Source organism: Acetomicrobium hydrogeniformans ATCC BAA-1850 (genome assembly GCF_000160455.2).
GTDB classification, from domain to species: domain Bacteria; phylum Synergistota; class Synergistia; order Synergistales; family Acetomicrobiaceae; genus Acetomicrobium; species Acetomicrobium thermoterrenum.
Map to the genome: position 1 here is coordinate 342618 of NZ_ACJX03000001.1, position 115343 is coordinate 457960.

Genomic DNA, 115343 nt, shown 5'->3' on the forward strand with positions numbered 1-115343 from the left:
ATATAGTAACTCAGAAAATATCCAAAGATGGGCATAATAAACTGAAAAAAACCGAACACACTTCCCATTCGTAGGGCAACCGTAAGATGACTATCCTTTCGGCAAGCTCCAACGCTCAAGCATACCGAAAATGCATCCATCGATAAAGATAGGCCAATTAGTATAATGTAAAAAATAGGCAAATGTGCGAAACTCCCTTCTCAATCTTTTAAATACCCTTCAACAGCAGATGGTCATTATACTCCTTTCGAATTATATAATCATGCGCTCAAAAACCTTAAGTAGCTCTTTCGCCAACTTTATGCTCGGTCCCTGCCAACAACCTTCTGATATTTGCATGATGTCTAACTATCGTAAGGAACGCCAAAAAGGACGAGGCCACGATATAAGAAATATCGGCGCCAAACAACTTCAACCATATCGGCGTTGAAGCAAGGGATATCATAGATGCTAAAGAAACGTAACGACTCACCTTCATCACGCAATACCACACAACCCCGCCAAGGATCGAAGCGAGAGGATAAAACATAAATATAACGCCGAAGGAAGTTGCCACTCCCTTTCCGCCTTTAAATTTCAACCACACAGGAAAATTGTGTCCCAAAACAGCTACTACTCCTAAAAGAGACAGCAATTGCGGAGAAGATACCCCCAAGACCCTTGCAATTAGTAAGGCCAATCCGCCTTTTGTTATGTCGAAGATACCCACAGCGATTGCCCACTTTTTACCCATCACTCTTCCGACATTTGTAGCTCCTATATTGCCTGAACCATACTTCCTGATGTCATCGCCCTTTACTAGTTTGACAACTAAATATCCCATAGGAGCTGATCCCAGCAAATAGGCCAATAGTATCAGAAACACCGACACCTGACATCACTCCTTCTCTTTGCGCAATATTAGAGCATCCGCAACCAACACTCCTTTTCCTTCGTCTAGTACAAAAACCGGATTTGCATCCAATTCATTTAGCTCACTTTCTATACATGCCATTCTCGATATTAAACTCACTGCTTTTGCCAAAGCGTTTATGTCCTTTCGTTTTTGGCCACGTGCTCCTGCAAGCAGGGGATAACCTTTAAGTTCCTCTATCATTTCCATAGCGGTATTCTCATCGATGGGGGCACGTCGCAACGAAACATCTCTCAGCACTTCGACATATATTCCTCCCAAACCGACGGCGACAAACGGACCAAAAATCGGGTCTCTTTTGACACCTATCATACATTCCAAACCGCTACCGACCATTTCTTGAACTAATACTCCCTCAATGTTGGCTTCAGCGTTAAATTTCCTGGCCTTTTCTAATATTCTGCCGTAGGCATTGCGAATTTGTTCTTCGTTTTGCAAGTTTAGGGCAATTACTCCAGCCTCCGTTTTGTGAAGAATTTGAGGAGACATAACCTTTAAAGCCACGGGATACCCAATCTCTTCGCTTGCTTCTATGGCCTCTTCCAAGGAAAAGCAAAGCCTCTCATTTGTCACCGGAACGCCCCAATGCTCCAACAATTTCTTTGAGTCATATTCCGTCATCATTAATGGAAGTTTGGACAAAAATGGTTCTCCCCTGACCTCTATATCCTTCGTAGGTTTCAACATAACTTCATGCCAGTTGGCAAGTGCGCTCAGTGCAAAAGCACTTCTGCGCAAACTTTGAAATAACGGTACACCTGCAGCCTTAAGCTGTTTCAAAAAAACTTCCCCATGTTTACGGTCAATCAGCCAGGTACAATTGATAGGTTTTTTGGTCCCTTGACTCGCAGCTATGAGGTCCTGGACCATCTGTTCGCCCGATTTACCGGTAATCATGGATATAATGACGGTGACCATGTCTATGTCAGGACATTCGAGCACCGCATCTAAACAGCCAGGGAAACCTTTGGGGTCGTTTATCACCTGCGCAGTCATGTCTATAGGGTTTGAGCTGGAGCCAAAGGGGGGTATATAGGGTTTTATCTTCTCCTGAGTGTTTTCATCCAAAACCGGCACATTCAGGCCATAGTCATCCAACAAATCCGTCATGATTATACCTGCTCCTCCGGAAGTAGTTAACACCGCTACCTTTTTGCCTGTAGCCCTTTTGGGAGAAGAAAATATGGTTCCCAGATCGATGATATCTTCCACGTCAGAAATGCTTATAACACCATATTGCTTAAATACGGCATCCCAAACTTCCCTATCACCCGTAAGAGCAGCCGTGTGACTTTTCGCTGCCTCTTTAGCCACCTCGCTCTTGCCAACTTTCAGCACTGCAATTGGAATTTCTCTCTTTTTGGCTTGTTGCACTAAATCCAGGAACTTTGAGCCGTCTTTCAAACCTTCCATGTAAAGGATAAGAAGTTTAACTTCTCTGTCTTCAATAATGAACCGCCCAAAATCAACTACATCTAAATCTACTTGATTGCCAGTAGTTACTACATAGCGAAACTTTACGCCACTGTCGGCACCTAGGGCAAAAGAGGCAAATCCGAAAGCTCCACTTTGCGAGACGTAAGCAATATGTCCAGGTTCCAGGGGTTCTGCATCTAATGAAGCAGAAAAACTCAGAGGAACACCGTCGACAAAATTTACCAAACCTTGACAATTCGGACCTACCAAATGGATATTCCACTTATTTGCTATATAAATTATTTTATCCTGAAGTTGAGGGTCGTCAGCTTCAGCAAACCCCGAAGAAAATATGACAGCGAAGGGAACTTTTTTCTCTCCGCATTGTTCCAAAATATCCGGCACAAGACCAGCTCTTACTCCAATAATAGCAACATCCGGAGATGCCGGAAGGGATCTAATATCTGGATAACACTTGAATCCATGAAGTGAATCATATTTAGGATTCACAGGAAAAATATCCCCTCTATAATTGTATCGGTTCAGCAATTTTAAAGGTCGACCTGATATGCTTTCCATGTTAGATGATGCCCCAACTATGGCAATTTTTTTAGGCTTAAAAAGTCGGTTTAGGTCCACAAACGATGGCATTTCATCCCCTCCTAACAATATCGGACATGTAAATATATTATCATATCTCCTTTATTAACAGATTCAGGAGAGGAAACTTAATACACACAAATTGCGATACCCCTTCTCTTTAACGCTATCAAAAAAAAGAAGGAGCCAAAACAGGCTCCTTCTTTTTTTAATCTATGGTGCCGAGGGGGGGATTTGAACCCCCACGGGAAATCCCACACGCCCCTCAAACGTGCGTGTCTACCAATTCCACCACCTCGGCATTGCAATCGCATTATACGCAACTTATTTTTATTAGTCAAGACGGACGGACGGGCAGATGGAAGAACAAATGGATCGGAGAATCAATGATCTAATATGCTTTATCGAAATCCCTCGCATAATTTTAATAACAAATTAAACTTGAACATCATATTATCGAATTAGAGTATCGCTGAAACTGACAAAAAGTGTCAAAATCACTAACAAACAGACTGTAGTTTTAATTGGGACTAAGCAAAAAAATTAAGCTATATCATTTTTCTTTCTCTGTGTCATTAGTTAACACCATATTGTATACCTGGTTTCCCACAGCAGCCTCCTATCCGCTATTCATTCTTAGCTTCATCCCATTATATTTAGATATTACATTCTTTTCGCTATACCCTAACATAATATTTTTAAAAATATTTTTAATCAATGACGATATTGTCTGCTCTTTAAAATTGTGGTACCGTATTGTCCAATAAATTTTTTTGAAGGGGGAAGTCTAATATGCCTACTGATTCACATAAGCAAAATTTTTCATTTTTGGAGTGGTTTATGAATTTTGATTTCTATAAGAAATATTTGCTTCCTGGGTTTGTTTTGCAATCCGTCGTCGTTGCCGGAGGATATGGCACTGGAAGGGAAATCGTTGAATACTTTATCCAGTACGGTCCCAAAAACGGACTTCTGGGCATGTTTTTGGTCACCACTATATTGTGGGCAGCCGTATGTGCCGCAAGCTTTGAATTTGCCCGCTTATTTCGAACCTATGATTACAGAAGTTTCTTTAAAAACCTGATCGGAGGGGCATGGCCTCTATACGAGATATGTTACATCCTTCTTCTTTTTATAGTATTAGGAGTTTGCGGCGCCGCATCGGGTAGCATTTTAAAAGAAACATTTAATTTGCCTCCCCTGATTGGCGCAGGGTCGTTTTTACTATTAATAGCTATCCTTACCTATTTTGGAAGCCGAACTATCGCGGCAGCTTTATCATGGTGGTCTTTTTTTCTTTATATTGTTTATATAGTATTTTTAATAATTGGTTTTATGAAATTTAGTGATAACATCACCAATAGTTTATCATCGGGGATAAATAAACCTGGTTGGATAATGGGCGGCTTTCAATATGCTTTTTATAACCTAGGCTGTTTACCAGCCATTCTTTTTGTGACCCGTTTTATTGAAACCAGAAAAGAAGCCATAATATCAGGCATTTTTGCCGGATTGCTCACAATTTTACCTGGATTTTTTCTTTATATCGTTCTCCTTGGAGTTTATCCCGATGTTCTGACAATTGAAGTCCCCACCTATTTCGCATTGCAAGAAATGGGCCTAACATCATTGCTTGTCGCATATATGATAGTCCTTTTTGGAACAATGATTGAAACAGGAACGGGATTTATACACGCAGTCAATGAAAGGATAAATTCTTATATGCTTGACAAAAGGGGGAGAGAGATATCTCGTTCATTGCGGGGAACGATTGGGTTTGGAATGGCGCTTTTAGGGATCGCTATATCATCATTTGGACTAATCCCTTTAATAGCTAAAGGTTACGGAACGATTTCGTGGGGATTTTTCATACTTCATGGCATAGCTATATTTACTATAGGCATATATAAGATTGCAAAGGCAAAAAAGGAACGTGTTCATGAATCCATAGAACAATAATTATCCCGATTGCTTATTGCATATGAGCTTATTATGATATCATTTAAACAACATAGTACCGATTAATGTTGACATTGAGATGAAGCTAAGATCTATTTTACAAAATGTGTAGATATCATAGCAACCTCTAGCTGCACAAGAATATAAAAATTATTTTACTTTTAACAATAAAGGGGGAGAAGAGATACAATGTGGGAAAAGGTGAAACGTTATACCGAAAAAACATTAGAAGAAAATTTAAAAATAGCAGACGAAGAAGACAGGTATATTCCCAAGGCATGCTCGCTTAAATACTACCCGTTGGTTATAAAAGAAGCTAGTGGATCTACCGTAATTGATGTTGACAACAATGAATTTATTGATTTTCTGACCAGTGCTGCAGTATTTAATATTGGCCATAATCATCCAAGGGTTGTTAAAGCAGCAAAAGACCAGATTGATAGAGTTATTAATTATACTATGGCTTATTTTTACGAAAAGCAACCTATAGAGTTAGCAAAAAAATTGACTGAAATCACGCCAGGGAACTTTTCAAAAAAAGTTACTTTTGGGTTTTCTGGATCTGATAGCGTAGATTCTTCCATAAAAGCTTCACGAGCTTTCACCGGAAGGCATACAATAATGGCTTTTAAAGATTCATATCACGGAATGACTTATGGAGCGTTATCTGCGACAGGTATTGTTAATCAGGATGCTAAAAAACGTTTGGGTGTTATGGATGTTCAATTCGTTGAATTTCCAGATCCCTATAGAAACTCTTTTGGTATCGACGGATACGAACATCCTGAGAAGTTAAGTAACAATATCTTAAAAGCTATTGACAGAACAATATCGAGTTTAAAGGAAAAACCCGCTTGCATAATTATGGAACCTATACAAGGCGATGCGGGAGCAATCGTTCCCCCTATGAATTTTTTTAAAGGTCTTAAAGAACTTGCTGACAGCCATAACATTCTCCTCATTGACGAAGAGGTCCAAACAGGTATGGGAAGAACGGGAAGGTTATGGGCAATAGAACATTTTAAGTTGGAACCCGATTTACTTGTCACAGCTAAAGCTTTAGGCGGGGGGTTTCCCATCTCTGCAACTGTTGGAAAAGCCGAAATATTGGACAGCGTCCCACAACCTTTATTAGTCTTTACTCACATTGGTCATGCCGTAAATGCCTCTGCTGCTTTGGCTACCATTGAGGTCGTGGAAGAAGAAAATTTATCAGAGCGAGCGGCCCACATTGGTAAAAAAGCCATGGACGAATTCAAGAAAATGAGTGATAGTTATCCGATAATTGGCGACGTCAGGGGTTTAGGCCTTCTCATCGGCGTTGATATTATCAAACCAGGTACAAAAGAACCCGATAAAAACACTGCGCAAAAGATTTGTTGGAGAGCATGGGAAAAGGGTTTAATTTTAATAACCTTTGGCAAACATGGCAATGTGCTACGCATAGCACCGCCTCTGAATATATCTCAGGAAGAATTAGATCGTGGATTAAACATAATCGATGAAGCTATTCAAGATGTATTAAAGGACAGAGTATCTGACGACATTTTAAAATTCCTGAGAGGATGGTAAGATCAAACGAGGGGAGCATAACTCCCCTCGTTATTTATTTCAATGCTACTTATTATCTACGGGCGTGGAATCCCAGATTCTTCATATATACGATTCATGAGCTCAGTTCCGACAATAGTTTCCATTTTAGGCCAGACTACCTTCCTAACATGATTGGCAATACTATTTAGTTGATCATCGGACAACATAACAATAGTCCAACCATATTCATCTTCAAGTTTTTGTCTGTATTCTTCGTCCACCTCTTCTGCCTTATCCCACTGAATTCTGGCCTCTTCCTGGGCGGCTTGGGTCAAGATTTGTTGGTCCTCAGGTGAAAGTTTATCCCATAGACTTTTATTTATGACAAACCACCAAGTTTCTATGTAATCGTTATATTGAATCCATACTTTTTGCACATCTCTAAATTGCCATGCCTGAAAGGGAGGACCACCCATTTGACCATCGGCAATCCCCATTTGGAGAGATGTATAAACTTCGGCATAGGGAATGGGTGTAGGAATATATCCAAGAGCCTCATAAGTCCATTCGCAAGGTTTAATTGGCATTACACGCACCTTAACTCCCTTCTGTACTGTTGGAACATCGTACTTGTCAGGTAATTTACTCAAGGAGAGCCCAGCCATACCAACGGGAAGGACGTCTAACGCTTTTATGTTGTGTTTTTCCCATAGACTCTGATTAACCCTGAACGTCCAACCTCGAGGACCATAAACTTCCTTCGCTTCCTCAAAGGTTGTAAACAGATAGGGAAAGTAGTATGCCAGATTAAGCTGAGGGTCAAAATTAGCATTTGCCTGCTGCAACCCCATCTCAATGGTACCACGCATAATCATTTCAAATACCTCGGTCCAGTCGCCCAATACGCCACCTGAATAAACATCAATTTTTATCCGGCCATTCGAACGCTCAAAAACCTTTCGTGCAAACTCCTTGGCTCGAATATCGTAATCACTGCCCTCAGGATGAATCTGAGACATTCGCCAATTATACTCTGGTTCAGCTGCAAAGGTGGATCTTCCTAAAAAAAGAAAACCCGATAGCATAAAAAAGACTACTATCAATATAATAGCGGGCTTTTTAATACTCATATCATCTCCTCCTTTTACTTTACACTTAAGCTTCCTTGATTACCTTGTCTACTCTGACGCAACAGCCACTCATTGCTCATAACTCTTTGTTGACCTAACACATCACCCCCTCATTTAATATACATATCCGTGGAAAAATAATATATCATTTTACACCCATAATCAACTGTGGCAAAAACATTGAAAACCAGGGGAAATACGTTGTAAGTATGATTACAGGCAAGTTTCCAAAAACCATGAAGATAAGAGCTGTGGATATATACTCATTAAACTGGACCTTTCCGATGCGTCCGCCCAGATAAAGTATTGGAGCAGTGGGAGGAGTAACGTTTCCAAGGCCCAGGTTTGTTCCTAATATAGCTGCAAAATGAACTGGATGGATGCCAATTTGCGTCATTAATGGTAAAAGCAGTGGTGCAACAAGCATAGTCCCACTTAAATCATCCATGAGCATTCCAATTATTATAAGGAATACGTTTACCATTAAGAGAATAACAACTTTGTTATCAGATATAGACAGAAGAAAATTTGCTATAGTCATTGGAACACGTTGCATTGTATAGAGCCTTCCCAAAATAGTGACAAAAAAAAGCATTAATATTATTACGCCGCTTGTTGTGGCAGCATCAGTCAATGAAGAAAAAAAGGATTTTATATTTAGTTCCCTATAAATTAAAAAACCAACAACAACCGAGTATGTCACTGCTACTGCAGCAGCTTCAGTAGGGGTAGTGGCCCCACCATAAATTGCACCGAGAATTATAATAGGCATCAATAAACTCCAAATGCTCCTCTTTGTAGCCCTCGCCACTATTCTAAGCTTCTCAATTCCAGGCGCAGGGGGTTCCACCGATACCAATGGAAAATTTCGTTTAACCATATAAAAATTTATAATGGAATAAATCGTCGCCATTGTAATTCCTGGAATAATGGTAGCGAGGAAACAAGCAGTAACGGAAGTTTGGGTAACCCAACCGTATAAAATCATAGGGACACTAGGAGGTATCAATTGACCTAATATTGCCGAACAGCTAACTATGGCTGTTGAATAATATCTGGGATAACCCCTTTCTTCCAATTTTGGGATCATAATTGTACCAATTGCTGCTACTGCAGAAGATGCTGTTCCGGATATTGCTCCAAAGATAGCGCAAGCCCATATGGTTGCCGCGCCAAGACCGCCTTTCATCCGACCCAATATGGAGTCAGCAAAACTCGTCAGCCTCTCGGCTATACCACTAGAGCTCATTAACATTCCCGCAATAATAAAGAAAGGTATTGAAAGCAACGTGAGGGAATTAAGCGCTCTAAATCCAACGGTCATAAGAAAAGAAAAATCAGGAAATGCAACAATTCCCATATATAGAGCTGCGGCCATAAAACAAAAGGGAACCGGTACACCAAGTACAATAGTCAATATCAAGATAACTATATCAATTATAATATGCATTATCTTTTACCCTCCCTGGCTTCAAAGGCTCCATTTTCTTCATTTTTTTTATCCAACTCGATCATTGTCATCCGTATTGGTCTTTTGCCTAGAGCCTGAAGGAAATAATCCAAAAACTCAATAAACGTGTATAACAACATTAATACAGCAGCCACAAATAAGGCAATTTGTGAATATATCATCGGTATACCTAGAGACGGAGATTTTTCAAAGGTCTTTAGCGACCAAAGAACATAATGCCATGTCCAATTAGTCATAATTGCAACCATAATTAAAGTAAACAAAGTAACCGCAGACTTAATAATTGCGTGTTTTTTGGGGCTTTTAACCAAAACGTTGAGCAAATCAGCTTTAATATGACTTCTTTCTCTTGAGCCGTTCGCAGCACCTATAAAATACATCCAAAAACCCAGGAGGGTGGCCATTTCTTCTACTCCCATGATAGGGTGTTTAAAAACATATCGAAGTATTACTTGTATCATAACCAGAACAACAATAACTATGGAAGATATCACCATAATGGTTCTTTCAACTTTTGAAAGAAAATTCCAAATTACTAAGCCCATAACACTCACTCCCTTGCTAAAATATTTATGCTAAATGATCAACACGATAACATTAAAATGACCTCCCTCAAAAAATATTTTTGACATTATAACCTATAGCAACTTCTCATGTACAGCTTTTAATAAACATTTTAGATACAATGAAAGAGAAAAATTAAGGAGGGTAATCTTACGTGATCATGTTAATTGTTAAAATCAGACACAATACATATTTTACAATTGGATGCATCCAAATGCGCCTTCAGGCCTATGGGTACGGTAATTTTAGAATCACAATGCCCGGCTGAAAAGTTAGCTATTGTGGGTTTTCTGAGGGGGATTATGTAATCAGCGAATACTTCCTCAAGATTAAGGCTTTTGGAAGCATCTGTCTCTTCGCAATTTCTAAAATCTCCCAAAATAAAACCTACAGCCTCTTCCAGTTTCCCGGCTAAGCGCATTTGCAGAAGCATTTTATCTACCTTGTAGGGTTTTTCGTCAATATCCTCCAGCAAAAGCAGTTTCCCCCGAGTATCTATTTCATAGGGCGTTCCTAACGTAGCAGCAACTATGGACAAATTTCCCCCGACAATTTCTCCCTCTGCTTCTCCCTGAAATAAAGCACGAAGCGGTCGGCCTTCGGGATTGGATAGGATCATATTTTCCGTTGAGCCGCAAACTGCAGATATGAAACTATTTTTAGTAAATTCATCTAAACCCTTCGCGAAATCTATTCCCATAGGTCCGTGAAAGGTGGGCATTTTTGCCCTTTGAAAAAAGGTTACAAGCAGAGCCGTTATATCGCTATACCCTATAAAAGGTTTAGGGTTGTCTTTGATAATATCGAAATCCAGCATATCGAGTATTCTCATGCTCCCGTATCCACCGCGCAGACAAATTATTCCGTCAATATCTTCATTCACGAACATTTTGTTTACATCACGGGCTCTTAAGTGATCATCACCCGACAAATAGCCCCTTCGGGCATAACAAGACTCGCCAACGACGACCTTAAACCCCAACTTGTTAATCGCGATCTCGGCCTTCTTTAGGTCCTCCTCAATGGTTGGGCTCGCAGGCGCTAGCATTCCAAGGGTATCGGGTTGCTTTAAAGTCCTAATTTGCATTCTTATTTGTCCTCCTCTAAACAAAATTTCATTTTTCCCTTTGGCATTTGTATGTAATTTGTAGTAAAATATTTTTTAGAAAAGCCCTTCCTCATCGGGACATACATACATAGGCGTTGCCGTTCCCTCCTGCCTATGTATGTATGTCTTTATTTTTAGGCACTCATCGAAGGATAATGGAAAGGATACGCTCAAACTACAAAGAACGCTTCACTATGTTTCCTTCGACCACGACAAGGAGAAGATGACTGGAATAGCTTAAAGGATCCCCGTCCCACACCAGAAGATCGGCTACTTTGCCCTTATCTATTGATCCGAGCTCCTTCTCCATTCCGATATGTTCGGCTGCTTTTATTGTAATGGCTGCCAAAGCCTCATCTGAAGGCATGCCTGCAGAGACAGCTAAAGAGGCATGCAAAACCAGGTGATTTAACGGAACAACCGGATGGTCAGTAGTAAAACACAGATGAACGCCTTTTTCGTATTGTTCTACGGCACCTTCCCACGATCTGTTTTGAAGTTCCAACTTAGATCTTGAGGTGATACCCGGACCATAAGCTACAGGAATTTGCCTCGGAGCGAGGACCTCGGTTATCTTGTCCCCTTCTGTACCATGCTCTAATGTAAACTTGAGGTTAAACTCATCGGCTATACGAATGGCTGTTATCATGTCATCGGCCCTATGGGCATGAATCCTTAAGGGCAATTCGCCCCTCAATACGGGAAGCAAAGCTTCCCATTTCATATTTCTGTCAAAAATATTGCCTTCTCTTTGAGCACGATCTTGCCTTTGAGCATAATCTTGAGCCGTCATAAACGATTCTCTCAAAATTGCAGCCACTGACATCCTCGTGGCGGGAGAACGGTCTTTCTTTTTGTATAAATTTTTCGGGTTTTCTCCGAAAGCAGCTTTCATACCTGAAGGAAATCTTCTAACCATTTTATCTATTATTCGACCATAAGTTTTGATGATCGCTCCCTGACCACCCAAAACATTTGCACTTCCGGGCAAAACCTGCACTGTCGTCACTCCCCCTGATATAGCTTCGTCAAAAGCTCTATCGTAGGGATTTATCGCATCAATAACGCGCAGATGTGGCGTTACAGGATCGGTGTGTTCGTTTACACTTTCTTCATCTTGCGGATAACCCTCCTCTATTAGACCAATATGTGTGTGAGGGTCGATAAAACCGGGTGTGACAATACGATCTGTCACGTCAACCACTTCACACTCGGAAACACCTTTGAGTCCTTTGCCTATGTCTTTAATAATCCCCTCTTCGATCAATATATCAACGTTTTCTAATATACCCTTGGTTACAGTAAATACAACGCCGCCTTTCAATATGACTGATGAATTTTTCACTTTTCTTTAAGACCCTCCGCTCTTTATTTTTTTCCAATACCAATTATGAACTCTATCATCGATTAATTCAAATTAAACTTATTTTCCAACGGGTTTATTATTTGAAATATGTGATGATTATTGTTATATTTACTTAAAACATTTTTAAAAAAGGGGAGTGGAAAAGGTGATTACCTTACCCCAAGGTAAGAATGAGGACATCTCGATAGTAGTTACAGGAGCAGCCGGTCAAGGCATTCAAACGGTCGAGGATATTCTTGGAAAAGTGCTCAAAAGAAGCGGGCTTAACGTATTTGCCACTAAAGAATATATGTCTCGAGTCAGAGGAGGAAACAACTCTACTGAAATTCGAGTTTCATCAAAGAGCGTACGAGCCTTCGTAAATCGCATAGATCTGCTCATTTGTTTAAACAAAGGACTCAGGAATTACCTTAAGGAACGCATCAGCAGCGATACTGTTATAATAGGCGACATAGAGGAAATGGGAAAGGAACTGGCAGGAAGGGGCCAAATGTTTTTTGACGTACCTTTGCTACATTTTGCCAAAGAGTTAGGTAGCCCTCTATTCGCCAACGTCGTCGCTGCCGGAATAATAACGTCCCTTTTTGACGTAGATATGTCCCTTTTAGAACAGTACTTTGACGAAAGATTTGGAGCAAAGGACAAGGGTTTAGTAACCAAGAACATTGATGCAGCTAAAAAGGGCTACGAAATAGCACGGGAACTTGCAGAAGACATAACCGTAAAGATGGACCACAACAGCGAAATTGGAAAAGAACTTCTTCTTACAGGAAGCGATGCAGTGGCTTTGGGGGCAATTGCAGGCGGTTGCAATATGATCTTCGGTTATCCCATGTCCCCTGCAACAGGGGTTCTTTCCCACCTTTCACAGGTTGCTGAAGAGTTTGGAATAGTGACCGAACAAACCGAAGATGAAATTTCTGCCATGAACATGGCCATCGGGGGCTGGTACGCTGGCGGCCGTGCCATGGTTACGACCTCCGGCGGAGGGTTTGATTTGATGAGCGAAGGGTTGTCCTTAGTCGGGATTGGCGAGAGCCCAATGGTAATACATCTAGGGCAACGCCCCGGGCCGGCTACCGGTCTTGCCACGCGAACTGAACAGGCGGATTTAAATTTAGCCCTCTACGCGGGACATGGCGAATTTCCACGGGCAATACTCGCTCCGGGTTCGATCCAGGAAGCTTTTTATATGACACAACATGCCTTCAATTTAGCGGCCCGCTATCAGGTCCCCGTTTTCATCCTCACCGATCAGTATCTTTTAGACTCGTCGTATAACCTTCCCGCTTTCTCTTGCGAAGGCCTTAAGGTCGAAAAACATATCGTAAAAACAGATGAATCATACAAGCGTTATGTCATAACTGAAGATGGTGTATCGCCAAGAGGTATTCCTGGCTACGGCGAGGGACTAATAGCCTTTGACAGCAATGAACATGGAGAGACGGGAAGAAATATGGATGAAGATCCTCAAATTCGAAGCGAAATGAACGCCAAAAGAATGCGCAAACTAAAGGGACTAGAGGAAGACTCTCTTCCGCCTGCACTTTATGGAGACGTAGATTACGATGTACTTTTAATAGGGTGGGGATCTACTAAACATATCATCGAAGAGGCGATGGAGAAATTTTCAAGGCCAAAAACGGCCTTTTTGCAAATAAGACAGCCCTTCCCGTTGCACAGCTCTACAAAAGATTATTTGAAAAGAGCAAAGGTTATAGTAGACATAGAAGGGAACGCTACAGCTCAAATGGCCAACTTAATTAAGCTGCTTACCGGCATTGAAGCATCTTATCGAATACTGACGTCATCTGGAATGGAAATTACGGTTGAAGAATTATTAATTAAGCTGCGTTGTTTGCATATATAGTTTGGAGGGATAAAAATGACAGATGTTAGAATGTTCGATGTTCCTGGCCCTATAGATATAATGTGGTGTCCCGGTTGTGGCAATTTCCCCATACTTGATGCAGTCAAAAAAGCCTTGGCCGAGCTCGATCTTACGCCCCAAGACGTGCTGATCTGTTCCGGAATAGGACAGGCCGCTAAATTAAATCACTATGTAAATACCCATTTTCTTCATGGCCTCCATGGCCGCTCTATTTCGAACGCTACCGGGGCAAAAGCAGCCAATCCCAAGCTGGTCGTCCTAGACGTTGGAGGAGACGGCGACAGATATGCTGAAGGGGGAAACCATATAATTCACACAATAAGGCGAAACCCGGATATAACAGCTCTCGTTCACGATAACAGGGTTTACGGTTTGACAAAGGGGCAGGCCTCCCCAACAAGCCCTATGGGATACATATCGCCCACAACCCCGAAAGGAGTGGCAAGCTTGCCTTTGAATCCAATTGCTCTCGCCGTATCCCTCGACGCTTCTTTCGTTGCCCAAGCCTTTGCAGGAGACATAGAAGAAACAAAAGAGATACTAAAAAAAGCCATATCCCATAAAGGATTTTCTTTTGTCAACATATTTCAACCCTGCGTTACCTTTAACAAAATCAACACTTATCAATGGTTTAAAGAAAACACATATTATCTTGGAGATGACTACGATGCAAGCGACCGAAAGATGGCTTTAGAGAAAGCATTTGAAACGAATAAATTACCCCTTGGGGTAATATACGTAAACAACAGAAAGACCTTCGAGGAATCTCTGGCAGCTTATGAAAATTCCGATAAACCACTTTACGATCGCGACATATCGTGGGATAAACTGACAAAGACGTTTGAGCGCTTTGTTTAATTAAAATTCAGGACACGTTCAAGGTTTCCAGAAAAGCGGGAGCGAAAAATACAATGCCCCCGCTTTTTATCGTTAGATGAAAGTACTACTTATAATCTATTCCCAGCTTTTTCGACAGCTTTTCAAGCATATCCTTAACCATTGTTGGTAAATCGTACTCGGGATTCCATCCCCACTCCTGTCTGGCACAGCTATCATCGAGCATATCGGGCCATGAATCGGCAATGCCCTGTTTTACAGGATCTACATCATAGTAAATCTCGAACTCGGGTATATGTTTCTTTATTTCCAAAACAAGCTCCTCGGGAGTAAAGGCCATAGCCGTAATGTTAAAGGCATTCCTGTGAACAAGCTTGGACGGATCAACTTCCATCAGGTCGATGGCAGCCTTTAAAGCATCGGGCATATACATCATATCCATGCGAGTGTCTTTTTTTAGATAACATGTATATTTTTTGTTTTTTAAGGCTTCGTAGAATATTTCAACGGCATAGTCTGTCGTGCCGCCGCCAGGAAGGGTTTTGTAAGAAATCAATCCAGGATATCTGACTCCACGAGTGTCCACGCCATATTTAAGAAAATAATAATCACACAAGAGCTCTCCCGTCACTTTGGTAACGCCATACATGGTTTGAGGTCGTTGTATAGTATCCTGTGGGGTTTTCCATTTCGGAGAGCTCGGTCCAAAAGCAGCAATGGAGCTGGGGACAAAGAGAGAGCATTTATATTCCCTGGCTATTTCCAAGGCGTTTATTAAACCGGTAACATTTACGTGCCAGGCGCCCATCGGATTTTCTTCTGCCTTTGCAGATAATATGGCCGGCAGGTGATATATGACGTTAATGCCATATTTTTTCACAACATCGACGTATTCATCTGCATTGGCGACATTGACAACTTCGTATGGGCCGCCTTCTGCCAATTCGGGGTCCGGGTTGCGCCTATGACCTCCACACACCACATTATCGCTTCCATATTTTTGCCTAAGCGCAGGCACCAGCTCTGAACCGATCTGTCCCGTTCCGCCCGTGACAAGAATTCTCTTCAATGGTAATCCTCCCTTCGATATTTAACCGCAAGTCGTCTTTTAATGTATCTCGATCCTCTTTATAAAGTTTAGTTTAAGGATCGAAACCATCTATCATTGCATATCATATATTATATACCTGACTTGTTCTATTATACACAATTCTTGAATTTAGGCTTATAAAAAAGGCTTGCATACATAATTGATGCAAGCCTTTTTTCGATTTTCAGACAAATTTCAGACAAAGCATTATCTCGTTTATCTGCGGCGTTCTTTTATGCGGGCAGCTTTACCGGAAAGCTTTCTCAAATAATACAACTTGGCCCTTCTTACCCTACCATGGCGAACGACCTCTATCTTTTCCACGTTAGGACAGTATAAGGGAAATATCCTTTCCACACCAATACCGCCGGATACTTTTCTTACGGTAAACGTTTCTCTTAAGCCGCCATTTTTCCTGGCAATCACGACACCTTCAAAAACCTGAATTCTCTCTTTGCCGGCCTCCCTTACCCATACGTGAACTCTAACGGTATCCCCGGGCCTGAATTCCGGCAGCTCGCGTTTCTGGTATTGTTTTTCAACTAATGCAATCCTTGGATCCATTTTTATTTTCCTCCCTCGCTTAAATCTTTATCTCCATCCAAAAAGTCGGTCCAACACAACAGCTACTGCGCTCCTTACGGACAAATGATTATACTCTCCATTACCTCCCATTATAGGCTTCAAAACCAGATCGACATGGTCAAAAACTTCATCGGCAAGGCCCCAACTTGTGCCAAAGAGAATGCACAAAGGAACATCTTTTTCAAGCGCTATTCTTTTAAGCTCCAAATAAGGAAGCGCCCCCTTGACTTGTTTGGCAGTCGTAGCCACAACCAAGGGTTTCTCTCTTTCCTTTTTTTCTATCCAAGCCAAACCTGAGTCGATCGACCCGATGGCCTTAAGCAAGTTTAAAGCCTCGGCCCTCAGCGGATTGAGGCCCATTTCATGAGCTTTTTGCCAATGTCCTGCTATTTTGGAAACCATCTCGCGCTGCGACCTAAGGGGAGTAACCACCAAAAACTTATCTACCCCGAAGGTCATGCAACTTCTGCTAATATCGTGAAGGTCGAGGCCCGTTACCGCAGAAGTCACCACATTACCGCTTTTATTTAACACAGGATAGTGCGCTAACATTAAATAAACCCCTTTTGTCAGATAGGGCCTAATTCCAGCCCTGGACAAAAGATCGGGGCGCCGCCTAAGCGTTCTGGCAGCGGCCTCCCTTCTTCTCCATGTTGCAGCCTCTTGATGATTTCCCGACGTAAGCTCTTTTGGAACTTCCAGACCTTGCCAATTAACCGGCCTCGTGTAATGGGGATAATCCAACATTCCCTTATAAAAGGAATCCTCCGACACCGCCTCTTCCTTTCCGACCACTCCCGGAATAAGGCGAGAAATGGCGTCAATTATGACCATAGCAGGCAGTTCTCCGCCCGTTAAAACGTAATCCCCTATGGATATTTCAAGGTCCACACATTTTTCGACGAAACGCTCGTCAATTCCCTCGTAGTGACCGCATATTAACACGATGTGATCCTTCTTAGTCAACGCCTCCACCAGGTCCTGAGTCAGTACCACCCCCTGGGGCGAAGGATATACAACGCAAGAACCGGCGGATTTGATATCCTCCAAAGCCCTATAAAGAGGTTCGGGCATTATAACCATTCCGCCACCGCCATAGGAATAGTCGTCTATTTGGCCATATCGGTTCGAGGCGTAATCCCTTAAGTTAACGATCTCGACCTCAATTTTTGCCTCCTTGACGGCCCTTCCTATAATGCTCGTGTTCAAAAAGGCTTCAAAGTACTCCGGAAAAGCAGTCACTACAGAAAAGCGCACTATTCCCACAATCCTTCCAGCAAATGCACCTTTACAAAACCGTTATCGATATTGATCTCTTTTACAACTTCTGATATCGCCGGAAGCATGTGCCTTTTTCCCTTTTCCGTTTCTACAACGTAAACATCATTGCTCCCCGTTGGCATGATTTCCACCAAAGTACCCAGATTGTTACCCGTATCGTAATCGACGACAGCAAGACCAAGTAAATCGTCAATCCAGTAGAACCCATCGGGAAGTTCCACTCTTTCTTGAGGTCTGACCATTACAAGGCCACCGCGCAGACTTTCAGCAGCATCCCTATCGACTATCTCGTCTACACCTACGATAAATTGCCCCTTGCCAACATGCTCCCGAATCGAATTTATAGTGAGTCGGCACCAAAAAGAACCGTTGGGGCGATAGACATCGAGGTAATCCATATCTTTAAAACGCTCAGGAAAGTCCGTTAAAGGCAAAAGCCGTAACTCTCCTTTTATGCCGTGAGCCCCCACAATTCGGCCTACGGTTACCAACTCCTCAGAAAACATATGCCATCTCACCTCTTTGGTTACTCCTCAACCGGTTACTCCTCAACCACTACATCTATTTTATCTTTGGATTTGATGGCCGCTGCCTTGGCTATAACGCGTATTGACTTGATTGTGGCTCCAGATTTACCGATGACACGACCCATATCTTCCGGGTTCACTTTTATAGACACTTTAACCTTTCCATCCTCGATTTCTTGTCTTACATCAACGTCGTCCGGCTTGGTAACCAACCGGGATACTATTGTTCTTATCAACTCAGCATAATCTGCCATTTATATCAAGCCTTCTTGCTCTCCATGAATTTATCCCACACTCCGACTTTTCGCAAAAGCGACCTGGCTGTTTCAGAAGGCTGAGCACCCACTTTAAGCCAATACATTGCCCTTTCCTCGTTCACCTTAACATCTGCGGGATCGGTCAAGGGATTGTAGGTACCTATCATTTCAATGAACTTTCCATCCCTGGGCGAACGGGAATCCGCCACAACTAACCTGTAAAATGGCCTTTTTTTTCGCCCATGACGAGCCAACCTGATTCTAACTGCCATATATTACACCTCCTAAAATAATCCCTTTGGAAGTTTAAGGCCCTTGAACTTGCCCTTACCCTTTCCAAAGCGCTTAAATATCTCCTTCATTTGCTCGTATTGTTTTAAAACTTGATTTACCATTTGAACACTCGTACCGGAACCGCTTGCAATTCTCCTTTTTCTGCTTCCCTTTATAATCTCGGGTTTCTTTCTTTCTTCCGGCGTCATCGAGAGTATGACAGCTTCGACATGTTTAATGCGCCTGAAATCTATATCTGACACTTGAGACTTAACCTTTCCCGGAAGAGGGAGCATATCCATAACCTTGTCAAGTGGTCCTAACTTTTGAATTTGTCTAAGCTGGACCAACAAATCATCAAGGGTAAACCTGTTGTCTTGGAGGTTTTTTTGAACTCTTTCGATTTCTTTGGTATCGCCAGATTTCTGTATTTTTTCGAGCAGGCCCTCCATATCTCCCATTCCAAGTATACGTTGGGCCATTCGTGTGGCGTCAAACTCCTCCAAATCTTCCAGGTGTTCTCCTACCCCAACGAGCTTAATTGGTACACCTGTGGCTGCCTTTACAGCAAGAGCGGCACCTCCGCGAGCGTCTCCATCGAGCTTAGTTAAAACCACACCTGTTATGCCGGCTTTTTCTTTAAAGGCTTCGGCTACGTTGACTCCCTCCTGACCCGTCATGGAATCGATAACTAAAAGCACCTCACTGGGATCCAGAAGTTTATGCATCTGCTCCAGTTCTGCCATAAGGTCATCGTCAATATGTAAACGTCCTGCAGTATCAAATATAATGACATCAATCAAATGAGCATCGGCATAGCTCAAAGCCTTTCTGGTCACATCCATCACGTTGCCCGAACCAGCCTCTTCGGGACCGAAAAAAGGTATACGAGCTTTGTCGGCCAGTACTTTCAACTGCTTTACAGCAGCAGGACGACGTAGATCACAGGCCACGACCATTGGTTTGTGGCTGTCAGATATCTTCAGCGCCAGTTTTACCGCCGTGGTGGTCTTACCGGAACCTTGTAATCCGACCAACATAAATACCGATGGCGGTTTAGGGGCGAAATTTAGCCTTTCTTTCTTGCCACCCATCAGGTTGCAAAGCTCTTCATATACGACAGCATATACTTGCTGCGCTGGGGTTATCGACGACAAGACTTCCTGTCCCAGGCAGCGTTCTTTAATGCGTTCTACCAAATCCTTTGCTATTTTGTAGTTTACATCCGCCTCGAGGAGCGCTCTTCTGACCTCGCGAAGCGCATCATTGATATCTTCTTCAGTAAGTCTCCCCTTGCCTCTTAACTTGGAAAATATCCCTTCCAGCCGTTCCTTCAAGGAATCAAACATCTTGATCACCTATCTTTCTCAATTGCGAAAGCAATTCTGACATTTTCGATTTAAATTCTTCCGAAAGTTCTTTTTCGTGCTGATCTAACAATTTTTCCAGATTTTTCTTATATTCCTCAAGAGCAAGTAAGGTTCGTTTAAAACCCACTACTTCCTCTATTTCAACTAACCTCTTTCGCGCACGTTGAAGGAGCTCAAAAACCCCTTGCCGGCTAACCTCTATGGCATCAGCTACCTCAGATAAAGACCAATCGGACATTTCGTGAAGCTCAAAGGCCTTTCTCTGCTTATCGGTCAAAAGACCGCCATAGATATCGTAAAGCAAGCTCATCTCGATTCGAGACTTCAAAAAATCCTCACACTTATCTGCCACAAAAAATCTCCCCGCTCAAAGCCTTTAGCATTAACAAAACCTGAGCGGGAAGATTATATATCCGACATAAATTGATGTCAACGACAAAACGTTTACAGACTGATTGAAGCCATCAATAAGCAACTCTTCATATGACATTTGGCCCCAAATGAACACAGCAAGATTCTACACTATAGCTTGCTCAATACCTCTTTAAGTCCTTTCTATGTAATATTATTATCTGCGTTTCACAACTTCGGAATTTACCAAATTGGGCGGAACTTCTCCTTTGAGCGCTTTAATGACATTTTCTGCTGCCATGGTTGCCATCTTGGCGCGAGTGGCGTATGATGCAGAGCCTAGGTGCGGCAGCAGGACAACGTTGTCAAGCTCAAGAAGCTCTGGGGCTACCTCTGGTTCTCGTTCAAAGACGTCAAGACCTGCTCCCCTGATCCAACCTTCTTTCAGCGCCTTCGCCAAGGCCTTTTCGTCAACGATAGGCCCCCTTGCGGTATTTATTAGGTAGGCTTCTTTTTTCATCATCTTCAATTCCCGCTCTCCTATCAGATGCCGGGTTTCTTTGGTTAAGGGCACATGAATAGATATGAAATCGGCCTCCCTAAGCAGATCATCAAGCGGCCTATATTCGGCGTTTAACTTCTTTTCCACCTCTTCGGAGGCTCTATGGGCGCTGTAATATACGACCTTCATGTCAAAGCCAATTGCCCTGCGGGCTACTGCCCTGCCAATATTGCCAAAACCAATGATGCCAAGCGTTGCATGATGCACGTCGGTACCCAGAAGAAGCATGGGTTTCCATCCCTTAAACTTTCCCTGGCGCAAGAATTTGTCACCCTCTACGACCCTGCGAGCCGTGGCCAAAATGAGCGCCCAGGCGAGATCGGCCGTCGTATCCGTTAGCACACCCGGCGTGTTGGTCACCATGATCCCACGCTTTGTAGCTGCATCCACAACTATATTGTCAAAACCTACAGCATAGTTAGCGATGATTTTGAGCTGAGGGCCAGCTGCGTCCATCACCTCGTCATCGATTCTGTCGGCAAGCAGGCAAACGATGGCATCTACTCCTTTGACTTCCTTTAAAAATAAATCTCTAGGAAAGACACCTTCGTAGTCGAACACCTTGACATGGCAATATTCCTCTAAAATGCGCATCCCTTCTTCAGGGATGCGACTGGTCACCAGAACTTTGGGCTTACTGCTCATCACCGATCACTCCTTTTTGTTCCTTCCATCGCAAGAGCCGCTAGAAGCGCTACACCTTTTTTTAGCACTTCATCATTAGTCTTAAACATTGGATTATGATGCTCGGCGTCAGTGCCCTTTTGGGAATCTGCAATGCCCAGGAAAAATATAGCTCCTGGTACTTTCTGTTGATAGAAGCTAAAATCCTCAGAACCCATAGTTATGGGTATCTCAACCAAAGATTTATCTCCGAACATAATTGAGGCAACTTCTTTTAAGGTTTCAATCATGCTTGGATCGTTTACGGTGACCGGGTAAACGGGAACATAGTTGGTCTTCACTTCACACCTCAAAGCGCTGCCTATGCCTTTCGCGATTCGTTCTATTTTTTCTGGCAGTCCGTCACGTACCTTCGAATTAGTGGTGCGAATGCTGCCTTGAATGAAGGCTTTATCGGGTATTATGTTAGGTGCACTCCCGCTTTCAAGCTTGCCGATGCTCAATACAGCAGTTTCCAATGGGTCCAACTCACGACTTATGATAGTCTGCACAGACATTATTATATTTGCAGCTGTTATGGTAGGGTCTTTGGCCTCGTGAGGCCTTGAGCTGTGACCGCCTTTACCCTTTACCTCTACCTCCCAAATATCCGACGACGCCATTATAGGACCTGATCTGTAGCCTACTGTTCCGGCCGGAAGCGGACTCCATACGTGAAGGCCCCAAATAGCCTCAACACCATCTAACACGCCTTCATTTATAAGCTTACGAGCCCCGGATTTAACTCCCGATTCTTCCGCCGGTTGAAAGATCAAACGCACTTTACATGGAAGTTTATCTCTTAACGAGGCAAGCACATGGGCAACGCCTAAAAGTATCGCTGCATGGGCATCATGCCCGCAAGCATGCATTACCCCTTTATTCCTGGACTTACACTGTACATCCGCCTCTTCCTCAATGGGCAGGGCATCAATGTCAGCTCTAAGGGCTACAATGGGAAATTCCTTTCTTCCTGCGATATCTCCCACAACTCCCGACTCTGTCCCTCCAAAGCCACGACGTACGCCGTCAAACCCTAGTTCTCTTAGCACTTGCTCTATAATTTTGGACGTTCTTTCCTCCTCCCAGGAAAGCTCAGGGTGAGCATGAAAGTCGTGACGAAAGTTTATGACCTTTTCTTCAAATCTCTCGGCAAGCTCCAAAATTTCCTCAAATTTCAAAAAAATCACGCTCCTTAAAAAGTTTATATCAGCTTTACCAGGAATCCTGCCAAGAAAACCGATGCAATGGTGACTGTAGTAAAGCCGGAAACCAACATCTTTGGCAGTATCTTAGTGAGCACAAACTCCTTTTCTTCGGGAGTTTCTCCTACAGCGTTTGCCACTTCCTGAGACACTATAAAGGTCCCCGGAAAGCCAAACAGACAACAAACACCGATTGCAAGGCTCATTTCCCATGAATACCCGAAAACTTTAGACAAAATCACAGAAGAGATGATAATTCCCACTACGGCTATGGCAAAGGACAAAGCTATAGGAACTATTAGGGAAATAACCATGCTTGGAGTAGCCTTGCTCAGATTCATAAAAATCGGAACCAGCAAGGCAAAAAGGGTAAAGCCCTCTGAATTCGCCTTTGTTAAAATTTTTGGCTCAAGAAATCCAATTTCGTAAAATATTATGCCAAAAATCAAAGCCATTACGAATTTATCTATAACGCCGCCCAAAAGCTGCGCCACCATTACAGCAAGCCACCCAACAAGCATAGTTTTCATGATCAAGATGAACGGTGTCTGCAGCTCTTTTGGTGTAGCAGGTATAAATTTCCATTTTCTATTGTTTTCCATGGAATTATCCTCTGATTTAAGAGGCGCCCCATCTATGGAAACACCACCACTTCTATATATATCTCTAAGCCGATGACCTTCTCGTGACAAACAAATAGAAGCTATGGGCAAACCAACAAAGTTCTGAAGTACTAAAAGGAGTGTAAGGAAAACCAACACCGTTTCCAAACCCTTGGACTTTGCCGCTTCACTCATAATAAGCGTCGCTACAACACCACCAGAGATAGGGCCCGCTGCCGGTATAGCATACTCACGACCCACTATAGGAGAACCTATTACAAAAAGGGCAACACCGGCAAATACTATGGCGCTAAAGGCAATGACAACCGTTTTCCATTCTTCTTGCAAATCTTTAAGCCTCATCAACGTACCCATATGAACCATAAGTATGGGGATCAATGCTAAAGCAAGCTTTACAATAACAGCATCCTCAAACAATGTCTTTGGAATTCCAAGCCAAAATCCAATCATAAATATAATTCCGGAAACAAATAACATGGAAAAAATAGCCTTAGTTTTTTGCGAAACAAAATCTCCAATAGCATACACAATAGCGATGATCAATAACGCGGTAATCGGACTCAATTAAGCTTCCTCCTTTTTAATAAATATTTACATCAAAATTTGTTTAGTTTTTACTTTACCTGCTCTGCCGTGACTGTTATCATCGCTGCTTAAGTAGGTCCTCAGCATAGACATGAAATGCACTAAAACCCTTACTGGTCCATTGCCCTGGAACTTAACTTAGAAGAAAGCAAATGGCTTCTCATATTACCTTCGGGGCCTAAGGTGCCACAATCCCTTTTGATTCGAGAATCGTAATGTAACTCTAGTTATGAAACGTCCGTTTAAATATAATGTTTCATCGAGTATCAAGGTGTATTTAATTCCGATCAAACAGTAATTCAGTAATTCCCCAAATATATAGGGACAGCCTCAATGTACAGCCATCATGTATTTACATACCCAGATATGCTCGTTTTATTTCCTCGCTCTCGAGGAGATCTTTCGATGAGCCTGACATAACGACCCTGCCGGATTGGATTACGTAACCCTTATCGGCAATCTCCAAAGCTTCGAGGACACGCTGTTCAACTAATAACACCGTTACTCCGTATCGTCTTATTTCGGTAACAATCTGTAATACCTTTTCGACCAAACTAGGCTGCAAGCCTAAACTCAATTCATCTAAAAGTATTACCTTTGGCGCACTCATGAGTCCTCTTGCAATGGCAAGCATTTGTTGCTCCCCACCGCTCATGGTTTCAGCCTTTTGATTAAGCCTTTCCTTTAATATAGGAAACAAAGAACAGACCCATTCTAAACGCTGCTCAACGACTTCTCTGTTCTCTTCTTTAAAAGCTCCAAGTTCCAGATTTTCTTTAACAGAAAGCTTGCCAAAGATCCTTCTGCCCTCAGGGACATAAGTAAGGCCCTTTCTAACCATTACATGAGCGGGAAGTCCAGTCACATCTTCCCCGTAAAATTTTACAAAGCCGCTTTTTGGGCGTAATAAGCCTGAAACAGTACGCAAGGTGGTCGTCTTGCCTGCACCATTTGCTCCAACGATCGCAACTATCTCGCCCTCTTTTACTTCAAATGAAATACCGTGAAGCACAGGTACCCCCTCATAGCCTGCGTATAAGTCCCTCACTTCCAGCGCAAAGTCAGTCATCACGCCTTCATCTCCCTAAGTCGTTTGCTAAACTTCTCTCCTAAATATGCAGCTATAACTCTTTCGTCCTGAACTACTTCGCTGGGTGGCCCTTCCGCTATCTTCACCCCACTATCCAATACAACGACTTTGTCTGCAATAGGCATAATTGCCTCCATAATATGCTCTACAACCAACAATGTGATCGCTCTCGATTTAATGTCCTTTATTACATCAATGGCTTCTTTTAGTTCTGTGCCAGTCAACCCGGCCATCACTTCATCGAGCATCAAGAGGCGCGGCTGCGTAGCCATGGCTCTAGCCAACTCCAGGCGTTTTTTTAAGCCGATAGTGAGGCTCCCCGCTTTTTTATCCCTGTGATCATCAAGATGGCACATTTTTAGGCAAGATTCTGCTATTTCAGAAGCAACTTCGAGTTTGGAGGTTCTTAAAAAAGCACCGACTAATATATTATCGAAGACGGTCATATCAATCAAAGGACGTACAACCTGAAATGTCCTAACTGCTCCCAAGCGAGCAACTTTATGGGGAGGCCAACCTGTTATATCGGTGCCGTCATAAAAGACCTTTCCGGAAGTCGGTTTGTAAACTCCTGAGATGCAATTAAAAAGGGTCGTCTTCCCCGCACCATTGGGCCCAATTAGGCCAACTATGGCGCCCTCTTCGACATCAAAGGATACGTCATTGTTAGCAACAAGGGAGCCGAATTTCTTGGTTAGGTTACGTACTTCCAGCAAAGCCATCAATCATCGCCTCCCTTTGTTGCTTTGAAACGTGTAGTCAATAAATTTATGAAACCCATAACACCCTTCGGTTGACGAGTTACGATGAGGACAATCAAAATTCCGAATATTATCAGGTCGACTCCTCCGCCCAACCCGCCCCATATTGCACGACTATACTCCTGCAAGGGAATTAGTATGGCTGCTCCCAGCAAGGGCCCCCAAAAAGTTCCCAATCCTCCGAGGATCGTTATCAATACAAACCTCATTGACATATCCAGCGACATGACCATTGGCGGATCGACCCTCAAGTTGTACTGCACAAAAAAGGCTCCGCATAAAGCCGCTAAAAAAGCAGAAATAGCTATCGCGGTCAACTTAACGGCCGTGCTGTTAACGCCTAATGCCTCAGCGGCTTCCTGCCCGTCCCTAACGGCTTTCAAGTAATAGCCCAATTTATTGACTTCCATCCAGCGCACAAAGGAAAAAATCAAGATAAATAGCCCAAAAGCACCGTAATAATACTGAGTTTTAGTCTGAAACCACATGAAATTCTTCCAACCTTCTTCTATTATGGGATAATCTAGACCAAGAGCCCCACCCACCCAATACCAAACCATAAATAGTCGGTTAAATATTTCTACTATTGCAAAGGTAGCAATGGCAAAATAATGCCCTTTGAGCCTGAAACAGGGATAACTTATAATGAGCGACACAATCGCTGCGAGTAATGCACCGATTATTGCGCCAGGCCATGGCGTAAGACCGTAAGTTACCACTGCCATGCCAGCTCCATAAGCGCCGATCCCAAAAAAGACCGAATGGCCAAATGAAACCTGCCCACAATAACCACCCAAAATATTCCAAGCTTGAGACATGCATGCAAAAAGCAAGGTTAAAACAAGTACATGCTGAGCAAAAGGGCTTTGAAGCGGTCCGGGAATTAATGGCAAAACTGCAATAAGGAGAAGAACGCCATACCACAATTTCCTGCCTCTTTTTGTGCAACTCATCCGACCGATCACCACCCGAATAAACCCTTAGGCCTTATTAATATAACGATTAAATAAAGTCCAAAAACTGCCACATACTTAAATATGGGAGCTACATAAAATCCGACTAAAGCCTCTACCAATCCGACGAGTATTGCCGCCAACAACGACCCCACAATGCTGCCAAACCCGCCTAACGCAACGCAAACAAAGGCTATCAAACTAAAAAGGCTTCCTGCCTCAGGATGCACAGGCATATACATGGGAAGCAATCCTCCTGCTACACCGACACAGGCCCCTCCAATGCCAAATACTAAAGCGTAGATTTTGCTGGTATCTATGCCCATTAGTTCAGCCGCATCCCTGTCCATGGCAGTGGCCTGTATCGCCCATCCCGTTCTGCTTCGGGTCATAAATCGGTATATGCATGTGATGACTATTAAGGAAACGATTGCAATTACAAGCTGAGGGAGAGGGAGAATTAAATCTCCCATGGGTATGACTCTGCCCCCCAAATACGTGTCCGACAACAACTTAAAGTTTGGTGAAAATCTGTTCAAACATATGTTTTTAATGAGCATCGACAACCCAAAAGTGGCAAGAAGAGCCGAAAGAGGAGGCTTACCAATGAGTTGACTTATAACCAACTTATAAACAATAACAGATAAAATAAATACAAATGCCGCAGAAGCAATCCATGAAATCAATGGATCGACATTCATTAAAAAACCCAACCAATAAGTCACATACATCGCCACCATCAAAAATTCTCCATGGGCAAAATTTATGACGTCCATTACACCCCAAATCAGAGATAATCCAACGGTTATTAACGCATACAACATTCCATTAAGCAGTCCGTCCAATACTACCTGCAGGAATATTGCCATCGGCAATTCCTCCTTCAATCTAAAATTTGGGAAGAAGGCTTCAAGAAACCCTCTTCCCAAATTCTATGCAATTGATCGCTATTTACGTTGGTCCCAGGATGGCATAGGAACTACTGGTTCGGCATTTGCAAATTCCTCAGGAAATACCCTTCGATATTCTCCGCCAATTAGTTGGGTAATTGTGCTCATGGCCTTTATGTTTTGACCGCCCGGGGCAAATGCCACTTTTCCACCCAAGGAAAGCGGTGAATCCCACTCGTTGGCATAGAGGGCATCTACTATTTTTTCCGTATCAAGAGAGCCAACTTTTTCGATAGCCTGGGCCAGTACAAGCATTGCCACTGCCTCTTGAATGCTATCGCTATCAAAGGGAACGGGAGGATCTATTTTAGATTTATATATTTCTTCAACAGGAGCTACAGCTGGCATTAGTTCTGCCAGTTCCGGAGAATATCCGGTGGTACCCATGAAATAATCTCCATCGCCACCGAGCTGCTTTGCAATTAATGGATCTTGATAACCTGAACAGTAGTTTAAACTTACCTTAGGAAGCCAAGAAAGTTGTTTCATAGTTTTTATCCAGAGTATGTAGTCTGCGCCCAGACATGCACCAAACACGACGTCGGGGTTTTTCCCTTTCAGCATCTGTACCTCGCTGTTGAGGTTTGTAGCTCCAGGATTGAAAGCTACGTCTGCAACGTATTCGAAGCCGGCCTCTTCGATAGCCTTTTTGGCCTCCTGCGCAGCATGCTTTCCAAATTCGGTGTTTTCATAAATAACTCCGAAGGTCTTGTAATTTGTTCCTTCAGTTTCGTTAAGCCATTTAATGAAATTCACGAACTCGATGGATTCGGTCTCGTCAGTGGGAGCAATACGGAAGAAATATCTCGTACCCCTCTTAGTAAGTGCGGCTGAACTCGATGCACCGCACATAAATATCCTCTTTCTTCTCTCGGCGACCATACTTGCCGGTTTAGTTACAGCGCTGTTATAGCTTCCTATTATTGCGAAAACACCTTCCTGGTCGAAGAGGCGTTCCGCTTCGCTTTTACCGACATCGGGCTTCCCTTGATGATCGGCGTGGATTAATACAATTTTATATCCACCCAAAATGCCTTCTTGATCAGCTAAAGGAACAGGAATGTCCGGATAGGAGTTGTTTATCACTTCAACTGCAGCTTCAACTGCGGCCTTACACCTCTGTCCCGCCAAGGCTACAGGCCCGGTTAAAGGAAAAAGCGTGCCGATCTTTATTACCTTCTCCTCGGCAGAGGCAACACCGGAGACCGCAAAACTGACCAGGAGTGCGATAGCAATAATCGACGCAATTACTCTACCCCAACTCTTGCTCATGATAACAACACCCCCTCGAAATTATTAAATGAATTTTTTAACTACTGTATAAAATATAAAGTTCTATCGGATAACTGTCAAATGACGATAATATCCTTGGGAAGTTTACAAAGTGACCTGCATCCGTCATCTGTAACGACCACGATATTTTCAATGCGAATGCCAATTTTGCCTGGTATATAAATACCGGGCTCTATACTGAAAGTCATTCCCGGTTCCAAAGGTGTTTTATTACCTTCCATAATGTAAGGCGCTTCATGGATTGCAACGCCTATACCATGACCGAGGCGGGTATTGAAGTATTCACCGTATCCTGCGTCTTCAATTACACTTCTTGCAGCTCTATCCACTTCTTCGGCCAGGACTCCGGGCCTTACGGCAGCTTCTCCTGCTTCCTGGGCATTTAATACTACTTCATAAAGATTCTTTTCTTCATCTGATGGATCTCCGACGAAGATCGTCCGAGTGGTGTCAGAACAATAACTTTCATATCTACATCCAAAGTCAATCAGCACCAGATCCCGTTCTTCTATAACACCTTTTGTGCCGTTGTAATGTGGTTTTGAGGCGTTCTCCTTACGCGCAACTATGACATCAAATGCAGGACCATCAGCTCCATGCTCTTCAAAAAGCTCTATCAGTTTTTTCTTTATCTCCCCCTCGGTCAATCCCGGTCTTATAAAGCCCAAAAGTTCTCTAAAAGCTGCGTCGGAAATCTGCGTTGCCCTTTCGAGCTTTTCTATCTCCGAAGGGCTTTTAATTATTCTCATTCTCTCCAAAAAATGCCAACCGTTTAATAACTTTACTCCCTGTCGATCGGAAATCTCTATGGCGTCCACGGCTCTAACTCCAAAGTTGACGGCAAGTTTCTTATCGTTTAGGTTAAAATCGTTCATTGCCTTTGCTAAAACTGGATAAAACCAATCTTTGTCATTCCACACATAAATGGGAGCCTCACTGCCGAATGCCGCCTCAAATTCTTCTAAATAAAGATGGGGCGTAATACAAAAATAACTGCCGTCGGCCAAAATAAATAGCCCTTTGAATCGCTCACACTCACCAGTTTTAAGCCCGCAAAGGTACTCCAAGTCGTCTCCCGGACCCAAAAGAAAAGCATCGATTCCTCTCTTTTGAAGATCCTCCGAAATTTCCCTTATCTTTCTTTTGTCCAACATTCTCAAAATGCCTCCTCCCTTCAAAGTAACTTGCAAATGCCAGTAAATATCTTCATGCAGACGCAAAGAGCAAGATCTATCTTCGTTCCACAGAAACCGAGTTTTTGCCTCTGGATTTTGAATTGTACAAGGCTTTATCGGCTCTTTCTATTGCTCTTTCAAAGGGTTCGTCGGGTAAATATTGGGATATTCCGATACTTATAGTTACGTGCATACCTGAGAATGAGCGACTTTCCACGTTTTTCCTTAACCTATGGGCAATGTGCAAAGCTTGGTTTAACGATATCATTGAAATAAGTAAAAATTCATCTCCACCCCATCTGACGAATACATCATCCTCTCTTATAGTTTTCCTAACGGTTTCGCTCAACTCTTTCAGCACTAAATCTCCTACCAGATGGCCGTAAGTGTCATTTATCAGTTTGAAACCATCAATATCAAATAAAAAAATACTGATATCTTTTCCATAATCCCGGCACTTGGTTATCAAATCGGACAGCTTGTCCTGTAATCCCTTTCTGTTCAAAGCACCAGTTAAGGCATCTATTGTAGCGCTTGTATAAAGTCCTTCAATTAATTGCTTTGTTTTCATTTCTCGAATTTTATCATCAGTTATATCCCAAAATATTCCGGCTAGAAATAAAGGCCTTCCATCGAGATCGCGTTCAGTTACAACGGCTGTGGTCTCAACCCACATATATGTTCCGTTTTTCTTCCTTATCCTGAGTCTGTTGTTGTAAATACCCCTATCTTGTTCCAATGCCTGCTTTATAGTTGATTCATACGATTGACGATCATCGGGATGTATTAGTGCTTTAAATTGAGATATTGATTTAATCTCTTCTTTATCATATCCTAAAATCTCATAAGCAAGAGGGTTCAATTGCAACTCACCCGTTTTAATGTTTCGTTCGTAGTAAGCAACTTTACTTCGCGCCAACGTTAATTCTAATCGTCTTTTTTGCCCTCTCAAGGATTCCTGCATCTGAACTAATTGTGTAATATCGGTCATGACTATGAGAAAACCCAACGTGCCGTCACCATTTGTAACCTGTTTTTTATTGATTTTCAAATAATGAATCCTTCCATTTCTATCTTTAAAAAGATGTTGACTTGCTTTGAAATCACCATCTGATGTTAAATTAGAACCTTCTAGTTCTAAATCTCCCCTAAGCGATATATCTGATATACAGTCGAATAATTTACATTCTCCGATTTGGCCGCTATCTGAGGAAAGGTAGTTTTCAAATGCTTTATTGTATAACTTGATATATCCCTCGTTGTCAATATAGCATATTGCTTCAGGGATTGTTTCAATTAATTGTTTTAAAAATGTTATTTCGCGATTGAGCGATATTTCCGCATTTTTTCGCTTTTTAATATTTATTAATAATAAAAACACTATAACTGATAAAACAAATAATATACATACTGCCGGGAGAAGAACTCTTTTATATTTCATATAAAATGTCTCTGGAATATTTATTAATATATGATTTTGAGGAAGCGAAGATTTATGGATTTCAAATCTTTTAAGCATAGGATAATTAACGATTAAATTTTTAGGAAGGTTCATAGTAATTGGGATATATCTTATATCGTTACCAGCCAATATAGAATCTAAAATTTCTATCATCGCCTCTATCTGCACCTCAGGTGTAGGGACATACGATGCAAGGGCACCTCCGAGATTAACAAGAGGGGTTAATAACGTAAACACCGGCAGCGATATATCATTAAGCAGCTCGTTTACCCTTTCCAATGAATATACATTATCATTATCATCCCTCAAGTAAGAAATAAGAAATAATGCAGATTTATCTGGCGCCTTTTGTAGTTTTTTGGTTATCTCTTCCCATGGCACCCCTATCAGATATTCTACTGAAATATCTTCCATGTTTTTGAACACAAGCCTGGCCTTCTCATAAAGATCCATGCCCAAAGTGGTTCTGTCGCTAATAACAAATATGTTCTTTGCCGTAAGTATTTGAAACATCATCTCCACATTTGCAGCGATATCTAAATCTTCAAATACTCCCGTCATATTACTTTCCAAGGAAGAGAAATATACCAATTCCCTATTGGCAATGCTTCCAAAAATAACAGGAATAGAGGATATACTCCCTAAATTTTTCCGCTCAGCCAATAAATATTGAAGTGCATCGTCGTCAAAACATAAAATAAAATCTATTTTTCTTTTTTTGTATTTTATATTTATATATTCATTAAATTGTTGATAATATTGATTATAGTCAAATCTCTTTGCATCTAAATATTCAAAATATATATTCACTGGTTTCTCATATTCGCCAAATTTTTCTTTAAGAAAAGAGTTAAATATCTTAGTGTATACATATTCAGGATTATAGGAATGTAGAACCAATACATTGTAATAATCCTTATATGCATCAGATCGATGGCAAAATATCAACAGCAATATGATCAATGTCAAACAAGTATGGCAAATATAATTATATTTGGAAAATAATTTCTTCATTTCCAGTGTTCCTCCGAAAACGCGAAACTATCTTTAAAATACATCAATCAAACATGGCCATTTATTCACATATATAATATCAGCTTACGATTATGCACTACCCGCATCAACAACCCTTGTCTTTTATTTGCTATTATTATACTATAATAGCATGAAAACTGAAAGAACTTAGCTTTGCGAAAGCTGATTAATCATATGCAACGTCTATTCCCATAAAATATTTAAATAATGCTACACTTGCCTTAAGAGGATCGAATTGACTGTTGTTAGCTTAGGAATTTTAGATACAGATGTGCCAGCGTTCTTTTGCGATACACATTAATAAAGCTTATAATAGCATAAATGGCCTAAAAACAATAACTTAAAAACACCCAAAAATTAAGGAGGCATGACGCTTGAGTGTAAAACGTAGGCTAATTGTGTTGGCAATAGGTATTTTGATAACAATATGTGCGATGGGGTTCTTTTCCTACCGCGGTAGTCGAGCCATCATAATCGACCAAATAAACCAAGGAGGCAGGCTAGCAGCAGATACGGCAACAGCTTCCATTTCTAACTGGATCAATACACGCACGAGCGTCGTTAAACTTATGTCGGAAAACATTACCTACATGTGGGAAAATTATGGCATTTCCGGCTATCTGATAAAAGACTACCTTGCCAAAACACTTGAACACTATGCAAATTTAGGTTTTATAGAAATTTACATGTGCACCCCAAAAAACGAATTCATCAGCGCCACAGGCTGGGAGCCGCCGGCCGACATGGACATGCGCCAAAGACCCTGGTACGTCATGGCGGAAAAATCCGAAGGAGTAATATTTACTGAACCCTACGAAGCAGTAAATGTAGACGGCCTAGTTGCCACTGTTGCCATCGCGGCAAGAGGCAAAAGAGGCGAACTTTTGGGAATAGTGGGTGCCGATATCCTGATCGATGACATTATCAACTTTGTGACATCTCAAAAACTGCTTGGATACGGTCACGGTATCCTGTTAGACCAAAACGGCAATGTAATAGCACATCCAAATAGGGACTATATCATGAAGCTTAATTTGACAAAACCATCGAACATTGTCTCTCAGGGCTTGGCTGACATTGCACTAAAGATGACAGAAGGCGAAAAGTCTAACGGTGTATATATTATGGAGGAAGAAAGAAAACAAATATATTTTGCTCCCCTGGATAACGGATGGAGCATAGGGATAACTGCAAATACTGACGACATATTTTCGCCGCTAAAGGCGGTGGGAATAAAACTTCTGTTAATTGGACTCATATGTATGATCGCTTTAGGACTGTTTATTCTGCTCATTGCCAAGGCCATAACCAATCCCATAGGCAAGCTGTTGAGAGTATCGCAAAGCGTTATAAAAGGCGAGCTTACAGCGAGGACATCTATGTCAGGAAACGATGAACTATCTCAAGTAGGCAAAGCTTTGGACCAACTAATAGAACACCAACAACAGACATTGTTAAACTTGAGACATCGCAGTGACCAATTATCACAAGAAGCATCAGCACTAGATGATATATCTGAAGCAACGAGATCTTTCGTCGACATTGTAACAAATGAAGCAGAGGAGCTTAAAAACATCGCAGAAGATAATGCCGATGCCATTTCTTCAGCAAATGCCGGAATCGAAGAGGTTGCTTCTGCAGCGCAAGGTGCTGCAAAGGCAGCAGCCGAAGCCTCAAATCAGGCAGAGTTGCTGAGAGGAAATGCACAACAAACGGGAGACCTGATTTCCAGCGCAGCTATGAGGGTAAAAGATATGGCCGACTCCTTCAGACAAATTGCCGATGTCATATCTCAACTTAACGAAAGGGCCGGGCAAATAGGAAACATAGTCTCTACCATTTCAGGAGTCGCTGACCAAACGAACTTGCTCGCATTAAACGCAGCTATCGAAGCGGCAAGAGCCGGCGAACACGGTAAAGGATTTGCTGTCGTTGCCGATGAAGTAAGAAAGCTTGCCGAAGAAAGCAACAAAGCGGCCATGCAAATTGGCTCGTTAGCTAAATCCATAATCGAGGAAACAGCACAGGCCGTAAACGTTTCAAACAAAGGCGTTGAACTGGCAGCTGCCGGAGAAAGAGAAGCACGGATGATGGAAAAACACATTGAAGATGTTTTGAGGGCCATTGAACTGATCGTCGATCAAATTCAAAACGTCGCCGCCACAGCAGAAGAACAATCTGCAAGCACGCAAGAGATGGCAGCATCGATCGACAGAGTTGCACAAGGAGTTGACACTACCAGGGAAAAAGCTGAAAGCATGTCAAAATCCGTGAAAGAACTGGAAGAACGCGTAGAAGCATTAAAGCAGGCATCAGAAGACTTGGAAAAACTGGCGAATGATCTTCAAAAAGAAATCAGCCTTTACAAGTTAGATTCAGCTACCCCCTCAGGCGGGCCAGCGGGCTTAGTTCCAATCGAATAGGATCCTTACATAGACAAATGCGGCGGATATAACTCGCCGCATTTGTCTATTATTTACTAACTATTCAACTTAACAACCTATCTTATTGAAACAAACCCTGTTTCCGATACAATTCTTTGGCCCTCATCGCTTAGCATAAAGTTTATAAACCTCATCGTTTCCCCTGTGGGCCAACCTCGCGTGAACATAAAAAGGTATCTCGATATCGGAAATTCACCGGTTCGAGCTGTTTCGGGCTTAGCCTCGATGTTTTCGACTGTGATTCCTTTTACGCTGCTATTTAGATAGCCTATTCCAATGTATCCAATGGCTAGTTCGTTTGTCGACACCGCTTGGACTATTGCGCCGTTAGATGCCATGACCTGTGCTCTTGGTGTGATTCTTTCGCCTTTCATAACCTTTTCTTCCCAAACCTCATAGGTCCCTGAACTGGTATCTCTAGTTATAACGGCAATTCTCTTATCCGGACCGCCTACATCCTCCCAATTGGTGATCTTGCCGCTATATATATCCTTTAATTGTTGCAAAGTTAAGTTGTTGACGGGATTTTTTGGATGGATAATTGGCACTATAGCGTCTATGGCAATTCCAAAGGGGACGGGATACGCACCTTTTTCGAAAGCCAACTTTGCTTCCTCAAGTTTTATGAATCTCGAGGAATTAGCTATATCACATGTGCCATCTATTAGCGCCTTAATACCATTGCCGCTTCCCTCTCCAGTAAGGGAAAATTCGGTATTAGGATAAAGCTGAGCATAAGATTCAATTGCCGCTTGCGCTATTGGCAAAACGGTAGTAGAACCCTTCATAGTCAGACCGGCTGCCCACGCAGCACCCCCAAAACCCATTCCAAACAATACAACCAATATCAAAAGCGAAACTAATTTCTTCATTTCTTACCCTCCCCCGCATTTTTATTGACTTCATATAAATATTAACAAAGATGCGTAACGCCTATATCACATAGAGGTAACGAAGGCGTTACGTCGCCTTATATCAACAAAACAGCCAAACGAAGGGAGCAAGTAAAAACACCGAAAGCACGGCCCTCATAAAGTAGATTGCTGTCAATTTCGGAAAATCCAGAGGGATAGAGGAATTTAAAATCAACACACCAATTTCAGTCATGTATATTAACCCCGTAGCTGATATACAAGCACACATAAACTTAGCGGCAACTGTAGTGCACGTAGCCCCTATAACTGCGGCCAAAAACTGATCGGCAAAAGCCAACACAAATGCGGGTGCAACTTTGTAAGCTTCAGGAATTTTCACTAATTCCAGCATGTATGCAAAGGGCAGGGAAATCCATTGAAAAATAGGCGTATAGGTTGCAATTATCAGAACTATCGTTCCCCAAGAGACGACAAGAGGCATGGTGGAGACTATTAAAAAACAAAAGGTTTGATAACAAGTCCTTATTACTGTATGTATGCCCTCCCTTTTGGCCCTCTCTACTGCTGTCTTCAAGGCCCATGAGTGAAGAGTATGATCAGGGGGAATCTCTGCCTCAGGCCTCTGTTTACCGGATCTTCCCGAATAGCTGTCAGGAATGCCTTTAAGGGGCCAAAAACGAGGGGCCAAAATGGCCAAAATGAACGACACGGCGTAAATTGTGATCAAAATTTGGAAATACATATTCGGCAAACCCACGAAGTCAGCCATAACATAAATATAGGCAACACTTAAAATTGAAAAGGAGGTGGAAATTATGGCCGCTTCTCTATCGCTGTAATATCCTTCGTTGTGCAATCTAGTGGTGATCACAACACCGACGGAACTGCTTCCGAGCCACGAAGCCAAAGTATCGATAGCAGATCTGCCTGGTAACGTAAAAAGAGGATGCATCAGCGGACGAGCCAGCGTCCCAACATACTCCATCAACCCAAAATCCGTAAGCAGGGAAACTGCAGCAGCCAAGACACTAAAAATTACCAAAAGTGACGGCGCAAGCACCAGCACCGGAGTACCTCCCGTATCCATGCTCCAGATCGCCTCGGGGCCGATTTTATAATATACCATTACAGAAAATATTGCTCCCAATATACGAGAGATGCTCCACAACGGACTAACTACAAATAAATCTTTGAAAAATTGGCTTTTCATAATAAAAGAGGGCTTAAACAATGAAGCATAAATAGTGATAATTGCGCTCGCCACAACCAATGTCATGGCTGTGACTACCAGAATTGGCTTTAATGCCTCTTTCCCCCAATCGATAACTATTCCAAGGACAGTATTGAATGTTCCGTCTTGAGGAAAGGGAACAAGGAAGAAGAGGACACCTAAAGCAGAGGGAATTAAAAAACGCATAATTTCGACAGAACTAAAAGCTTGTTTTCGCACTTGCATGCAACAACCCCCCAAAGTATAATTATAGTGACACCTTAGCAATATAATATGCATCGTTAAACCCTAGATAAACGGGAATTATTATACTAAAAAATAGTTACACAATCCAGCAAGAAGGTTTAAACATAATCGCGTTATATCGCATAGCAATATGTTATTATATCAATACTATGACTAATTTGCATTGACTCGGGTAGAAATATTGTTGTAAAATAAAGAAAATTTATTCTTTCTTCCTCATCTTTATAAGGAGGTTTTGTGCTTAGTGAGAAGCATTCCCGCCACTGATAATAACCCTTTATGGTATAAAGACGCCATAATCTACGAAACCCATGTGAAATCCTTTTACGACAGCGACGAGAACGGCATAGGGGACTTCCGCGGACTTACGGAAAAATTAGAGTACCTTAAAAACCTAGGCGTGACGGCAATTTGGCTTTTGCCCTTCTATCCTTCCCCTTTAAAAGACGATGGCTACGACATAGCGGACTATTTCAACATTCATCCAGATTATGGTACTTTAAGAGACTTTCGCTCTTTTCTAAAAAAGGCACACGATATTGGCTTAAAAGTAATTACGGAGCTGGTGTTAAATCACACTTCGGATCAACATCCTTGGTTTAGGCGGGCTCGCGAATCCAAAAGGGGCTCTCGCTGGAGAGATTTTTACGTATGGAGTTCCGATCCCAATAAATTTTCCGAGGCAAGAATAATATTTAAGGACTTCGAAAATTCAAACTGGACCTGGGATCCTGTGGGTAATGCCTATTTTTGGCACCGTTTTTACTCTCATCAACCGGATCTTAACTACAATAATCCGAGGGTAAAAAAAGAAATTTTTAGGGTTCTAGATTTCTGGTTCGATATGGGCATTGACGGAATGAGGTTGGATGCCGTGCCCTATCTTTACGAGCGCGAAGGAACAAATTGCGAAAACCTTCCCGAGACTCATCAGTTTTTAAAAGAACTGCGCGCTCATATGGATGCCCGCTACTCCAACAGAATGCTTTTAGGAGAGGCGAATCAGTGGCCTGAGGACGCCGTAGCTTACTTTGGGGAGGGTAACGAATGTCACATGGCCTTTCACTTTCCCATCATGCCAAGGATTTTCATGTCGCTTTGGATGGAAGATCGCTTTCCGATAGTGGATATACTCGAGCAAACGCCGCAAATTCCGGAAAACTGCCAATGGGCGATGTTTCTACGCAACCATGACGAGCTCACTCTTGAGATGGTAAGCGATGAAGAGCGCGATTACATGTACCGCGTATATGCAAAAGATGCGCGGGCAAGGATTAATCTTGGAATCCGCAGGAGACTGGCCCCGCTAATGGGAAATAATAGGCGCAAAATAGAGCTTATGAATGTTTTGCTTTTTTCTTTGCCCGGCACACCTATCATATATTATGGCGATGAGCTTGGAATGGGAGATAACTATTTCTTAGGCGACAGAAACGGAGTTCGCACTCCCATGCAATGGAGCCCCGATAGAAACGCAGGCTTTTCTAAAACAAACCCCCATAAACTTTACCTTCCGGTAATAATAGATCCAGAATATCACTATGAAATGATCAACGTAGAGACGCAGGAACGCAATCTTTCCTCAATGCTCTGGTGGATGCGTAGGGTTATCTCGGTACGAAAACGCTTTAAATCCTTTGGCAGGGGAGATATAAATTTCATAGATTCGGGCAATCCGAAGGTATTAGCCTTTACCAGGAATTTCGAGGACGAAACGATATTGGTAGTCATAAATCTCTCTCGCTTTTGCCAGGTCACAGAGCTCAATCTATCCCAATATGAAGGATACGTGCCGGAAGAAATTTTTAGCGGAAACCGTTTCCCAAGAATTGAACCGAATAAACCATATACTTTGACATTGGGAATTCATGATTATTTTTGGTTTAACCTGCTGAATAAAAGAGAATATATCTCCATCAAGGCGGAGGATGAACCACTTTCCACCATAGAAATTAATAAAATTGCAGATTTATCTGTCAATATCCTTTCAAGTAATTCTTTTCAAGATGCGATAAAAAAATACCTTAACAAATGTCCATATTTCGGCGGTAAAAATAAAAATATTAGGAATATCGATATTTTTGATATCATCTCCATATCGGGAAATCAATATTTTGAAACCGGTTTCTTGTTTCTTAATATCTCCTATCCTCAGGGAGAGAAAGATCGATGCCTTTTGCCCTTTACTTTAAAGATGGATAACGAAGCGTTATACACAAGACAAAACCATCCGGAATGCATTATTGCAAATGTCTCAATCGGGGGCCGCAACGGTATTTTGTGCGATGGTACTTATTCTCCCGACCTGATCGAAAACCTCATCGACCTTATGTCGAAGAGGAAAAGGGTTCAGGGTAACATAGGGCAGATAATATGCAAAAAAATTAATTTATCCAGCGATCTCGACATTACAGAAGATAGAAAAACATCACAATTAAAAATAGAAATATACTACCCCTGGTCTAACCTGATAACTTACGGTCCTTCCGTCGCCATCAAACTTTATCACAAACTGGAAGAGGGAATAAACGTAAGCGAGGACATTTTGCGCTATCTAACAGAAATGCGTTTTAAAAATATATTGCCCTACATCGGTTCCTTCAGGTATTTATCTAAAACCGAAGAAACCACTATCGGCATTTTGCAAAGAAACATTCCAAATCAAGGGAACGGATGGGAATATGTCCGTAATATGGGTGAGCTGTTTTTCGAGCGCCTGCTTTCATTGGGCAAAGCGGAGTTACCGAAAGAGACTGCTTCAGATTGCATAGACGGACTATTCCTAGAAATGATATCTCTGCTCGGAAAGCGCACTGCCGAGCTTCATAAAGCTCTCAGTTCTTCCCGCAAAGTTCCGGAGTTTGCTCCAGAACCCTTCACAAAACTATATCAAAGGTCAGTGTATCAGTCGATGAGAAATGAGTTGGGGCATTCTATCAGAACACTGTCGTATAAAATTGGCTCACTTCCCGAAGACCTTGCGACGCAAGCCGAGGAGGTCATGAAGATAAAAAACGACATTCTCGATAAAATTCGCCTTATCTACCAGGATAAAGTCAAGACTCAAAAGATAAGAATTCACGGCAATTATCATCTTGGGCACGTACTTTTTACCGGCAAAGACTTCCTCATTACGGGTTTTGAGGGTGATATGACAAAGTCTCTAGGAGAAAGAAAGATAAAGCGCTCATCTTTAAGAGATGTTGCCTCTATGCTTTACTCTCTAAACAGAGCTGCCAGGATCTCGTTGCGAAAAGCCTCATCTTTCGCAGAAGAAACAGAATTGATTTCATCGTCTATGAAGTTATGGCGTGAACTCGTCGGAGAGACTTTCCTAAAAAGCTATGTTGATAACTCCCGGGGCGAGTCTTTCCTGCCGGAAGATGATAATTCCATCAAAATATGGCTTAACGCTTTTTTGCTGGAAAGAGCCCTTCTCGAGCTGGATCTGGAGCTTTCCCACGAAAAAGGACAGTCCGATATTCCCATTGGAGAGATAATGTCGATAATGAAAATATAAGAACTGATTTCGCGGAGCGTGATCGAATGGAAAAATATGTGTGTATTCACGGACATTTCTACCAACCGCCAAGAGAAAACCCATGGCTTGAAGAAGTGGAGTTAGAAGAATCGGCATTACCCTTTCACGATTGGAACGAGCGCATTACGGCTGAATGCTACGCTCCTAATGCTGCTTCAAGGATCCTTGGTAACGACAGACATATCATTGCAATTACGAACAATTATTCCAAGATAAGTTTTAATATTGGCCCTACCCTGCTTCTTTGGATGAAAAAACATGCGAAAGAAACATATGAAGCAATAATAAATGCTGACGAGGAATCCAAAAAACGGTTTTCGGGCCACGGAAGTGCCATTGCTCAAGCATTCAACCATATGATCATGCCCTTGGCAAACGATCGAGATATACGCACTCAAGTTTATTGGGGATTAAAGACCTTCGAGAGTAATTTCAACCGAAAACCTGAGGGAATGTGGCTACCCGAAACAGCCGTAGACATAAGAACCTTAGAAACATTGGCAGAGTTCGGCATCAAGTTTACGATATTGGCTCCCCATCAGGCTGCAAGATACAGGGCAATAGGGGCGCAAGAATGGCAAGACGCAAGCGGCGCTAAAATCGACCCAAGACTTCCTTATCTCTGCAACCTGCCGTCCGGAAAAAAAATAAACATATTCTTTTACGATGGCCCGATATCTAACGATGTCTCCTTTGGCGGTCTACTAGTCAATGGCGAAAAATTAGCCAATCGCCTCATTGGATGTTTTTCCGACAGCAAGGAAGCTCAATTGGTCAACATTGCGACGGATGGAGAAACCTATGGACATCACCATCGTTATGGGGACATGGCCTTGGCCTATTGCTTATCTTTCATCGAATCTAATAATTTGGCCAAAATAACGGTTTACGGCGAATATCTCGAAAAATATCCTCCCAATCACGAAGTCGAAATAATAGATGGTTCTTCCTGGAGCTGCGTTCACGGAATCGAACGCTGGAGAAGTAACTGCGGTTGCAACAGCGGACTACACCCCGGTTGGCAACAGGAATGGAGAAAACCCCTCAGAGAGGCAAACGACTGGTTAAGAGACAAACTCTCCCTTTTATATGAGGAAAAGGCAAAGGATATCTTTTCAGATCCCTGGAAGGCAAGAGATGAATATATACGCGTTATTTTAGACAGATCGGATGATGACGTTTACGCCTTTCTCGAGGAACAATCGTGCAAAAAACTCTCAGATGAAGAGGTTGTCAATGCGCTCAGACTCTTGGAGATGCAACGTCATGCCATGCTCATGTACACGAGTTGCGGGTGGTTTTTCGATGAGATTTCCGGTATCGAATCAACTCAGGTGATGAAATACGCTTCAAGGGCAATCCAACTAGCTTCTTACTTCACCGATTCGCAGCTCGAAGCAAAATACCTCTCCATTTTGGAAAAAGCACCGAGCAACATCGAGCACATAGGAAACGGGAGAAAAGCTTATGAAGTATACGTCCGCCCATCTCAGGTTGATATGCTAAGGGTTGGTGCTCATTATGCGATATCCTCGATCTTCGAAGAAAAACAGGAGGATATAGATATCTACTGTTACAATGTGCAATGCGACCGCTTTGAAAAAGTGCGCGCCGGTAAGCTGACTTTATGCGCAGGTGAGGCTTCCTTTTTCTCCAACGTCACCTTTGAAGAAAAGGAAATTGCCTTCGCTGCACTTCATATGGGCGAGCACAATGTTCTCAGCGGTTTAAAAGTACATAGCGGTAACGGCGAATTCGAAGACCTTATTTCAAAAATGAAAGAGGCGTTAAAAATAGGAGATATTTCCACTTTGGTCCAGCTTATGGACGATTTTTTCGGGACTCATAATTATACGCTTAGACATTTATTCAAAGATCAGCAAAGAAGGGTTATAAATTACATCTTCGAAGAACCCCTACACAACATTATAGACGTAGTATTTCGCGGCATCTTGGAATCGAACTATACGACTATGAACTTTATGAAAGAAATCGGCACCCCGATCCCGAAACCGTTGGAAAAGGTAGCGGAAGTTACGCTTAATGCCGATTTTCTGAAACTCTTGAATTACAATACCTTCGACCTTAAAACTTTAAAAGGAGTTGCAGAAGATGCCAAACGTCTTGATATACCTTTAGACAGGGATGCGATTGGCCTCGCCTCTTCCTCTTTGGTGGACACTTTCTTTGCAATGCTCAAAGATAAACCTTTCGAAATAGAGATTTTAAGCAAAATTAACGACACGCTTGATTTGCTCAACGAACTTAAATTGCCACTATATCTATGGAGAGCGCAAAATGTATATTTTCATCTGACAAAGGACGCCTATCCTAAAGTCAAAGAACAGCTGGATGAAAAAGATGCCGATAGGTGGGCAGAACTGTTCAGGAAAATCGGAGAATGCTTGGACGTGAGGGTAGGATGACTTCGCCTATATCCCGAAAGATTTAAACTATACAATATGGTAAAAGTATAAAAAGACGGAGAATAACTCATGGATGGAATGGATGGAAGAAACAGGGTTGTCATAGAAAATGTATATCCCGAAATAGACTGCGGGAGATTTCCAATAAAAAGAACTGTGGGTTCCGGCGTTTACGTCGAAGCCGACGTATTCTCTGACGGACACGATGAAGTGCTGGCCTTTTTGCTTTATCGCAAATCTGACGAAGAGGATTGGAAGGAGGTCCTTATGTATCCTCTTTTCAATGACAGATGGCGCGCCCACTTTCCCGTCGAACGTATGGGAGAGTATTTGTACACTATAAAAGGAGGCGTCGACCATTTTTCAACATGGCGAAAGGACCTTTTAAAAAAGATAGATTCAGGACAAGATGTTTCTGTCGAATTAATAATTGGAGCAAACATGCTGCACCATGCCTCCAAAAGACATCGGGACAATGAAAAAAATATCCTGCTGGAATTCGCAGAAAGACTTGACCGCCTCTCGTCTAACATAAATACACATGCCATAGTCTCATTATTAAACACAAAGGAATTTCAACGCCTTAACATGTCATGTTTCGATGAAGCTTTTACTTCCTTTTACGAAAAAAATCTTCGGGTTACAGTGGACCGAAGGAAGGCAAGTTTCAGCTCCTGGTATGAGTTCTTTCCGCGATCTAATCCGGGGAAAGGTAAGGTGCACGGATGCTTTAACGATGCGATGCAGTTTTTACCCGAAATCGCTAAAATGGGCTTTGATGTTGTGTACCTCCCCCCCATTCACCCAATTGGCAAAACAAACCGTAAGGGCAAAAACAATTCCTTAGAAGTTACTCTCCATGATCCGGGAAGCCCCTGGGCCATTGGCTCATCGGAGGGAGATCATAAGGACATAGATCCTCAACTAGGCACAATGGACGATTTTGCCTCCTTCGTTAAACAAGCAGCCGATCTGGGTCTAGAAGTCGCCCTAGATTTGGCTTTTCAGTGTTCTCCCGATCATCCATACGTAAAGAAACACCCCGAGTGGTTCAGGTGGCGACCCGATGGAACTATCCAGTACGCAGAAAACCCGCCAAAAAAATACCAAGATGTCGTCCCCTTCGACTTTGAGTGCGATGATTGGAGATCACTTTGGGAAGAGCTCAAGAGCATAGTTATGTTTTGGATAGGACAAGGAGTAAAGATCTTTAGAGTTGACAACCCCCACACCAAACCCTTTGCTTTTTGGGAATGGCTTATCGGAGAAATAAAGAAAATTTACCCCGACACTATCTTCTTATCCGAAGCATTCACGCGACCTAAGGTCATGTACAGGTTGGCGAAGCTCGGTTTCAATCAATCCTACACATATTTCACATGGCGCAATACCAAGTGGGAAATCACGGAATATATGAAAGAACTGACACAAACTCAGGCCAAAGAATTTTTCCGACCCAACTTTTGGCCCAATACACCTGATATACTCCCCGAATACCTTCAATACGGGGGGAGACCTGCATTTATCGTAAGGTTGGTGTTGGCTGCAACCCTTTCTTCCAACTACGGAATATACGGACCTCCATTCCAGCTTTGTATATCCGAAGCGGTGCCTGGCAGGGAAGAATACCTTAACTCCGAAAAGTACGAGATCAAACATTGGGATTGGGATGCACCGGGTAATTTGAAAGAAATAATAGGAAGAATTAACAGGGCAAGAAAAGAAAACGCTGCCCTGCAGGAGACTAATAACATATTTTTTTGTGAAGCTGATGACGAAAACGTGATATCTTATTCAAAGGTCACCGAAGATCTATCCAATGCCATCCTGGTGGCGGCCAACTTGGATCCCTTTCACGTTCATGAAGCAACACTGCACATCCCTTTAAAAACACTCGGCATCGAGGAAGGGCAATCCTATTTGCTGGAAGACCTGTTAGGGGGAGAGAAATTCATCCTCCATGGAGAACACATGCGGTTGAAGATCGATCCCTTCGTCATCCCTGCCTATGTCTTCAAGGTGCACCGAAGGTTACGCCGAGAGTCGGATTTCGACTACTTCATGTAATCGTGCAATAAATGGGGTTAGGAGTGATATCAAGACAATGTTTGAAACCAATTTTAATGATATTTCTGAGGGATTAAAAAAACATTTGCCTGCCTACCTGCCAAGCTGTCGCTGGTTTGCCTCCAAGACTAAAGACATCGCAGAGGTGGATATTTTAGACTGCTTGCCCATGAAAAGAAATTTAAAGACATACATGCTGATTTTGAGGGTCGTTTTAGACGACGACTCCATCGAGCATTACTCAATGCCCCTTTCTGTTATTGAAAAAACACCCTCGAAGGAACAAAAAATAGGACTCATTTTTGCTCTAGACAACGGCACACATATAATTGAAGGCATTTTTGACGCTGGCTTCAGGGATGCCTTGTTCGAAACATTAATCGGGGGCAAAACTGTCGAGGGGATAAATGGCGTGCTTTCAGGTTTTGTCAATGCCAAAAGTATTTCCCATTTAATCGAACAAGGCAAAAACATTTCATCTAAAGTTCTACCGGCGGAACAGAGCAACTCATCCGTCATTTATAATGACAGCTTTTTCTTAAAACTTTACAGAAGGCTCGAAATCGGACCCCATCCTGAGGCAGAAATGACGCACTTCTTGTCTGAAGCCGGATTTACTCATGTGCCACCCTTTATTGGCTCCATGAAATATATGCTGAACGAAGAAAAATCCTGGCGCGAAGTCGCTTTACTTCAAGAGTACGTTAAAAACATAGGCGACGGATGGACATACTTCACTGCAGTACTCAAAAATACAATCAAAGCACTTAAATCGGCCGATGATGCCGACAAATATTTTTTGTTGCCTTTAAAGGAAGAAATAAATAGGACATATGCAATGGCCTCTTTGCTTGGAAAGCGGACGGCTGAAATGCATTTGGCCTTATCTTCGGACAGAAAAAACGATAGCTTTACTCCCTTGCCATTCAAAGGAGAAACCCAAAAAGAGGCTTATGCTATAGCACGTTTATGGATGAAACAAGCGATGAAGATTTTAAAAGATAACATACAAATGCTTCCCTCTCCAACAGACAAGCTGGCAAGAAATATTATCGACAACGAAAAATTACTTATAGACAGATTGAAATATTATTTCACTGCCTCCGGTGGAGAAATTTTAAGGATACATGGCGACTATCATCTGGGACAGCTGCTCTTTACGGGGGATGATTTTTTCATTATAGATTTTGAAGGGGAGCCGGCAAGAAGCTTAATAGAACGCAGAAAAAAGCAAAGTCCTTTGAAAGACGTCTCGGGAATGATACGTTCTCTTCATTACGCTGCCAATTACGCCCTCAAAAGCCTGGCCTGTGACGACGAGGCTTCTTCTTTCTGGGCAAAGATATGGTATGATAATGCATACTCATCATTTTTGTCTTCTTATCGTCAAGAGGCAATGAATGCTTCCTTTTTGCCCGCTGATGACGAAGAATTTAACGCTACTTTAAAAGCTTTCCTGATGGAAAAGGTTTTTTATGAAATATGTTACGAATTCAATAATCGCCCTGACTGGGTTTACATTCCCCTCAAGGGAATTGAATCTGTTATAAATTAGACAAGTCAGGCGAGGGGGGTTATGCATGAATAATCGTAAAGAATCAACTTGGACTTCTCCGTTTACAGATATGGATATATATCTTTTCAAAGAGGGCAATCACTTTCGTCTCTACGAAAAGTTGGGCGCGCATATTTGCAACGGCGGAGTTCGCTTTGCCATATGGGCTCCAAACGCCAAATCCGTTTCCGTCATAGGCGAATTCAATAACTGGGACAAAAAAGCACATCCTTTAAGCCCAAGACAAGACGAGACAGGAATCTGGGAGGGTTTCATAGAGGGAATTGATTCGGGAACGCTTTATAAATATCATATCGTGTCAAACTACAACAACTACGAAGTAGACAAAGGAGATCCCTATGCTTTTTATTGGGAAAGGCCACCCAAGACAGCCTCGATTGTTTGGGACTTAAACTACGAATGGAAGGACGAAAAGTGGATGAAGGAAAGGGCTAAACGCAACTCTTTCAAAAGCCCTATGTCCATCTACGAGGTGCATCTTGGTTCTTGGAGACGCTTCCCCGAGGAAGGCAACAGGTTTTTAACCTATCGCGAATTGGCGTCGTTTTTGCCAAATTACGCGAAAGAAATGGGATTTACCCATGTCGAGTTCTTGCCGGTAATGGAACATCCTTTTTACGGTTCATGGGGATACCAGACACTTGGCTACTTTGCTCCAACCGCCAGATACGGTTCTCCTCAGGATTTTATGTATCTCATCGATGTATTGCACCAAAACGAGATAGGCGTGATCCTCGATTGGGTACCATCTCACTTCCCAAACGACGGACATGGATTGGTCTTTTTCGACGGAACACATCTTTATGAACACGCCGACCCTAGAAAGGGCTTTCATCCCGACTGGAAAAGCTGTATTTTTAATTACGGCAGAAATGAGGTGCGAAACTTCCTAATTTCAAGCGCTCTTTTCTGGCTGGATAAATACCATGTAGACGGATTGAGAGTCGACGCCGTAGCTTCTTTGCTTTATCTCGACTACTCAAGAAAGGATGGCGAATGGATACCTAACGAGTACGGCGGAAGGGAAAACCTAGAAGCGATACATTTTCTAAAGCGTTTCAACGAAGAGGTCTACAAAAACTATCCTGACGTTCAAACTATTGCAGAGGAATCTACCGCATGGCCTCAAGCAACCAGGCCTACCCATCTGGGCGGATTAGGATTTGGCATGAAGTGGAACATGGGATGGATGCACGATACGCTCGAATATTTCTCTAAAGATCCCATATTTAGGAAATATCATCATAATCAGTTAACCTTTAGTATATGGTATGCCTTTTTCGAAAATTTTGTGCTGCCATTATCTCATGATGAGGTCGTCCACGGCAAAGGTTCGCTTATTGCTAAAATGCCGGGAGATGATTGGCAAAAGTTCGCTAATTTGCGGGCTCTTTTAGGTTATCAGTGGCTTCATCCAGGGAAAAAACTACTTTTTATGGGTGGGGAATTAGGCCAGTGGAGAGAATGGAATCATGAATCGAGCATTGATTGGCATTTGTTGGAATACCCTAATCACGAAGGTGTAAGGCACTTTGTCCGTGACTTAAATCACCTTTTAAGCAGTGAGCCTGCTCTTTATGAAAGAGATTTCGAGAATACCGGATTTGAATGGGTGGACTTTTCCGATTGGGAGAGCAGCGTTATATCCTTTTTGCGGAAGTCAGAGGACCAAACAGTATTGGTAGTCTGCAACTTCACGCCCATACCTCGCTATAATTACAGAATAGGTGTTCCAAGCGGTGGATTTTGGAAGGAAATCTTAAACAGCGACGCAAAAGAATACGGTGGAAGCGGTCACGGCAACTTCGGCGGTCTTGAAGCAACTCCTGTCCCAATTCACGGCAGGTTTCATTCGTTGGTAATGACCCTTCCTCCTTTGTCTGTAACGGTTTTCAAAAAAGCATAATCCGCTAAAAATAAAGGATTGCCAAAAAGCATGCGTGCTTTTTGGCAACATTCCCTTAAGATTACCGCACAAATATGTTTTTGAAGGATAAAGTATATATGGACATATTGGTACGTATTTCGATCCACCTTACAGAGGACATGAAAATTCAGTCAAATGGGAGCAGAAAAACTTCTTTAGGGGCATCATCACTCAGAATATGGATGCCCCCATCACCACTATCCCCTTGACAAGGTGAGATAACAAATACGCTAGAAATCATTGACTAAATATTTATAGAAACGACGCTATAGTAGTAATATTAGATTTAATGAATACATGAATTTAGTTCTAGTATATCACCACCATTATATAGCGATAAAAATAGGAGCAGATAATCCTTGATATGCCTGGTTATGAGAAAATTGTTTTTTATGTGTTCTTTACCGTTCTGGGCCAAACCCTTAGCATATTCCGGTTCATACAAAAGCTGTTTGAGATAATGAACTGTGCCATCAATGGAGTAAGTCAGTATTCCGGAGTGCTTGTGAGCTATCTGTAGAGGAATGCCTCCGACTGCCGAGGCTATTACCGGTTTTTCCTTCCATAAAGCTTCCGCAACCGTTAACCCAAATCCTTCTTTAAGTGATTTTTGCAAGATTACACTTGACGCTCTCTGTAGCGCGTTTATCTCAACGTCACTTTTCGGGGGAAGTAACAATACGAAAATGTCAGGATCATCGGCTGCTGCGTTTTTGACCTCTTCTAACACTTTAACTCCCTCAGGGTCGTCGGTGGCGCCTCCTCCGGCAAGCACCAATTGACAATCCAAGTGTCTTTTGACTCTTTTGTAAACCTCGATGACTCCTATCGGGTCCTTTAAGTAATCAAAACGAGAAATCTGGGTTACTATGGGTCGAGATTTGTCTATCCCGAACTTTTCGAGAACCGAGTCAATTTCCTCCTGAGACAAATCTTTATTTTTGTCGCTTAATGGATCAATGGAAGGAGAGATCAAAACCTGCGGTACGCGCAATTTCCTGGCGAAGGCGGGTGCAGAAAAGACTGCGCTGTCGTATTTTTCTATATATAATTTCAGAAAAGCCATTACTTCTTCCTTGGGCGTCGTAAAATCTACATGACATCTCCAAACCCATTTATTCCCCAGCGATTCCTTTAGTTCAACCAAAACGATGGGCTGTGGGTCATGTATAAAAAAGATATCGCCCGTAAAATCCATCTCTTTGGCGTTTTTGCGATTGATTTCGAGAAAATACATAAATTCTTCCAGGGATATTTCGACGTCGACGCCATGAAGGGCATTATGCATTTTTTTGGTGATGTTAAAAAAATTTTCGTCACCTTTTATCGTATCCCAACGGGCATCTACGCTCAGCTGCTCTAATAAGCTGATCATTCGATTTAATATTTCGGCTACTCCACCACCAACCTTTGTCGAATTTATATTTCTTATCACCTTTCCCTCGAGCTTGCCAGCCAACAAATACAGCTCATCTATGATATCCTGTCCCACTATCGAAGAGTATTCTTTAATGTTAGTTGTCAAAGTAATCATCTCTCCTCAATATTTTAATGATCTTTTTTCTTAAACCTTCCAATGTAAAGGCATAGGGATCCATCCGCGATATCCTGTCTGCCAATTCATGCTCGCCAATATTCCTCAACCATGCAGAAAAATCATTCTCTCGCTTTTGGTAACGCAATCTTGGCTCAAAAATATGAAAACATATGGATGTGATTGGAATTTTCTCCATTGCCTCCGCAAACTCCGCCAAGGTATTTGCTGCAAAGTCCGTCTGAAAGACAAAAGTTTTGCAATCCATGAAGTGAAATTCATGCCCCTCTATGCAGCCGCTGATGTGCTTTCCGCTCAATATATGATCTTCTAATTTCTTTATATATCTTGTTCTCAGCTCTTCGATGGATTTTATATTAACTATATCCACACTGGTAATGCTTTCCCCTAACTCTCTCAGTCCCAAGATATTTGTTATCCAGTAGGCAAAATCGTTGGGCGGCTCGGGAGAAACGCGATAATGCTGCTGTAAGAAGCGGTGTGTATGGTAGTACATCGAAGATTCCGGTATTTTCCTGAGACCATCAAGAAGTTGAATTGGATCTTTCGCTTTCATTCCCAGCAATCTAGTCTGGTGGGTCTCCGAAAAAAAACGAAACTCATTGCTCATCAAACTTCACCTCTCGCTCTATTCTTCAGCATATCGAGCAAATTCCTCACATCTTTGTAGCTCATCACATTGGAACGTGCATTTGAATGGGTCATCCCGACCTTGACCGTCCATGCCTGAGTGGACAGGCTCCTGAAGAAATCTTCATCTGTTCTGTCATCCCCTATGGCAAGAACAAAGTCGTAATTTTTCTTGGAAAGAAAATAAAGTGCTGCTTTGCCCTTGTCAATACCCGCATTTCTTACTTCTATAACCTTGCGACCCTGTATAATCTGCGCATCCGTATTGGCCGTATATTGTAAAAGCAGGTCCGTTAATTCCCTTGCTGCATCGGCTGCTTGTTCCGGATCGGCCTTGCGGAAATGCCAGCTGACAGAATACTCTTTTTCTTCCAGAAAAGATCCCGGCACCTTATCGACATAATGCTTCAAAAGTGAAAGCACGTCTTTCTTCCATTCGCTGCTCGCGTGTCTCAATAACTCCCAATCCTTGCCCTTCTCTTTAATCCAAACGCCGTGTTCGGCCACGAAGTTTATATCGAGATCCCCGAGCCATTGCTGGAGGATACTTCTTTCCCTGCCGCTGATTATCACGATATCTACTTTATTTATTTTTGAAAGTTCGCGTAAAAGATCCAAAAGCTCCCTCGGCGGGATAGCTTTCTTGGGATCCCCGGAAAAGGGAACCAAGGTGCCATCGTAATCGAGGAAGAAGATGCAATGGTTGGCCTTTTCAAACTCGTCTAACATCTTGGCTGTAGCCCTTTTGTCGAGAATTTTGGTTTGGAATCTTCTCTGCTCGTCCTTGATATAATCCAATTCTTGAATAAACTCCGAGGCCCATTTCACCACATGATAGTTTTTCAACCTCTGTTGCATTCTTTCCAGCCTGTTTTGCTGCTCTTCAACGGGCATTTCCAAGGCCTCTTTAATCGAAGCAGCGATCTCTTCTCTGTCATTTGGATTTATCAAGATGGCCTCTCCCAACTCTTTGGAAGCACCTGCGAGCTCGCTTAAAATCAACACTCCGGTCATGTCCTTTCTAGATGCAACGTACTCCTTTGACACCAAATTCATACCGTCTCTTAGAGGTGTAATTAAAGCTACATCGCTAACTGAATAAAGGGCAACCAGCTGATGAAAGGGAACATGGCCGTATTTATAGTTAATTGGCACCCAGTTCAGCGTACTGTAAGCGCCGTTGATATTTCCAACCATCTGATCTATCTTTGTCTTAATCGCTTGATACCTATCAACGCCAATCCTCGATGGCACAACAACTAAAAGCAGAGTAACCTTCCCATGCCATTGAGGGTTGTTGGCAAGAAAGAGCTTATAACCCTCAAGTCTATTTAAAAGCCCCTTTGAGTAATCCAGCCTATCGACGGAAACTATGGTCTTTAAACCGGAAAGAATATTTTGAAGTTTTTCCCTCTCTATTTGCGTCTCCCTTGAGTTAACGGCATTGTTGAACCTATAGAAATCGATGCCCATTGGGAATGTATCGGCTTTGACCAGTCGGTGATCGATAAACATTTTACCCATGTTGTTCTCGTATCCTAAGAGGCGAAGGGTAGACCTCAAGAAATACTGTGTGTAATCATGGGTATGAAAACCTATCACATCTGCACCAAGTAACCCCTGTAAAATTTCTTTTGCCCAATTTTTGGGCAAAAGGCGGAACAACTCATAGGAAGGAAAGGGGATGTGCAAGAAAAACCCTATCGAAACCTCCGACATTCGCTGTCTAATAAGGCGGGGTAACAGCATCAGATGATAATCATGTATCCATAAGATATCGTCGGGCCTCAAAATTTCCATGATGGTTTCGCAAAAATGTTCGTTGACTTCTTTGTAAGACTCCCAACTTTCCTTTTCATAAACAACATATGTCGGAAAATAATGAAATAGCGGCCAAATCGTCTTATTGCAGAAACCGTGATAAAAGGCGTCCATCGTTTCCTCTTCCATGAACACCGGATAGGCATTAAATTGTGATTCCGCTATTTGTTTTATGTGTTCTTTATGTTCATCGCTAATTGAAGCCCCTGGCCATCCAAGCCACACATATTCGTTCCCTTCGGTAAATGAAGAGTGTTGCAACGAATCCAAATAGGCGCTCAGGCCTGTTACCAAGCCGCCTGCGCTCGCTTTTAACTTCAAATCCCCTTTATCGTCTTCTTCTACAGTAAAAGGAAGTCGATTGGAGGCGATTATCAGCCTCTTATGGTTCATTAGAATTCACCTCTCTTGTCTGGAGTTGCTGATGTAATTGACGAAAAAAGTTGTGGCAAACATATTTGGAAGTTTGATTAAGCGAAACCTTATTTCACATTTTCACGAAAGTGATTAGGAAAGAATATCTGCTTAAAAGGATCTAATAACGCATGCAATAAATGTCAATGTTTTGATATCTAATTAGTTTTTCGATTCTGTTAATATGAACAATCTAGAGTTATAATAATACATCAAATGACAGGTAATTGTCGATAATAGTTAAAGAAAATTCTAGCAAGTACAACATTGTCATGGTTATGGGGCTATGATTGTTAGGTGTAAAACCCTTAAGGAGCCAAGTTAAACATGGGTATTATGAAGAAATTATCAATCCTTGCTCAAGCAGCCAAATACGACAGGGTCTGTGGCAAAGATAGGAAAGGAGCAATAAAAGCAGGGACGAGCAACGACATCAATAATTTCATCTTTTATAGCCCCTGCAACGGTGGAGGCTATGTTCCGCTTTTAAAGGTCCTTTTCACTAATATTTGCATTAATGACTGCAAGTACTGCTACAACAGACGCTCAAATGATATCGAAAGAGCGATCTTCAAGCCCGCGGAATTGGCCAAATTAACCTATGAACTATATAGGAAGGGCCAAATAAAAGGCCTTTTTTTGAGTTCAGGAATCTACAAAAATCCCGATTACACAATGGAACTCATGATCAGTACGGCAAAAATCTTGAGGCGTATATTTGGCTTTGACGGCTATATACACTTAAAGATCATACCAGGAACTTCACCAGACCTTATTAAAGTGGCAATGTCATTGGCTACACGGGTTAGTTGCAATATTGAACTTCCGACAGAAGAAAGTTTAAAGCTCTTAGCCCCTGACAAAACTTCAAGTGATATTATCAGAGCACTTAAATCGGTTAGGTATAACTCTTTAGAACATGATATTAATATATCCACAACAACCCAGCTGATCATCGGGGCAACCCCGGAATCCGATGCAACAATCATAAAATTGGCCAATGCATTATATTCTGACAATTTGGCAAAGAGAGTATATTATTCGGCATACATTCCGGTAAATCCTGGGGTTTTACCCGACGTAACCAATCCTCCTCTATTGAGAGAACACAGGCTATATCAGGCCGACTGGCTAATTAGATTTTACGGTTTCAAAGTAGAAGATATTTTTCAGGGAACGGAAAACCTCTCGAACGAAATGGATCCAAAAATGTTATGGGCTTTGAGAAACATGCATTTATTCCCGGTAGATATAAAAAGGGCTCCATATGAAAGCCTCATACTTGTTCCCGGCATAGGCCCAAAAACTGCAAAAAAGATCATAAAAGCCAGGCGCGAAGGTTACCTTGATGAACAGGGATTAAAGGTACTTGGCACGTCCCTTAAACGAGCCAGAAACTTCATAACGATCGGCGGAAAACCGCTCCCGAAGGAGACTCTTTTACAAAAACGTCATAAAAAGGCTCCATCTCCTTCTTCAAAACAGCTTGCCTTGTTTTAGGCAAAATATTAAGGAGGAAAAAGAATAACCACAATGCCCGCGAAGAACATACTCATCACCGGTCGCCCCGGGGTGGGAAAAACCACTCTGATATTTAGGCTTATCAAGCAAATCAATTTGCCCTGCGTGGGCTTTTACACGGCAGAAATAAGGGAAAGCGGAAGGCGAACTGGTTTTGAAGCAATAGCCCTGCACGGTCCGAAACTTATTATGTCCCACGTTGACATTAAAAGCCCCTATAGAGTAAGCAAATACAGCGTAGACGTAGCGAACTTCGAACAATTCTTAAAAGAAATCCCTTTCTTCGACCCCAAATATGCTTTTATCGTAATAGACGAGATAGGAAAGATGGAATGTTTCTCGCCCCTCTTTAAGAAATTGATCTTAAACCTCCTGGATCGCAATACACCTTTGATTGCCACGATCGCCTTAAGGGGAGACGCCTTCATCGAATCCATAAAGACAAGGCATGACGTTCGAGTTTACACCGTTACGTATGACAATAGAGATAAACTTGCCATGGAATTATATCCAGTTCTCAAAGAACTTGCGAAAGGCCGCAATAAAGAGGCAAATTAACTTCTTTGACATCTTCCAAACTTTTACGGAAAGGCTGTGCTTTGAGACTACGTAAAGCATTTAATTCTATCTTAATTTATTTTGACCATTCCGCTTTATTTGAGACTAAAATAGATATCACGATAACACAAAAGAAGATAACGAAACAAGCGGGGGTGAATTATATGAAGGGCGTGAACTTGCTCAAGATAACCGTTTTGATGGATGATGCCGTTCCGGGAAATACCGACCTCGTTGCCCAACATGGCGCTTCGTTCTTCTTGGAGATAAAGGCTGAGAAAGAAAAAACGTGCGTGCTCGTGGACGTAGGCCAGTCTTCAAAAGCGCTTTTTCATAACATGAGCAGGTTAAACATTGACCCCGAAAGCATCGACATTTTGGTTTTAACACATTGCCACTACGATCACACCGGGGCAGTCGTCGATCTGCTTCGAGCTTCGAAGAAAAAAGACCTGCCCATCATCGCGCACCCTACCCTCTTTCGGCCTCACTTCGCTTGTAAACCCGTCATCAGCTACATTGGAGTCCCGCAAGGAAATGGGCCTCTGGAAATCGAAGCAGCGGGAGGAAGGCTGCTGCTATCGAAAGATCCTGTCCAGGTGCGCGAGGGTGTTATCGTTTTAGGCGAAATCCCCAGAAAAACGGATTTCGAAGAACCCAGCATTAAAGCGATTACCATAGAAGAAGGCCATGTAAAGAAAGATATGCTTTTCGATGACACCGCTCTTGCTGTAAACGTGGAAGGACATGGTATCGTCATCGTGACGGGCTGTTCCCATTCCGGCATAGTAAACATCACCCTCCATGCCAAGGACATATTCTCAGGCATCCCGATTGAAGGCATATTAGGAGGTTTTCACTTAAAGGACGCAGATCCTGAACACATCGAAAAAACCGTATCGCAGCTAGCTTCCTTAAAACCCCGCTGGATAGCGGCAGGACATTGCACGGGGTTTGATGCAATGGTGGCTTTCAAAAACTATTTCGGCGACGATTTCACCCCCCTTCACGCAGGCAAAACAGTCACCATCCCAAAATCGTAAAATATGCCAAGTTACTCGCGGCAAAAGCCTTTTTGGAACTTATGACATGTCAGCTATGCCCAGCAACGCAACCCTTTGAGTATTTTTGTAATCTAATAAAAAGAGGGGAAATGTTCCCCTCTTTTTATTATTACACTTATTGGATTAATTTATCTATTAGATAATTTTCTATTTTATTGAAAGATATTTTTGCGGGACCTCAAGTTCGGTCATGCCAAGATATCCTTTTCCAAAGACATACGTGTCCTGATAAACCATGATGTAATTGGATTTCTCAACTCCCGTACTCATATCAACATAAGGGCTCCCATTCACCTTGATGCCTGGTGTAATGCCTTTACAGGCATCAATGAAATCATCTATGGTTAATTCTGCCTTTCCTTCTACCACCCTTTTAGCAAGCTCGCCTAAACCAGCTGTAACCACATAGGGGTGGGAGTAAACCCATGTGCCTAGCCGTCCGCTGGCTCCTTTTTCTATTATCACTGCTTCAATCTTTTTAACTATTGCCGGGAAATCTCCTTTCTCCGCCGTCAAATCCAGGCCTAGTGCACCGGGATACCCCATAAGCGGAGACGCGTAATCGGGCTCAACGAAATAACCGCCATAATTTACAATCTGCCTTATTAACGGCTCGGTCTGGGCATCGTTAGTGCAGAAGAAAGCTGTTTCCTTCCCGTATTTTTCCAGCCATGCAGGAACTTTCTCAAGTATAAACTGTTGCGCACCGGCTACTCCAACATCGCTAACAGGGTCCGGAGCTGTCTCGAAATGAAAATTAACTCCAATATCCTTGCACACGACCTCCATTATGTTTCGTCTTCTCGACAGAAGTTCATAGCTCATGTGCCTGGGGAAGGAAATATGGACAAAATTTTTGGCACCCATTTTTTGTGCTGCCACGGGAAGTAGATAGCCCCTATATATGTCATTTGGGTTTACGGTCAAATCGGCTACCGACGATATAACGCCCGGGTCTTCCTGGGAATTGCCAGCTAAACATATGATATCCGGCCTTCTTTCTTTAACTCTCCTAAAGGCCTCTGTGGTTCCGGGCACAGCAGTACTGGCAATAATTGCTTTCATCATTGGATCGTCCGCCATTCCAACGATTTGGCTTATAGTAGTTTCCATCTCCTGCATGAAGTTGTCCGGGTATGTGACATGCTTAATCATGCCTCCCTGGGCTTCATTGCCATATATCTCCATCATCTTTTCGGCACCGCGAAGCTCATCTTCTTGTTGAGAAACTGTCCCAGTCATAATTCCAATATGAAAGGGTGCTTCTGCAAAAGCGAAACCACTACTCATCAAAAAAACAACAGTAGCTAGCATTACCATAAAACGCACTGCCGACTTCATAAATATCTCTCCCCATTATTTATTTGCGCGTTTATTATAATACTACACTACAAATAACTCCATGGGGATTTCGGCAGTTAATCTTTCTGCTCCACTTTTAGTGATCAAATAATCGTCCTCTACCCTCATGCCTCCATAACCTTCCACATATACCCCCGGCTCGATGGTCACAACGTCTCCCTCTTCAAGTACATCCGTTGAATTGGATGCCAATCTCGGCATTTCGTGAACTTCAAGACCGATTCCGTGCCCCAGACTATGAATGAAAAAGTTAGCCATATCACCGTCGGCCAGGACATTTCTCGCAACCATGTCCACTTCCCTGCCCGTAACACCTGCTTTTAATCTCGATGCAGCTTCGACATGGGCCTTGCATAGTAAATCATGCATCTCAACCGCTTTGCTGGGGGGTGTTCCAAAAATAATATTTCTCGTGATATCCGAGACATAACCGGCAAACCTGGCACCAAAATCCAATGTCGCCCATTCTCCAGATTGCCAGACTCTTGAGGTAGGCCTGCCATGCGGCAATGCCGACCTAATTCCGGAAGCCACGATAAAATCGACATTACCCCATCCGCCCTCCGCTCCAAGCATTTTCATTTCATACTCTAGCCTAGCAGCAACTTCGGTCTCTTTAATACCCGGCTTTAAATTGTCCAGCAACTTTAAAAAAGCCCTGCCGGCAAGTTGGGCTGCAATTTTAATAAGCTCAATTTCTTCTTTGCATTTCTTACGCCTACATGAAGCAAAAACATCGCATATATCGACCATCTCGAAGGCTGGTTTTTCAAATTTTAGATACAAACTAGTCGGAAGAGTTTTTGCGTTAAAACCGACTACTTCTGCCCCTAAATCTGCAAGCAGGGATTTCACAACTGAGACTAAATCCTGATCTTTTCTGTCCACAACTTTAAAGGGGGTTTGCTCCTTAGCCTGCAGAATATATCTCCCGTCGGTGATCAATACACATTCATTGCGGCTTTCCACCAGGGCTCCGCTGGTTCCGCGAAACCCGGAAAAATAGTAAAGATCTTCCCAACCCAACCCTTCAATATTAAATAAGACTGAAGCATCGATACCTTTACTAAACAGCTTTCTCCACAAAACATTACTACGTTCCAGTAAAATCTTGCGATTCATCGATTAATGACCTCTTTTCTAAGAATTTTGCAATTAATGTCACAAAATGCCTTTCAAAGGATAACAAGGGGTTGGATTATAGGCAAGAAAAACTTTATACTAGTTACAGAGAATAGAGAGCAGCCTCAAGTGCCTGTTGATAATCAGCAGGCTACAAAATTTTTTATTGTTGAGGTGAAATGGCTCATGACATTCGGAAAATTATGGTTAGAAAGCGTCATAGGCGTCGCTGTTTTGGAATTAGTGTTGCTTTTCCTGCCCTTTTCCAAAGTCATAGCAACCATAACCACAATAGCCGGCACCGCCGTTATTTTGTTCCTATTATTTAAATTTCATAGCAAAAAGGATACCCCTTTAAGCACAGACAAACCAATGTTGCCGGCAACAACACGACAATCCTCTCGGGCAACAGATCAACAAAAATCGAGTTTAGATGAAAAAGTTCACGATAATCTCTTTTCCGTAACAGAAACTATGGGATTTGATACACAGCAAGTTTCCTGGCTGTCGAAGGACACGATCAAAACCTTTGAACAGATCTCGAAGATCTTTGCCGAAATAGAGGAAGGCAGCCATCAAAATGCTGCTAGCACTCAGGAAATAACTGCCAGTATCAATGAGCTCTCAAATATATCTGCGAAGATGCGAAACGATATTTTAGGCATAGAAAATAACGCATCGGAAGCCACAAACATGTTACAACACAACAAAGATTCCTTGGAAAGTTTATCCCCTCTTTTAAACGAACTCATAACCTCTATTAAAAGCGCCTCCGATGATAACTTGAAGCTAGAGGAATCTTCAAAGAAGATCTACAAGATAGTAGAATATATTAATTCAATAGCTAAACAGACAAACCTCTTGGCACTCAATGCCTCTATAGAAGCGGCCAGAGCAGGCTCGGCTGGTAAGGGATTTTCTGTAGTATCATTAGAAATCAAAAAACTTGCCGACGAAACCAAAGAGTCCATCTCAGAAATTACTCCCATCATTAGTGAAATAAGCAACCGCGTATCAGCGTCAAATAAAGCTATGGAATACTGTATAAACAAGCTTAAAGACGTAGAAACGGCTTCAGCCTCTTCAATTGAAATCATCTCCAAAATAGAACATTCCGTCAACATGATTAAAAAAGCTTTAACCGACCTCACAGATATGTCATCTACGCAAATGAATGTGGTTTCGGAAATAGAAACAGCTTCCAATGCCATAGCAAAATCCGTGGAGGAAACATATAACACCGTAGTCAAGCTATCTAAGGATATCGAGATTCAAAAAGAAAAAAACGTGCAGCTGGCGCAGTTTAGCGACAAATTATCAGATACCGCTTTAAACCTTCAAACCATCATGACAAAACTCAAAACCAATAAAGAAATAATATTTGGCGTAAATCCCTTTACCTCTCCAGATAACATAAGGCAAATGTACGTTCCAATTCTCGAAAGGCTGTGCAACAATCTTGGGTACAAAGTCAGAACAATTATTGTCAAAGATTACGATGCTTTGATAGAGGCTATGGCAAAAAACATTATTGACATCGGATGGTTTTCGCCCTTTGCATATGTAACGGCACGGAAGAAAATTGGAATTAAACCTATAGCTACTCCAATGGTAAACGGAAAAGCTTCATATAAAGGCTACATAATTGCAAAAGCCTCCGGCGACATAAAATCATTGGAAGATTTGAAAGGCAAACACTTCGGTTACGTAGATCCAAAAAGTGCATCCGGCTATCTTTATGCAAGACACATATTAAAATCCCATGGCCTCGACCCCGATAAACTTTTTGGCAAAGTTTCTTTTATGGGAACACATGACACTGTCATTAAAGCCGTATTAAACGGTGAAATTGATGCCGGTGCGACCTTTAATGAAGCTATAGATTTAGCAAAGTCAAGAGGACTAAACATAAACGCACTGAGAATAATAGCAGAAACTGAGGATATTCCAAAGGATGCTTTAGCTTGCAATCCAAACATGTCGGAGGAAATGATATCCTTATTACAAAAAGCCTTCATCGAATTTAAAGATTTCCAGGGCCTAAAAACCAACGTCAATGGATTTATAGCAAGCGACGATAAAAGATACGACGTGATAAGAGCTATTATGTAATAGCTACAGGACATTATCTTGCATTTTAATTATATTAACCATATAACACCAGTTGGGCTCTGTCGTTGAAAAAGGTCTTACTGCCCCAAACGACTAATATAAACACGGTAAAAGCAACGCTTGCCAGTATGGCAAACATGATTGCCATTTGATATTTAATCGCAGTAACGGCGGGAACACCCGATAGGATTTGCCCCGACATCATTCCCGGCAAAAAGACGATGCCCATTCCAACCATAGAATTGATCGTGGGCAGTATGGCCGCCGTGAAGGATTCGTTAACAATTTCTCTAGAGGCTCTTTCGGGAGTTGCTCCAAGCATGAGCGCTCCCTCTATTAGTTCCTTTTTATCATGAAACCCCCTAAGCAGGCGCTCTGCTCCCAAGGTGATGCCCGTCATCGAATTGCCAATCAGCATTCCAGACAGCGGTATTACATATCTGGGCGAATACCAGGGCTTTACAGATAGAAGGACAAAAAAGAAAAATATCATAGTAATTATAGTACCAAAAGCCATACTGCAAGCTATTATACTGCGAAAACGCGGCGTCATATCGATTTTGACCCTTTGATAGATGTTTTGTACAGCAAAAGCCTCCATGATAGCCACAGCTGCCAGAGTCATCCACATCCTCTGAGAACCCAATATATAATCCAAAATGTAGCCCACAAGCACTAATTGGATGGTCATCCTCATAACGGCAATTAAAAGCTCGGTTTCTTTTTTTATGTAGCGTTGTCTGAGCATAACAAGGACAACAAGAATCAAAGCATATCCTGCCAATAAATTAAAAAACCCTATATCGACTACTCCCATCATCATTTTATAAGCCCTCCTCTGCCACAACTCCGCCGCCTTGTATTGTAACTGCAACATCGGCAAAACGTTGGGCAATACTTTTAGAATGCACAACCATTATCAAAGTTCTTGTCTTCCCCTTTGCGAACTCCACAACGCTTTCGATGACCCTTTCCTCCGTCCCCTCATCAAGAGCGGATGTGGGTTCGTCCAGCAATATGACCTCTGGTTCTAAAAGCATTATTCTAGCCAATGCCAGGCGCTGTTTTTCTCCGCCAGAAAGAGTTGAAGCAATAGTCGAAAGAGGTTTATCCAGCTGTGCCAACCTCAGGATTTCGGATAAAACATCGTCTCTTACTTTGTCTTTTTCTGCAAATTCAAGCCCTATTAAAAGATTATCCTTCACGCTTCCGGAAAAAACAGTAGGATTTTGAGGAAGCATTACCACTTCCCTGCGAAGCTGGATTGGATCTATGTCTTCAATGTTACGACCTTTATAAAATATCGAACCTTCATCAGGAGAAATCAGATTATTAAGAAGACGCAACAGCGTTGTCTTTCCGCTTCCGCTTTCACCTATTATGCAAGTTATTTTAGCCTCGGGTATTTGTAATTTGTCGATTTTTAAAATGTCTTTATATTGGACTTGTTCCAATTGAAAAGCCATTTAAATTCTTCCTTTCGTTTTTAAAATTAAAGCACTTCTTCGACCAATTCACGAAGTTTACCTATTGCTTGATTCAACACATCTGATCCTTTCTCGGTTATCGTATAGTATTTTCTCACTTTGCCGTTCACCACTTTAGATTCGCATCTTAAATATCCATCCCTTGTCATCAAATGTAGCGTTGGATAAATCGTGCCAGGACTAAACCGATATCCGTGTCGTTCGAGCTCCTCGATTACCCATAACCCATAGATAGGTCCCTTGCTAGCGTGATGAAGAATGTGAATTTTTACAAACCCCAAAAAAAGGCTACGAAGCATAAATATCGGCCTCCAATATCGATAATTAATATTGAAATCATTTTACATAAATGCTCAGCTTGACGCAACATCTAAAATTAAAATGCATTCCTGCAAAAGGTATTCCCTATCATTTTTGACAACATTTTTAGGCACACAAAAGGCGCGCTTTTTAAAAAGCGCGCCTTTTCAACTTTATCCTTCTGGATTTCATTAGCATAAGTCACTAAGCATTTTTCCTGGTCACCTTTTCTTCTGTCGTTCACGAAACATCGCTACAACCATTAAGCTTATTATGTGCGCATTAAACTACCAAAGTGAAGCTAGCAATGAGACAATGCACAGCGAAATTTTTTTTCATCTTATAGGAAGGCTACTAATCCATCTACTGCTCTTTTAATATTAATGGGAATAAACTCACTTCAATCCCTCATAGGTAAGCTACAAACACATGGAGCATGCTACCTTAGAAGGTGGCAAGTTCGTTTCAATCCCTCATAGGTAAGCTACAAACGCCAGCTTGCAACCAGGGTCAAACCCCCATGTTAACGTTTCAATCCCTCATAGGTAAGCTACAAACTTCAACGAAGATAGAAGACATGCCGACTCGTTATAGTTTCAATCCCTCATAGGTAAGCTACAAACTTACCTCTGCCTCAATTTTTGTCGACACTCGACCGCCCTGGTTTCAATCCCTCATAGGTAAGCTACAAACTTAACATGAAAGTATTAGCAACATACGAAGTCCAAGTTTCAATCCCTCATAGGTAAGCTACAAACGTAACTTGCCCACAGGACACCAGACCACTGTAGCTACGTTTCAATCCCTCATAGGTAAGCTACAAACTTGAGACCACGGGGCTTCAAAACATAAAGCTAGACGAGTTTCAATCCCTCATAGGTAAGCTACAAACACGAACGAGGTGCAAAACCGTCTATCAAAGGCACATGTTTCAATCCCTCATAGGTAAGCTACAAACGCCAGCTTGCAACCAGGGTCAAACCCCCATGTTAACGTTTCAATCCCTCATAGGTAAGCTACAAACTTCAACGAAGATAGAAGACATGCCGACTCGTTATAGTTTCAATCCCTCATAGGTAAGCTACAAACAAGATGAAGATAATTGGGATAATTGTTGGGAGAATGATGTTTCAATCCCTCATAGGTAAGCTACAAACTCATCATTTAATTTAGATAAAAATCTTGATAAAACTTGTTTCAATCCCTCATAGGTAAGCTACAAACTTTGAGAAATATTCAATCTGATATAGTTTTATAATAAGTTTCAATCCCTCATAGGTAAGCTACAAACGGTGTGAGTACTACGACGAATATACTTTGAAAGATGTGTTTCAATCCCTCATAGGTAAGCTACAAACAACCACAAATAGCAGGCGGAAGGAAGCAAAAACTAAAAGTTTCAATCCCTCATAGGTAAGCTACAAACTTTGAAAAGCACGTATGATCTCGTTATGCCAATCCTCGTTTCAATCCCTCATAGGTAAGCTACAAACTGTCTAATAAGTATTTTGTATACTAAAAACGGAAGGGTTTCAATCCCTCATAGGTAAGCTACAAACTTAAACTACATGCGTCGATAATGTATTGCGGGTTTAGTTTCAATCCCTCATAGGTAAGCTACAAACCGTTGTCGTACCCTGTACCAGAAGAAGAAAATTAAAAGTTTCAATCCCTCATAGGTAAGCTACAAACCCTTGATATTAATGTTCTGCAGCAGCCTATCTTAAAGTTTCAATCCCTCATAGGTAAGCTACAAACTCGACTTCATCTTCAGCAATGTAATCGGGCAATATCGTTTCAATCCCTCATAGGTAAGCTACAAACATGGTACGACAGAATATATATATGTCGCTGGATATTAGTTTCAATCCCTCATAGGTAAGCTACAAACGAGTAAGTAAAAAACTTATTGAAGTGTTGAAATAGTTTCAATCCCTCATAGGTAAGCTACAAACTTTGAAATGGATAGAATTTTGACTAACCTTATAAAAGGGTTTCAATCCCTCATAGGTAAGCTACAAACTCGATTGTGTTTTCAGCAATGAGATAATAGATGTTAAGTTTCAATCCCTCATAGGTAAGCTACAAACCAGGGTTTCGGATGCTTCGTTAAGTTATCTCCAATGTTTCAATCCCTCATAGGTAAGCTACAAACACTTCACCTTTCAAACTAATCCTGCTGACAACAAGAGTTTCAATCCCTCATAGGTAAGCTACAAACTTAATTTTAACAGGTACACCTATCTCGCAAGGATATGGTTTCAATCCCTCATAGGTAAGCTACAAACAGGCGGAGAATGTAACTGCTATTATTGGAGACAATTTGTTTCAATCCCTCATAGGTAAGCTACAAACATGGGTTATTAAATCGCTTAGGCAGCAATATAAGCAAGGTTTCAATCCCTCATAGGTAAGCTACAAACCACCCCTTTACGCTGCAAAAAGCGTCTCAAGATATTGGTTTCAATCCCTCATAGGTAAGCTACAAACGAACGCTAATAGCTTGCGCTTCCTACAAGATGCGAAGGTTTCAATCCCTCATAGGTAAGCTACAAACGAATTACGTAAAAAATCACAAATAGAGTCAACCAGATCAAGTTTCAATCCCTCATAGGTAAGCTACAAACTTGGGCCAGACCCGAAACCATACACGATTGATACTACGTTTCAATCCCTCATAGGTAAGCTACAAACATGTACCAACATAAGTAACCCCATCCATTTGTATGCGGTTTCAATCCCTCATAGGTAAGCTACAAACTCCGCATCTGTCTTGCACATGACTCCTGCTAACTGAGGTTTCAATCCCTCATAGGTAAGCTACAAACGTATGCTCCTTGCTCTGGACCAAGCATGACTTCATGTTTCAATCCCTCATAGGTAAGCTACAAACTGGGATGTCGCAAGAGGACATTGAGAACGTTCTCAGTTTCAATCCCTCATAGGTAAGCTACAAACCTGTGAAGGCTTCTCCGCTTGTGTGCTTTACTGTCAGTTTCAATCCCTCATAGGTAAGCTACAAACGACGTGATGTTCTCACAGGAGCGATGGCAGAGCACGGTTTCAATCCCTCATAGGTAAGCTACAAACCTCGTTACTGGATTCTTAGGATGATTCTTGTTCCACGGTTTCAATCCCTCATAGGTAAGCTACAAACCTGCTACCCCATATTGTTTCCCTATTTCCTCAGCAGGTTTCAATCCCTCATAGGTAAGCTACAAACTACACAATGCCGTTCATTCCGTCTTCGACGGACTTTGTTTCAATCCCTCATAGGTAAGCTACAAACCGCTTTTTCGTTGCAATTCATGAGCGGCATGAGACGAGTTTCAATCCCTCATAGGTAAGCTACAAACGAGGTGCAGCAGGTAAGCATTGGAGCTTGCATTACGAGTTTCAATCCCTCATAGGTAAGCTACAAACAAAATAAAGAAAATGCTTGACTCTTCAAATAAAGAAGTTTCAATCCCTCATAGGTAAGCTACAAACGCCCAAGTGACCCATTACTTCATGCATATTTCTATTGTTTCAATCCCTCATAGGTAAGCTACAAACGTTAAAGAAACTTCATGATGAGTATGGGGTCGACGTGGTTTCAATCCCTCATAGGTAAGCTACAAACGATTTAGAACCCACTTCTTACCGTCCCATACATGGTGTTTCAATCCCTCATAGGTAAGCTACAAACTAAAAATCTATGATCCCACGTATACCCCCTCATTATGTTTCAATCCCTCATAGGTAAGCTACAAACTGAATTGAGGATCACTCCAACAGGAAAATCAGTTTGCGTTTCAATCCCTCATAGGTAAGCTACAAACAAGCTTACCATCAGACCTAACAACCCACAATACACTCCAGTTTCAATCCCTCATAGGTAAGCTACAAACCTAGCAAGTTGACTACAGTATCTATCTTGCCCTTAGTTTCAATCCCTCATAGGTAAGCTACAAACTCCATCCTTTAGTTTTTGCTGAATTTAGTGTGCTAGGTTTCAATCCCTCATAGGTAAGCTACAAACCGACATGGTATCGATAGAATACTGTATCTTAACCTCGTTTCAATCCCTCATAGGTAAGCTACAAACGATTTCTGGGGCTTCGGTTCTTTTTGTTCAGAAATTGTTTCAATCCCTCATAGGTAAGCTACAAACATCAAGAGCTTCTCCTGCTGTATCTCCACAACCTCAGTTTCAATCCCTCATAGGTAAGCTACAAACATCTTGCATCTCTCACAGAAGCAGCTATAGCATCTAGTTTCAATCCCTCATAGGTAAGCTACAAACTCTGATGCATCATTAAGTTACTTGCAGTCAGACGAGCGTTTCAATCCCTCATAGGTAAGCTACAAACTGGAATGAATGGTACAGGCTGAAGGCTTTGCATTTGTTTCAATCCCTCATAGGTAAGCTACAAACTTAAGCGTGCCATTTTCCTGGAGATGACCATGACAAGTTTCAATCCCTCATAGGTAAGCTACAAACCCAAGCGGAGAAAACCAGTATGTTTCAGCGTGTCAGTTTCAATCCCTCATAGGTAAGCTACAAACTAGAGAAGGCAGCCGCCGAGGAACGTAAGCGTCTCGGTTTCAATCCCTCATAGGTAAGCTACAAACGGAGGGAAGGGTAACATTTATACACAGGGCACTTACGTTTCAATCCCTCATAGGTAAGCTACAAACGAAAATTATGATATACCAATTCTCTTTGAAAAAAACAGTTTCAATCCCTCATAGGTAAGCTACAAACTCTTCCAGCTTTTTCTTTTCCTCGTCTACTTTCTTCGTTTCAATCCCTCATAGGTAAGCTACAAACATTGCATGACCTTGTTCTTCGCTGTGTTGAAGAAGAGTTTCAATCCCTCATAGGTAAGCTACAAACCTGTTTGATCCAATCTACAAGCGTTGTGTATCATGAGTTTCAATCCCTCATAGGTAAGCTACAAACAATTGCATGACCTTGTTCTTCGCTGTGTTGAAGAAGAGTTTCAATCCCTCATAGGTAAGCTACAAACATCTCTGCCATACATCCTCACCACTTTTCCAGCACGCGTTTCAATCCCTCATAGGTAAGCTACAAACAAGAGTTAGCTAAGAAACTGCCGAAACTTTATAGTAGTTTCAATCCCTCATAGGTAAGCTACAAACTTGTAGCAAACTTTCATGCAAAACTTGGACGTCAACCGTTTCAATCCCTCATAGGTAAGCTACAAACTGATGTCTAATATAAGCGTAGATGAACTCAAAAAAAGTTTCAATCCCTCATAGGTAAGCTACAAACCTGTTCTCAATTCAATGGGAGCAGCTAGCTTTATCGCGTTTCAATCCCTCATAGGTAAGCTACAAACTCATGGTACGTGGTAAAAGTAGGACACGAGAATACAGTTTCAATCCCTCATAGGTAAGCTACAAACAAATTGGTATGGTCACAAAAGGCGAAGCAACTTTTCGTTTCAATCCCTCATAGGTAAGCTACAAACTCGCATATCAGAAGAACTAGCACGTGAATTCAAGTCAGTTTCAATCCCTCATAGGTAAGCTACAAACCTATTGCTATTAACGATAGATGAATAAAGCTCCACTGTTTCAATCCCTCATAGGTAAGCTACAAACCAAAGCCGAAGGCATCTAAGTTGAAGACCACTTCCGGTTTCAATCCCTCATAGGTAAGCTACAAACCAATTTCATATTCTATGGTTGTCATGATTATAGGATGTTAGCAATGGGGAGTCAAATCGCTTTTTCGTAATAAAGGAATGTGATCATCACTAAGAAGAACATCAATTTTAGGCTGTGTCGATCCCTTGGTGTTTTTGCACTATCGGAGGTCGACAAAATTTATATCATCATAATATTTATATCATTATCGTCTGGCCACCTTTTTCTAAGCCCAAAATTTGTTTGTCGAGATATTCTTGTCTCCGTAAGACGTAAAAAACAACTGAATCTTCCTCCTCGTTAATTATTTTATGTAAGTCAGCTTTGAGTCTTGCAAACTGCGCGTTAGTGAGCTCGCCCTCAAGCAAAGAATTTTGAACCCAGTTAAGATACCGTCTCCCAACGTGAAGTACCTTAGTTACACGTTCTACGTTGACATCATAAGCCATAATTACAAACATTTTTACCACCTTGAAGCATAGGGCTCATAGGGATGGTCTTCTAAAAGATGTTTTTCAATTTTATATAAATCGAGCCTGATCAATCTGCGATAAGATACCTTTCGTCTTAACGTTGGATGATCTATGGTCGTCCTTAACCTCTTCTCCCATTCCTCTATAAACTTTTGTCGTCCAGTTTCAGATAGATAAACTCCCTCAACACCGGAGGAAAAGTCCTTTGCCTTCAATTGATTTTTATTTATTAAAGAAAATATTAACCTATCAACAAAAATGGGTTTAAAAATTTCTGCAACGTCCAAATTTAAGCTAAAACGCCTGAAGTTGGTAGTATGCAAAAATCCTATCCTTGGATCGAGGTGAGTTCTGTAAATCTCACTTAAAACCGTGACGTAAAGCAAGGAGTTTCCAAAGCTAATTAATGCGTTCAGACGATTCTGCGGCGGCCTCCGCGTTCTTTTTGCGAAAGCAAAATCCTCATTATCGACAATGATATCAAAGGCACTGTAATAAATCTCACGGGCATTACCTTCGACTGCCATTAATGCTTCAGGGGAATTTTGCATTTCCACCGCAAGGTTAATTTGATTTAATTCTTCCAACGTATTCGAAAGGTCATCGATTCCTCTTCTTGCATAATATTCTAAAACTTTTTTCATATTGTTAATTGCACCAGAGACGAATCGCCTCGCAAGGTCCATTCTTTTGTGTGAATCCAAATAATGTTCTGATTGTTTTAAAATTAAGTAACCAGAATTATAGTATTCTCGAGGATAAAACGAACCTATATAATAACCATAATGGTTAAAGAAATGCATCGTGATTTCGTTTTGCGTCAAAAACTCAAGAAATCGTTTATTAAAGTCCAGTTCGCCAAATATCTGTATATTAGCTATCGTTTCTACCGGCATGTAGCGTTTTTTGCCGTCGCCGTCCTTGAAAACTATCGTGTTTTGTTGTCTTTCTAGTGTTCCGCTTGAAAGTATATACATCGTCTGTTTCATATTTTTTCTACCCCCAACAGAACTCCACATAAGCACAAGAGCGACACATACCAGACCATTCAACAACAGGCGGGCTAGGAAGTCCTATTAGTTGCGTTATATCTTCTAAGGCTGCCTCAACTTCCATTTCCTTTTCTTTGGTCAGTATCACGTCTTCTTTTCTTTTCTGCCGTGGAAAACGTAATTCACCGACAAGCCCATCAAACCCCTTATGCTTCAAGTAGTAAAGATAATAAAGCACTTGTAATCTTGAAGCTTCTATCATTTTATTAGAATACTTTACTTCGAGAACTTTACCGCTCTCTTCCAAAATATCAACTTTAATTAAAGAATCGATCAACACCTCGTGTTTCTTTAAACGGGGGTAACTTGTCTCGTGAAGGAGAGATCCTAAAGCAACCCTATCGCTCGCTTTTTCCATTTCTAAGTGGTGCGAGTAAAGCCAAAGCTTTCTATGGCACACCTCGTAATAGTAAACTTGGGTGCCGGTATAGAGAAATTTTTCCTCGCTATAGATATTACCTTCATTATTTTGATATGATTCATTATGCTGTTCCATCGTTATTTGATTATATTGCTTAAATCCTGGTCTTTATGTGTATCATCTTGATCTTCCTCTAAATAAGGTGGCAGTAATCCAATCTCATTGTCATATCTAAGGTTTGTAATAAGGTATCGGATGTCTTTGCATGGCGGAAACTCTTCAGGAAAACGATTAATCCACCAAATCGGTATAGGCGTCAGATATTCTACTATGCGCCATGTTTCGCCTCTTTCGTAAAGACCGTAAACGTCTGGTAAAAATGTTTTGGGTATTACGTCAATGGAAATCTGACCCCGGCGAGTGGTAAATTTGCTGCGCATACTTTCATCCGACAAATCTATCGTATAGCAACCTAACGCCTTTTGAATTTCTTCTACTGTTTGGGCTCCTTCATTAAATTCCCTCTTCCAGCTATCCAGGGCCATGATATATGCATAAAGCCGCTCAGTAGCACTAGCTAAATCGTAATCTGTCGGTAATTCAGGTAAGTCTCTTAAAATTTCAAGGCTGTAATCAAGTATCTCTTTTCCGTAAACATGCCTAGAATTTTCGGAGTACCTGCAACATATCATTACGGGGGCTGGAGGTTGATCGTCAAATCGGTTAACTCGTCCCATACGTTGAACTAGAGCATCAATCGGGGCTATTTCAGTCAAAAGAACATCATATGAGATATCCAGGCTAACTTCAACTATTTGAGTAGCGATAAAAATGGTGCCTGGTTTGGGATCTTTGACTTTTTCTTCCCTATTTTGTCTGTCTTGAAAGGTAAAACGAGCATGTAACAAATAGCATTCATCCCAATTTAACTCATTTTTCAATGTTTGATAAAGCATTTGGGCTTCGCGAATAGTATTAGCCACTATAAGGACCCTTTTGCCGCTAATAGCGAAAGATAAAGCTCTTTCCAAAAAATTTTGCAACAAGTTATCTTCAAGGTGTAATCGATGACGAGTCCGTCGCCATAGGTTGTGTTCGGCTTCTATCAGCGTTCCTTCGGGGAATAACTCTAATAACGATGGCGGGAGTGTAGCGCTGGCTATCGCAAGGCAAGCAGGTGGATCTGTCTCAAGCGCTTTCAAAAGGAGTCCTAAGGTATAAGGTTCATAGGCGTGAATTTCATCTAATACAATCTTAGATTGTTTGGCAAGGCATCTGCGCTCTTCCCAGTGACGCCCGTTAAGATGTGAGATCAAATATTGGTCTAGGGTGGCTACTGTAACTGGTTTTGCAAAAACAGATCCAAATAGCCGCTCCTCCAAAGGATCTTCGTCGCTCTCATTGCGAAGCATATAACTAGCTCTTCCATGCGCCAGTGCTACATTGTCGTTGCCATAAATCCGTCGCATGCGCCTCCACATGGCGTTTACGGTTGCTTGAGTAGGAAGCAGATATATTAAGCGATCCGTGTCATTTGCCCATAGCAAAAGTGCTTCAGTTTTACCGGTACCTGTGGGGGCTCGAAGTTGAATATTCTCGTCACAACTACATTCTGCTTGTAGCTGGAAGTTACGTAATGGGAATTTGCTTGTATGGGATTTGACTATCTGCTTTCCACTATTCAAAAACAATATAGAAGTATCATGCTTACCTGCCGATGCTAACCAATCAGCGAGGTGCAACACTGACTTTACTTGGGCAAAATCGCGCGTAGGAAGGCTTTGAAACAAGCCTCGTAGTGTGCTTCCAATGCTTATTTGAGTATCGTCAAGCATCGAGGCAGGCGAGTTATCTAACAGCGACCGTATTGAATCCATAAAATTATTTGATTGTGGCAATTTGTCTACTTTAAACTGATATAGCAACCCCCAGGTTGCTTCTATAATTTTGTCCAGATCTGGATGAAAGTTCGGCTTTCCATAACCCATGTATAACCTAGGAGACAATGGAGAATGATGCGTCAAAACAGCTGAAGTAGCAATAAGATCATTGGTATTCCAACCATAACTACGATTCAAACAAATCTCTGCTACAAGCACAAATGGCATAGATGCTAGTGCGTGAGGATATGCCTTGTTGCGTTTCCCGCGAATATGTTGTTGAAAATCAACTGTGGCTTTGCCAATATCATGTAATGCACAAGATAGTGCTATTTTCATTAATATGCGTTGGTCTAAATTAAAGTAGTTCGAAATATCACTTCCTAATCGCAAAACATCTCTTAGATGATCGATGAGCAAGACATCGGGCTTTGCTAAGAGTTTATCCATACATAATTTCTCCCTTGACATTGATAGGCTGGTAAGTCTGGTATCTCAATTTCCAGCTCCAGCGGTAAGAAACTTAGTGTGACGGGGTTCCTCGGTTGGCGGAGTCTCTTTTTATCCAACTCAAAGCCTAGCGGTAAAGTCTCCACTAGCGGTGGTTCAAAGCAAATTCCCGACTTTAGTACAGGACGAATTTGCATCTGCCTAATGTCACCCGGTAATACAGTGCCACGAAAATATGATTCACCGATATTCATTGCCTCTATGGCAACCTCCCCGATCGATAACAACTCATCTTCTCGTCCGAGCGAAAGCGCGTAAGCCGGATCTTTAAAAGCTTGTTCTAATTGTTTAAGTAGCTCTTCACTTCCACTATAAATTAGAGTATAAGACACACTAAATAACAATTCTCTCATATAAGGTGATCGTTCCATCTTGTTACCTTTAATTTTAAGTAAAGTCCACATATCACGGGCATGTCCGGGCACGATATTCATAAGAACAGAAACTTTTATATCTCGGAGAGGGCTATCGTGTGCCCAAAGCTTTTGGTCAGACAACCCTAACGCGGCTCCTGCAATACCAAGAAGCGTCGTTGGAGGGGGCATGGGAAGAGTACGTTGATAGTTATGATCCAAAGGCCGCCTAAACGATGCAACGGGGGCTTTAACTGTCACGCAAAGTATCCGTTCCATAATTTGCTCACATCTGACTTGGCTTTTTCGATGGTCTCATGAACGGAAAAAACATCACCGTAGCCCTGTAGGGTTGCCCTGAGGTCGGCCTCGTTATCGAAAATACTAGGTTCTAAGCCAAAAAATATACTTTCACTGTAATCTTTAAACTTATTCAATGCATTTTTAAGAGGCTCTATTTCAAGACAATACTTGTTATTTTCGTAGCTGGCAGTAAAGGCTTCTAAAAATACTGGATGTTTAACCATAAGTCGACAATAAGCTATAAATCTTGGAGAGAGATCTGCCAGCATTCGCGCAGTGCGCCCACCGCCCCAGAGGAGTTTCAAGGCTTCAAGGAGAGTTTGCAAACGCTTTCTGCGTTCGTCAGCGGCAAGTTCTCTTTTGTCCTTTTCGCCCGTTTCCAGAGGCGTAAATATGCCCACTCGATCCAACTCTACAAGTATTGTGCCTTTAAAGAGGTTGGCATAGAGCTCGGTTTCAAATACGTTGCCTCCTGCTGCCATCGTTTGCCCAAAACGCTCAAATGATCGGGTCCCAAGGTCACGATCACCTTGAAAAGGGAACAACCCTACCGCAGCGGAAACTCTAACAGGAGATGTTCTACGCTTCCCACCGGAAGGATCAAGATAGCCAAAGAGGTCTTCGTCTACAAATTCCCATGGGCGAACCGGAGGCGTCACCTCCTGTCCACTCACCTTCGCAAACGGCTCAGACAATGTATAACCAAGTTCTTCCAATCGATCACGGAGCATTCGCCGAATAGCTTGACCAGAGATGTATGGTATCGTGCTACCATCCGGCAGAGTAACTTTTTTAGTAACAACTACATTACCTTCTGTGTGCGAGGCGTTTACATTTGCCGCTGATACCTTTATCAGATAACCGATAGCGATTGCTTTACTCATGGCTTTAATCCTCCTCTGCTATTTGAGATTCCACTGCTTGAGGCGCGCTCTTACGTAAGAATCTGTTCATGGCGTAAATAGAAAGTAGTGTTTTAACCCGCACCCATGTTACTCCAGCGATACGCTCACCCTTCTCGATCCTGAGCAGTGCCTCTGGGATTGTAACATCCAAACGAAATTGGGCATCATTTAACACGCGATAGAATTCCTCTGGGTTTTTAGCGTTGCGCAGGGCATAGAGTATGCCCATCTCATTATGCTCCTGCGCTTTTGCTCCAAGGTTATGACCAAAGCCTGCCAGGGTTCGTTGGAATTGTTCATCCATACCAAGCACCTCCCGAAGGTATAAGTCTAAAACATCTAACGTGCCCCAAACCAAGGGTCTAGGGTTTTGCTCTTTTGCGCGTACTTCAAATAGAAACTGCTCTATAAACGGAAAAGGGTCATTAAACTCTAACACAGCCCAAGCGATTTTATCCCGCCAAATCGACTCTCGTTTAGCTCTCTGATATGCTTCAAACTGCTGTAAGATCCGCACAATTTGCTGATGTGGGTTATCGACACTGGGTTTTTGAGACATTATGTTTACCCAACGATCATAGAGGTGGTATAGCGCTTGAAATTTAGTGAACTCCCTTAATGCCTTCATATCAAAAGCTTGCCCAGGTATGCCTGTTACTGCATAGAGAGTAACAGGTGACGGCGGCGTGCTATCTGAAACGACCCCAAAAAGAGCTGCTAAATAACGGCGCCCTTCTTCAGAAAGTTGGTCTGACTGGCGGATATGGGCGAAAAGAGCTAAAAGCAGTCCTAAAGTGGTCTCGTGAATGTAAGGGCCAAAGAAAGCAACGGGTGCATTGCCACCTTTTCCACCTTCTACGCGTAATGGTTGGAGAACTTCACGATGTAGGCGTTCCATTTCTTTAAGGTTGGAGTGAAAAACAAAAAAATGAAAAACGTCACGTCCCTGAGCCTTCCACAGCCAGCCCAGATATCCGGCCAGTCCAGCAAGTGCACAACGAGCACATAGCCTCAGACCCCTTTTAGCACCGGAATAGAAATTACCAAATTTATTTGGATCTACAATGAGCGGGAACATCCACATTTTAGCGTCGATAAGGGGAGCTTTGTCTCCACATAGGTCACAAACATCAAGTTTTTTGCTGAGTTGAAGCTTAAGTTCAAATTTGGGAGGTTGCGTTGGATATTCTTTACCGTTTAGCTTGACCTTTTTACCGGGATTCCCGGCAACCTTAATAAATAAATTCGTGGGATAAACCCAGTTCGTTTTTTCGTATTCACGGAGTTGTCCCGTGGCTTCATCGTAGTAGTTATCCTTATTGCCGGTTTTTTGCACTAGTTTATCGAGTAGACACTGAAGCACATCGTCTGCCTCATATTCTCCTTCTCCGAATTCCCTTATTAGGACAATTAAACCATTGTCTATCCAAAAGTTCCCAGTGGGGTGGCTTAAGTCAATTGTTATAAAGTGACTCATAGCACATCACTCCCTTGTACTGATATCATTATGTAGAATGGTCGAAGATCAGAACTTCCCCAGTCGTTGGCGAAGAGTAAAGCAACCTACGAGCCTTTCCATGTATAGCATGAGCGACAGCAAGATATAACCAGATTGGCGCTTGACCTGTCAGCACAACCTCGTTGCCTTCTCCTGCGAGCTCTTTTGCCCTCTCAAGGTAATTTGACAGTTCGTCCAGTTTAGCAACGCCACCATAGAGATCTTCAAAATCAATTACAATACGCCCTCCGTAAATCGTTCGACCAGAAGCATTATTAAGCAATCCGCTTAAGTGCTTTAGGATTTCTCTTGTCCTTTGCTCAATATTCTGGATTCTTGCGACATCACGACGCATGCCACAGTGAGCCAAATCGTTACGAAGGTTCGTCAATTCGTCCCATAATCTAGCTACTTCATCGCTATTTGTTAGCTCATTAAACCATTCAGGCACATTAGATTGTGAATCCCAACATTCTTTGGCTGCCACTCCGAGTGTTTTTTCGAGTTCCTGCTCGCGATAATTTCTATCAAGCCAATCTCCATCGCCATGTTGTAGCGCGGTCCAATTGACAAGCCACTCCCGAGCCAACAGAACAGCCTGTATAAGTAAACCTTTTTCAAGAAAGTGTTCTATAATAGCCAATTGCTTATTAAGATTATCTTTGTCTAAGCGATCGGGTTCCTTATGAGCGAACTTTGTTGCTTCAGAACAAATTTGCTCGAGTATTACGGCAAAAGGTCTCGCCCACCGCATAACTTCAACAGTAGTTTTATCTAATAGTGGTAGCAAATCATGAGCATATTGCATCGCATCACGTGGACGAGCCAATTGTAAGGCTTGAGAAAACGATTGTAATTTACTTGCGACATTTTGCATATACCTTGGCAGGTCATCGTTAGAGGATCGACTTTGCCATGCTCGTTGGTGAATATTCCTCAAACGCTCTGCCAACAAAGTAGCGTCGCTACGCTTAAGCAAAAACTCCGCTCCACTAAGCCAATCGAGTAAATCCAGAAGAGGCGTCAGGTCAAAGATGGGTGCTCTGTCTTCAGGGTTAGGGGGAACATTGAACGGCTTTCGGGCTTCATAAGCGCCGTAGACTATGTGTTCTACGGTCACTTCCTTTGTCCGCCGTAAGTAGGCAGCGATGGCAAGTACAAGCATTGGGATTGACCGGAGGGCATGTGTAATGTCCAATACGATTTTGTCACCCTCGTTGACCGTTGAGACAACTCGATCAAATATCTTCCAAAGCTCAGCTTCCGAGCGCCCTTCTGGAATATCTACTGGCTCAACAATGGCACCCAGGCGATCTTGAAGGATTTCTAAATAAGTTCTCTCTTCTTTGGGTCCTGGAGTTGTCTGGTTATGTGCAGAGTGCCGACTACTACATGGCAGTTTATTTTTAGCTGTTTCCGTTACAAAGACCAGTAGCTTTTCTGGCTCAAATATGTGAGTGACAGCCTCTGGGAAAAGATATGTCTGTACCGCCTTTTCTTCCTGCCATACATATGTAACCTCCTTGTAATCACCGGTTCCAAGGAATGTTAAAACTTTCATAAGTCAATCTCCTTTACAATCCAACGTTCAACTTCTTGGGCAGCCCGCTTTAATTGTCCATCGGTTTGAGCTGTTGTAGTAAGTCGGAACCCAATTCCAGAGATGCGACGACCTGGCAGATAAACTATCAACCTGTTTGGCAACTCTTGTCGGACTTTTGGCTCCCCTTGCCTCCATCCGATGTCTTCTATACGCTTCACAAAAAGGAAACGGCGGCAGATCTTGTCTGCCCAATCCTGGGTAGCCCGTGCCTCTTTTGGTTCCTTATGTGCAAGATTTTTCTCGCACTCTTCAGTTTGTCGAGGTGGCGGAAGGGTTTCTACGCTTTCTAAGATCTCAAGGATGCGACGACCGAGTTCCGTTATTCTCCCGCCCTCCCATAGGTTATTTTGTTCTAGTAATTTCTGCATCTCAGGACGTTCGGGTTTTTCATTTAAAGCACTGAGTAAATCGTCTAATAAAGGAAATAGCCCTACAAAGGGCATACGAATGATCTTGATTTTATCTATGTGCGGGTGAAAGATGCGATTATGATGTTCTGTAGGTATATTCTTCAGTTTAGAGATATTGCCCTTTTCTTCTATTTCCGGGTCACTTACAAGTATGTGGAAAAGCATATTAGCGCCGTAAAACTGAACCGCAAGGGCGAGTAGGGCCGACATTACTTTGCGTCCACCAGCTATACAAGTGTAAATTTCCCAGTTTTTCTTCCGGTAGTCCCGCAAAGCTGCGCAGGTCTGCTTCATAAATTCTAGGGCTGCTTCGTCTGTGTCTACGTCATAAAATGTGTCCAGTACTCGGGCATCAAAAAGGCATACTTCATTGTTATAATAAACAGGTATATGTTCGCTGAGCAATGCAAGGGCGTCCTGAGCGTCAGTATCTTTTGTTGTAAGAATTACTACGTAGTCTATGCGTATGCCGTCTATTTTTAGGCGATCGATGGCTTCTGTGACGACCACCGGTGTTTCACCGAGGGTTGCTAGTAAGACTTTTTTCACTACATTTCATCCCCTTCAATATTGTAGTTGGGCTTTTCTGCGTTAAGCTCTGTTATCCACTGGAAGTGGCTCAGGTTCTGTGTAAATAAAACTAATTTATACTTTAGTGCGGTAGCTGCGATAAACATATCACAGATCAGGGCTTCCATCCTGCCATGCTTTGGAGGAGGGGTATACTTCAAGCAATATTGCCCAAGAAGGTTATATGCTATTTTGGAAATATCCCGAGTAATTGGCAAAATGCGGCGCATTTTTCCTCCCTTTAACATTAGTTGAACCCGAGACTGAAATTCATGTAAAACAAGTTGCCTGTTGTACTGCAACCCCGAAACACCTTTTAATCTCTCCATGCAAGTAATAAGTGAAATATTTAATTCCCAATCTTCTTCTAACTTGGTTTCCCACCAGTCAATTGCTGCTGAGTGGCCATTGTCATAATGCATTAGAACTTGGCTATCTGCGATGCCTTCCCTCATCGGACATTCCCCTTCGGGCAATAATCCATCGCCCTGTGTAACCGAGCACTTCGGCAAGTTCAGTTGGAGGAAGATGTTCCAGCTGCTGGCGAAATTTTCCCAAGACTTGAGCAATGGCTCGATAAGACTGTTTAGGCCCTGGTCTTACAGAAGGTGAGTCCTGCATAACCTGTGCGAATTGAAGAGCTCTTCTAAAACCAAATCTTTGAGCATAAGCGCACCATTTAGACCATTCAGAGTAAACGATTCCAACGAGTGGCCCTTCTATCTTATGGGCTAATTCCACCTTCTCGTCTGTCGTCATCAGTAAACCCCCCTCGGGCAGGGTTCGTTTTGAGGTTTAAGTCCTTTTATTACCGCATCCCAGGATTGAGAGTGAAGCAGATTGCTTCTTTGGCACTCCTGCAAACATTCTATGAAAAAGCGAAACATCTCTTCCGTCTGATGGATTAATGGTTTAAGTCCGTGTGTCAAGTCGTCATTTTGCCATAATTGCAGATAGGCAGGATTAAACTTCACCGCACCTAAACACCTTGGCTTGGCTCCACCGAGTTTGGGTGCAAAAGCAGGTACTACCCTGTCATTTTCTACATTCAATCCTAAGGCATAGCATACAAGACCCAGTTCTGCTTTGCTCAAATTCTCAAATTGTAAAGTAGTACAAAATTTACTTTCTTTGGGGACAGCCTCTACGAACCTAAAATTGCTCTCAGGTCGCTGATTAGCTATTGGTTGGAATTTTTTTACTTCATAGAAACGGCGCACGTTTGCATGACGCTTTGGCTCCCAGAGTTCGCTTATCTTCACAATTTCCATTTGCACATCGTCACGTGGTGTTGAATCGCTAAAATACACTCTTCCTCGGAATCCTGTGGTTCCAAATAAACGACAAGCAGGGCATAGAAGACTTTTTTCATCTTTATATTTGCAAGGTTGGTGAGCAGAATCTATTTGGACTCGTTCTTGTCCGCGTCTCTGTGAGACGCAGGAATTTGAAATTGACTCAACAATTGCTCGGATAGAACCCTTTATGCTGGTGCCCGGAATACAAACTTGCCCGTTTCGGCGATAGAACGTATACCATACGTCTGGATGATCTTTTCCTGCTTTAGGATCAAATTCGTATTGTCCCGAACCAACGAATAAATATTCAGATTGCACTGTAATACCTAATTTTATTTGCCCTGTTATCCCGCGAAACTTCTCGTGCGTAACGACCTTTTCCCGCATAGGTTCTTCCCTTGGAATAGATACATTGAAGAAGGGTTTAGGTTCAGCTTCAGGTTGTCTGGGACTCATCGTCTAACACCTCTCTTGGGCTTACAAACATCGCAATATTATTTCTATAAAACACTTTATAATTCAATCTAGCGCTAGCGGTGTTTACTGTTGGGTATTTCTTAAACTGCGGCGAAAACTGATGATCGTTCATGGAAATTGTTGTAGTTTTGCCATCCTGTATCCTCCAATCGCCTTGGACTAACTCAAAACCGATATTTGGTCTTTCATCGTCACTCAGAACTAGCACCCGGAAGATGCCTCCCACCCGTTGCCAGCGAATTTCAGTCTTGGAGTTAAAAGCACAGCCAGCATCGCGTAGACCCCCTGAGAAATCCAGTTGGGATAAGTCCCAACTTAGAAGTATCGCATTGGGAAGGCTTTGAAGCAGTCTTTTAAGTGTTTCAGAATCCAGTTGACCGGTGTAAACATATCCCTTCATTGCATTATCTCCGTAAGTCCAGCAAGAGTTTCAATAGCCTTATCGGCAATGGACTTCCACTGGTCTTTATTATATGTTCGGCGAAGGAGCACGGCGAAATCCTTCTCTTCGATTGGTTCAATGACTTCACGTAAGCAATCGTTAGAATGCAAGCCGTATCTGGCACTTTCTTCACCTGAAACATAGGAACCAATTCCCCAGATATCCGTTTTGCCGATCCCTGGCCGTTTTGCTAGCTCAACAATTGCGCTCATAACTTTAATCGAAACATCGCCGAATCCTCGATTCTTCCCGAAACCGATTTTTACGAGTCCCTCATCGAGAGCTTGTAATGTAAGCGAGACAAGCCCTATATGCCATACTTCAAAGTTTTCCAGAACCAGTGATGTTTTAAAGCTCCCCTGTACTAATACTTCAATATCAAAAGGACCTGCTGCTACAGCATTGGTCAAACGGGAGATCGCTACTCCATATCGAGTTTCAGTCTTCACGTCTTCGTCGGGGAATGCATCGGTGAAAGAAAGGCGCCCTTTTAAGCGAGTGTTGCCGTAAATTTTGCAGGCAAGACACGACTTCTGGTAAACCTTGGCCGTGTCTTTTTCGTCCTTGATTTCTCCCTTTTTGGCGCAGTAGTCCTTACTCGAGGGGAACGGCTCACATGCCAAGTCCGAGCTAATCGTTCGAAGCACTTTTTCGCTGAAACCCCGAAATACCCCTTTGATGGAAGAACCTGGGATGAAAACCTTTTCGCCATGAGAAGTCATCGTGCGGACAAACTGCATATCAGGTAAGGATGGATTAGGCGAGAGCGTTCCTGATTTTATGAGGATGGGGGATCGTGGCTCTATTTCTACCTCTAATTTTAACGCATTCCATAGTTGTTTATGCATGGTTATCACCTCATGATTTCAGGTCAGTCACTAATGTTTCAAGGATGTCTTGAGAAGACCTTTCGGTAGGTTGCTCTTTGCCGGCAAGATAACCAAGCAAAATGTCTTGGCTAATAAGCTGGACCTTGAGTTCATTCAATTTCCCCCAACCTAACCCGCGTGTTGTTTTGCCGCCGACGGGCAGTTCGCCCTTCTCCATCGTCTCGAGGGCAAGGACCAAAAGTCCTATTTCCCATTCGTCGGCGTTTTCGGCAATGATGTGGATGCCAAATTCTGCCCCCTGCGGCACGGTCTCAAAATCGTATTTGAGCCCAGGTTTTGCAGAACCCAAGTCGCGATCTATGCCAACGCCATCCCGCACCTCCGTTAAGCGGAGCAAACAATCGCGGTTTTTTAGCATCGCATCTTGAAATGAGAGCCGAGAGGCCAGCCACTGAGAGCCAAAAAGACGACATGCAGTACATGAATTGTGCCAAATGAGTTGAGTAAACCTTTCATCGTCGTTCCCGGCTTCTTCAAGTAACATCTTCTTTTGGTCAGCTGTTATACAGCAATTTCCCTTATCCAGTGGATCGCAAGCCCAAATTCTTTCGCCTCGATGCTGTTTGTTCAGTGCGTTTATTGTCCTCAGAATTCGCTCTGTGTATGTCCGTACGACGCCTTTGAGCGAGGAACCAGGTACAAAAGGGATGCCTTCTGGAGTCTTAACGACTGGTAGGTCGGAGCCTGCTGGTAGAATTGAAGTGCGGTTTCCCACTGAAAGGGCTGTCTCCATATGTAAGACTGCTGTGATGACCCATTGATTTTCAAACTGGAAGAAAGATTTCATTGTGTTACCCCCTCCTGTTGGGTATTGAACCAAAGTTGAATCTCCTGAGCAGACGATTTGAGTTGATTAATAGGAGCATGCAAAACCTCCAACAAATGCTGGAGATCGGTTCGCAAGTGTTTGTGTATCAATAAGATGTTTTTGGGTTCTCTCGATCTACTAAGAGCTATATACAGCGGTTCTATAATTGCCCCACAGGAGCGCAAGTTACGGAGTAGACAACCATGGGAGTGCAGAAGTTTGGCGTATTCTTCTTGGAGACTCATTTCTCTTCTCCTTTGCGCTCAGCAACGAATTTACGGACGAGAAAACCTAGGTACATCTGTATCATTTCAATCAATAACTTGCGCTCGAATTGTTCATCGGCCTTTTCGTTATTGGCAATTTCTTTCGCTTTTTTATAAAGGTACTGGAAGTCCTCCATGATCTGGTTTCCTACCTCTTTGGGAATATTTCCGCGTCCCATTTGATATGCTATGAAGTTTTCCAGAGCACGTAAGGAATTTGTAGCAGCTGCCAAGTTTTGAAGATTTCTCAGCTGGGATCCCGTTATTTCTTTCTGTGTTGCATTAGTCTTTGCTATACACTCCTCAGCTAATTGAACAATGTCGTCTAACTGATCCTCAACATTTCGAAGAAGCTTAACTTGCGTTATCATACAGGCATTACCTCCTTGTGGAATGGATGACAGACTAAAATTTCACCCAGCCCTTCATCAGTTTGGTCACCAACCCCTTTAGCTTCCAGGTCTTCCAACCATGAAACAACAGCGTCCTGCGGCTCATCAGTCCAAAAAACATATACGCTCCCCATGGCTGCCCCTAAGCGAGTAGGCTTAGGTAGTCCCCAAGCGGTGGAAAACCCACTGATAAAATCGGGCCGTGTAGCCCAGAAGACGGGTTCTAACCATTTCCCATTGATCTCTAAAAAAAGCTTGAGCGTTGGCATTCCATAGGAGTTCGATAATACTGCTGGAGACAGAAGGCTCACACTGAAATAGGTTCCTTCAGGCCTATTAGGGGCCGTGCTGTTTACTTGGTAGGCTAAATCGACAAGATCACACCAGACTTCTGACAATTTTTCGTTGAATGCTTTGAGGCGTTCCGAAACGGATTCCCACGTTGGATTTACCACTTTAGCACGGGCAGTGCCAAAGCCCCTGCCCGTGAGAGCGCCTACCCCGACTGTTTCTATGGCTTCTTCAATTTCTTGGACAATGGCCTCAGATTCCGACCAAATTCGCCCGACAAAGGTGCATTTTGGGCGAATTCCCACTACTCGGTAGAGCATGGCTTCTTGTGTTGTCCGCCGATGTCGGCTAAGGGCCACTTTGGTTTGGAGCATCTTTGGGGTTTCAATTTTAAACCAGCCTTCCGGCATATGCGCGTAAAACCCGTTTACCCGCTCCATACGGCCTCCACATTTTGAGCCTCCTTCTGCGGAAGCACATCGTAGAAGCATTGGAACGGGAAAGTGAGCACCTCTTTTTTCGAGTTCTGCATAGGCAAGGGCCACAAGTAAACTATCCCTGATGCCATGGCCACGCTCATCATTTCGTGGTACGTTTTGAAACCCGCCATGTAATTTACACTCCAGTGCGGTCATCGGAAAAGGTAGAGCAGGGGTACGTTCTGAAGGAGACGGAAAAAAGTTTCCAAAACGTATTTTCCACACCATCGGTACGATTTGGCTATCTTCGCCTTGTAGTTTAAGCCATTCAGCAAGAGTTCCACGCAAAACGCTTCCTGGCAAATAACTTTTGGTATCCAAGTAGTCTCCTTTGGATTTGAGTGAACTTGTATGAAGAGGGGTCTCAGGAGTCAAACTGAGGAAGTATTCTGTCATTTGTCCACCTCCTTTTGAAGTGTCAAATTCGTAATCGTATCGGTCATCTCATTGTAAGAAAGCAAAGAGTCATCAGTTTGCGCTTGGAATTCTGCTAACTCTAACCAACCCAGTCCACGCGATCGTGCTGCTCCAATAGCAAATCCTGCCTTTGCGGCAAACCACAAAAGTGCCGCTGCCTTCTTAGCATCTATTTCAGAGGTAAAAAAGCCCAAAACTTTGGCGTTAAGAGCATAATGCCAGGCAATTTCAGTCGAAAAAAGGCGTTCCTCGTGCGTTGTTTTCCGGTATCGGCTAAGCGAAGCATTCATCCTAACATCGGTCAAAGCATCCGACAGTACAGCATCCTGAAAACGTAGAGAAGAACGCTTCTTCGGAGATCCAAATAGATCACAAACTGGGCAAGTCCCACATATCGTCATCGCAGTGGACCCGTCGCATGCATTTATGCCTAATCCTCGTAATAGTCGCTCCGCGCTCTCTCTTAGCCAGCCTTTGAGAGTCGTTGCAGGGACTATTGGGTGTTCACCATGATGCCAATCCACCATGAGAGCTTTGTCCACCCAGAGTTTCCCCTGTTCTCCGGTAACGTGCACCCCAGATAGTAAATGGAATTGCATATCAACCCACAATCTGTAAATCATGATTTTCCTCCATAACCTACTTTTGTGGCACCGAGCTCGATCAGTTCCAGAGCATCTAAAAGCGCAGTTTGCCACCCTTTATCCTGGTTATCTTCCTGCCAAAACCAGAACTTTTTTAAGTTTTGCGACTTGGTATTTTTGCTCATAAAAGTGCCAAGCTTTTCGAACGTTTCAATAATTGTCTCTTGCTTATCTTTATCAATGCGCGCTGCCTGATAAAGCGCATAGTTCAATGATACATGGATGCCTTTTTCAATGGACTCAGCGAGGGACTTTCGCTGAGAAGTGGCAAGCGTTGAAAGTTCTCGTGCGATTCCAATGAGTTCTTTTGCCTGATCTTTTGTATAAGGACGAGCTGTGAGATATCGTCCCTCTCGCTTATATAGTTCATCCATAAGAACCTTGGCACTTTCTGAAATGACCGGTGCGCGAAGCCAAAGATGACAAATAGTGCCATTTTGCGTTGTCCGAGCCAAGCGCTTGGCTTCTTTAAGGAGTCCCTCTGCCAAATCAAAGAGAAAGCGTACAGGGTACTTGACATCGGCGATTGCGAGCCCCGCTGAGAGACTTAAATGAGCAGCCTTTAAGAGTGCATCCTTAAGACGCTCGTTTAATTCACATTCCAGTTTCTGGACGCCTAAGTTCTTTTCAAACTCTTCAAGGACCTGTACGGCAAGTGCCCATCCATAAGAAGCAGGCACAATCGCTACAAGATCGTCACCTCCGAGTGCTATGATCTCAAAAGGCAAAGATAGGTTTCTGAGGCGCGCCTCGCCGAAAGCGTTCCAGAATGCCGAAAAAAGTGCGTCGCTTATGGCACTATGCAGTACTTGCGAGAAGTGGCGGTACGAAGCTGGAGAAGGCATGAGTTGTAGTAGATCTCCCATGTTATTTCCGTCAACATATAAGAAAGCGATTCTGCCTTCATCACCTGCAAGGGCGTCAAGATCTTCTGGGAAGCGCGGCTTTCCCTCACTGTTTTTTAGGGGGATTTCTACGCCTTTATTGGTCTTTGCCCACTCAATGAAACGCCTGACAAAAACACGCCGCCCCTTTCGGCCATTGCACCTTTTTTCATAACATATATCACAAAGCCATTCTGCTTTTACATCGTCCTGTTTCGCCGATGCCCGTTTCCCACAGGAATGACACCGACTGTAAATTGGTAAAGCCTCAAGGAATGAAGCCTCTTCTTTTTGTCGTTTTGCTTGCTGGAGTTGGCTTGAAAGTTTTGCAACTACTTCACCAAAGTTCTTGCGTCTTGCTCGGTTTTGTAAGAGTGCTTCGAAATGACTAAAGAGTAAGTCGCCAGCAATACCTCTACCGACGAGCTTTCTTACTTGTTCATCGTCGTAGGGTATGAGCCCTCGCCCGATGTCCATGTAGCCGACAGGTTCAGAAATTACAACCGTTATGGTTGCAATATGGGTCTCTTTAAGATACAAAGCCTCGATATGTTTCTGCCATTCTTCAGCTTGACTGGCAGGAACAATGGCCAGAAATCCACCTCCACCACAGTAGATTAAAGATTCTGCCGCTAAATGCTCTCGAAAAAGCTCTCGTACTTTTTCATCCAAGCTCAGGAGTATTTCACTAGCCCCGCGAATTTCAGGTAATGAGCTTGTTTCGTAAATATATTCTTTAATGGCATCCGTATCGCCCAAGAGAAAACAAAGGGGCTTATGGTCACCAAATAAGGAATGCTCCAGATCCAGATTTTCGTTAGCTGTCTGCACTAGCTCTGAGACAGTACTTGCTTTCGAAAGTTCTGGACGATCTCCAGCTGAGGCATAACTATCAGCCAGACAGATAACTTGTTCAAGAATTGTTTGTGGCCCATCGCGAAGATGGTGACGTCCTATAGCGTTGAGGATAACGGATCGTAGATGATTCTGAATATTCTTACTCTCAAGCCATTCTTGAGCATATTTGATGCCTTCTTGCACATGATTGTAATATTTTGTCTCACCCATGCGGGCCTTTCCAATGTCGTGAATAAACCCACAGAGACAAGCCAGTGCCCTTAGTTCATTTTCTGGAAGATCTATACCACAAATGTTATTAGGGCTCCGCCCGCGAGACAGAAGTTCCTTTGTCATCGTTACTGCGATGCCAGCAGTAAGGCTGAGATGGTCATAAAGTGAAACCCAAGGGATGCGGGTATCAGCAAGCATGTAATCCGCTTGGCTAAGTCGGTTAGAAAATTCTTGCTGAAAATCAGTAAAAATACGATATACGCTCATATTCCCCTTTACCTCCATGCCAATCTTGGAACGATAAGTCTTCATTTGTCGCTTCAGGATCACATATGACGATCCCATCACCAGACCAACCATATTAATTTAATAATATCTATCCTTCAAAAATCACCTCTGTCATATTTATATTACATACCTATTTAGGTTGGTATATATTGAAATTCACCTCTAACGACTACTTTTCTTTCTACACCATTTGGTCTAATCATCTTAAATCCTTTACTATATTCGAGACTCGTGCTCTCAAGTCGACTCTCAATTTTTCTTTAATTTGACGCACATTAGATTCGTTCTTACATTACTTATATCTTTCATCTTTGGAATCCGTCACTTCAATCATCCCAAACCCCTGACTATTCTTTGCTCCCAAACCTGCATCATAGGCGAGATAGAAAAATTCTTCCGGCAGGTCCAATTCGTAAATACCTGTCCAACCCTTGATTACGGTGTCGCGATATTTCATTATCCTAAGGTCTTGTTTGCCAACCTTAACTGGCCTTATCCTTGATCCTGCTAAATACGCTGGATCACTGGATCCCATGCCTAACGCCTGACTTTTCCTCCATAAGTTTGTGAAAATTTGAATTTCCCAATCTCGTTCTGTAGGACTGTAGTAATAGGTCTTTTTTCGTCCATCTCCTGCGGTCAGTGTGCTGTAAACAGTAATTGGAGAAAGGGTTTTAACTTGGATTGGTCGGGCAAATTTTGGTTTTTCTTCGACATCTATTCGAAGTAACTCGCACTGTTGTGACCCTAATTCTATTTTGCCTTTTATTAAGAGATGTTTTACAAAGGATTCGAGCACATCTTCGTGAATGGAACTTATATGTAATTTTAGTGGGCCGGTGAATTCGATAGTTTCGCTATTAATAAAGTATCTTCCATATATACGACTATAGGTAAAGAAACGAAACTGTCTTTTTCCGAAAGCAACTCCTTTATTATGCAAACTATCTGAGATTAGATTGTCCAAGTTGGCATATACAAATCCCTGAATCAAACTGTTATAGTGAATAGGAAGAATCAACCTATCCACAAGCGGCGAAAATTCGATCGTTATCCTCATGAATTATTTGATTCACCCCCCGCTACTGAAAAGTCATCATATATATTGATCATAAACTCATAGGTTTACCTTTGCCGTGCTTGCCCATAAAGTTTATGTTATTTGCAAATATCCTTTGTTTCGATCGAACATAAATTACTCTATTATCAAGTAAACAGTAATTTTAAAGTCAAAAGAATTAAATGTAGACTAATGATATTTGAGGTATTATAGGGCAGTAAATATTAATTTTTCCTTCCCAAAACCAACTTATCGCCGGATTTTACCTTAAACAAAAACCTTAATCTCATATAAAAATCACTTCCTGTACACTTACTTTAAAACATTAATCGACACATCGACCTCCATATTTTGTAATATCATTAATTATTGGTTCGAACCAGCCGCAGACATCAACAATTTACTATAGTATACTAAATTGTTATCTCACGGTCAAGCAAAAAGTAAACATTTAGCTGTAAAAATATTTTTGAGGTTGTATTGCTTCCATCTGGTGACATGTAATTTAGCAATTCAAATAATCCGCCTACTTTGGCGCTGTTATTGACGCCACTGAGATTGAATTCCGCCACAAACTCGGCAATGATCTCTTCCTCGGCTAATACCGGCACCGCAATAGAGACATCTTTGCTCTTCTCCGGAAGGTTGAGGAATTTCACCTACTACCCGTCTATATATCTCATAGTAATACAGATGCTCTTTGCTCCTGAATTTAATCTTGTAATCTTTTTCTTTTGTCCCGAATTCTACGTCAGTTATCTTAGATTCTAATATGTCGCGAAGCAAAGTCATTCCGGAACCTTGTTCAAGAGGTGATTTTTGTCTCCAAACGATATCGTGGGGCAGAAAATCCTCGAAGCTTTTTCGAAGTATCCATTTGTTATATATTTTACCGTCAATTTTCTTTATTTTATCATCGCAATCGATCTTAAGAGCATAGCCGATAAACTCTTTATCAAGGAATGGTTGCTTAATTTCTAAATCCATGACTTCGCCCAATTTATTAGATGAAAAGGAGAGGTTATGCGCTATTTTCGGTATATATTCGTTTAAATTGAGATCTGCCATATATGAATATCCTCCAAACAGCTCATCGCCTCCATCCCCTGTCATAACACTTACGCACCCCTTTTCTTTTGCCAGTTTCAAGCCGAAATAGACGACGATATCGTTAGGTATGGCAGGGTCAAAGGTTTTAAGGATTTTTATGACGATAGGTATTGCTTCTATGGCTTCTTCAGTAGACACCCTCAGGCAAAAATGTTTCATACCTAAAATTTCAGTTACCCTTTTAGCATATTCAATATCTTTACCCTTGGACTCAAAATCTATCGTAAAGGCAATCGCTGAAGGTACAAGGCATGCTAATGCCGTAGAATCTATGCCGCCCGAAAGCAGCAAACCGTCGCCTAAATTGGTTTCGACGACCTTTTTAAGAGTCCTTACAAATTCATTCATTTGCCGCTATCTCTTTCTTTTTTGTAATTAATTCCACCATATCGTAAAATATATAGCCACCTTTATGTATAATTTGACCTTTAGTAATTTCTATTTTCTTTTTGAACAAAGGCCCATCGATGACGAAGGTATGGTATTCTCCGTTTTCGCCATTAATGTCTATGGCTATTTCCTTGACATATTCCACGAACGAAGGGTCAACAGGACACCCCAGATATTTCTCGTTAATCAATTCTGCCTTTGCAGCCACCACAATGGCCTTAAATCCAGAAAAAATCAATTCTTCCAACAGGCTCGATCTATCTTTTTGCCATAGAGGAAACATGGGTTCGATGCCAATATCGGCACATACTCTCTCTATCCATGTTCGGTGCTCCTCGAGATCTATGTCGCCAAAAATGCCGGCTTCAATTCCTTCTTTCTTCAACCTCCCTGCCACATCTTTAAAGTTTCTCTCATAGGTATTCCAGGTTGTGGTTTGTTGAATCAACGGCAATCCTATACAGTCGGACTGCAGTCGCAGGGCTTTACCGGAAAGCCCGTGTGTCATGGACCTTCCTGCATCTTCCGTAACCATGTTTAAAAGAACGATGGGTTCTGTATCCCTCGCCATATGCATGGCCAGACAACAATCCTTTCCTCCGCTCCAGGACACAAAGGCTTTGGCTTTTTTAGATAACTTCACTCTTTCACCTCCGTTTATTTAACGTAAAAATGATACTACAAAAACGCATATGAGCTTGAATTTATTTATCCCCTGAGAATATCGAAAAAGTCTCAGGGGATAAATAGTAATTATATGGTTTAGTATAGCCTTATACGTTTATATTACATTCGTATATGTGTTAATTTGCAAAATAATTTATAAACCATACTATAGAAGGAATACCAACAAGATCTATGAGCACAGCCCCACATAAAGGTATGATTAAAAAAGCCTTGTAAGACATGACATTGTAATGTTCGCAAACAGCGCTCATGTTCGCCACCGCATTAGGAGTAGCTCCCATTCCGTGCCCCACAAATCCGGCACACATTACAGCAGCATCATAATCCTTGCCCAATATCCTGAAAAGCAAAAAGGCAGCTATCAACAAAATTGCTACCGTCTGCATTACAAGAATTACAATCAAGGGAACAGCCAGATCGTATAATTCCCATATTCGCAGACTCATCATCGCCATAGTTAAAAATATACCCAAAGATACATCTGAGATTAACTCTATGGCTTTGTCGTGCAATTTTACGAACCCCACATGATCATTTATGTTGCGAAACACCACCGCCACAAACATGGCAGCCACGTACCCGGGAAGACTGAAATTGTACAACTCCTTAACTTTACCCGTTACAAAACTACCGAGAGCCATTATCACTAATACGAGCGCCAGCATCTTTATAAAATCGAAACTGGCAAACCCCTCGCGCTTTTCCTCCTTACCCTCTTGTAGATGTTGCATATAAACTACATCGTCATTCGGACTAATCGTTACTTTATAGCGATCTATCAACCACCTGGCTACAGGGCCTCCCAAAAGACCTCCTGCAATCAGCCCGTATGTAGCTGAAGCGATTGCAACTACTTGTGCTCCAGAAACGCCTAAACTTTCTGCAACAGGGCCGAAGGCTGCTGCTCCTCCATGCCCTCCTTCCAATGATACAGCACCGGCCATGACACCCAAAACAGGATGTATGCCCAACAGCTTCGCCAAGCCGACCCCGAAGCCATTTTGAAAAAGCGCCATTCCCCAACAAAACACCAGGTAGATGATTAGGGCTTTCCCGCCTCGCTTGAGCAGTCCAAAGCTGCCTCCGATGCCAACGGTCGTGAAAAAGGCTATCATCAAGGGAGACTGAAGAGCAGTGTTGAATTTAATTGAACTGCCACCCCGGTGGTGCAAGAACAAGACTAATAGCGACATTAAAACACCACCTATAACAGGTGCAGGGATGCAAAAATGCTCTAAAATGCCTATTCGTCGCCTCAAGCCATAACCAACCAAAAGCAGTACAGCAGCTAAAGCTGTAGTCCACATGCCATCCAGATTGATTGTAAATATGCCGTTAATCAGACCCCAAGACATTCGATGAACCTCCTTTTAAATTGATATTAAAAACCTTGACAATTAACAGGCCGTTTTACATAAACGATCCCTCCAAACACCTTTTCTGGGGTAAAATTTAACCAACGAAAGCACATAACCTCGCCGATATATATTACATAGCGACATCAAGATGTGCAATAAAGAACAACATTTTTGCTCCTATAATTCATATTTTTTCGTTGCTATGATAAAATATGAATACGACATATTAATAGTTTTTTATATAAATTTTAGTCATCTAGTTATCCTAAACTAATTAGAAAAACTATAATTTAAATTATTAATATAATATTGACAAGTCATAATGATGTATTTCGTGGTGCTGGGAGAGTTATCTAAAATTATTCTCGTCAATCAATACCTCTATAGGGCGAAGCTCGGGATAGCGCGTACATTCCAAATAGCTAAACCCTTTAGTTTATTGACAGCAGAAGAAAACGTACTTGTCGGTATGGGCTGCAAATTACATGGCAACATCTCTTCGTTGTTTAAAAACTGTCGAAAAAAGGAAATCCTGCAAAAGGCAGATGAGATTATAAACCTGATCGGCCTTTCCGATTCTAAAAATCAGCTGGCCTCCTCTTTGCCCATAGGTTTATTAAGAAAACTTGAAATCGGAAGGGCCCTGGCAACTGCCCCTTCGTTGTTATTATTGGATGAACCTGCATCGGGGCTGAACAACCAGGAGAGAAACGAACTTGCCGAGCTGGTAGAAAAAATCAGAAAACTGGGTATTTCGATCATCCTTATAGAACATACAATGAGTTTTGTGATGAATTTGAGCGACATAATTGTCGTGCTCCATAGGGGAAATAAAATTGCAGAGGGAACTCCGCAAGAAGTTGCCAACGATCCTTTGGTGATTGAGGTGTATCTTGGAACAAAGGGGGTTAAATATGCTTCTTAACGTTCAAGATATTGAGATTGCTTATAATCGCATTAAAGTCCTATGGGGCGTTACTTTATGTGTAGGCGAAGGTGAAATTGTCTCCTTACTTGGTGCCAATGGAGCAGGAAAAAGCACTTTGCTAAAAGGCATCATGGGTATAGTTCCTCTACAGAGGGGATCTATATCTTTCCTAGAAAAGGATGTTTCAAAAAAACGTCCCTGGGAAAAAGCTAAAATGGGGGTTGCCTATATACCTGAAGGGGGCAGAGTTTTTCCAGATCTTACAGTGGAGGAAAACTTGATGTTAATAGCCAGCCTTCATAAAGAAGCCTTCGACGTAAAGGAAAATCTGGACTTGGTTTATTCTTTATTTCCCGTCTTAAAGGAAAGGTTGCAGCAAAAGGCCGGAACTTTGAGCGGCGGGGAGAGACAAATGCTTGCGATCGGAAGAGCATTGATGTCGAAACCAAAGCTGCTTTTGATTGACGAAGTATCGATGGGTTTAATGCCAAAGCTTGTATCAGAGGTGTTTAATACGCTAAGTTTATTAAAAGAATATGGAATAAGCATTTTGCTAACCGAACAAAATGTCCCAGAAGCATTGGCGATATCCGATAGGGGATACGTGTTAGAAAACGGGCGCATCACAATATCCGGCAATTCCGAAGAACTGCTCGGAAACGAGATGGTGAAGACGTCATTCCTTGGATTATAAAATTTAGTAATAAAGACAGAAGCTTTTAATTTTATTCCCTGAATGATACATAGCTAAAATCATTTAAATTTGATATAATTTAGATGTACCTAACATATAGCTCAGAAGAGGAGGGGATGAAATATGCCAGATAGAATCGGAGTTGAAGAAGCGAGGAAGAAGGCACAGGCAGGGGAAGCACTTTTGGTTTGCGCCTATGCTGATGAAAATAAGTTTAAAATGGTGCATCTGGAAGGAGCCATATCTCTTCAGGAACTACAAAGCAAGGAGGATGGCTTGCCAAAGGATAAGGAGCTAATCTTCTACTGCGCCTGACCTGATGACGGCACAGCTGTCCGTGTGGCAGCTCAGTATGAAAGCAAAGGTTTTTCAAATGCAAAAGCATTGCGCGGCGGAGTGAAAGCCTGGAAAGAGGCAGGTTTTCCGATCCTTTAAACGCTAATGCAAAGATGGGAGGGAAATGAATTGGCGATCGAAGAAAGAAAACAAAATAAAGAGGTTTCCAACGAGGAAAAGGAAAAACTTATGAAGGAACTTTTTGAGCAGCTCGACGGATGTGCCGGATGTCCTGGCTGCTGTAACGAATAGTTCTTAACGATAACAACAAAGAGGGGAGACTCCCCTCTTTGTTGTTATTTACTGCACCAATTTACATCCTGGCAATGGCGTCTTACGTAATTTCTCTCATCCATTCTTCGATCTTGGCCTTCATCTCTTCTCTTATTTCTCTGGTTCTTTGAAGCTTTTCTTTCCTTGTTCCTTCAAAGGAAGCCGGGTCAGGAAAGGGCCAGTGAAGTTGTTTTTTTACCCCCGGAAAAACAGGACAAAGCTCAGCCTGAGCCGCATCGCAGACGGCAATGACATAATCGTAAGTTTTTCCCGATTCGTATAGATCCATGATTTTCTTCGTCTTCTTAGCTGAAATATCGATCCCAATCTCTTGCAGCACCTCGACGACAAAGGGGTTTAAACTATCCCCTGCCTCCAATCCTGCACTTTCCGCTTCAAAACGGTCGCCTGCAATGGCGTTAAGCAAAGCTTCGCCCATTTGGCTTCGGGCTGTATTTTTGCCACAGACGAAAAGCACTCTAATCCTATTTCGCACCCTGCCACACTCCTCTCTACAAATTCATCACTCCCACTCTATAGTTGCCGGCGGCTTGCTTGTAACATCTAACACCACTCTATTAATTCCAGGGATTTCGTTACATATACGGCGGGCAACTTTATCGAGCAACTCCCGATCTAAATAAGCCCAATCGGCCGTCATGCCGTCCAACGACTCAACTGCCCTGAGCGCAACGGTATAACCATAAGTACGTTCATCCCCAGTGACGCCCACGCTCCTAACGGGTAACAAAACACAAAAGGCTTGCCAAACCTTTTCGTAATAGCCTGCGACGTCAAGCTCCTCAATGAACACGGCATCGGCTCGTCTCAACAGCTCAAGTTTTTCAGGTGTCACCTCCCCAAGACATCTAACGGACAATCCCGGCCCGGGAAAGGGATGTCTTCTTAGTATAGAGCGAGGAATGCCAAGAATGGACCCTATAGCCCTAACTTCATCTTTGAAAAGGTCTTTTAACGGCTCAATTAGCTTTAATTTCATTTCCTCGGGCAATCCGCCTACGTTATGATGAGTCTTGATCACCGATGCTCCCTTACCCTGTCTTCCGCTTTCAATTACATCGGGATAAAGGGTGCCCTGAAGGAGCCATTTGGCATCTCCAACCTTTTCTGCTTCTCGCTCGAAAACCTCGATAAAGGTTCTGCCTACAGCTTTGCGCTTTTCTTCCGGATCGGTAACCCCTTTTAAGGCTTTAAGAAATTCTTCCGAAGCATCTACGTAACGAACGTTTAGTTTTAATTCATTGCGATAGACAGAAAGAACGTTTTCAGCTTCATCGAGCCTCAGTAAACCGGTATTTACAAAGACACAATAGAGCCTGTTTCCCACTGCCCTTTGAGTAAGGACAGCAGCTACTGTGGAATCCACACCCCCAGACAAAGCAGATATGACTTTACCGTCGCCTACTGTTTGCGATATCTGCTTGACTTGTTCTTCCACCCAATCACCTAAATTCCACGTCTGGTCACAATGACATACTTCGAAAAGAAAGTTGCGTAAAATTTCAATTCCATGTTCAGTATGAGCTACTTCCGGATGAAACTGCAATCCAAAGATGGGTTTCTCCGTAAACGCCATAGCGGCTATGAGACCGCTTTCGCTTTTTGCCAAAACGCGGGCGCCAGGCGGTAGTTCTACTACCGTATCTCCATGGCTCATCCACACGTAAAACTCCTTCGGAAGACCTCTAAAAATAGCTGCATTGAGGTCCAGCACCTCTATTTTTGCGCGACCATATTCGGCCAATTCGACCTTTGCCACCTTGCCCCCCAAAAGATGGGATAAAAGTTGCATCCCATAACAAATGCCCAGAATGGGAACCCCTAAATCAAAAAGCTCATCAGATATTGTGGGTGCCCCCTGCGATAAAACGCTTTTAGGACTTCCGGAGATAACTATCCCCTTGGGATTTCTTGATCGTATTTCCTCCATAGGAGCATCCCAGGGCAGAATCTCGCTAAATACATGTTGCTCTCTGATGCGTCTTGCAATAAGTTGAGTATATTGAGAACCGCAGTCTAAGATAACAATGACGTCTTCCGCCTTCAATAAAATACACCTCCGACTGATATGAAAAATTTACTTCCGCAAGGAGACAAAGAACGTACGTCCTTCGCGCATTACCAGAAGAACAACAGAATCAGGGTTTCTTTGTAATGCCTTCTTAAGGTCATCCACAGTTTTTAGAGCTACTCCGTTTGCCTCCAAGATTAAATCTCCCTCTCTAATGCCCACTCTGTCGCTTATCGATCCAGGCTTTACCCTGACAACAACGACACCCTTTTCGCTATCTATGTTGTATTTCTGTTTCAAAGCCGGAGTTACTGGAGATACTTCGATACCTAAGCTTTCCTCCAAATCAGAAACTTCAAGACGAGGCGCCTCAGTCTGACCGGGTATTTCCTCGAGAGTCACCGTGACGCTTCTTTTTCCGCTTGAAGTTGCTATCTCCACCTTAACCTTGTCTCCAGCCATACGCTTGCGTATCTGAAATACCAAATCCTGAGCGTTGTTAATTTCAACATCATCAACCTTAGTTATGACGACTCCTCTTTTAATTCCAGCCTTATCGGCCGGAGAATTGGGAACGACATCTGCCACTACTGCTCCCTTTTCGACCTTCAGCCCGTATGCCTGAGCTATATCGCTCGTAAGCGGCTGAACGTAAACGCCAAGCCATCCTCTGCGAACTCTGCCATAGCTTACAAGATCGTCAATTACGCTTTTCGCCATGTTTACCGGTATGGCAAATCCTATACCTTGAGCATAGGGTATGATAGCTGTGTTTATACCAACGACCTTGCCGTCCAAATCCAAAAGAGGACCGCCGCTGTTTCCCGGGTTGATCGCAGCATCGGTTTGCAAGAACCCATCAAAACTCACATTACCTGCTCTTATGGAGCGGTTTTTAGCGGATATGACTCCAACAGTAACTGTATGATCCAAACCAAAGGGATTCCCTATGGCTACCACCCATTCACCTACTTGAAGGGCATCCGAATCGCCCAATGGAAGGACCGGCAAATTGCCTGCCGTCACTTTTATAACGGCTAAATCAAAGGTTGGGTCCTTTCCCACTATCTTGGCATCGAGCTGCCTGCCATCGGCCAAGGATACAGTTATTTTATCAGCCCCTTCGATCACATGGTTATTGGTTAATATATATCCGTCCTTGGAAACTATGAAGCCCGAGCCCTTCCCCTTCATGGGGATAATCTGAGTGAATTGATCCCATTGATCGCCAAAAAACTGCCTAAAGAAAGGATCATCGGCAAAGGGAAAAAGAGGCCTTTTTACCATGGTCTCCGTATCTATATTGACCACAGCCGGAGACGCTTCATCTGCTATTTTTGCAATGGGGTTTCCGGCAATAGGATCTACAGGCTTCGCGATCGCCTCCATGGATATGCCCGTAAAAATTGCCCCGATCATTATAACCACCAACAATTTAGAAATTTTCTTTAACAAAACATTCACCCCCAGATCTGCTCATATAGACAAAAAATATATATACTTCGAAGCCCCACCTGGCATCGTAAATATTGCTTAAGGCACTTTTCGAAACAAACTTCTGGCCTCGAACAAAATTCTATCATGACGAGCACATAAAGACACCTCAAGTGAAGATAATAATTGCGCAACATTTTTCCAATTATTGCTTTAAATTAAGAAACATTTTGTTTTGAAGCTTAACACGGGGCTTAAAAATAGTGGTATTATTTAGTGGGTTTAACGCTTACATTTTTCTATTTAAATCTATTTCGGAGGTAAAGTCATGGCAGATACAGCTACAATAACGAAGATAGTTAACAGTTTTGCAGGCGCATTGATAGGCGTATGCAAAAACCTCGGTATAAGTGCCGTCCTAGACAAGTCTGAGATTTCTCCTGAGACTAAGGCTCCTAACAATCGAGCAGCGGCTTTGATAGGTTTCGTAACATCAACCGTCAATGGCACTATCGGGCTTTTAGCCGACGAGCAGGCATTTAGTGAAATCGTTACCACCATGTCGGGAGGAGCTGTCAACCCGGATTTTAACGACCCCCTTGCCATGAGCGCCTTTGGAGAGTTGACAAATATGATCAGCGGTCAGGCCTTTATTAAATTCAACGAAAAGGAAATATCTATCACTCCACCCCAACTTTTGACGGGTGAATTTATCGTCGCCGTTCCCTCTGCAGAAGATGCCGTTCGAAGTTTTACAATCCCATTTAAATTGGATACAGGCAGCAAGTTATATCTGGTGCTTGCCCTGAACGCTTAAAATGACCGAGGGCAATTCAAAGAAAAAAGTACGGCGTTAGATCAATGGACCTAAAAAAAGGCAAAGGTATTTGAAATGGGGTTATCGCGGAAGCCAATTCACTCAGCTGCCGCTTCACCTATAGCACGTCAACTGGATCGATATGCAGAAGCTCTCCCCTTTGCTCTGTATGTTGCAGTAGTTTAATTTAAGCCCTAGCGAGATTGAAAGATAAGGGATTGTTAGATCGGCTTTCCGAAAAAAACGTGAAAATCAAAGTGGGACAGGGATATAAAAATAAAACGAAAGTCGGGATAGATATTGGAAATTGCTCTGCCAGAGCGGGCAAGAACTTATCGAGTTTTCCTACGAAAGCACTGGTACCTTAAAGTAACCCTTCGAAGGATTGACATCTGTACAGTTAACCTGTAAACTTTTTTTGTTAATTTTGAACAAAAATATCTTATCTGATTCATTTAAGGACGGTGTGGAGCATGAACCGAGAAGAGCTCGAATCTCTATTGAGAGATAAAATACCGACGTTGCCTAAAAAAGCCAGAAAGGTAGCAGAATATTTGCTGTCTAACATGAGAGAGGTGGCTTTTTATTCAATAGGCGAGGTGGCGGATAAATTAAACGTTTCTAAAGCTCAACTGGTCCGTGTGGCAAGAATTTTGGGTTTCCAGGGATATGCCGATTTAAAGACAGCCCTCCAAATGGCCATATTGGAACAAATAGATCCCGTAACCATGTTGGCTAGAGCAAAAGAACGGGGCGAGGGCCTACTTCCCAATATCTTGGATACAGAGCACGCAAACCTCGATAACACATGGCGCATGCTGGATAGAGAAAAAATTAACGATTTCGTGGAACTAGTTAAAAAAGCGAAAAACATCTATTGCATGGGTTGGGGCATTTCCTCGCTGGTAGCTGAAACTTTCTATATGCGCTTCAGGGTAATGGGGCTTACCGGGCATCTCATCAAACGCGGTTCTTTGGCGATTTTAGAGCAAGTGCGGGGCATCAAAGAAGGGGACATGGTCATCGTTTGCGAATTACCCAGCTATGTCGTGGAAGTTACGGAGGCCATAACAAAATGCGCATCTCAAAAGGCAACAATCGTTACCATAACCGACACTGCAGCCGCTCCCGTTTGTTCCGTGGCCACTCTCCAATTTTACGCCAGCGCCCTAAGTCCTACATTCGGAAGCAGCATTATCGGGCCATTGTTTTTAGCCCACATATTAACTTCCGTGCTTTCGGTGGAGTTGGGCGAGACCGCCCACGAGGCTTTGGAAGAACAGGTCCAATTTTTGCACGACGAAAGGATATTTCATCCGGTATTTGGCCTTAGATACTAATCTAACCAAACTTGATAAATTACTGGGCGCCTCGCCCGTTTTTACTCATTATACTTCGCAACTTTGCCCCGGTTCCAAGATGACGACTTCGGCTAAGGATCCAACCTTTGACTTAAATTCCGCGGGGTCTGCCTCTATGACGGGGAAAGTTCCATAGTGCATTGGGATTACCTTTTTGGGCTGTATAAGTTCGACTGCCCTAACGGCGTCATCGATATCCATAACGTAATTTCCTCCTATAGGTAAGATGGCAAGGTCTATGTTTTCGGCTTCGAGAAGTTTCATCTCCACAGTAAGTCCTGTATCGCCGGCATGATATACCTTTTTGCCGTCCACTTCGATGACAAATCCACAGGGAGTGCCTCCATACAACATTTTGTCCCCATCGGTGATCCCAGATCCGTGCCATGCCGGAGTTAGCTTGACCCGCCCGAAGGGAAAGGCGTATCTTCCTCCTATGTGCATAGCATGACATTTAACTCCCTTGGAGGACAAGAAGCCGGATATCTCCGCATTAGTCACAACAGTGGCTTGAGTTTCTTTGGCTATTTGAACCGTATCTCCCAAGTGGTCATCGTGACCATGAGTTATAAATATGAAATTCAGCTCCTTTATATCGCTTGGCTTCCAAGCGCTGTTAGGATTACCCGACAAAAAGGGGTCTACTAACGCCTTTAAACCTTTACCCTCGATATAAAAGGCCGCATGCCCAAGGTATGTCACTTTAGCCATTTACCATCGCCTCCTCATCGAAAAAATTCTTGAATACCAGCAAGTATCGAGATTATACGTTTACATTATACTGTAACCCTCACATTTCTGTTTATAGGGCAAATCCACAGGAGATTTTGTCCAAGCAATGCTGCTTACTTCGAACTCGCTACGACATGTCATCCAAAAGGGATGTCTCAATTATCCCCTTTACGTAGCCGCTCTTTATGGATTTTAGATATCTCTGCGCTGCAAAAAACACCCTCTCGACGGAATGAGTCATTTTTCCTCCCCGTTCCCATAACCAGAGCCCTACTCCCCATTTCGGTATCTCCTTTGGAGAAGTAGGACCGAAAAGACCTATCACCGGGACCATTCCTCCGAGTGCTACGTGAAGGCCAAGCGTATCAACGCTTATAAGCAAATCGAGGTTATAAATCCAATCGGCATAACCGACCATAGTTCCTCCCGGCTGCCACGCGACTTCGTATCCTGCGCTTTGAAGCTTTTTTGCCAGGCTCCACCAGCACTCCATGGGCCAAGCTTTTTGTGGCCACTTTAGTCCTACACGAGGATTTAACCCCACTAAGGGACGCTTACGGAGATTGCCACCCTGTATACGGATGTAAGACCAATAGGGCTCGCCTCTCCATTGCATGCCACACAACTTGTAAAGCCAGTGAGGATGAGAATGCCTGCTGTTGTCGTTTGAATCTATTAAGTTCTCCAATTCCGGAAATCTTGGCCTTGTTCGCCAACGGTTTCCGTCGAAATAAAATCCCTTTACTTTGGATGCCCACTCCTCAGGGAAAGGGATTTGAGTCCTTTCGAGGTAAAAAATGACATCGGGTTTTTGGACTTCTTCCAATATATCTATAAAATGCAAATTTTCTACAGGAGGAAAGAGCGCCTGTAACTTTCCGGGGACACCATACCAATATACTTCGTTGTCTGGCACAAGACGAGAAAGCAATACTCCGCTCCTGAACACCTCGCCATCGGAAACACCTCCTATGGCGGAATCCCTAAGAAGCTCTGTCTCGCCGGTTTTGATAATTAAAAATCGCATTCTGCCACCACCTTAATTCGCGATGAGCTGTAATGACCCGATTCATCACATTCAATTCCCATAAGACGAATAACAAAACTTTCATCAGATATCATTGCTGAAACGGAAGTGTCTTTGTTTATTTCATACCAGGCATTCATAAGTTTTGCTTCTTCCCAACCCTCGGCGGAGATAAAGCCATTCAACGTTTCATCTCCATTTAAGTCGTAAATCCAATTTTCAAATCTCCCTCCAAGAATAATTCCTCGACCCTTTAAGCACCTAGAACCCACTTTTTTAACCTTCCTCCTCATCAGTGGCCGTTACCTTAATATGAAGCTCTTCAAGTTGACGCTCGTCTACATAAGACGGGGCACCGGACAACAGACACTGAGCTTTCTGAGTTTTAGGAAAGGCAATGACATCTCGTATAGATTTGGCACCAGCCAAGAGCATTACCAATCTGTCAAACCCTAATGCAATCCCCCCGTGTGGCGGTGTACCGTAAGAAAGCGCAGACAACAAAAAGCCGAACCGATTTTTTGCCTCAACCTCGTCCAATCCAAGGGCCTTAAAAACACTCTCCTGCACCTTAGGGTCATGTATTCTTATAGAACCTCCGCCGACCTCATTACCGTTTAGAACTATATCGTAGGCACGAGACCTGACCTTCCATGGTTCGCTTTCCAACAAGTACAAGTCCTCGTTTTTAGGAGACGTAAAGGGGTGATGAACGGAAACATATCGGTTTTCCGTTTCGCTCCATTCGAATAAAGGAAAATCGACCACCCAAAGAAAGGCCCATTTGCCCTTTTCGATCAAATCGTACTTCCGTGCGACTTCCAAACGAAGTTGTCCCAATACCTCGCATACTTTGTTCCTATCTTGATCTGCCATTACAAATAGAGCGTTCCCTTGAAAAAGTTGTGATTTTTCTATAACGAGCTTCTTTCCGTCTTCGTCCAAGAATTTGACCATGGGACCTTTCAATTCGTTCCCCAGCTGAAAATAAGCCAACCCCTTGGCTCCCAGTTCCTTTGCCTTCCCCTCAATAGTGCTCATCTCTTGTCTGGACAGGGAAGCTCCGCCAGGAAGCACAAAACCTTTAATTGCCCCTCTTTCTCCAACTTCGAAAGCCCTAATACCTCTGCCCTGAAAGACTGCTTTTAAGTCGACAATCTCAAAGGGGATCCTCAAATCCGGCTTATCCGAACCGAAGCGCTCCATTGCTTCTGAATAGCTTAAACGCGGGAAGGGCGTTTGTATTTCCACCCCTATAGTCTCGCGAAATAATCCCTTCATATAGTCCTCTATTAGCTCAAAGATATCCTCCTCCGTCAAAAAGCTCATTTCTATATCGATTTGAGTAAACTCCGGTTGTCTATCTGCTCTCAAATCTTCATCTCTGAAACACTTAACTATCTGAAAATATCTGTCTAACCCGGAGATCATCAATATTTGTTTAAAAATTTGCGGAGACTGGGGAAGAGCATAAAATTTTCCAGGGTTTACCCTGCTCGGAACCAAATAATCTCTTGCCCCCTCAGGAGTCGATTTGGTCAACATCGGAGTTTCCACTTCAACAAAACCTGCATCCGTCAAAAACGTTCTTGTATAATTCGCCGCTTTGCTTCTGAGGCGCAAATTCCTCTGCATAACCTCACGTCTTAAATCTAAATATCTATATTTAAGCCTTATATTCTCATCGATGGCGCTGGCCTCATTTAAATCGAAGGGCGGCAAAGTTGATGGAGATAGCACCATGAGGTCGTCGGCTATAATTTCGACATTACCGGTCTTTAAAGATGGGTTTTCCGTTCCGGCAGGCCTTTTTTTAACTACACCCTTGATGGCAACCACATACTCGCTTCTCAGCTGCTTTGCCCTTTCGTGAACTGATTCGCTCGTCTCGGGGTTAATGACCACCTGAACTAAACCGGTATGATCCCATATCTCAAGGAATATAATGCCACCCAGATCCCTTCGCTTTCTCACCCACCCGTTAATAACAACTTTTTTCTCTATATGGTCTTCGGTTGCATTGCCACAATAAACGGTTCTTTTCCAATTTTCATCGAACACTGCGTCAAACATTGAATTCGCCTCCATAGCCAAGCTATCCAGCTAAATTTGCCTTTACGTAATCTATAAAGGAATCATTCGCCACTTCGCTTTGGGAACCTTTCCTGAGGTCTTTTACAGTAACAACGCCCTTCTCAATCTCGACACCGCCCAAGATGCAGGCAAGTTTTGCTTCTTTATTTGAAGCTGTCTTGAGCTGTGAGCCAATTGATTTACCGGTGTAGTCCATATCGACGCTAATTTGCTCGCGCCTCAAGTCGTAGAGCAATTTCAATGCCTTATTTTTAGCCAAATCATCAGCTGTCACTATGAATACATCGATACCTGGTTGCTGGCCAAAATCGCAACCTTGCCCTTCCATGGTCAGGACTATGCGTTCTATCCCCGCCGCAAAGCCCACACCCGGGACGTGAGGTCCACCTATCGTTTCAGCAAGGTTATCGTATCTTCCGCCACCGCATACGGCATTTTGTGCGCCAAGCTCCCCCGAAAGGACCTCGAAGGCCGTCTTTGTATAATAATCCAAACCCCTAACGAGATTTTTATCTTCTTTATAGTTTATGCCAAGAATTGTCATGCCCTCTTTCACTCTTTTGAAGTGTTCGCTGCATTCGACGCACAAATAATCCACAATACCCGGGGCATCTTTCATTATTTCACGACACCTTTCGTTTTTACAATCCAAAATCCTGAGGGGGTTTCTTTCAAATCTATTTTGACATGTGTTGCATAACGCATCGAAATTACTTCCCACATATCTTTTCAATGCATCTCTATAACCTGGCCTGCAAACAGGGCATCCTACCGAGTTTATCACGACTTCAAGATTGGAAAGGCCAAGCGCATTAAATAAATATATAGCGAAGGCAATGATCTCCAGGTCGACTTCCGGAGCTTCTGAACCAAGAGCCTCGACATCTAATTGCCAAAACTGACGATATCTTCCCTTTTGTGGGCGCTCATACCTAAACATTGGTCCTGCGCTCCAAAGTTTAACCGGCTGAACCTTCTTTGACATGCCATGCTCCAAATAACACCTGACCATTGAAGCCGTAAGCTCCGGCCGCAAGGTTAAGCTTCTACCCGCTCTATCTAAAAAAGTGTACATTTCCTTTTCCACTACATCCGTCGAATCTCCTATACCCCTGGAGAAAAGTTCTGTATGTTCGAAAAGCGGCAAATGTACTTCATTATAACCAAAAAAACCTGCGACTTTTCTCGACGTCTCTAAAACGTAGGCCCACTTCCAAGCCTCATCGGGAAGAATATCCCTTACACCCCGCGGTGCTTTAATTATATCCATAGCGCATCGACGCCTCCTGTTAATTTACATATGATGATATTTATTGACGTTGAAAATTATGATATCAAAAGATCGGAATAGTAAAAAGCGCGGCCACCACGATGCCGCGCTTTTTCGTGCATCTACGTCGGGGATTTACCCAAACATCTACAAGGATTATCTTGATTCAAGTTGAAACTTAATTGCCGTCCTTTCTTCGCCATCTATGCTGATTTTTGCAAAAGCAGGTATGCAAATCAGATCAATGCCGTTAGGAGCTACATAGCCCCGGGCAATTGCTATTGCCTTGACAGCCTGGTTCACTGCCCCTGCACCTACAGCTTGCACTTCCACTGCACCCTTCTCCCTCATGACTGCAGCTATAGCTCCTGCGACAGATTTTGGTTGAGAGTTTGCGGAGACCTTGAGAACTTCCATAGCATTCGACCTCCCTGTAAATTAAGCTCTACATTCATCGAATATGCTCTTCCCCGACTACACCTTATAGTCTACACCATAGTATAGCTACATATCCAAACTTTTTGCAAGCAGGAAATGCCATAAAAAATCAGTATATTAAAAGAATTTATAATCTCCATGAGGCAAACCCTCTCACCAAAAAATTGCATTGCAAATATGAATACATCATTTTTAAATCATGGCCTTGGTATAGATCGTATGTGGCACAGTGTAACAAATATTCGTAAAGTCTTATATAATAAGAAGGGCAATAAGAATAAAACCAAATGCAGCATGTTCAATATAAATATCGCTTTTTAAAGAGATCGCTTTTAACTAATGATATAAGTTTATGTTTAAAACAAGATATTCTCCCTGAGACAGTAATTATTTTTCAGATATATTGTTTAACACATGGTTAAATATTCATCATTATATGACATAGGAGGTCAAAATATTACATGAGAATATTGGCCAATTTCAAGGATTTCTTGGAAACCACAAGAAGTGTACTGCCTCTAGCTGTAATTCTCATATTATTTCAATTGGTCATATTAAAAAGGCCAATAAAAAACGTCAAGGATATCATCTTTGGAATTTTATTGTGCATCTTCGGTCTACATATTTTTTTGAAAGGGGTGCTCATGAGCTTGCATCCCTTGGGAGATTCGGTAGGAGAGAATTTAGTATTCATGAGCAATAAATGGCTTATTGTAGGAGCTGCTTTTATTATTGGATATCTCGGAACGCTGGTCGAGCCGGCTTTGAAAACCCTGGCACTTGAAGTGGAAGAAGTATCAATAGGAGCAATACCTCATAAGACGCTGACACACGCAGTTGCCGTCGGTTTCGGCGTCGGGATGGGCATAGGCATATACAAAATTTTATTCGATATCCCCTATGCAAAAATAATTACCCTTTTGCTCCTACTCGTTCTAATATTAATACTATTCACACCCGATGAATTTATTTCGATAGCAATGGATTCGGCCAGCGCAACCACGGGGCCGGTAAATATACCCATCAACATGGCAATAGCTATCGGCCTGGCAAAAGTTCTAGAGAACGTCGACCCACTTACCAGCGGTTTTGGTATTGTTGGACTAACGTCTATAGGAGCCATGATCTCGGTATTGATATTAGGCATATTGACGAAAATATAAATACTGATGCAAATGGGGAGAGGGATGTTTATGGATGTCAAGTGTATTGTTGCCATCGTAGAAAGAGGCAAGGCCGACAAAATTGTTGAAGGAGCCAAAAAGGCGGGGGCCAAAGGTGCGACTATCCTCTACGGAAGAGGGACTGGTCAATCAGAGGCTTTGAGATTTTTTAACCTTCGCATCGAAGCCTCTAAGGAGGTTATATTAATACTAAGCGAAGTCAACAAATATAAGGCAATATATGATGCCATTGTCGATATTGGAAAACTTAATGAACCAGGTACTGGGATTATATTCACATTTATGGTTTCTGAACTCACCGGCTTACACCACAGGGAACAAATAAAAAACTAGTTACTGTAAAAAATCATGAGGGGATATAGAGTTACTAGAACATAGATGATTGCAAAGGGACATTTTTGCATATGACATCTTGAAATTAATGTTATCGATTTCTTTATATTTCATTTCAATATCTATAAAAAAATTAAAAAAATATTGCGATGCATGTAGATTTAATTGTCTCACGATAGTATAATAGGTCCAAAATTTAATACGAAAAGGAGGGTTTAAATTGCCGGAAGGTAGAGGTAGAAGACGAAGAAGAAGCACTATAGAGGAAATGATTATTAAAACACAAGAAAAACTGGAAAAAACCAAGAAAAGATTTATCAACAAGCATACCAATGAGATCATTGATATGTTCACTCAGATTGTTGAATCAGCAAGACTAGACACATTCGATGTACTTAATGACTATATTAGCATAAACAATGAAAATGAACGCAAGAAATTCGTCCAAGAACTCGTTATTAACGCAGCTCGTAATATCGACGCTAACTCTCAATCATAAAAAACGATAAACATCCTCTTTATCTAAGACTAACGTTCCAACGAAATTAAGGGGGCAAAATAAAAGGGCCTCCTTAATTTATATGCTATCACACAAAATTTAAGAGGTGCCCCCTATGGGGCACCTCTGCGATAGGCTTATGTTATCTTCGTTTTTAAGATTTATAGAGCCGATACTTCAGAAGCCTGTGGCCCTTTGCTTCCCTGGACTATCTCAAAAGAAACTCTCTGACCTTCAGCTAATGTTTTGAAACCATCTTGCTGGATTGCGCTGTAATGAACGAAAACGTCCTTACCGCCGTCTGCTGTGATGAAACCATAACCTTTGGACTCGTTGAACCATTTGACTGTACCCTGTGTTTTCACTAATGTTGCCTCCTAAATACACGTTTTAAAAATTTTTTACGTCGATGGCGCCTATCGACAAATTTATCATACACCTTATTTGACATAAGTCAAGTACTTTTTAACTTTAAAATTTTGAGAGTTCCTTCACCCAAAAAATCCATCACGATCGATAATGCACCAAAATTAAAACACTCTCGACCCCAAAGGAGGGTTGTCGTCAACGGATAACAAAAGTACCTTTCCTTCATCATTGGGAACGCCAAGAACCAGGATCTCGCTTTTAAAGCCCGCTACAATTTTCGGGGGGAAATTTACAACAGCGACTACCAATTTTCCCTGCAAAGCCTGAGGCGAATAAAGCTCTGTGACCTGGGCGCTAGATTGCTTAACTCCAATCTCGCCGCCGAAATCGACCCATAATTTATACGCAGGCTTTTTGGCCTTTTCGTTGTATTCAACTTTCACTATTTTCCCCACTCTCATATCCACAGCAACAAACTGCTCATAATTTATGGTATCCACATCTATCTCCCCTTGTTTCAACGCCTGGCTTTATCTCTTGATCTAGCATCACATATCGTTTTTATGAAAGCTGCCCCTTCGAGCAAGGACAAAAAGCGTTATTATAGCCACAATGCCAATTAATTTTATTGTAGCCATAGGCCACAGACAACATACACCGAAAACCAAAAACAAGCTTCTTGATAAAAGACCTATTGGCTTATTTGAATAACCTTCCAAAGCACAACCTAATGCAACGGCAGAAAATAAGCCGCCCAGAAGGACCAATATGTTGGAAACTGCATTGCCCTGCAATAAAAGACCGCCATCGTAGCAAAAAGCGAAGGGAACTACAAAAGCCAAAAGACCCAACCTCATCGCCTGGAATCCGGTCTTATCAGGATTGGCGCCTGCAAGGGAACTAGCGGCATAGGCAGCCAATGCAACGGGAGGCGTGATGTTAGATATAACTGCAAAATAAAACACAAACATATTTGCCGCCAAAGCCGTAAACCCTAATTTAACAAGAGCGGGAACTGTCAATGCCGATGCTACTATATATGCTGCAGTTGTAGGAAGCCCCATACCCAGAATAATAGAGAGTGCCATTACTAACAATAGCGCCAAAAACGGAAGGTTCATGGCCAAGGAGAATATAAAACTTACGACTTTAAAGCCAAAACCCGTTAGGGTCACAGAACCGACGACAATTCCAGCAGTAGCACATGCTATGGCAACGATAAAAATGTTCTTAGATCCGTCGTGAATGGCATCGATAACTGCCCTTGGACCCATGCGATAGTGTTTATCGAAAAGAGACATTGCCCAGGCCAAGGCTATGCTAATGACAGCTGCTCTCATGGGTGTGTAACCATATAAAAGCATCACGACCAATCCGCCGAGTGGAATTAAAAGATACGACTTCTTGATGACGTTGGCACGCGACGGAAGTTCTTCGCGGGGAAGACCTTTCAACCCTATCTTCAAGGCCCTAATATGCACCATCACCAACACGGCTACGTAATACAAAACCGCCGGGACGAAAGCAGCAATCATGATATTCCTATAAGGAACCCCCAAAAAAGCTGCCATTATAAAAGCGCCTGCTCCCATTAAAGGGGGCATTATTTGCCCACCCGTACTGGCAACCGCCTCGACGGCACCTGCAAAGGTTGGTGAATATCCCGTCCGTTTCATAAGAGGTATCGTAAAAGCCCCGGTCGCATAAACATTGGCCACTGCCGATCCGGATATGGAGCCAAAAAACGCCGAACTTAAGACAGAAATTTTGGCCGGCCCGCCAGGAGAATGTCCCGCAAATGCCTCAGCCAACTCCATAAAGTATGTGCCTGTCCCCGATTTCTCCAAAAATCCTCCAAATATTAGAAAGATCATCACGTAAGTTGCCGATATGCCCAAGGGGGAGGAAAAGATACCTTCATCGGTGAGATAGAAATGTTCTATGATCCTATCAAAGGAAAAAGGATAGGCTCTAAATATTCCGGGCATGTAATGACCAAAATACATGTACAAAGCAAAAAGTGCCCCAATAATCGCTAAAGGCAAACCCACCACCCGTCGCGTTCCTTCAAGCAAAAGAACAACGAGCAACGTCCCAATTACTATCTGAGTAACGGTTACAGGATCAACTTGGATCATTCTATAAATTATAGATTCGTAATTAAATATTACATATAAACCCGGCAGCGTGGCCAAAAAAGCCAGCAACCAATCAAACCAGGGAACTCTATCCTTTGGACTTTGCTTAGTTGGAGGAAATAACAAAAATGTCAAAGGCAATACCCATAGTAAATGCACATTTCGTTGTAAATAGGCTTCAAGAGATCCAAATACGGCTGTATAAAGATGGAACAAGCCCATGCACACTATATATACGTAAACAAAAGATCTCAAAGGACCAGTAAAACTCCTCAAACTTCATCACCCTTTATTCTTGCAAAAATTAATTGGGCGGACGATAGTAAAAGCTATCCGCCCAATATAAATTGCGATTAATATCTTTATTTAACTTCCGACCAAAATTTTATGCTTCCGGGATGAGCCGGCACTCCTTCGGTGATTGCTTCCTTGGGATTTAACTCCTTGATATCGGCAAAGGCTTCCGCCAGACTTTCCTTGTTTTCCCACAGTGCTTTCGCAAGTTCATATACCAGATCCTCGGGTAGGGTATCTCTTACAACAATACAGGTATAGTCGCCTACCGTGGGCACCGGCTCCTGTGCTCCTTTATATAATCCTGCTTCTATATTAAATGTTGTGGTGCCATATACTTCCGACATGGCACTGCGGGCTTCCTCGTCGACAGGAAGCAAAACTACGTCAACGCGACTTTCGATATCCATAATTACAGGAGAAATTCTTCCTACCTGAAAGGCAAAGCAGTCCAGATGGTTGTCTGCCAACAGATCAGCGCCATCCGAATAGGATGCAAACTGTATCGATGCTCCCCATTTTTTCATATCATCCCAGGTTACACCATAACCCCTTTCGAAAATACCGCGGATTGCCATTTCGGAGGAAGTTCCGGGCTTCAACGTGGCAAAACGAATGGGCAGCTTCTTCTCGACTATATCCTTGACGGACTTGACGCCCTGGGCTTCGGCATAATCTTTACGCATAATAAAATAGGTATACTGCCTGTAAAGGTTTGCGAAAAGACTTACCCCCTTAACGGGCTCCTTAAAAGGGTCTATACCTTTGACTGCTGCACCCAAAGCCGATGTCACAGAAAGCCCAAGATCCGCTTGGCCTCTCGCAATATTGACAATGTTACTCGTTCCCCCACCACTGCCGCTGCCGACTTGAATCACATTTTTGGTCCACATATCTGAAATGGCACCTCCTAAAGCGAACCACGTACCTCCAGGAGGACCAGAGGGGAACCTCAACTGCTGAGGCCAATCGCTTTTCGCCGCAAAAGCAAAAGATCCAACGCTACTTAAGAACAACAGGGTAATCAAGAATACTACAATCTTTCTGACCTTCATCGTTAAACACCTCCCAAGTGTTATTATAAAAAGAAACAAAACGACGATGCAATATATACCCCAGGCGGTTCAATGGGGCAAATTAGCTACAAATATACCACAAAGAAAAAATTGGTGTACATTTTTTATGACCGATCGAGGATAATATTACTTACAATGCATAAAAAATTTCCAGGGAGGCTTTTAGATGGGTAAAACGTTAAGGATAATCGGGATAGTAGGAATAATCTTAGGAATTCTGATCATGATACCAATAGTGACGATCCCATCCGGGATAGCCATATGCATTAACGGGATAGTTCTTTACGCAATTGGAAGAATATATGACGACGTAAGGACAATCAAAGACAAGTTAAACCTCCCCTGATTTTTAGCCCGTCAATACAGACCACGCATGCGCATAGACAGGCTATGAGCAGCTAAACCCTCAGCATCGGCAATTCTTGCTCCATGCCGTGCGAGGTTGAGGGCTGCTTCTTTGGAGGCATATAAATGCTGCAGAGGGCGAAGAAAGGTGCCAACCCATAAACCGCCTTGGAATTTTGCCGACCTTCCTGTTGGCAAAATATGGTTTGTGCCCGCTATATAATCACCAAAGGGTACGGGAGAATAATTTCCAAGGAAGGCAGCGCCGTAACAAGTAAAAAGCTCAAGCACGGATTCAGGCTTTTCAACGGCCAGTTCCAGATGTTCCGGAGCAACCTCATTGGCCATCCGTGAAATTTCCTCCAATGTACCTACAGCAACAGCCCCGCCATTTTCCCACGCTACAGAAGCTACGGATGAAGTCCTTATATTATCAAGCAGTTTATAAACTTCTCCTATCGCCCTTTTGGCAATGGATTCATCTGTGGTCAATAGCATAGCCCTTGCGCTGGGGTCGTGTTCGAGTTGGGCTACCATGTCGGCGGCTAGGAACTTCGGATCTGCATTGCTGTCGGCAACTATCATCACTTCGCTCGGACCGGCCAGCCCATCTATGCCAACGATGCCGAAAACTTGCCTTTTAGCTTCCGTGACATAGGCGTTGCCTGGCCCGACGACGATATCCGCCTGTTTTATATCGCCAGCCCCAAAGGCAACGGCCGCTATTGCCTGTGCACCTCCAATGGCCCAAGCTTCCCTTATGCCAAGCATTCCCATAGCGGCAAGCGTAACCGAATTAGGCCTGCCATCCCTGCCGGGAGGAGTTAAAACCGCAATCCTTTCTACTCCGGCTTCTTGTGCAGGTATTACTCCCATCAAAACAGTGCTGGGCAAGGGGTATCTGCCTCCGGGGACATAGACGGCAGCGCTTTTTACAGGAATAAATCTCATTCCCGCCTTTATCCCTTCGTCAATATCGCATGTAAAGTCTTTTAATATTTCTCTTTGAGCCCTATGAAAGGACCTGATGTTTTTCTCTGCAACTTTTAAGGCTTCTTTCATCTCAGTGGACAATTTTTGCCAAGCTTCTTGGATTTCATCTGGTTTTATCTTTGAAGGTGCGAATCCATCCAAGGACTCGCATATCCTGGCCAGGGCATCCCAACCTTCCAGCCTAATCTGATTCAATATATCCTCTACTCTTCCGCGAACCTCATCCATTAATTCCTTTGCTTTAGATTCGTCAAAACGTTTTAGAAATTGCACGCCTACCACTCCTTAAAGGTTTCTCCACGCACAGCTTTTTGCACGAGAACAACCCGGACATTTGGGGTATAAATCGTGATTATTATATGCTGTTCCAATGCCAACCAAGAAAGTAACCGAATAAAATGGCTCAATCATCATATGTTGATTTACCGTAATACCTTTATTTTCGCCTTTCAAGACATTTAATATGAAGGGTTGTATCGATAGAGACAACCCGGGAGTGGAGCCGGGAATATGAACTAGGCTCACACAAAAATCCTTGGTGCGGGCCAAATCCATAATCATCTTTTTCGTTTTTGCAATAAGTTGCCCCATCATTGATATGCTAATCTCACTTAAAAGATACGAGGCCAGCAGTTGGTTTTCGGAATTATATTTTCGTATTTCCCATTCAATGGCCGAACCTAGGGTAATTAAACCTATGACAACTTCCCTGGCAGGGGTTAATTCGGATAAACCGTCATTGATGTCTAAGGAGTATATTTCATCTCCCGCATAAAAAAGAAGCCTGCCATCCTTCACGCTGACGGGGCAAATTTCGTAGAGCAATGTGGGATCTACCAATTTACCGGCAACCGAAGTCAATTCGTCCAACCGTTGGTAAACCATCTCTGAATTTAATTTAGATTTATCACCATCTTTAGCTAGAGTATCGAAATTCAATTCTGACAAAGAAATTTCCAAATTTTCGACTGCCATATGCTTTCTCCCTCCGCAAAAAACTGGCCTGCTGTATAAACTTTCCAGTCACAAAAACAGTGATAGTCATCATTGACGTTTAATCAAAAGGTTCATTATATTCTATCTGAACGACCACAAAGTTCAACAAAAAAGGAGCGTTTAAATCATGTCCACTCTAACCTTGATGAATAGGGCAGCAGAAATTAGGGATTGGATGACAGAAGTCAGAAGAGATTTTCATAAACACCCTGAACTTTCGACAGAGGAGAGGCGAACAAGGGAAAAGATAAAGGACTACCTAAAGGATTTAGAAATTCCTTTTAAGACATTTGAACATCATTACGGAATAGTAGGGTTTATAAAAGGAAAGGGAGACAATACAATTGCCCTCCGTGCCGATATGGATGCATTGCCAATCCAGGACAAAAAAGAAGTGGAGTATGCCTCACAAAATACTGGCGTTATGCATGCCTGCGGTCATGATGCTCATATGTCGATATTGCTCGGAGCAGCAAAATTGTTAAAAGAAGTTGAGGACCGCCTGCAGGGCAACGTCCTTTTGGTCTTTCAGCCGGCCGAAGAAACGGTAGGCGGGGCCAAGCAGATGATAAAAGACGGTGTGCTGGATAAAGACGTCAAGGCTATCTTCGGACTTCACGTTTCTACGGAAATACCGACGGGAAAGATCGGTATAAGACTTCATCAAATGAACGCCGCTTCAGACGTCCTGACCCTTAGGGTATTGGGCAAAAGCACTCATGGCGCCTATCCCCACGAAGGCATTGATGCCATAGTAATAGCAGGGCAACTAATCTGTGCTTTGCAAACAATCGTTAGCAGGGCGACGGATCCCAGAGATTCTGCCGTATTGACCTTCGGAACCATAGAAGGTGGCAGTCAAAATAACATCGTAGCGGATGAGGTAACGCTGACCGGCACTTTGAGAACTCTATCGCCAAAAACTCGCGAGATGCTAAACGATAAAATAGCGCAATATGTGGAACTTATTCCAAAAGCCATGGGAGGACAGGGAGTTTTGGAAAGGATCAAAGGATACCCTGCCTTAATAAATCATCCCGCATGGGCCCAATTGGTAGTTGATACCTCCATCTCTTTTCTCGGCGAAAACTCGGTGCTGGAACTTGAAAAACCGAGCATGGGAGTCGAAGATTTCGCATATTTTCTCGAAAGGGTGCCAGGCGCATTCTATCAACTGGGGTGCAGGAACGAAGAAAGAGGAATAACCCATCCCGGTCATAACGATCTATTTGACATTGACGAGGAATGCCTTCCCATCGGAGCGGCACTGCAGGCGGGCTGTGTTTTAAATTCACTCTCGCGGTTAAGCTAAAAACTTATTGGAGGTATGGGGAATCCATACCTCCAATTATCAAGATCTTCAAGTTTGCGTTATTTTACTTTGGCTCTCCCGTCTCTATCGGCAACTCTTCGTAGTAACTCCACTCGATCCAAGAGCCATCATAGTTCCTCACGTTTTCGTAACCAAGCAATTGAGTCAGAACGAAAGTAGTGTGCGCAGAACGTACTCCCGATTGACAATAAACTATTATATTTTTATCGGGAGTTACACCCCTAGATTCGTATATTTCTCTCAGCTCATCTGCTGTTTTGAAGGTATTGTCTTCATTAAGAGCTTCTTTGTACTCTATCCAGATGCTACCGGGAATTCTGCCTTTTCTGTATGCACCACTTTTCAATGTTTCTCCCGTGAATTC

The 115343-nt window shown here is 42.6% G+C and carries 100 protein-coding genes, 1 tRNA gene and 1 CRISPR repeat array (2 of these 102 cut by a window edge); of the genes, 25 read left to right on the top strand and 76 right to left on the bottom strand.

Features of this window, described 5'->3' with window-relative positions; genetic code table 11:
- From HMPREF1705_RS01755 to HMPREF1705_RS01770, 4 genes are all read right to left on the bottom strand, one after another.
- Positions 1-182 carry the beginning of a manganese efflux pump MntP gene (locus tag HMPREF1705_RS01755; RefSeq protein WP_040347782.1) on the bottom strand. Its footprint begins 364 nt before the window's first position, so 182 of the gene's 546 nt are visible here — the first part of the coding sequence; its start codon is at positions 180-182; its stop codon lies off the left edge, out of view.
- Positions 183-277: 95 nt separating this feature from the next.
- Positions 278-871 carry a glycerol-3-phosphate 1-O-acyltransferase PlsY gene (gene plsY / locus HMPREF1705_RS01760; RefSeq protein WP_040347781.1) on the bottom strand — a complete coding sequence of 198 codons (594 nt, stop codon included), beginning with the start codon at positions 869-871 and terminating at the stop codon, positions 278-280.
- Between the two features lie 6 nt (positions 872-877).
- Positions 878-2980, bottom strand: coding sequence for an acetate--CoA ligase family protein (locus HMPREF1705_RS01765; RefSeq protein ID WP_009200427.1), 2103 nt, complete (start codon positions 2978-2980; stop codon positions 878-880).
- 165 nt (positions 2981-3145) lie between these two features.
- Positions 3146-3230: transfer RNA gene (locus HMPREF1705_RS01770), tRNA-Leu, on the bottom strand.
- A 491-nt stretch (positions 3231-3721) separates the two neighbouring features.
- On the opposite strand from HMPREF1705_RS01770, the gene HMPREF1705_RS01775 reads away from it, so the two are divergent.
- Both HMPREF1705_RS01775 and HMPREF1705_RS01780 read left to right on the top strand, forming a co-directional pair.
- On the top strand, positions 3722-4888 hold the full coding sequence (locus tag HMPREF1705_RS01775; protein ID WP_009200426.1) for a YkvI family membrane protein: 1167 nt from the start codon (positions 3722-3724) through the stop codon (positions 4886-4888).
- 189 nt (positions 4889-5077) lie between these two features.
- Positions 5078-6460, top strand: a complete 1383-nt coding sequence (locus tag HMPREF1705_RS01780; RefSeq protein WP_009200425.1) for an aspartate aminotransferase family protein — start codon at positions 5078-5080, stop codon at positions 6458-6460.
- Positions 6461-6516: 56 nt separating this feature from the next.
- Here the strand turns inward: HMPREF1705_RS01780 and dctP are convergent, their stop codons facing one another.
- The 5 genes from dctP to HMPREF1705_RS01805 form a co-directional block, all read right to left on the bottom strand.
- Positions 6517-7551, bottom strand: a complete 1035-nt coding sequence (dctP, locus tag HMPREF1705_RS01785; protein WP_009200424.1) for a TRAP transporter substrate-binding protein DctP — start codon at positions 7549-7551, stop codon at positions 6517-6519.
- A 145-nt stretch (positions 7552-7696) separates the two neighbouring features.
- Complete coding sequence (locus HMPREF1705_RS01790) at positions 7697-9001, bottom strand: TRAP transporter large permease (RefSeq protein ID WP_009200423.1); 1305 nt, start codon at positions 8999-9001, stop codon at positions 7697-7699.
- Positions 9001-9567, bottom strand: a complete 567-nt coding sequence (locus tag HMPREF1705_RS01795) for a TRAP transporter small permease (protein WP_009200422.1) — start codon at positions 9565-9567, stop codon at positions 9001-9003. The genes HMPREF1705_RS01790 and HMPREF1705_RS01795 overlap by 1 nt, the downstream gene beginning before the upstream one ends.
- A gap of 182 nt (positions 9568-9749) precedes the next feature.
- On the bottom strand, positions 9750-10673 hold the full coding sequence (locus tag HMPREF1705_RS01800) for a S66 peptidase family protein (RefSeq protein ID WP_009200421.1): 924 nt from the start codon (positions 10671-10673) through the stop codon (positions 9750-9752).
- Positions 10674-10869: 196 nt separating this feature from the next.
- Complete coding sequence (locus HMPREF1705_RS01805; protein WP_009200420.1) at positions 10870-12039, bottom strand: amidohydrolase; 1170 nt, start codon at positions 12037-12039, stop codon at positions 10870-10872.
- Between the two features lie 166 nt (positions 12040-12205).
- Between HMPREF1705_RS01805 and HMPREF1705_RS01810 the strand changes: the two genes are divergently transcribed.
- Together HMPREF1705_RS01810 and HMPREF1705_RS01815 are read left to right on the top strand one after the other, a co-directional pair.
- Positions 12206-13930 carry a 2-oxoacid:acceptor oxidoreductase subunit alpha gene (locus tag HMPREF1705_RS01810; RefSeq protein ID WP_111089530.1) on the top strand — a complete coding sequence of 575 codons (1725 nt, stop codon included), beginning with the start codon at positions 12206-12208 and terminating at the stop codon, positions 13928-13930.
- A gap of 15 nt (positions 13931-13945) precedes the next feature.
- Positions 13946-14809, top strand: coding sequence for a thiamine pyrophosphate-dependent enzyme (locus HMPREF1705_RS01815; protein ID WP_009200418.1), 864 nt, complete (start codon positions 13946-13948; stop codon positions 14807-14809).
- 85 nt (positions 14810-14894) lie between these two features.
- Here the strand turns inward: HMPREF1705_RS01815 and HMPREF1705_RS01820 are convergent, their stop codons facing one another.
- The 18 genes from HMPREF1705_RS01820 to HMPREF1705_RS01905 form a co-directional block, all read right to left on the bottom strand.
- Complete coding sequence (locus tag HMPREF1705_RS01820) at positions 14895-15857, bottom strand: L-threonine 3-dehydrogenase (protein ID WP_009200417.1); 963 nt, start codon at positions 15855-15857, stop codon at positions 14895-14897.
- A gap of 237 nt (positions 15858-16094) precedes the next feature.
- Positions 16095-16442 (bottom strand): 50S ribosomal protein L19, encoded by a 348-nt coding sequence (gene rplS, locus HMPREF1705_RS01825; protein WP_009200416.1) that lies wholly within the window; start codon positions 16440-16442, stop codon positions 16095-16097.
- A gap of 27 nt (positions 16443-16469) precedes the next feature.
- Entirely contained in the window at positions 16470-17720 is a 1251-nt protein-coding gene (gene trmD, locus HMPREF1705_RS01830; protein WP_009200415.1) for a tRNA (guanosine(37)-N1)-methyltransferase TrmD, read from the bottom strand.
- Positions 17720-18262 (bottom strand): ribosome maturation factor RimM, encoded by a 543-nt coding sequence (gene rimM / locus HMPREF1705_RS01835; protein ID WP_234945391.1) that lies wholly within the window; start codon positions 18260-18262, stop codon positions 17720-17722. The genes trmD and rimM overlap by 1 nt, the downstream gene beginning before the upstream one ends.
- Before the next feature lie 23 nt (positions 18263-18285).
- The gene (locus tag HMPREF1705_RS01840; protein ID WP_009200413.1) at positions 18286-18525 is read right to left on the bottom strand and encodes a KH domain-containing protein; all 240 of its coding nucleotides are present in this window, start codon (positions 18523-18525) and stop codon (positions 18286-18288) included.
- Between the two features lie 5 nt (positions 18526-18530).
- Positions 18531-18800 (bottom strand): 30S ribosomal protein S16, encoded by a 270-nt coding sequence (gene rpsP, locus HMPREF1705_RS01845; protein ID WP_009200412.1) that lies wholly within the window; start codon positions 18798-18800, stop codon positions 18531-18533.
- A gap of 12 nt (positions 18801-18812) precedes the next feature.
- The gene (gene ffh / locus HMPREF1705_RS01850; protein ID WP_009200411.1) at positions 18813-20150 is read right to left on the bottom strand and encodes a signal recognition particle protein; all 1338 of its coding nucleotides are present in this window, start codon (positions 20148-20150) and stop codon (positions 18813-18815) included.
- Positions 20143-20523, bottom strand: coding sequence for a sigma factor-like helix-turn-helix DNA-binding protein (locus HMPREF1705_RS01855; RefSeq protein WP_009200410.1), 381 nt, complete (start codon positions 20521-20523; stop codon positions 20143-20145). The genes ffh and HMPREF1705_RS01855 overlap by 8 nt, the downstream gene beginning before the upstream one ends.
- A 216-nt stretch (positions 20524-20739) precedes the next feature.
- Positions 20740-21729: a glyoxylate reductase gene (gyaR, locus tag HMPREF1705_RS01860; protein ID WP_009200409.1), complete on the bottom strand. Its 990-nt coding sequence runs from the start codon at positions 21727-21729 to the stop codon at positions 20740-20742.
- On the bottom strand, positions 21729-22937 hold the full coding sequence (locus HMPREF1705_RS01865) for a M20 metallopeptidase family protein (protein WP_009200408.1): 1209 nt from the start codon (positions 22935-22937) through the stop codon (positions 21729-21731). Before HMPREF1705_RS01865 ends, gyaR begins: the two co-directional genes overlap by 1 nt.
- A gap of 14 nt (positions 22938-22951) precedes the next feature.
- On the bottom strand, positions 22952-24139 hold the full coding sequence (locus HMPREF1705_RS01870) for a membrane protein (protein ID WP_040347775.1): 1188 nt from the start codon (positions 24137-24139) through the stop codon (positions 22952-22954).
- A 373-nt stretch (positions 24140-24512) separates the two neighbouring features.
- Positions 24513-25229, bottom strand: coding sequence for an ABC transporter ATP-binding protein (locus HMPREF1705_RS01875; RefSeq protein WP_009200406.1), 717 nt, complete (start codon positions 25227-25229; stop codon positions 24513-24515).
- A complete protein-coding gene (locus HMPREF1705_RS01880) occupies positions 25229-25972 on the bottom strand; it encodes an ABC transporter ATP-binding protein (protein WP_009200405.1) in 744 nt (247 codons plus the stop codon). Before HMPREF1705_RS01880 ends, HMPREF1705_RS01875 begins: the two co-directional genes overlap by 1 nt.
- Positions 25972-26964: a branched-chain amino acid ABC transporter permease gene (locus HMPREF1705_RS01885; protein ID WP_009200404.1), complete on the bottom strand. Its 993-nt coding sequence runs from the start codon at positions 26962-26964 to the stop codon at positions 25972-25974. The genes HMPREF1705_RS01880 and HMPREF1705_RS01885 overlap by 1 nt, the downstream gene beginning before the upstream one ends.
- An 8-nt stretch (positions 26965-26972) precedes the next feature.
- Positions 26973-27833, bottom strand: a complete 861-nt coding sequence (locus tag HMPREF1705_RS01890) for a branched-chain amino acid ABC transporter permease (RefSeq protein ID WP_040347774.1) — start codon at positions 27831-27833, stop codon at positions 26973-26975.
- Between the two features lie 78 nt (positions 27834-27911).
- Complete coding sequence (locus tag HMPREF1705_RS01895) at positions 27912-29186, bottom strand: ABC transporter substrate-binding protein (protein ID WP_009200402.1); 1275 nt, start codon at positions 29184-29186, stop codon at positions 27912-27914.
- A gap of 77 nt (positions 29187-29263) precedes the next feature.
- Positions 29264-30361 carry a M24 family metallopeptidase gene (locus HMPREF1705_RS01900; RefSeq protein WP_009200401.1) on the bottom strand — a complete coding sequence of 366 codons (1098 nt, stop codon included), beginning with the start codon at positions 30359-30361 and terminating at the stop codon, positions 29264-29266.
- A gap of 76 nt (positions 30362-30437) precedes the next feature.
- Positions 30438-32858: a diguanylate cyclase gene (locus HMPREF1705_RS01905; protein WP_009200400.1), complete on the bottom strand. Its 2421-nt coding sequence runs from the start codon at positions 32856-32858 to the stop codon at positions 30438-30440.
- A 395-nt stretch (positions 32859-33253) separates the two neighbouring features.
- Here HMPREF1705_RS01905 and HMPREF1705_RS01910 point away from each other — a divergent pair, with 395 nt between their 5' ends.
- Entirely contained in the window at positions 33254-35302 is a 2049-nt protein-coding gene (locus HMPREF1705_RS01910; RefSeq protein WP_050767845.1) for a methyl-accepting chemotaxis protein, read from the top strand.
- Between the two features lie 77 nt (positions 35303-35379).
- On the opposite strand, the gene HMPREF1705_RS01915 is transcribed toward HMPREF1705_RS01910, so the two are convergent.
- On the bottom strand, positions 35380-36195 hold the full coding sequence (locus HMPREF1705_RS01915) for a phosphate ABC transporter substrate-binding protein (protein ID WP_009200398.1): 816 nt from the start codon (positions 36193-36195) through the stop codon (positions 35380-35382).
- Between the two features lie 103 nt (positions 36196-36298).
- Positions 36299-37654: a YjiH family protein gene (locus tag HMPREF1705_RS01920; protein WP_009200397.1), complete on the bottom strand. Its 1356-nt coding sequence runs from the start codon at positions 37652-37654 to the stop codon at positions 36299-36301.
- 265 nt (positions 37655-37919) lie between these two features.
- On the opposite strand from HMPREF1705_RS01920, the gene treS reads away from it, so the two are divergent.
- The 5 genes from treS to glgB all read left to right on the top strand — a co-directional run bounded on the left by treS (position 37920) and on the right by glgB (position 49191).
- A complete protein-coding gene (treS, locus tag HMPREF1705_RS01925) occupies positions 37920-41195 on the top strand; it encodes a maltose alpha-D-glucosyltransferase (protein ID WP_009200396.1) in 3276 nt (1091 codons plus the stop codon).
- A 26-nt stretch (positions 41196-41221) separates the two neighbouring features.
- Positions 41222-43642, top strand: coding sequence for a DUF3536 domain-containing protein (locus HMPREF1705_RS01930; protein WP_009200395.1), 2421 nt, complete (start codon positions 41222-41224; stop codon positions 43640-43642).
- 69 nt (positions 43643-43711) lie between these two features.
- Positions 43712-45709 carry an alpha-1,4-glucan--maltose-1-phosphate maltosyltransferase gene (locus tag HMPREF1705_RS01935; RefSeq protein ID WP_009200394.1) on the top strand — a complete coding sequence of 666 codons (1998 nt, stop codon included), beginning with the start codon at positions 43712-43714 and terminating at the stop codon, positions 45707-45709.
- A 37-nt stretch (positions 45710-45746) separates the two neighbouring features.
- The gene (locus tag HMPREF1705_RS01940; RefSeq protein ID WP_057940629.1) at positions 45747-47264 is read left to right on the top strand and encodes a putative maltokinase; all 1518 of its coding nucleotides are present in this window, start codon (positions 45747-45749) and stop codon (positions 47262-47264) included.
- A 25-nt stretch (positions 47265-47289) separates the two neighbouring features.
- On the top strand, positions 47290-49191 hold the full coding sequence (gene glgB, locus HMPREF1705_RS01945; RefSeq protein WP_050767844.1) for a 1,4-alpha-glucan branching protein GlgB: 1902 nt from the start codon (positions 47290-47292) through the stop codon (positions 49189-49191).
- A gap of 307 nt (positions 49192-49498) precedes the next feature.
- Here glgB and HMPREF1705_RS01950 read toward each other — a convergent pair whose 3' ends face one another.
- The 3 genes from HMPREF1705_RS01950 to HMPREF1705_RS01960 are packed head-to-tail and all read right to left on the bottom strand — an operon-like array spanning position 49499 to position 53611.
- A complete protein-coding gene (locus HMPREF1705_RS01950; RefSeq protein WP_009200391.1) occupies positions 49499-50746 on the bottom strand; it encodes a glycosyltransferase in 1248 nt (415 codons plus the stop codon).
- Positions 50727-51377 carry a DUF5752 family protein gene (locus HMPREF1705_RS01955; RefSeq protein ID WP_009200390.1) on the bottom strand — a complete coding sequence of 217 codons (651 nt, stop codon included), beginning with the start codon at positions 51375-51377 and terminating at the stop codon, positions 50727-50729. Before HMPREF1705_RS01955 ends, HMPREF1705_RS01950 begins: the two co-directional genes overlap by 20 nt.
- A complete protein-coding gene (locus HMPREF1705_RS01960; protein WP_009200389.1) occupies positions 51377-53611 on the bottom strand; it encodes a bifunctional alpha,alpha-trehalose-phosphate synthase (UDP-forming)/trehalose-phosphatase in 2235 nt (744 codons plus the stop codon). The genes HMPREF1705_RS01955 and HMPREF1705_RS01960 overlap by 1 nt, the downstream gene beginning before the upstream one ends.
- A 357-nt stretch (positions 53612-53968) precedes the next feature.
- Between HMPREF1705_RS01960 and HMPREF1705_RS01965 the strand changes: the two genes are divergently transcribed.
- The 3 genes from HMPREF1705_RS01965 (at position 53969) to HMPREF1705_RS01975 (ending at position 56754) form a co-directional block, all read left to right on the top strand.
- Entirely contained in the window at positions 53969-55132 is a 1164-nt protein-coding gene (locus HMPREF1705_RS01965) for a putative DNA modification/repair radical SAM protein (protein WP_242603590.1), read from the top strand.
- Between the two features lie 33 nt (positions 55133-55165).
- Positions 55166-55711: a nucleoside-triphosphatase gene (locus tag HMPREF1705_RS01970; protein WP_009200387.1), complete on the top strand. Its 546-nt coding sequence runs from the start codon at positions 55166-55168 to the stop codon at positions 55709-55711.
- 164 nt (positions 55712-55875) lie between these two features.
- Positions 55876-56754 carry an MBL fold metallo-hydrolase gene (locus HMPREF1705_RS01975; RefSeq protein WP_040347773.1) on the top strand — a complete coding sequence of 293 codons (879 nt, stop codon included), beginning with the start codon at positions 55876-55878 and terminating at the stop codon, positions 56752-56754.
- 168 nt (positions 56755-56922) lie between these two features.
- Here the strand turns inward: HMPREF1705_RS01975 and HMPREF1705_RS01980 are convergent, their stop codons facing one another.
- On the bottom strand, positions 56923-58116 hold the full coding sequence (locus HMPREF1705_RS01980) for a DUF3798 domain-containing protein (RefSeq protein ID WP_009200385.1): 1194 nt from the start codon (positions 58114-58116) through the stop codon (positions 56923-56925).
- Positions 58117-58158: 42 nt separating this feature from the next.
- A complete protein-coding gene (locus HMPREF1705_RS01985) occupies positions 58159-59259 on the bottom strand; it encodes a M24 family metallopeptidase (protein WP_009200384.1) in 1101 nt (366 codons plus the stop codon).
- A 186-nt stretch (positions 59260-59445) separates the two neighbouring features.
- Between HMPREF1705_RS01985 and phnD the strand changes: the two genes are divergently transcribed.
- Positions 59446-61371 (top strand): phosphate/phosphite/phosphonate ABC transporter substrate-binding protein, encoded by a 1926-nt coding sequence (gene phnD, locus HMPREF1705_RS01990; RefSeq protein WP_040348354.1) that lies wholly within the window; start codon positions 59446-59448, stop codon positions 61369-61371.
- Between the two features lie 34 nt (positions 61372-61405).
- On the opposite strand, the gene HMPREF1705_RS01995 is transcribed toward phnD, so the two are convergent.
- The 26 genes from HMPREF1705_RS01995 to gltS all read right to left on the bottom strand — a co-directional run bounded on the left by HMPREF1705_RS01995 (position 61406) and on the right by gltS (position 91980).
- Positions 61406-62194 (bottom strand): ABC transporter permease, encoded by a 789-nt coding sequence (locus HMPREF1705_RS01995; RefSeq protein ID WP_057940630.1) that lies wholly within the window; start codon positions 62192-62194, stop codon positions 61406-61408.
- Between the two features lies 1 nt (position 62195).
- The gene (locus tag HMPREF1705_RS02000; RefSeq protein ID WP_057940631.1) at positions 62196-62837 is read right to left on the bottom strand and encodes an ABC transporter ATP-binding protein; all 642 of its coding nucleotides are present in this window, start codon (positions 62835-62837) and stop codon (positions 62196-62198) included.
- A gap of 26 nt (positions 62838-62863) precedes the next feature.
- The gene (locus tag HMPREF1705_RS02005; RefSeq protein ID WP_057940632.1) at positions 62864-63157 is read right to left on the bottom strand and encodes a PadR family transcriptional regulator; all 294 of its coding nucleotides are present in this window, start codon (positions 63155-63157) and stop codon (positions 62864-62866) included.
- 398 nt (positions 63158-63555) lie between these two features.
- Positions 63556-68834: a CRISPR direct-repeat array (repeat unit 30 nt; unit sequence GTTTCAATCCCTCATAGGTAAGCTACAAAC).
- Between the two features lie 176 nt (positions 68835-69010).
- Positions 69011-69274 carry a CRISPR-associated endonuclease Cas2 gene (gene cas2 / locus HMPREF1705_RS02010; RefSeq protein WP_040347772.1) on the bottom strand — a complete coding sequence of 88 codons (264 nt, stop codon included), beginning with the start codon at positions 69272-69274 and terminating at the stop codon, positions 69011-69013.
- A gap of 2 nt (positions 69275-69276) precedes the next feature.
- Positions 69277-70275: a type I-B CRISPR-associated endonuclease Cas1b gene (gene cas1b / locus HMPREF1705_RS02015; RefSeq protein ID WP_057940633.1), complete on the bottom strand. Its 999-nt coding sequence runs from the start codon at positions 70273-70275 to the stop codon at positions 69277-69279.
- Positions 70276-70282: 7 nt separating this feature from the next.
- Positions 70283-70834 (bottom strand): CRISPR-associated protein Cas4, encoded by a 552-nt coding sequence (gene cas4 / locus HMPREF1705_RS02020; RefSeq protein WP_009202432.1) that lies wholly within the window; start codon positions 70832-70834, stop codon positions 70283-70285.
- A gap of 2 nt (positions 70835-70836) precedes the next feature.
- Positions 70837-73029: a CRISPR-associated helicase/endonuclease Cas3 gene (locus tag HMPREF1705_RS02025; protein WP_071804864.1), complete on the bottom strand. Its 2193-nt coding sequence runs from the start codon at positions 73027-73029 to the stop codon at positions 70837-70839.
- Positions 73014-73721 (bottom strand): CRISPR-associated protein Cas5, encoded by a 708-nt coding sequence (gene cas5 / locus HMPREF1705_RS02030; protein WP_040348972.1) that lies wholly within the window; start codon positions 73719-73721, stop codon positions 73014-73016. Before cas5 ends, HMPREF1705_RS02025 begins: the two co-directional genes overlap by 16 nt.
- Positions 73700-74629: a type I-B CRISPR-associated protein Cas7/Cst2/DevR gene (gene cas7i, locus HMPREF1705_RS02035; RefSeq protein WP_057940634.1), complete on the bottom strand. Its 930-nt coding sequence runs from the start codon at positions 74627-74629 to the stop codon at positions 73700-73702. Before cas7i ends, cas5 begins: the two co-directional genes overlap by 22 nt.
- A gap of 4 nt (positions 74630-74633) precedes the next feature.
- Positions 74634-76127, bottom strand: a complete 1494-nt coding sequence (locus tag HMPREF1705_RS02040) for a hypothetical protein (RefSeq protein ID WP_009202439.1) — start codon at positions 76125-76127, stop codon at positions 74634-74636.
- A gap of 28 nt (positions 76128-76155) precedes the next feature.
- Positions 76156-77709: a TIGR02221 family CRISPR-associated protein gene (gene csx2, locus HMPREF1705_RS02045; RefSeq protein WP_009202440.1), complete on the bottom strand. Its 1554-nt coding sequence runs from the start codon at positions 77707-77709 to the stop codon at positions 76156-76158.
- Positions 77706-78710 carry a CRISPR-associated protein Csx14 gene (locus tag HMPREF1705_RS02050; protein WP_057940635.1) on the bottom strand — a complete coding sequence of 335 codons (1005 nt, stop codon included), beginning with the start codon at positions 78708-78710 and terminating at the stop codon, positions 77706-77708. Before HMPREF1705_RS02050 ends, csx2 begins: the two co-directional genes overlap by 4 nt.
- Positions 78710-79186, bottom strand: a complete 477-nt coding sequence (locus HMPREF1705_RS02055) for a PIN domain-containing protein (RefSeq protein ID WP_040348974.1) — start codon at positions 79184-79186, stop codon at positions 78710-78712. Before HMPREF1705_RS02055 ends, HMPREF1705_RS02050 begins: the two co-directional genes overlap by 1 nt.
- On the bottom strand, positions 79164-79490 hold the full coding sequence (locus HMPREF1705_RS02060; RefSeq protein WP_057940636.1) for a hypothetical protein: 327 nt from the start codon (positions 79488-79490) through the stop codon (positions 79164-79166). Before HMPREF1705_RS02060 ends, HMPREF1705_RS02055 begins: the two co-directional genes overlap by 23 nt.
- On the bottom strand, positions 79490-80485 hold the full coding sequence (locus tag HMPREF1705_RS02065) for an RAMP superfamily CRISPR-associated protein (protein WP_057940637.1): 996 nt from the start codon (positions 80483-80485) through the stop codon (positions 79490-79492). Before HMPREF1705_RS02065 ends, HMPREF1705_RS02060 begins: the two co-directional genes overlap by 1 nt.
- A complete protein-coding gene (locus HMPREF1705_RS02070; RefSeq protein WP_009202446.1) occupies positions 80466-80906 on the bottom strand; it encodes a hypothetical protein in 441 nt (146 codons plus the stop codon). Before HMPREF1705_RS02070 ends, HMPREF1705_RS02065 begins: the two co-directional genes overlap by 20 nt.
- Entirely contained in the window at positions 80903-81796 is an 894-nt protein-coding gene (locus tag HMPREF1705_RS02075) for an RAMP superfamily CRISPR-associated protein (protein WP_009202447.1), read from the bottom strand. Before HMPREF1705_RS02075 ends, HMPREF1705_RS02070 begins: the two co-directional genes overlap by 4 nt.
- Positions 81797-81806: 10 nt before the next feature.
- Entirely contained in the window at positions 81807-82625 is an 819-nt protein-coding gene (gene csx7, locus HMPREF1705_RS02080; RefSeq protein WP_009202448.1) for a type III CRISPR-associated RAMP protein Csx7, read from the bottom strand.
- Positions 82626-82887: 262 nt separating this feature from the next.
- Positions 82888-83283, bottom strand: a complete 396-nt coding sequence (locus HMPREF1705_RS02090; protein ID WP_009202450.1) for a hypothetical protein — start codon at positions 83281-83283, stop codon at positions 82888-82890.
- On the bottom strand, positions 83280-84470 hold the full coding sequence (csx10, locus tag HMPREF1705_RS02095) for a type III-D CRISPR-associated RAMP protein Csx10 (protein ID WP_009202451.1): 1191 nt from the start codon (positions 84468-84470) through the stop codon (positions 83280-83282). The genes HMPREF1705_RS02090 and csx10 overlap by 4 nt, the downstream gene beginning before the upstream one ends.
- A complete protein-coding gene (locus HMPREF1705_RS02100; RefSeq protein ID WP_165588954.1) occupies positions 84467-85090 on the bottom strand; it encodes an RAMP superfamily CRISPR-associated protein in 624 nt (207 codons plus the stop codon). The genes csx10 and HMPREF1705_RS02100 overlap by 4 nt, the downstream gene beginning before the upstream one ends.
- A gap of 20 nt (positions 85091-85110) precedes the next feature.
- On the bottom strand, positions 85111-87357 hold the full coding sequence (locus HMPREF1705_RS02105) for a Cas10/Cmr2 second palm domain-containing protein (protein WP_040348979.1): 2247 nt from the start codon (positions 87355-87357) through the stop codon (positions 85111-85113).
- A 313-nt stretch (positions 87358-87670) separates the two neighbouring features.
- Positions 87671-88438, bottom strand: a complete 768-nt coding sequence (gene cas6 / locus HMPREF1705_RS02110) for a CRISPR-associated endoribonuclease Cas6 (RefSeq protein ID WP_057940638.1) — start codon at positions 88436-88438, stop codon at positions 87671-87673.
- A 540-nt stretch (positions 88439-88978) separates the two neighbouring features.
- A complete protein-coding gene (locus HMPREF1705_RS02115; protein ID WP_057940639.1) occupies positions 88979-89896 on the bottom strand; it encodes an asparagine synthase C-terminal domain-containing protein in 918 nt (305 codons plus the stop codon).
- Positions 89889-90581 (bottom strand): Dph6-related ATP pyrophosphatase, encoded by a 693-nt coding sequence (locus HMPREF1705_RS02120; RefSeq protein WP_057940640.1) that lies wholly within the window; start codon positions 90579-90581, stop codon positions 89889-89891. Before HMPREF1705_RS02120 ends, HMPREF1705_RS02115 begins: the two co-directional genes overlap by 8 nt.
- Positions 90582-90741: 160 nt before the next feature.
- Positions 90742-91980 carry a sodium/glutamate symporter gene (gene gltS, locus HMPREF1705_RS02125; protein ID WP_057940641.1) on the bottom strand — a complete coding sequence of 413 codons (1239 nt, stop codon included), beginning with the start codon at positions 91978-91980 and terminating at the stop codon, positions 90742-90744.
- A gap of 340 nt (positions 91981-92320) precedes the next feature.
- Here gltS and HMPREF1705_RS02130 point away from each other — a divergent pair, with 340 nt between their 5' ends.
- The 4 genes from HMPREF1705_RS02130 (at position 92321) to HMPREF1705_RS11115 (ending at position 94193) form a co-directional block, all read left to right on the top strand.
- Positions 92321-92908: an ABC transporter ATP-binding protein gene (locus HMPREF1705_RS02130; protein WP_050767842.1), complete on the top strand. Its 588-nt coding sequence runs from the start codon at positions 92321-92323 to the stop codon at positions 92906-92908.
- Positions 92898-93605, top strand: coding sequence for an ABC transporter ATP-binding protein (locus HMPREF1705_RS02135; RefSeq protein WP_009200354.1), 708 nt, complete (start codon positions 92898-92900; stop codon positions 93603-93605). Before HMPREF1705_RS02130 ends, HMPREF1705_RS02135 begins: the two co-directional genes overlap by 11 nt.
- 123 nt (positions 93606-93728) lie before the next feature.
- Positions 93729-93920, top strand: coding sequence for a rhodanese-like domain-containing protein (locus HMPREF1705_RS02140; RefSeq protein ID WP_009200353.1), 192 nt, complete (start codon positions 93729-93731; stop codon positions 93918-93920).
- 150 nt (positions 93921-94070) lie between these two features.
- The gene (locus HMPREF1705_RS11115; protein WP_262349428.1) at positions 94071-94193 is read left to right on the top strand and encodes a hypothetical protein; all 123 of its coding nucleotides are present in this window, start codon (positions 94071-94073) and stop codon (positions 94191-94193) included.
- 82 nt (positions 94194-94275) lie between these two features.
- On the opposite strand, the gene HMPREF1705_RS02145 is transcribed toward HMPREF1705_RS11115, so the two are convergent.
- From HMPREF1705_RS02145 to HMPREF1705_RS02155, 3 genes are read right to left on the bottom strand one after another with little or no spacing between them, the layout of a single operon-like run.
- A complete protein-coding gene (locus tag HMPREF1705_RS02145; RefSeq protein WP_040347769.1) occupies positions 94276-94710 on the bottom strand; it encodes an arsenate reductase ArsC in 435 nt (144 codons plus the stop codon).
- Positions 94711-94737: 27 nt separating this feature from the next.
- Positions 94738-96282, bottom strand: a complete 1545-nt coding sequence (guaA, locus tag HMPREF1705_RS02150; RefSeq protein WP_009200350.1) for a glutamine-hydrolyzing GMP synthase — start codon at positions 96280-96282, stop codon at positions 94738-94740.
- Between the two features lie 30 nt (positions 96283-96312).
- Positions 96313-97635 carry a DegQ family serine endoprotease gene (locus tag HMPREF1705_RS02155; protein WP_009200349.1) on the bottom strand — a complete coding sequence of 441 codons (1323 nt, stop codon included), beginning with the start codon at positions 97633-97635 and terminating at the stop codon, positions 96313-96315.
- 373 nt (positions 97636-98008) lie between these two features.
- On the opposite strand from HMPREF1705_RS02155, the gene HMPREF1705_RS02160 reads away from it, so the two are divergent.
- The gene (locus HMPREF1705_RS02160) at positions 98009-98497 is read left to right on the top strand and encodes a chemotaxis protein CheX (protein ID WP_009200347.1); all 489 of its coding nucleotides are present in this window, start codon (positions 98009-98011) and stop codon (positions 98495-98497) included.
- A gap of 473 nt (positions 98498-98970) precedes the next feature.
- The gene (locus HMPREF1705_RS02165; RefSeq protein ID WP_009200345.1) at positions 98971-99837 is read left to right on the top strand and encodes a MurR/RpiR family transcriptional regulator; all 867 of its coding nucleotides are present in this window, start codon (positions 98971-98973) and stop codon (positions 99835-99837) included.
- 48 nt (positions 99838-99885) lie between these two features.
- On the opposite strand, the gene HMPREF1705_RS02170 is transcribed toward HMPREF1705_RS02165, so the two are convergent.
- The 6 genes from HMPREF1705_RS02170 to HMPREF1705_RS02195 form a co-directional block, all read right to left on the bottom strand.
- Complete coding sequence (locus HMPREF1705_RS02170) at positions 99886-100569, bottom strand: metal-dependent hydrolase (protein WP_009200344.1); 684 nt, start codon at positions 100567-100569, stop codon at positions 99886-99888.
- A 148-nt stretch (positions 100570-100717) separates the two neighbouring features.
- The gene (locus tag HMPREF1705_RS02175) at positions 100718-101617 is read right to left on the bottom strand and encodes a glycosyltransferase family 9 protein (protein WP_009200343.1); all 900 of its coding nucleotides are present in this window, start codon (positions 101615-101617) and stop codon (positions 100718-100720) included.
- Positions 101605-101889: a hypothetical protein gene (locus HMPREF1705_RS02180; RefSeq protein ID WP_242603494.1), complete on the bottom strand. Its 285-nt coding sequence runs from the start codon at positions 101887-101889 to the stop codon at positions 101605-101607. The genes HMPREF1705_RS02175 and HMPREF1705_RS02180 overlap by 13 nt, the downstream gene beginning before the upstream one ends.
- A 4-nt stretch (positions 101890-101893) precedes the next feature.
- Positions 101894-103690, bottom strand: a complete 1797-nt coding sequence (gene aspS / locus HMPREF1705_RS02185) for an aspartate--tRNA ligase (RefSeq protein ID WP_040347765.1) — start codon at positions 103688-103690, stop codon at positions 101894-101896.
- 22 nt (positions 103691-103712) lie between these two features.
- Complete coding sequence (gene hisS / locus HMPREF1705_RS02190; RefSeq protein WP_009200340.1) at positions 103713-104981, bottom strand: histidine--tRNA ligase; 1269 nt, start codon at positions 104979-104981, stop codon at positions 103713-103715.
- Positions 104982-105137: 156 nt separating this feature from the next.
- The gene (locus tag HMPREF1705_RS02195; RefSeq protein ID WP_009200339.1) at positions 105138-105398 is read right to left on the bottom strand and encodes a stage V sporulation protein S; all 261 of its coding nucleotides are present in this window, start codon (positions 105396-105398) and stop codon (positions 105138-105140) included.
- 482 nt (positions 105399-105880) lie between these two features.
- Here HMPREF1705_RS02195 and HMPREF1705_RS02200 point away from each other — a divergent pair, with 482 nt between their 5' ends.
- The 3 genes from HMPREF1705_RS02200 to HMPREF1705_RS02210 all read left to right on the top strand — a co-directional run bounded on the left by HMPREF1705_RS02200 (position 105881) and on the right by HMPREF1705_RS02210 (position 107435).
- Positions 105881-106582: a DUF1538 domain-containing protein gene (locus HMPREF1705_RS02200; RefSeq protein ID WP_009200338.1), complete on the top strand. Its 702-nt coding sequence runs from the start codon at positions 105881-105883 to the stop codon at positions 106580-106582.
- 30 nt (positions 106583-106612) lie between these two features.
- Positions 106613-106936: a P-II family nitrogen regulator gene (locus tag HMPREF1705_RS02205; protein WP_040347763.1), complete on the top strand. Its 324-nt coding sequence runs from the start codon at positions 106613-106615 to the stop codon at positions 106934-106936.
- A 220-nt stretch (positions 106937-107156) separates the two neighbouring features.
- On the top strand, positions 107157-107435 hold the full coding sequence (locus HMPREF1705_RS02210) for a hypothetical protein (protein ID WP_040347761.1): 279 nt from the start codon (positions 107157-107159) through the stop codon (positions 107433-107435).
- Positions 107436-107596: 161 nt separating this feature from the next.
- Here the strand turns inward: HMPREF1705_RS02210 and HMPREF1705_RS02215 are convergent, their stop codons facing one another.
- The 4 genes from HMPREF1705_RS02215 to HMPREF1705_RS02230 form a co-directional block, all read right to left on the bottom strand.
- Positions 107597-107800, bottom strand: a complete 204-nt coding sequence (locus HMPREF1705_RS02215) for a cold-shock protein (RefSeq protein WP_009200335.1) — start codon at positions 107798-107800, stop codon at positions 107597-107599.
- Positions 107801-107965: 165 nt separating this feature from the next.
- On the bottom strand, positions 107966-108304 hold the full coding sequence (locus tag HMPREF1705_RS02220) for a tRNA-binding protein (protein WP_040348343.1): 339 nt from the start codon (positions 108302-108304) through the stop codon (positions 107966-107968).
- Positions 108305-108352: 48 nt separating this feature from the next.
- On the bottom strand, positions 108353-110218 hold the full coding sequence (locus HMPREF1705_RS02225; RefSeq protein WP_040347759.1) for a TRAP transporter permease: 1866 nt from the start codon (positions 110216-110218) through the stop codon (positions 108353-108355).
- Between the two features lie 86 nt (positions 110219-110304).
- Positions 110305-111291, bottom strand: a complete 987-nt coding sequence (locus HMPREF1705_RS02230; protein ID WP_009200332.1) for a TAXI family TRAP transporter solute-binding subunit — start codon at positions 111289-111291, stop codon at positions 110305-110307.
- Between the two features lie 187 nt (positions 111292-111478).
- Between HMPREF1705_RS02230 and HMPREF1705_RS02235 the strand changes: the two genes are divergently transcribed.
- Positions 111479-111658 (top strand): DUF5362 family protein, encoded by a 180-nt coding sequence (locus tag HMPREF1705_RS02235; RefSeq protein WP_009200331.1) that lies wholly within the window; start codon positions 111479-111481, stop codon positions 111656-111658.
- 11 nt (positions 111659-111669) lie between these two features.
- On the opposite strand, the gene hisD is transcribed toward HMPREF1705_RS02235, so the two are convergent.
- A complete protein-coding gene (gene hisD, locus HMPREF1705_RS02240; RefSeq protein WP_111089532.1) occupies positions 111670-112923 on the bottom strand; it encodes a histidinol dehydrogenase in 1254 nt (417 codons plus the stop codon).
- Between the two features lie 12 nt (positions 112924-112935).
- A complete protein-coding gene (locus tag HMPREF1705_RS02245; RefSeq protein ID WP_009200329.1) occupies positions 112936-113625 on the bottom strand; it encodes a hypothetical protein in 690 nt (229 codons plus the stop codon).
- 148 nt (positions 113626-113773) lie between these two features.
- Here HMPREF1705_RS02245 and HMPREF1705_RS02250 point away from each other — a divergent pair, with 148 nt between their 5' ends.
- Positions 113774-114958, top strand: a complete 1185-nt coding sequence (locus HMPREF1705_RS02250; RefSeq protein WP_040347756.1) for a M20 metallopeptidase family protein — start codon at positions 113774-113776, stop codon at positions 114956-114958.
- 64 nt (positions 114959-115022) lie between these two features.
- Here the strand turns inward: HMPREF1705_RS02250 and HMPREF1705_RS02255 are convergent, their stop codons facing one another.
- Positions 115023-115343, bottom strand: partial view of a sulfurtransferase gene (locus HMPREF1705_RS02255; RefSeq protein ID WP_009200327.1) — the 3' portion only. It continues 651 nt past the right edge of the window; 321 of the gene's 972 nt are visible here — the last part of the coding sequence; the start codon falls outside the window, past its right edge; its stop codon occupies positions 115023-115025.

What these genes read in the sequence shown, in the direction of transcription:
- HMPREF1705_RS01765 (WP_009200427.1), bottom strand. Translation starts at nt 2,980, where the DNA reads ATGCCATCGTTTGTGGACCTAAACCGACTTTTTAAGCCTAAAAAAATT.
- HMPREF1705_RS01775 (WP_009200426.1), top strand. Translation starts at nt 3,722, where the DNA reads ATGCCTACTGATTCACATAAGCAAAATTTTTCATTTTTGGAGTGGTTT.
- HMPREF1705_RS01780 (WP_009200425.1), top strand. Translation starts at nt 5,078, where the DNA reads ATGTGGGAAAAGGTGAAACGTTATACCGAAAAAACATTAGAAGAAAAT.
- dctP (WP_009200424.1), bottom strand. Translation starts at nt 7,551, where the DNA reads ATGAGTATTAAAAAGCCCGCTATTATATTGATAGTAGTCTTTTTTATG.
- HMPREF1705_RS01790 (WP_009200423.1), bottom strand. Translation starts at nt 9,001, where the DNA reads ATGCATATTATAATTGATATAGTTATCTTGATATTGACTATTGTACTT.
- HMPREF1705_RS01795 (WP_009200422.1), bottom strand. Translation starts at nt 9,567, where the DNA reads ATGGGCTTAGTAATTTGGAATTTTCTTTCAAAAGTTGAAAGAACCATT.
- HMPREF1705_RS01800 (WP_009200421.1), bottom strand. Translation starts at nt 10,673, where the DNA reads ATGCAAATTAGGACTTTAAAGCAACCCGATACCCTTGGAATGCTAGCG.
- HMPREF1705_RS01815 (WP_009200418.1), top strand. Translation starts at nt 13,946, where the DNA reads ATGACAGATGTTAGAATGTTCGATGTTCCTGGCCCTATAGATATAATG.
- rplS (WP_009200416.1), bottom strand. Translation starts at nt 16,442, where the DNA reads ATGGATCCAAGGATTGCATTAGTTGAAAAACAATACCAGAAACGCGAG.
- HMPREF1705_RS01840 (WP_009200413.1), bottom strand. Translation starts at nt 18,525, where the DNA reads ATGGCAGATTATGCTGAGTTGATAAGAACAATAGTATCCCGGTTGGTT.
- rpsP (WP_009200412.1), bottom strand. Translation starts at nt 18,800, where the DNA reads ATGGCAGTTAGAATCAGGTTGGCTCGTCATGGGCGAAAAAAAAGGCCA.
- ffh (WP_009200411.1), bottom strand. Translation starts at nt 20,150, where the DNA reads ATGTTTGATTCCTTGAAGGAACGGCTGGAAGGGATATTTTCCAAGTTA.
- gyaR (WP_009200409.1), bottom strand. Translation starts at nt 21,729, where the DNA reads ATGAGCAGTAAGCCCAAAGTTCTGGTGACCAGTCGCATCCCTGAAGAA.
- HMPREF1705_RS01875 (WP_009200406.1), bottom strand. Translation starts at nt 25,229, where the DNA reads ATGACTGACTTTGCGCTGGAAGTGAGGGACTTATACGCAGGCTATGAG.
- HMPREF1705_RS01880 (WP_009200405.1), bottom strand. Translation starts at nt 25,972, where the DNA reads ATGGCTTTGCTGGAAGTACGTAACCTAACCAAGAAATTCGGCTCCCTT.
- HMPREF1705_RS01885 (WP_009200404.1), bottom strand. Translation starts at nt 26,964, where the DNA reads ATGAGTTGCACAAAAAGAGGCAGGAAATTGTGGTATGGCGTTCTTCTC.
- HMPREF1705_RS01890 (WP_040347774.1), bottom strand. Translation starts at nt 27,833, where the DNA reads ATGGCAATATTCCTGCAGGTAGTATTGGACGGACTGCTTAATGGAATG.
- HMPREF1705_RS01895 (WP_009200402.1), bottom strand. Translation starts at nt 29,186, where the DNA reads ATGAGCAAGAGTTGGGGTAGAGTAATTGCGTCGATTATTGCTATCGCA.
- HMPREF1705_RS01900 (WP_009200401.1), bottom strand. Translation starts at nt 30,361, where the DNA reads ATGTTGGACAAAAGAAAGATAAGGGAAATTTCGGAGGATCTTCAAAAG.
- HMPREF1705_RS01905 (WP_009200400.1), bottom strand. Translation starts at nt 32,858, where the DNA reads ATGAAGAAATTATTTTCCAAATATAATTATATTTGCCATACTTGTTTG.
- HMPREF1705_RS01915 (WP_009200398.1), bottom strand. Translation starts at nt 36,195, where the DNA reads ATGAAGAAATTAGTTTCGCTTTTGATATTGGTTGTATTGTTTGGAATG.
- HMPREF1705_RS01920 (WP_009200397.1), bottom strand. Translation starts at nt 37,654, where the DNA reads ATGCAAGTGCGAAAACAAGCTTTTAGTTCTGTCGAAATTATGCGTTTT.
- HMPREF1705_RS01930 (WP_009200395.1), top strand. Translation starts at nt 41,222, where the DNA reads ATGGAAAAATATGTGTGTATTCACGGACATTTCTACCAACCGCCAAGA.
- HMPREF1705_RS01935 (WP_009200394.1), top strand. Translation starts at nt 43,712, where the DNA reads ATGGATGGAATGGATGGAAGAAACAGGGTTGTCATAGAAAATGTATAT.
- HMPREF1705_RS01940 (WP_057940629.1), top strand. Translation starts at nt 45,747, where the DNA reads ATGTTTGAAACCAATTTTAATGATATTTCTGAGGGATTAAAAAAACAT.
- glgB (WP_050767844.1), top strand. Translation starts at nt 47,290, where the DNA reads ATGAATAATCGTAAAGAATCAACTTGGACTTCTCCGTTTACAGATATG.
- HMPREF1705_RS01950 (WP_009200391.1), bottom strand. Translation starts at nt 50,746, where the DNA reads ATGATTACTTTGACAACTAACATTAAAGAATACTCTTCGATAGTGGGA.
- HMPREF1705_RS01955 (WP_009200390.1), bottom strand. Translation starts at nt 51,377, where the DNA reads ATGAGCAATGAGTTTCGTTTTTTTTCGGAGACCCACCAGACTAGATTG.
- HMPREF1705_RS01960 (WP_009200389.1), bottom strand. Translation starts at nt 53,611, where the DNA reads ATGAACCATAAGAGGCTGATAATCGCCTCCAATCGACTTCCTTTTACT.
- HMPREF1705_RS01965 (WP_242603590.1), top strand. Translation starts at nt 53,969, where the DNA reads ATGAAGAAATTATCAATCCTTGCTCAAGCAGCCAAATACGACAGGGTC.
- HMPREF1705_RS01970 (WP_009200387.1), top strand. Translation starts at nt 55,166, where the DNA reads ATGCCCGCGAAGAACATACTCATCACCGGTCGCCCCGGGGTGGGAAAA.
- HMPREF1705_RS01975 (WP_040347773.1), top strand. Translation starts at nt 55,876, where the DNA reads ATGAAGGGCGTGAACTTGCTCAAGATAACCGTTTTGATGGATGATGCC.
- HMPREF1705_RS01980 (WP_009200385.1), bottom strand. Translation starts at nt 58,116, where the DNA reads ATGAAGTCGGCAGTGCGTTTTATGGTAATGCTAGCTACTGTTGTTTTT.
- HMPREF1705_RS01985 (WP_009200384.1), bottom strand. Translation starts at nt 59,259, where the DNA reads ATGAATCGCAAGATTTTACTGGAACGTAGTAATGTTTTGTGGAGAAAG.
- phnD (WP_040348354.1), top strand. Translation starts at nt 59,446, where the DNA reads ATGACATTCGGAAAATTATGGTTAGAAAGCGTCATAGGCGTCGCTGTT.
- HMPREF1705_RS01995 (WP_057940630.1), bottom strand. Translation starts at nt 62,194, where the DNA reads ATGATGATGGGAGTAGTCGATATAGGGTTTTTTAATTTATTGGCAGGA.
- HMPREF1705_RS02000 (WP_057940631.1), bottom strand. Translation starts at nt 62,837, where the DNA reads ATGGCTTTTCAATTGGAACAAGTCCAATATAAAGACATTTTAAAAATC.
- HMPREF1705_RS02005 (WP_057940632.1), bottom strand. Translation starts at nt 63,157, where the DNA reads ATGCTTCGTAGCCTTTTTTTGGGGTTTGTAAAAATTCACATTCTTCAT.
- cas2 (WP_040347772.1), bottom strand. Translation starts at nt 69,274, where the DNA reads ATGTTTGTAATTATGGCTTATGATGTCAACGTAGAACGTGTAACTAAG.
- cas1b (WP_057940633.1), bottom strand. Translation starts at nt 70,275, where the DNA reads ATGAAACAGACGATGTATATACTTTCAAGCGGAACACTAGAAAGACAA.
- cas4 (WP_009202432.1), bottom strand. Translation starts at nt 70,834, where the DNA reads ATGGAACAGCATAATGAATCATATCAAAATAATGAAGGTAATATCTAT.
- HMPREF1705_RS02025 (WP_071804864.1), bottom strand. Translation starts at nt 73,029, where the DNA reads ATGGATAAACTCTTAGCAAAGCCCGATGTCTTGCTCATCGATCATCTA.
- cas5 (WP_040348972.1), bottom strand. Translation starts at nt 73,721, where the DNA reads ATGGAACGGATACTTTGCGTGACAGTTAAAGCCCCCGTTGCATCGTTT.
- cas7i (WP_057940634.1), bottom strand. Translation starts at nt 74,629, where the DNA reads ATGAGTAAAGCAATCGCTATCGGTTATCTGATAAAGGTATCAGCGGCA.
- HMPREF1705_RS02040 (WP_009202439.1), bottom strand. Translation starts at nt 76,127, where the DNA reads ATGAGTCACTTTATAACAATTGACTTAAGCCACCCCACTGGGAACTTT.
- csx2 (WP_009202440.1), bottom strand. Translation starts at nt 77,709, where the DNA reads ATGAAAGTTTTAACATTCCTTGGAACCGGTGATTACAAGGAGGTTACA.
- HMPREF1705_RS02055 (WP_040348974.1), bottom strand. Translation starts at nt 79,186, where the DNA reads ATGAGGGAAGGCATCGCAGATAGCCAAGTTCTAATGCATTATGACAAT.
- HMPREF1705_RS02060 (WP_057940636.1), bottom strand. Translation starts at nt 79,490, where the DNA reads ATGACGACAGACGAGAAGGTGGAATTAGCCCATAAGATAGAAGGGCCA.
- HMPREF1705_RS02065 (WP_057940637.1), bottom strand. Translation starts at nt 80,485, where the DNA reads ATGAGTCCCAGACAACCTGAAGCTGAACCTAAACCCTTCTTCAATGTA.
- HMPREF1705_RS02070 (WP_009202446.1), bottom strand. Translation starts at nt 80,906, where the DNA reads ATGAAGGGATATGTTTACACCGGTCAACTGGATTCTGAAACACTTAAA.
- HMPREF1705_RS02075 (WP_009202447.1), bottom strand. Translation starts at nt 81,796, where the DNA reads ATGCATAAACAACTATGGAATGCGTTAAAATTAGAGGTAGAAATAGAG.
- csx7 (WP_009202448.1), bottom strand. Translation starts at nt 82,625, where the DNA reads ATGAAATCTTTCTTCCAGTTTGAAAATCAATGGGTCATCACAGCAGTC.
- HMPREF1705_RS02090 (WP_009202450.1), bottom strand. Translation starts at nt 83,283, where the DNA reads ATGATAACGCAAGTTAAGCTTCTTCGAAATGTTGAGGATCAGTTAGAC.
- csx10 (WP_009202451.1), bottom strand. Translation starts at nt 84,470, where the DNA reads ATGACAGAATACTTCCTCAGTTTGACTCCTGAGACCCCTCTTCATACA.
- HMPREF1705_RS02100 (WP_165588954.1), bottom strand. Translation starts at nt 85,090, where the DNA reads ATGCAATTCCATTTACTATCTGGGGTGCACGTTACCGGAGAACAGGGG.
- HMPREF1705_RS02105 (WP_040348979.1), bottom strand. Translation starts at nt 87,357, where the DNA reads ATGAGCGTATATCGTATTTTTACTGATTTTCAGCAAGAATTTTCTAAC.
- cas6 (WP_057940638.1), bottom strand. Translation starts at nt 88,438, where the DNA reads ATGAGGATAACGATCGAATTTTCGCCGCTTGTGGATAGGTTGATTCTT.
- HMPREF1705_RS02115 (WP_057940639.1), bottom strand. Translation starts at nt 89,896, where the DNA reads ATGAATGAATTTGTAAGGACTCTTAAAAAGGTCGTCGAAACCAATTTA.
- gltS (WP_057940641.1), bottom strand. Translation starts at nt 91,980, where the DNA reads ATGTCTTGGGGTCTGATTAACGGCATATTTACAATCAATCTGGATGGC.
- HMPREF1705_RS02135 (WP_009200354.1), top strand. Translation starts at nt 92,898, where the DNA reads ATGCTTCTTAACGTTCAAGATATTGAGATTGCTTATAATCGCATTAAA.
- HMPREF1705_RS02140 (WP_009200353.1), top strand. Translation starts at nt 93,729, where the DNA reads ATGCCAGATAGAATCGGAGTTGAAGAAGCGAGGAAGAAGGCACAGGCA.
- HMPREF1705_RS02155 (WP_009200349.1), bottom strand. Translation starts at nt 97,635, where the DNA reads ATGGAGGCGATCGCGAAGCCTGTAGATCCTATTGCCGGAAACCCCATT.
- HMPREF1705_RS02160 (WP_009200347.1), top strand. Translation starts at nt 98,009, where the DNA reads ATGGCAGATACAGCTACAATAACGAAGATAGTTAACAGTTTTGCAGGC.
- HMPREF1705_RS02165 (WP_009200345.1), top strand. Translation starts at nt 98,971, where the DNA reads ATGAACCGAGAAGAGCTCGAATCTCTATTGAGAGATAAAATACCGACG.
- HMPREF1705_RS02170 (WP_009200344.1), bottom strand. Translation starts at nt 100,569, where the DNA reads ATGGCTAAAGTGACATACCTTGGGCATGCGGCCTTTTATATCGAGGGT.
- HMPREF1705_RS02175 (WP_009200343.1), bottom strand. Translation starts at nt 101,617, where the DNA reads ATGCGATTTTTAATTATCAAAACCGGCGAGACAGAGCTTCTTAGGGAT.
- aspS (WP_040347765.1), bottom strand. Translation starts at nt 103,690, where the DNA reads ATGTTTGACGCAGTGTTCGATGAAAATTGGAAAAGAACCGTTTATTGT.
- hisS (WP_009200340.1), bottom strand. Translation starts at nt 104,981, where the DNA reads ATGGATATAATTAAAGCACCGCGGGGTGTAAGGGATATTCTTCCCGAT.
- HMPREF1705_RS02195 (WP_009200339.1), bottom strand. Translation starts at nt 105,398, where the DNA reads ATGGAAGTTCTCAAGGTCTCCGCAAACTCTCAACCAAAATCTGTCGCA.
- HMPREF1705_RS02200 (WP_009200338.1), top strand. Translation starts at nt 105,881, where the DNA reads ATGAGAATATTGGCCAATTTCAAGGATTTCTTGGAAACCACAAGAAGT.
- HMPREF1705_RS02205 (WP_040347763.1), top strand. Translation starts at nt 106,613, where the DNA reads ATGGATGTCAAGTGTATTGTTGCCATCGTAGAAAGAGGCAAGGCCGAC.
- HMPREF1705_RS02230 (WP_009200332.1), bottom strand. Translation starts at nt 111,291, where the DNA reads ATGAAGGTCAGAAAGATTGTAGTATTCTTGATTACCCTGTTGTTCTTA.
- HMPREF1705_RS02235 (WP_009200331.1), top strand. Translation starts at nt 111,479, where the DNA reads ATGGGTAAAACGTTAAGGATAATCGGGATAGTAGGAATAATCTTAGGA.
- HMPREF1705_RS02245 (WP_009200329.1), bottom strand. Translation starts at nt 113,625, where the DNA reads ATGGCAGTCGAAAATTTGGAAATTTCTTTGTCAGAATTGAATTTCGAT.
- HMPREF1705_RS02250 (WP_040347756.1), top strand. Translation starts at nt 113,774, where the DNA reads ATGTCCACTCTAACCTTGATGAATAGGGCAGCAGAAATTAGGGATTGG.